Raw genomic sequence first — 115,343 nt, forward strand, 5'->3', positions numbered from 1 at the left:
TGGCGAGCGGCAACGGCTCAAGCTCGCCACCCACCTGTCCGAGAAGGGCGGCGCGTACGTCCTCGACGAACCGACCACCGGCCTGCACCTGGCGGACGTGGAGCAGCTGCTCGGGTTGCTGGACCGCCTGGTGGACGCGGGCAAGTCGGTGATCGTCGTCGAGCACCACCAGGCGGTGATGGCGCACGCCGACTGGATCATCGACCTCGGCCCGGGCGCGGGGCACGACGGCGGCCGGGTCGTCTTCGAAGGCACCCCGGCCGACCTGATCGCGGCCCGCACCACCCTCACCGCCGAGCACCTCGCCGACTACGTGGGGGTCTGAGGAACTGCTCAGCTGGTCGGACGTTCACCTCGTTCGGCTCCGAGATGCGCTTCGGTAGCATTCGGGCCGTGGGCGTGCTGCGGTGGAGTGAGTTGCTGGCCGGTTCCGCCGGCCGCTCTTGGCGCACAGTTCGAGTTGAACGCTCAGTGCTGGCGATCGTGCACAACGTGACCGCGGCTACCCGGCTGCTCGACATCCTCCCGTTCTGGGCCGCAGACCACCGCATCCAGACCGCGTTCACCTGCATCGGGTCGAGTGCTTTCACCACGGGGACCACGGAGTTCCTCGCAGCGCACGACATCATCCCCGTCCCCTGGGCCGAGGCGATGTCCCAGGATTTCGACCTCGCGGTGTCCGCCAGCTACGGCGGTCCGCTGCACGAAGTGACTGCTCCGCTCTTAGTCGTACCGCACGGAATGGGATACAATAAAACACTGACGAAACCCGGAAACCCGGAAACCCGGAAACCCGGAAACCCGGAAACCCGGAAACCCGGAAACCCGGAAACCCGGAAACCCGGAAACCCGTTTTCGGGTTGTCCGATGAATGGCTGCGCCACGAGGGCGAACTCATCCCCTCCACGACGGTTCTCTCGCACGTCGAGCAGGTCGACAGGCTGCGAGAACACTGCCCGGAAGCCGTCGACGTGGCGCTCGTCGCCGGTGATCCGTGCTTCGACCGGATCCTGGCCAGCGTTCCACTGCGGGAGACCTACCGGCGGAGTTTCGGGGTCCACCCCGGGCAGCAGCTGCTCTTCGTCTCCTCGACTTGGGGAACTTCCTCCCTGTTCGGGCAGGACTCGTCGATCGTGGCCCGATTGGCCGAACGACTCCCGTTGGACGAATACCGCATCGTCGTCGCCTTGCACCCGAACGTCTGGCACGGGCATTCTCCATGGCAGGTGCGGATGTGGCTCGAGGACTGCGCCCGCGCCGGCGTCGTCGTCCTGCCTCCCGAAGAGGGCTGGCGGGCCGCGCTCATCGCCGCCGATCTCACCATCGGAGACCACGGTTCGGTCACTTTTTATTCGGCGGCTCTCGGCACACCACTGCTGGTGACCGCAGCGCCCGAGGAATCGCTCGACCCTGAATCGCCGATCGCCCGGCTCAACGCCGCAGCACCGCTGCTGGATCCGAATCGTGATCTGCTCGCTCAACTGGAATTCACCGCTCGCTCCCACCGGACCGAGCGGTTCGCCGGTTTGACGGAACTCGCCACCTCGGTGCCCGGTGAGTCCGCGAGGTTGTTGCGCACCGCGGTGTACGACTGGCTGGAGTTGGACGAACCCGATGTTCCCGCCGAACCCGTAGCGATACCGCTGCCTGACGTGGACTTGCCCGCACCACCCGGCCAGCTCGTGAGCGTGGAGGAGGGCGTCGGCGTCGAACTCCAGGTGCGCCGATACCCGGCGGCGAGTCCGGGCTCGTGGCCCTCAGGTGCCGGTTTCGTGCTGGTGACCGGTGTCCGATCCCCGTCCCGGCGGATGCTCGAGCTCGCCGACGTCGTGTTGCACGAGGAGCCGTGCACCGCCCCGGAGCAGTGGGCGCGGGCTTCGCTGGACGCGCTGCCCGGTTGCCTGCTCGCGGTCGTTCGGACTCCGGAGGGCCGGTGGCTCGCGGTCGCGCAGGACGGTCTGGCGGTGGTGTTCTCCGCCGCTCCCGATCTCGGTGCGGTCTGCGGCGCGATCCTGCACGGATGGTTGCGCGACCGGCTCGTTCCGGGCGAGTTCCCGCGGACGGTTCCGGTGCGTTCGGGTCACCGCCGGAGCACCTTCGGTGTCAGCGTGCGCCAGGGCTGAACCGGACCTGGCTCACGCTTCGAGCTCTGCCAGCCGCGCCTCGACCTGCTCGGCTTGCAACGACCAGCCTTGCGCGCGGTAGAGCGCCTGCGCTTCGCGCTGCTGGGCGCGTGCCTCCTCCCGATCGCCGTCGGCCAGCGCGAGATCCGCGAGGCCGAGCCGGATCTGGGCAACATCGGTGTGTCGGCGCAACTCGAGCATGGTGTCCAGCGCTTGGTGCAGGGCTGCGCCTGCTGCCTCCGCCACTCCCAGCTCGCCGAGGCGCATTCCCAGCCACATGCGGGTTTTCGCGGTGTTGACGGCATCGCTCTTCTCGAACCAGGCCACCGCCTCCTCAAGATGGAGCACCGCCTCGGATACGGGAGCCACCGAACCGAGATGCATCCGTGCCACGCCCACCCGCTGCGGATTGCCCGACCTCCGCGCCAGCTCGAGGTTCTCCTCGAACAACTCGCGGGCTTGCGCGATCTGGCCGAGACCACGTGCGGCCAGCGCCTGCGACTCGATAGCGGTGGCGGTCAGCTCCAGATCTCCGTGGTCGGTGCACAGCTTCCGCGCTTGCGCGAACAGTTCCGCCGCGGCGGCGTACTCCTGCCTGCCGAGCGGCGCGAAGCCGCGCTGCACGAGCGCGAGGGTGCGCACCAGCGGCAGTTCCCAGTGCTCAGCGAGCCGTTCGGCGTAGTGGCTCGTCTCTTCTAGATCGGCGAAGTCCTTGCTGTGCTCGTACAACGGCCACAGAGCGATCGCGAGCACGCACGTCTCGACCCGGCCCTCACGGTGATCATCGTCGATGACCGCCCGCAGCGTGCGCCGTTCGGCCTCCAACCACTGCTGAGCCTGTGCCTTCTCGACGTGGGCACCGCCCGAGGTCAAGCCGGGCCAGAACCGTTCGAGCCAGCCACGCTTCGGATTCATCGCGTGTCCGCAGCGCACCGCGGCGATCCGGTAGTAGCTCGCGAGGCGGTCGCGGATCTGCCGAGCTTCGGCACTCCTGCCTTCACCCAGCTCGGCACGCCGCCGGGCGTGCTCGCGCACCAAGCGGTTCGCCCAGTAGCGTTCCTTCCCCGTCGGGGTCACGAGCTTCGCTGCGACAAGTCGGTCCAAGTGCGCTTCGACGTCCTCCAGCTCCGCATCCAGCCCGGCGACGAGCGCTTCCAAGCTGATGTCCCCGTCGCCCTGGTGCTGGCCGAACGCCAGGTAGCAGCCGTGCTCCGCCGAGGTGAGCCGATCCGCGGCCGCATCGAACACGACGTCCACCGACAGCTCCGGGTCCCGGGAGAGCCCCCGCACCAACCGGCCTTCTCGCGAAAGCCGTGCCACTAGCGGAGCCACGGGACGTTCGCCGCGTCCCAGGAGCAGCACGGCCGCCACCGACAGCGCCAATGCCGATCCTTGGCACAGTCCGATGAGCTCCTCCACTGCCGCCGGTTCCGCGTCCACGAGGGGCGCGCCCGCGATGCGGCGCAGGAGTTCTCGCGCCGACTCCGGTTCCAGCGGGGTGATCTCCACGAATGTGACCTGTTCGGTTGCGCGCAGTCCGCTGAGATCCCCCACGGAAGTCACCAGCACCGCGGATCGGCCCACTCCCGGCAGCAGGTGCCGCACCTGCGAGGCACGAACGGCATCGTCGATGACCACGGCCACCCGCTTGCCGATGCTCCACTCCCGGAACCAGGCCGCGCGCGACGCCAGGCTGTCCGGTATCTCGTGCGACTCGAACCCCACGCGGATCAGGAACTGGCGCAGCGCCTCGCTCTCCGCCCCTGACGCTCCCGCGCCGTCCAGCCCTGAGCCCAACGGGGCGTAGAAGACCCCATCGGGAAAGGCATTCGAGTGCGCGAACACCCAGCGGTAGCCGGTGGCGCTCTTCCCACTCCCCGGCGGACCCACGATCACCGCGATCGCAGGAACCTGCCCCTCGTCCGGGGACCGGAGCAGTGCGGCGCTGATCTCCGACAGCTGCCGTTCGTTGTTGGTGTAGTGCGAAGTCGGGTTCGGCACCTGGTTTCGCAGCTCGGCCTGCCGCCAAGGCATGTGCAGGTGCATGTCCCCGGTGAGGGTGCCCACTTGGGCAACGACCTGCGCTGATCCCGTGTTCTCGTTGCGGTGACCGTCCGCCATCGAGGTCGCCCCCTGGTTCCGTCGAAGATCGGCACCAGCATAACGCTTGGTGATCGTGCGGAGTCAGACAATCACCGAGCTCGGGTCGGTGCAACGCCCGGCGATCGTCCGCATCGGTGGACGATCCGCGAACAACACGTCGGAGCACTGCGGTACCGCCACACCGTCCTCGATGTGGAATTGATCGAACGAAGCCGACATCGCGTCGGCGCCGACGATCCCGCAGCGCCGCAACGCGGTGTCCAGGAGCTGCCGGGACATCACTCCCAACGGCGCCAACTCCTGGTGCAGGTGCCCGCGAACCCCCAGGTTGACTTGGGCGAGCCCGTCCAGGCCGTACCCGGAGTGCGCGTCCAGCAGCAATCCGATCTCCACGCCGTAGCCCGGTGCGAAGGGAACGGACTCCAGGAATACCCGGCGCGCCGCGTACTCCCCGGCCAGCGGCTGCACCACTCCGCTCAGCTGCGGCCGCAGTGCCGACAGCAGCGGGCGGGCCAGCAGCTCGGTCACCCGACCACCCCCGGATTCCGCCTCGGCGGCGGATCTGGCGCCGTTATCCAGCGGACGCCGGTAGAAGCCCTTGACGAGAACCGGTTCTGGTGAGCTCAACAACGGTCCGAGCAACGAGGGGACGATGCTCGCCTCACAATGGGTGAGGTCGGCGTCGACGAACACCACCAGGTCTCCAGTGATCGCAGCCAACGACCGCCACAGCGCCTCTCCTTTACCGGCACGCGGTGCGTAGCCCGGCAGCACGTCCTCCCGATGCACCACTCGAGCGCCGGCGCGTTCGGCCGCGGCTGCCGTCTCGTCCGTCGAGCCCGAGTCGACCACGACCAGTTCATCGACCAGGGGCGGCCCGTTTCGAGCGGGATCGGTCAGCGGCAGCAGCGTCGACACGACGCGCCCCACAGTGCCCTGCTCGTCCAGTGCGGGGAGGACCACGCTCACCCGCCGCTCGCCTTTCAGCTCCGCGAGCTCCGGCACCGTCCACTCGGGCCGTTGGAAGGTGCGCCGTCGGAACCAGTCGTGCACTGCCGGGTCCACGATCAGCGTCCTCCCGTTCGCGTCCGCGGTGATCGATCCTGCCGAATGCGGTGCTCCGCGCACTGCTCACCGGCGTCGATCATCTCAGGGACGGAATCCTAGTCGCGCGATCACCGTCCGGCGGGCTCGCGCACGAGCCCGCCCGGTGGTCAGTCCTGGTGCCAGAACAGGGCTTCCGGGTTCTGCTCGGTCGGGCCGTCGAGGACGGGCTGCGGCAGGCCGCGCAGGTGCCGGTCGAGGAACGCCGCGACGTAGCGGTTGCCGAGTTCGGTGCCGCGGGCGCCGGACAGCGGTTCTCCCGGCCGTTCGATGCCGAGCTGGTCGGCCAGCACCGACAGGTCGATGGCGGTGCTGTGCCCGGAGCCGTTCAACGTGATCCACCGCTTCCAGCCGTGCAACCGCTCCCAGGTTCGGTCCCACGAGTCGTCGACGCCGCCCGGCGCGTGCGCACCCGCTCCGAACAGCAGGAACGGGCGGTCGAGCGGTTCGGCGGGGGCGAAGAACGTGCCGTCCAGGTCGGCGCCCGCGTCGATCCGCGGATCGTCGTGCATCGTCTCGGCGGCACTGGCGCCACCGATGGAGTGCCCGACCATGCCGATCGAGTCCGGGTCGACGAGCGGGCCGAACCGCGGGTCCCGCAGGAACTCGTCGAGGAAGAACCGCACGTCGAGCGACCTGCCGCGCACCACACCCGCGAAGTCCGCGGTCTCGCACGCATCGCACTCGGTGACGTGGCCGTCGGGGAACTCGATGCCCGCCGCCTCGTGGTCGTGCCCGATGGCCGCGACCACGTAGCCGCGGGAGGCGAGGTCCTCGGCCATGCCGCTCATCGTCGCGCGGGGGAACGAGAATCCCGGCGAGAGCACCACCAGCGGATGCCCGTCCGGGGTGCGCTGCGGCGGGGCGTCGACCTTCGCGTGGGTGGCGACGGTGCTGAGCACCTCGGGGTCGTCGACGGGCGGGGCGCCGTGCTCGGCCTGGAGCTCCAGGAACAGCCGCGATTCCACCGGGCTCAGGTAGCGGGCCGGCTGCCCCACCGCCTCGGCCGCCGGGTACCAGACGGTGATCATCAGTTCCCGCGCGCCGGTCGGTACCCACGGGTCGGGGCGGGATTCGTCCCGCAGGTGCAGCGAGCCGGTGCCGACCGGGTTCGGACCGGTCGGCGCGGGCAGTTCCGGCCGCGGCACAGCCGGTGCCGCGGCCGATGCCGGTACCGGTGCGAGCAGCAGTGCCGCGGCCGTGGCGGCTCCGGCGAGTCGAGTGGTTCTGCGCATCTTCTCCCCAGCGGGTAGCAGGATTCCGCCGCAGCGGATCTCCCCTGCACCTTGTCGCACCGATCTCCCCGGCACCTCGGGAATTCCCCTGAGAACCGTGCCCGGGGAACCCGGCGGTGACCGTTCACCCGGCGGGATGCGGGCGCCACCCCATCCCGTTCGGGTCGTGCCAGGAGGTTCCGGTGGCGGCGACCCGGGGCGGGGTGGTGAGCCAGCACGTGGCGTCCGGGTCCCAACCGGCCAGCACCGAGGCGCGGTCCCCGTCTACGGGGATCGCGATCCCGGCGGTGGTCAGGTAGCCGGTCACGGTGAGGTGCACGGCGTCGTGGTGGCGCGCGACCTCGGACCAGTCCGGCAGCACCCAGCGCCCGTCCCGGCCGGTGGTGCGGTACCAGTCGTGGCGGTGGCTCGCCGACACCTCCAGCGGATGGTCGCGGCACAGCCTGGCCCACGCCTCGGGGCCGTCGATCTCGTACACCTCGGCGTCCGGCGGAACCTCGGCCGAGTGCGCGGTCGCGTCCTCCCAGCCCATCCCGTCCTCGACGAACCACAGGCCCGCGGGCCCGTGCTCGCCGATGTTCCGCGTCGTCCACGGCAGTTCGCACGGCGGGCCGGACCACCAGATCGCGCTGAACGGGGCGTCGATCGAGCGCGGCCACTCGCGGCGCGCGCGTTCCTCCGTGGACACCTTCTCGATGCGCCAGCGGGCCAGGGCACGCTCCGGATCGACCGGTCCCGGGGCGGCGGTGCCGGGGCGGAAGGTCACCAGCCACTGGGACTCGCGGTCGAGCGGACTCGTCCACCAGTCCGCCGCCGCGCAGCCCGCGAGCGCCACGGCCACCGGTTCCAGCGCCGCGCGGATCGGCGGCGCGGCGGCGAGCACGTCCCTCCCGTCCGGTTCCTGCCAGTAGCGGGCGGCGGCGACCGCTTCCGCCAGCACCCGCACCAGGTCCGCCGCACCGGGCTCGGGCGGCGGGAGCGCGGCGAGCAGGTCGGCGATCTCGGCGTTCGACGGGTGCGGCGGAGGGTCCACGTCGGACCCGGGGCCGAACACCACAGATGTGCCCGCGGCCGCATCCACGTGGTGCGCCGCGAAGAACACCGCGCGGCGCGCCGCCTCCCACCGCTCGTCGTCCCCGGAGGACAGCGCCAGTTCCAGGCAGCACCGGCGGCCGCGCGGCCCGGACAGCAGGGATTCCGCGGTGGGGAACACGGCCGCCACCGTACCCATCCGCTGGGATCGATCGGGCCGGGACGCGCGAACGGACACCTCCGCTCGCCCGAAAGAGCCCGCGCCGCAACGGCGATCGTGCTCGTCCGCGGCGAACGGATCAACGCTCTCCTCCCGGAATCCGGCGGAGGTGGTCAGTTCCAGCCATCGGCGCCGTTCCGGGTCCGGTCGCGGGAAAGATCCCGATCTCGCCGGGCGAACCGCCCGCGCATTCCCCGAAAGGTGCAAGACGTGCGCAGAAGGACATTCCTGGCAACGACCCTGACCTCGGCGCTGGCCGTTCCCGCACTGGCCCGGACCGGCCTGGCCGCGCCCGCGGTGCGCGCCCCGGAACCGCCGCCGGAAACGTGGCAGGAGCACTGGTTCGAGCATTCCGAAGAGCTGCGGCTCGCCGACCACAACGACACGGTCGCGCTGTACTTCGACCGGGACGTGGACCAGGCCGCGAGCGAATGGCTCCTGCCGTACCTGACGTCGATGTGGCAGTACGCGCAGCGGACCTACGGCAACTCCGGGAACCGGATGAACGAGGACCGCCTGTACTCGATCCACCACGAGGGCAAGCACTTCGGCGGGCACCCGTCCACCGTGTACGACGAGTCGCACGACCACCGCAACGTCAGCGACGTCGGCGGCACCGACTGGACGACCCCGCAGTACGAGATCGTCACGCACGAGACCGGCCACATCGTCGAGCTCATCGCCGCCGGCAAGCACGGTTCGCCCGCGTTCGGCCTGTGGGGCGACAGCAAGTGGATGGAGTTCTACATCTACGACGTGTACGTCGGGCTCGGCATGGAGGCCGAGGCGCAGGACTTCTTCGACCGGATGTCGGCCGACGACCACGTGGACGACTTCCCGCGCGAGGGCACGCACTGGTTCCGCGACTGGTTCCACCCGCTGTGGCGGGACCACGGCGGCGCGCAGGTGATGGTGCGCTACTTCGCGCTGCTGGGCGAGCACTTCCCGGCGTCGGGCGACTCGTTCTCCCGCGAGCTGAACTGGGGCGAGTTCGTGCACTTCATGAGCGGCGCCGCGGAGACGAACCTGAAGGAGCTCGCCACCGGAGCCTTCGGCTGGCCGGACGACCGCGAGCAGCAGTTCACCAAGGCCCGCCAGGAATTCGCCGGAATCACCTACTGACAGTCCACACAGGACCAGAACTGCAAAGGGCGGGGGAGCACCTGATTCAGGTGCTCCCCCGCCCAGCAGAGCCATCACCGCCCAGAACCGCGGCCCTGGTCTTTCGCCTGTCAGCGGCGAAGCCGATGAGCTGACGACCACGCACGCCACCGGCACCGCCGCGGGTTCTCAGCTGGTCCCTCGCGAGGACGGCGATTTCTCATGTGGCGGAGCCACCTGTGAAATCGATCCCGCAGCGAGGGACCAGCTGAGGTTCCGCCACCCCACCCCCGAGCAACAGGAGTGGAGAGACCTCAACCCCCGAACCCCTGGAGCAGCTTCGTGAATTCGTAGGGCTGTTGTTCGATGCTGCTGCACGTCGGCGACACCGCGCCACCCGGGCAACCGCCGTTGTCCCGCCCGGCCGACCAGAACGACAGCAGGCCGATCTGGTTCTCGTTGGCCCAGTCCACCAGCTGCTGCGCGTGTTCCTGGGTGAACTCGTTGCCGTTGAAGTTGCGGCCGATCATCGGCGTCACGCCGAGCTTGGCCTTGAGCCCGGCTTCGTCGACGTCCGGCCAGACCTGCTTCATCTGCCCGAGGGTCGCTTCGGCGGCGGCGATGACGGCCTCGCCCCACGGCTTCTGCGAGCCGAACTCCATCGCCATCGGGTTGACCAGCACGTCGACGCCGTGGTCGGCGGCGCTCTGCAGCACCTGCAACGAGTACGGGTCGAGCCCGGTCTCGTCGCTCTGGACCCGCAGCGTGTAGCTGACCTGGGTGCCGCGTTCGGCCTGCAGCTTCGCGAGCGCCTCGTTCACCATGTCGTGCTGGATGGTGGCTTCGACGTCGATGTCCAGGTGGTTCGAGCCGGTGGTGTCCAGAATGGACTTGTAGGCGTCGAGCAGCTCGTCGGAGGTGCCGCAGACGCTCTCCAGGTACGGGCCCATCGCGCCGCCGGTGGCGACGATGACGTCCCCGCCCTGCGCGCGCAGCTCGTCGATCTGGCCGATGATCCGCTGGTCGTCCAGCGCCGCTTCGCCGCCCCACATCGGGGTGCAGCCCGCGGCGCTGCCGAGCACGAAGGCCAGGGTGAAGTTCTGCTGCCCGGTGGCCTCGGCGACCTCGGGCAGCGTCGGCGATTCCTGCATCACGTCGATGTAGGGCGCGGTCTTGATGGCGGGCGCGTCCGGCGCGGCGAAGGCGGCGGGCACCGCGGGCGCGTCCGGCGCGGCGGCCGCGGCGCCGACCGCGGTCAGCGGGAGCATGGTTCCGGCGGCGACGGCCGCCAGCAGCTTCGGGAGCTTCTTCATCAGGTTTCTCCTGACCATCACTGGTATTCGGCGAGGATCTTGGTGAACTCGTAGGGCTGCTGCTCGATGCTGCTGCACTTGCCGTCGGCCCAGCCGCCCTCTTCGGTGCACACGCGGTCCCGGTTCAGCGCCCAGTACGAGAAGCGGCCGATCTGGTGCTCGTTCGCGTAGTCCAGCAGCGCGCGGAACGTGTCCGGGGTGAACAGCTCGCTCGGCTGGTCGGTGTGGCCGTTCATCAGGATGACGCCGGTGTGCGCGTAGGCGGCGTCGTCGTCGAGCTCGGGGTGCAGTTCGCGCAGCTGCCCGTGGAAGGCCTCGGCGACGGAGATCGCGCTGTCGGCCATCGTGTCGCCGGGGCCGCCGTAGTCGAAGTCCATGATCTTGAACAGGTCGATCTCGGCGCCGATGTCCTTCGCGCGCTGGATCTCGGCCTTGCCCGCCTCGTTGAGGCCCACCGTGGTCATCGGCAGGGTGAGCGTGACGTGCAGCTCGGGGTTGCGCTCCTTCAGCGTCTTGATCGCCTCGAAGCGCTTGGTCTCGCCCGCGACGTCGCCGAGGTCGTCGCCTTCGACGTCGAGGTCGATGTGGGTGAGCTCGTACTTGTCGATCACCTGCTGGTAGGCGTCGGCCAGCGCGGCCGAGTCGGCGCAGGCCGCCCCGAGCTCGATGCCGTTGTAGCCGCCGAAGGACACCGACAGGTCACCGCCGGCCGCGCGCACCGCGTCGGCCTTCGCCTTGACCGCGGTGTCGGTGGCGACCTCCTGGTCGGCCTTGCCGTCCCAGGTGGGGGTGCAGCTGCCCGCGTCGGGGGCGAGCACGAACGCGAAGATGTAGTCGCGCTGGCCGCTGGATTCGATCGCCTCGGCGATGTCCTGCGGGTCGTTGTCCAGCGGCATGTAGTAGGGCGCGGCGCGCAGGTCGCCCGCGGCTTCCGGAGCGGGTGCCGGTGCGGTGCCCGCTGCTGCCGCGGCGCCGGTGAACGGCAGCACCAGCAGTCCTGCTGCCAGCGCCGCCATGCGGATCGTTCTGGTCGTCAACGGGTACTCCCCTCTACCGGTTCCGGCCGGGTGGCCGGACGGTGGTGCGGACGAGAGATCCGGAGCGCGCCGCGCTCGGCCCCGGGTCCGGCGCGGACGCATTCGTGATCCACTGTCGAACGCGCCGCACCGTATGTGGACTAGACCACACGGTCAACGGGTCCAGACCACTTTGGCGTAGATGCGAAACGCTCCCGTCGCCGAGCGGCGACCACCCGGCCGATGCGTCAGCATGGAGGCCCGCCGGGCGCGGATTCCGCACCGCCCGGCGGACTCCCGCGGTGAGGGGGACGAGATGACCGAACTCGGAACCGGACCACTGGTGGTGGGAGTGGACGGGTCGGGCACCGCCCGCGGCGCCGTCCGCTGGGCCGCCGGTGAAGCCGCTCGCCGCCGCCGGGCGCTGCGCATCGTCTACGCCGACGTGTTCGCCATGCCCGTGCTGCCCGATCTCCCCGGCGTGCGCCGCTCGACCGCGCCCAGCACCGAAGTGCGCGCCGAGGTGCGCAAGTGGCTCGCCGACGCCGCCGAGATCGCCGAGCGGGAGAGCCCCGGTCTGGAGGTGCGCACCGAATCGGTGCCCGGCTCCCCCGCCTCGGTGCTGATCGAGGAATCGGCCTCGGCCGGGCTCGTGGTGGTCGGCGACCGCGGGCTCGGCGGGTTCTCCGGATTGCTCGCCGGGTCCGTCGCGGTCGCGGTGGCCGCGCACGGGCACTGCGCGACCGCGGTGGTGCGCGGCCGCGGCGAGCCCACCGGCGGGCCGGTCGTGGTCGGCCTGGACGGGTCCCGGCAGGCGGCCGTGCTGCTGGAGCACGGGTTCGCCGCCGCTGCCGCGCACGACGTGCCGCTGCACGTGGTGCACACCTGGAACCTCGTCGGGGTGGACTCGAAGTGGATGCGGGTGGGGCTCGCCACCGACGAGATCGAGGAGGGCTCGCACCGGCTGCTCGCCGAGCTGATCAGCGGCCGCCGGGAGCGCCATCCGGACGTGGAGGTGCAGCGCTTCGTCGTCAAGGGCTCGCCTGCGGCGACGCTGCTGGAGCACGCGGCCGGGGCGACGCTCGTCGTGGTCGGCACTCGCGGGCGGGGCGGATTCACCGGGCTGCTGCTGGGGTCCACCAGCCAGGCCTTGATCCACCACGCGCCCTGCCCGGTGCTGATCGCCCGGACGCCGAAGCGGTGAGCTGCGTCCCGGACCGCTCGGAATCCACCGCCGGGTGACGCATGATCGGGCGCGGCCGTCCGCACCGGCGGCCACCCCCGAGCCCCGGAGGTCGCCGGATGCCCGAACGTGACGACGTGCCGCAGCGGGCGCTGGTGCTCGTCGTGCGGCCCACCCCGTCCGGCGTGGACGAGCGGTCGCTGGCGGCCGTGGTGCGCGCCGTCGCCGCGGAGACCGGCGGACCGGTGCTCGCCGCGCACCTCGACCAGGGCGAGCCCTCCGTGCACGACGTCCTGGACCGGCTCGACGCGGACGGCACCGGCACCGCCGTGCTCGTGCCGCTGGCATTGCCCGACGACCGGTACTTGGCGTCCTGGCTGGGCAAGGCCGTCGCGAACTGGCGGGAGACCCGCGCGGGCGCGCTGGAGGTGCGGATGGCGCGCGGCCCGGCCGCGGGCGCCGGGCTCGCCGCGGCGATCGCCCGGCTCGCGGACGACACCGCGCCGATCACCGCCTCCCCCGCCGGATTCCGCAGCCCCTCCTGGTCGGTGCTGGACGTCCCGGACCGGCACCTGTTCGTCTGCCGCGGCCCGCGCTGCACCGCGCACGGCGCGGGACCGGTGCACCGCGCGCTCGCCGACCTCGTCCGCGGGACCACCACCAAGGTGACGCCCGCGGGCTGCTTCGGCCCGTGCAACCTCGGCCCCCTCGTCATCGACCACCCCGGCGGCACCTGGCACCAGAGCCTCGGCCCCGACGGTGCGGCGGAGCTCCTCGACCGCCCCTGATTCCCGCACGACGGTGGCCGGGGCGCACCGCAGGGGCCGGGGCGCGCGCCAGGGCCGATGATCGGCCGGCCGGAGGTGCTCGGGGACTGACGTGGGCAAACATGTGATGATGTGGGGACGATGCCGCGAACCAGTGAACTTCCGACCCCACCGCGCTCCACGGCCGGCGGGCGCGGCGAGCGCCCGCGCCGCCGGATGAGCCCCGAGGAACGCCGGGACCACCTGCTCGCCACCGCCCTGGAGCTCTACGGCGAGCGGGCCATGGACGACGTGTCCGTGGACGACATCGTGGCCGCGGCCGGGGTGTCCCGCGCCCTGTTCTACCGCTACTTCTCGAACCTGCGGGAAGTGCACGTCGCGGCGTTGACCACCGTCGTCGACGAGCTGATCGAGCGGATCACGCTGCCACCGGACGGCGACCTGATCACGCAGCTGCGCTCCGCGCTGGCCGAGTTCGTGTCCTCGGTGGAGGCGTTCGCCAGCAGCTACACCGCGCTGCTGCGCAGCGGTTCCACCATCGCCACCAGCGAGACCGAGACGCTGGTGGACAAGGTGCGCAACCACGTGGTGGACCTGGTGTGCCAGCGGATCGGCATCGTGGACCCGTCGGCGCTGCTGCTGCTGACGCTGCGCGGCTGGGTGGCGCTGGTGGAGACGACGTGCGTGACGTGGCTGGCCACGCACAACCCGCCGCGCGAGGTGTTCGAGCACTGGCTGACCGACCAGCTCATCACCATGGTCAGCACCACCGCGGGCCACAGCGAGCAGGCCGCCGAGGAGATCGCGCCGCTGCTGCGCGAGCTGAGCTGACCGCCGGTCCGCGGCGCGCGCCCATCCCGGGCGACGGCCGAGCCGCCGACCCGGCCCCCACCGAAGCGGCGCGGGCTACCTGCCGAAGCGGCGGGCGGCGCCGAGCAGTTCCGGCACGGTCGCGAACTTGACCCGCGGGCGCCCGGCGCGTTCGCCGCGCTCCCGCTCCGCCTTGTCGATGTCGAGCATCCCGCGGCGGCCGATGGAGCGCGGCGCGCGGGTGCGCACCAGCCGGTCGAACCCGGTGCGCGCCGGTTCGCGGAGGCGCCCGGCGGCCGCGTCGTCGAGCAGGGAGCCGACGGTGTCGCGCGCGCAGCCGCGGTTGGTGCCGATCCCGCCGGACGGCCCGCGCTTCGCCCAGCCCACCACGTAGGTGCCGGGCAGCGGGTTCCCCCCGGTGTCGAGCACCCGGCCGCCCGCGTTCGGCACGGTCGCGGTGACCTCGTCGAACGGCAGCCCGGTGATAGGGGTGGCGCGGTAGCCGATGGCGCGGACGAGCAGTCCGGCGGCGATCTCACCACCGTCGCGGACCCGCACCGCGCGCACCCGGTCGTCGCCGCGCACCTCGGCGGGGGCGGCGCCGAAGCGGAACACGAGTCGCTTGCCCGCCGCGGGGGCCGCGGTCCGGTCGACGTCCTCGACGGGGAGTTCGGCGAGCAGTTCCGCCTTGCCACCGGGTTCGGGCTCGGCGAACGCCTTGCGCACTTCCGGCCCGTCCTCGACCACGGCCCGCACTCCCGGCAGGTGGCGCATGGCGTGGAATTCGGGCGCGGTGAACGCGGCGTGCTCCGGTCCGCGCCGCGCCAGCAGCACCACTTCCCGCACCCGGCTGCCGCGCAACCGGGCCAGCGCGTGGTCGGCGATGTCGGTGGCGGCCAGCTCGTCCGGCTCGCTGAGCAGGATGCGCGCCACGTCCAGCGCCACGTTCCCGTTGCCGACGACGACGGCCCGCTCCCCGGACAGGTCCACGTCCAGGTCGGCGAAGTCCGGGTGCGCGTTGTACCAGGACACGAACGACGTCGCGGAGACGCTGCCGGGCAGGTCCTCGCCGTCGATGCCGAGTTCGCGGTCCGTGGCCGCGCCGACCGCGTAGATCACCGCGTGGTGGTGCGCGGCCAGGTCCTCGTGCGTGACGTCCCGGCCGACCTCGACGTTCATGTGCATCCGCAGCCTGGGGTGCTTGTACAGCCAGGAGAAACCGTCGGCGATCTTCTTCGTCGACTGGTGGTCCGGTGCCACCCCGGAGCGCAGCAGTCCGCCGGGCAGCGGCAGCCGGTCGAGCATGGTGATCTCGGCGCCGGTGTCGCGCAGCAGCGCCTGCGCGGTGTAGCAGGCGGCCGGTCCGGTGCCGACGATGGCGACGCGCAGCGTGCCCGGGTACTCCGGCAGCGAGCGCGGGAAGTTCGGCGCGGTCCACTCGTTGGACACGTCCGCGGTCTCGTAGTACTCGCGGTTCATCCGGGCGTATTCGGTGTCGGCGCCGCGCAGCCGGTCCACCGGGAAGATCGCGTCCACCGGGCACGCGTCGGCGCAGGCGCCGCAGTCGATGCAGGCCTGCGGGTCGACGTAGAGCATGTCGGTGCGGCCGAAGTCCGGTTCGTCCGGCGTGGGGTGGATGCAGTTGACCGGGCACACCGATATGCAGGAGGCGTCGGTGCAGCAGGTCTGGGTGATCGCGTAGGCCATGGTGGTTCCTCGTCCGCCCGACGACCGCCAGCGGCAGGTCGTTCCGTCGCTGCCCGGTGCTCCCCCGCCCGGGCCGCCGCGGGCACCGGTCCGCGGCGGCCGACTCCGGGCTCAGATCATGTTGACGCGGCGGTAGATCGCCATCGCCGGGCGGTTCAGCAGGCCCGCTTCGGACAGGAAGTCCATCAGGTGCACGCAGCTGTTGCGCAGCATGGACTTGCGGTGCTCGTTGCGCCGCACCGCGGCGACCGCGCGGTCGGGGTCCAGGCCGACGGAGGCGTAGACCTCCTTCTGCACCAGGTTGGACGCGACGATCTCGGCGACCACGGCGATGAGCAGCGCGCTGGCGTTGCGGCGCACCGGGCCCGCTCCGCGCATGCTCTCCTTGATCTCCTGGCGGGCGAACTTCATGTGCCGCGCCTCCTCCACCACGTGGATCTTGCTGGTGGTGCGCACGATGCCGAGCACGTTCTCGCCGCGCATCCAGTCGCGCTGCATGACGTCGAGGATCTCCTCGGCCACCAGGATGCCGCCGTAGGCGGATTCGGCGCCGGCGAGCGTCTTGAACAGCCGGCCGAGCTGGGCGATGAGCCGCGGCGGCAGGTAGGCGGGGACCTCCATCTTCGCGCACGCGCGGGCGAACATGATGGAGTGCCTGCACTCGTCGGCGATCTCGGTGAGGGCGAACTGGAACTCGGCGTTGGCGGGGTTCTTGACGTACTGGTCGCGCAGCACCATCTGCTGCAGGATCATCTCGAACCAGATGCCGATGCTCATCACCGAGCAGACCTCGTGCCGGGTGAGCGTGACCCGCTGCTGCTCGGTGAGCTCGTCCCACAACGGCGTGCCGTAGAGGGTGCTCCACTCCGGGTTCAGGCCGTACTCGTCCGGGGGCAGCGGCGATTCCCAGTCGACCTCGGTGGCGGGGTCGTAGGACAGGGTGGCCGCCGAGTCCAGCAACCGCTGCGACACGTCCTCGTCGGCGGCGGTGCGCTGCGCGGATTCCGCTGGTGCGCTGGTCATCGTTGACACCTCCACTGGGCCCTCCCACGGGCCGGGCCGGCTGCGGGCTGGTGGGGTGGCGGGGTCAGGCCGCCACCCCTCGTGAGACACGCTGTCATATTAGACAGAGTGTCAATAAGATGTCGAGCTGGGCACCCGATAGCGTCCTGAACTGCGCAAACCTGATCCTCGGCAACCCGGACCGCAATCAAGTCAGTCAACTGCCTTACAGTGGCGGGCGAGGCCGACGAAGGGAACGCTCCGATGTCCGTCCTGTCCCGCCCCGCGCTCGCGGTCCTCGCCGCGAAGGCCATGCAGCTCGCCACCGCCCGGGTCCGCGCACCGCGCGACCGCTTCCCCGAATTCCCCGCCCGCACCTCGGAGATCACCGTCCCGACCGCCGCGGGTCCGGCCCGCGCCGTGCTGTACCGGCCCGAGGAGACCGGGGAACCGGCGCCGCTGCACGTCAACCTGCACGGCGGCGGCTTCGTCATGAGGCTGACCGACATGGACGACCCGCTGTGCAGGCTGCTCGCCGCGAGCGCGCGGGTGGCGGTGCTCAACGTGGACTACGCGCTGGCGCCGCAGCACCCGTTCCCCACCCCGCCGCACCAGGCCTTCGAGGTGGTGCGCTGGGCCGCCGAACACGGCGAGCGGCACGGCTGGGACGGCTCCCGGCTGTCGGTCGGCGGGCAGAGCGCCGGTGGCTCGCTCACCGCCGCGGTCGCCCGCCAGGCCTTCGAGCAGGGCGGGCCGCCGATCGCGCTGCAGGTGCTGCACTACCCGGCGCTGGACCTGGTCACCCCGTTCCGGGACAAGGGTTCGCCGCTTCCCAAGCCGATGCTGCGCCCCTGGATGGCGGAGGTCTTCAACGCCTCCTACGTCCGGGACCGGCGGTGGGCCGGGGACCGGCTGCACTCCCCCGCCGCGCCCGGCGACACCACCGACCTCACCGGCATCGCGCCCGCGCTGGTCATCACCGCCGAGCACGACGTGCTGCGCGGCGAGGGCGACCGCTACGCGGAACGGCTGCGCGCCGCGGACGCACTGGTGCACCACCACCTGGTCACCGGCGCCGATCACGGCTACGACGTCCGGGACCAGGACCGGGCCCGCGCGCGCTACGAGCTGATCGCGCGCCACGTGCGGGAGGCGCTGCACCCGCAGCAGGACGCGCGCTGACACCGGAAACCGCCCCGAACCAGGAGAACGCGATGACCCCGCTGTCCCCCGAGTCCACAGTGGCCGAATGGCTCGACCACCCCGCGGGCGGCCCGATCCTGCGCCGGATGCTCGCCGAGAACGGGCAGAGCGCCGGGACGCTGCGCGCCGTGCGGCGGTTCCGGATGAGCAGGCTCGTCGCGCTCAGCGGCGGGCGGCTCAGCGCCGAGGAGGTGGAACGGCTCGCCGCCGAGGCGAACGCGACCGCGCCCGGCGACGCGGCCGACGTCCCCGGCTCGGCCGACGTTCCCGGCGCGCCCACCACCGCGCCACCGCCGCGACCGGAATGGCGGGAGCGCTGCACGCCCGGCCGGTTCACCGGCAGCACCGTCGTCATCACCGGCGCGGGCTCCGGCATCGGCCGCGCCACCGCCTCCCGCGTCGCCCGCGAAGGCGGCCGGGTCGTGGCCGCCGACCTCGACCGGGACCGCCTCGACGCGCTGGCCGCCGAGCTCGACGAGCAGGCCGGGCACGCGGGGCACCCAGGGCATCCAGGTCCCGGACACGAGATCGTGCCGGTGCGCGCAGACATCACCGACCCCGATGGGATCGCGGCGATCGTGCAGGCCGCCGACGGCAGGGTCGACGCGCTCGCCAACATCGCCGGGATCACCGACGGGATGGTGCCGCTGCACGAGGTGGACGACGAGCTGTGGCACCGGGTCTTCGAGGTCAACCTGCACGGCATGTTCCGGCTGACCCGGGCGGTGCTGCCGCTGATGCGGGCCGCCGGCCGGGGTTCGATCGTCAACGTGTCCTCGGAGGCGGCGCTGCGCGGCTCGACGGCGGGCGCCGCCTACACCGCGTCGAAGCACGCGGTGGTCGGGCTGACCCGCAGCGCCGCGTTCATGTACGGCCCGGACGGGATCCGGGTGAACTCGGTGGCGCCGGGCGGGGTGGCGACGGGCATCGAGGGCGCGATGAACTCGGCGCTGGGCCGGGAGCGGATCGAGCCGACGCTGGCGGCACTGCCGGACATCGCCGAACCGGAGCACGTGGCCGCGTCGATCGCGTTCCTGCTCAGCGAGGACTCGGTGAACATCAACGGCGCGCTGCTGCCCTCGGACGGGGGCTGGTCCGTCCAATGAGGACGATCAGATGCCTCGCACCGGCAGCGCCTTGCATTCAGTCAACTGACTGAATTAGTCTTGTCGGCACCACCTCCCACCACCAGGAGCCCGCGTGAGCCAGCCAGCCCCGCCGAACGACTCGGCGATCTCCACCCGCCGCACCGGGTTCGGCCCGGCGCCGGACGTCGCCGCGCTGCGCTCGCACGACGGGATCACCCGCATCCGCACCCCGTTCGGCCCGTCCGCCTGGCTGCTCACCCGGCACGCCGATGTGCGCCGGATGCTCGGCGACGCCGAGACCTTCCGCAACGGCTGGGGACCCGAGGACCTCGACGGCGGGCGGCGCGACCCGCGGCAGCTCTCCGGTGAGCGCAGCGGCAACCTGCTCGCGCTCGACCCGCCGGACCACACCCGGCTGCGCCGGATGCTCACCCCCGAGTTCACCGTCCGCCGGATGCGGCGCCTCGAACCGCGCATCACCGAGATCGTCGACGAGCACCTCGACGACCTCGAACGGCACGGGCCGCCCGCCGACCTGGTCTCCCGGTACGCGCTGCCGATCCCCTCGCTGGTCATCTGCGAACTGCTCGGCGTCCCGCCCACCGACCGGCCCGAGTTCCAGGAGCGCACCAGCCGCCAGCTCGACACCACCCTGCCCGAGGAGGAGAAGGTCGAGCTGTCCCGGCAATCCCTCGCCTACATGAGCGGACTCGTCGACCGGGCGCGGCAGGACCCCGGCGAGGACCTGCTCGGCATGCTGATCCGGGACCACGACGCGGAGTTGAGCAACGCCGAGCTGATCGGCATCGGGAACCTGCTGCTCGTCGCCGGGCACGAGACGACCTCGAACATGCTCGGCCTCGGCACGCTCGCCCTGCTGCGCCACCCCGAACAGCTGCGGCTGGTGCGCGACGAACCGGACCACGTCCCGGGCGCCGTCGAAGAACTGCTGCGCTGGCTCAGCGTGGTGAACAGCGGGTCGCCGCGGATGGCGACCCGGGACGTGGAGTTCGCGGGCGCCGCGATCCGCCGCGGCGACCTCGTGTCGTTCAACCTGCCCGCGGCCAACCGCGATCCGGAACTGCTCGACGATGCGGAGCGACTGGACGTGGCGCGGTCCGCGAGCCCGCACGTCGGTTTCGGGCACGGCATCCACCACTGCATCGGCGCTCCGCTCGCGCGGATGGAGATGCGCATCGCGTTCCCCGCGCTGCTGCGCCGATTCCCCGAGCTGCGGCTGGCGATCCCGGACGACGAGGTCCCCTTCGCCACCGACCACGCCATCTACGGGCTCAAGGAGCTCCCGGTCGCCTGGTGATCGACCGCCGACCCGCTCCGCTCGGCACGTCGCGCCTCCAGTCGGCCGCGCGTCGAAGAGGGGCCGAGCACCTGAGCGACCGGCACCGCCGGTCCTCCGCGCGAGGAGGGCGCCGAGGTTCCGCCGCCTGACGCGCCCAGCGGGGACATCGGCAGTGGCGCTAGCGGGCGGCGGCCACCAGGTCGGTGATCGCCACCTCCAGATCGGGCGGGCGCAACGGGTTGACGCTCACCCAGCCGCCCGCCGAGCCGATCCGCAGCCGCCCGACCGGACCGTCCACCCAGGACAGTTCGGTGCGGTCCCGGACCGCGCCGGACCGGTCGCGACGGGCGGCGCCGAGCTGGCCGCGCCCGGTCACCACGGGCAGCACCCGGACGAGCTGGTCCAGCTGCGCGGGATCGCCGCCGCAGTCCCGCACCAGTTCCCGGAGCCGGCGCACCCGCTCCGCGTCCCGGTCCACCTCGGCGAGCACCGCCACCGCCCCGTGCACCGCCCGCGCGGGCAGCGTGATCGGCATCGTGCGGGCACCGCCGAGCTTCGGCAGCGCGCCGAGCAGCACGCGGGCCAGCTCGTCCTGCCCGATCCGGCGCACCACCACCAGGTCGGCCGGCCCGTCCTGCAGCGGGCGGTGGCAGAGCACCGCCCAGGACCGGTGCAGCAGCACCGCGACCGCGGTGGTGCCGTCCGGGCCGGTGAGCAGCAGGTCGACGGTGGCGCGGTGCTCGCGCAGCGCGTCCACCAGGTCCGCGGCCGCACCGGTGGGCCCGGACGCGTCGGCGAGCCCGCGCGCCGCGAGGGTCCGGCCTGCGGTGTGCAGCAGCACCTCCCGCTCCCCGGCGATCCGGCCGAACGACGGCACCTGCAGCGGGAACGGGCAGGGCACCCCGGCGTGCGTGGCGAGCAGGTCCAGCTCCACCAGGCCGAACCGGACGTCCGCCGCGGTGGCGATCACGACCCGTCCTCCGCGGCCGCGCGCAGCATCCGACTCGCCTCCGCCTCGCGGTCCCGGTAGCCGGTCACGGTGCGGCGCAGCGCGGTGTGGAACTCGTCGACGCCGGTGTCGGCGGTGCCGACCTCCCCGGCCAGGCCGGACTCGCCCGCTTCCGCCCGCAATCGCATCGCCAGGTGCAGCGCCGGGGGTGCCGTGCCGAGCATCGGCAGCCGCTGCGCCAGCTCACCCGCGGTGCGCACCAATCCCCTGGTGCCTTCGCCGATCGCGGTGAGCGCGGTGACCTGCGCGTCCAATTCCTCCGGCGCCAGCTGGAAACCGCGGCCCGGAACATCCCCAGTGGTCATGCTCGATCCTCACTCCCCGATGACCGGGGGCATCACCGGCTCGTCCACGTCGAAGAGCCGCTGGTCGACGACGGGCAACCGGTTGCGGTGCTCGCCGGACTCCTCCTCCCGGCCCCGGGATCCCACCCCGGCCGGACCCATGCCGCCGCGCCCGCCGGACCGCGCCGCGGAGGAGGCGCCGGGCACGGCGCCGCCGAACCGCCCGGCGTTGCCACCGATCCCGGCACGCCCGCCGGGAGCGAGCGCCGCGTCGAGCGGTCCGCTGCCGACGAGCTTCCCCCACGGCACGCCGCCGAGCCCGCCGCCCGCACCGGTCGCGGCACCGGCGCCGCCCGCGAACCCCGCCGCCGTCGTCGCCGCGGGTGCCCCCGCCTCGGCCGCACCCCCGGAGCCGGCCGAGGCGGAGGGGATGTCGCGGCTGCTGCCCGCGAGGCTCTGCTCGTAGCGCTGCATCACGTGCACCGCCTGCGCCTTCTGCTCGGCGGCCGCCACACCGGCGAGGAACGCGCTGCCCGCCCCGCCCGCGATGCCGCCGACGGCGGCGCCCATCATCGCGCCCGGCCCGGCGCCCACTCCCGCGGCGCCCGCGCCGAGCGCCCCGCCGACGACGGTGCCGACCGCGGTGCCCGCGGCCGATCCGGCGGAACCGGCGGCGACCGGGTCGATGCCGGGCTGCGGCATCTCGTTGCGCGCCGATTCGAGCGCATCTCCCGCGTCCCGCGCCGCGCGCCCCACCGCGCCCGCGCGGGTGCCCGCGGCTCCGGTCCGCTCGCCGAGGTCGCCGAGCGCTCCCGAGGCCTGTCGGGCCGCGTGCCCGTCCCAGTTCCGCTCCAGCGCGCCCCGCTGGTCGCGCAATCCGTCGGCGTGGCCGCTGAGCTCGGTGCCGTGGCGCTGCCACTCGTCGGCGACCTGGGCGACGTCCCCGACGTCGGCGCCCTGCCACAGCATGTCGTAGAGCTGCTGGTGCGAGTACGCGTTCCAGTTCGTCCCGCCCTCGGCGAGCGGCGAACCGAAGTAGCCCTCCCACACGTTGCGCAGCGCTTCGACCAGCGGCCGCGCCAGTTCCCCCACCGGTCCGGCCTGCGCGAGCACCGCCACGGCCGCGTCGGCGAGGTCCTGCACCCCGTCCGAGGCCGTGCTGATCAGCTCGTCGGCACCGTTGTCCGCCATGTCCCGTTCCATTCCCCCAGGCGTGCGTGGAAAGCGACGGGGACGAACCTAGGCGGCGCCGATGATTTTTCGATGAAGTGCCCGGCCGCCGGTCACGCCGGAGCGCGCTCCAGCAACGCGAGGACGTCCGCCGAGCGACCGGTTTCGCCGAGCACCGGGAAGATCGACCGGACCTGTTTTCGGCCGGGTCAGCCGACCCGGATCACGCGGCGGCACGATCGACCGCCTCCGGCCCGGGACGACTCGCGGATCAATCCAGGTCGCAGCTGCGCAGCGCCTCGCGGGCGGCGTCGCGCTCCGCGGTGCGCCCGGCGACCTCGGCGAGCGCCACCGCCGCCGCCAGGTGCTCGCGGGCCTCGTCGCGCAACCCCGCCAACAGGCAGGTCCGGCCGAGCCGGTCGCGGATCTCGACCTCCATCGAGGCGTGCCCGCGCGCCGGGAACAGCTCCAGGGCGCGCCGTTGGGCGGCGAGCGCGGCGGGGAGATCACCGCGCCCCCGCTCGGCCGAGCCGAGCCGGGTGAGGCTGGAGGTGAGCAGCCCCGGATCGGCCGAGAGCTCGGCCAGGTCGACGGCCTCGCGCAGCGCCTCCGCCGCCACGTCGAACTCGCCCAGCGCCAGCCGGACGCTGCCGGTGTGGCACCGCGCCCTGCCCATCATCGCGGTGCTGCCGAGCTTCTCCCCGAGCGCGTGCAGGTCCGCGAACCAGCGCAGCGCCACCTCGTGCTCCCCGCCGAGGTGCCGCAGGTAGCCGATGACCGAGCCCGCGCGCTCCACCAGCCGGTCGTCGCCGAGCTCGGTGGCGGTCCGGACCGCCTCGTCCAGCGCGGCGAGACCGGCGTCGCGGGCATCGGACATCGCGGTGGCCATGCCGATCCCCACCTGCGCGCGGGCCTCCTCCGCGCGGTCCCCGCGGCGGCGCGCGGTGGCCGCGGCGTCCTCGAACAGGGTCAGCGCCTGCGGGTACCGGCAGCGGGCGATCTCGACGGCGCCGAGGCTGGAGCGCAGCGCGGCGGGCATCCGCTGGTCGGTGGCCGCGGGCAGGTGGTCCAGCGCGATCCGCACCGCGCGGTGGCACTCGTGGGCCCTGCCCCGCGGCAGCAGCTGGTCCACGACGGCCTCCGCGATCCAGCAGGCGTGGTCGACGTGTCCGGTGGCGACCGCGTAGGCGACCACGTCGGACAGGTCCCCCGCCGAGTCCAGCCAGTCCGCCGCCTCCCGCATCCCGCGGAACGGTGCCGGGGCGGCGGGGACCGCCTCGCCCGCACAGCGCGCCGCGGCCAGGTGCAGGTCCAGCAGCCGCCCGGCGGCCGCGGTCGTCTCGGCCGGCGCACCGGCGGCGAGGCGGCGGGCGAACACCGCGACCAGGTCGTGCAGCCGGTACCGGCCGGCGACCGGCTGCTGCACCAGGTTGGCGTCGACGAGGTTCTCCAGCATCCGCAGCGCCTCCGCGGGCTCGCGGTCCAGCATGGCGGCGACCGCGATGCAGTCCACTTCGGACGCGGGAGCACTGCTCAGCGCGCGGAAGGCGGCGCGCTCCGCGACGGGAATCCGCCGGTACGACAACAGGAAAGCGGCTTCGACGCTGCGGTCGCCCGCGGTGAGCTCGCCGAGCCTCGCCTCGTCCCCGACGAGCCGCGCCACCAGATCACCCGCGGTCCACATCGGACGGTTCTGCAGCCGGGCACCCGCGATGCGCAGCGCCAGCGGCAACCGCCCGCACAACCGCGCCAGTTCCTCGACCGCGGCGCGTTCCTGCTCGTCGCGCGGTTCTCCGATGACGCCGCCGAGCAGCCCGCGCGCCGCAGCCGCGTCCAGCGGGCCGAGCGAGAGGTGGTGCGCCGCGTCGAGCCCGGCCAGCCTGCGGCGGCTGGTCACCAGCACCCGGCTGCCGGGCCCCGCGGGCAGCAGCGGCCGCACCTGCGCGGCGCTCGTCGCGTCGTCGAGGACCAGCAGCAACCGCAGCGGAGCCGTCGCCGCGCGCCAGGAAGCCGCCAGCTCGTCCACGTCGTCCGGGATGGTGCCGTCGTCGATCCCGACGGCGCGCAGCAACCGCCGCAGCACGCGTTCGGGCGGCAGCGGTGCGCGGTCCTCGCGGTGGCCGTGCAGGTCCACGAACAGGCAGCCCGCCGGGCAGTGCGCGCGCAGCGCGCGGGCGGCGGTGACGGCCAGCGCGGTCTTGCCCGATCCGGCGACGCCGTCCACCGCGGCGACGGGCACCGCACCGGGAACGGTACCGGTGAGCAGCGCGAGCTCCTGCTCCCGGCCGGCCAGCGGCCCCACGTCGACGGGCAGTTCGTCGCGGGCGGCGGGGCGGGCCACGACTGCCGGGCGCCGCGGGGTGAGCGCCGCGTCGTCGTCGAGCAGCACCGCCCGCTGCACCCGCTGCGCTACCGCGCCCGGCTCGACGCCGAGGTCGGCCACCATCCGCTCCCGCAGGTCGGTGAACACCGTCAGCGCGTCCGCGCGCCGGCCGCTGCCGTGCAGCGCCCGCATCAGCAGCACCGCGAGCGCCTCGTCGCCGGGGTGGTCGACGACGAGCGCCGAGAGCGCACCGACCGCGTCGACGTGCCTGCCCAGCTCCAGCAGGCATTCCGCCCGGCGCCGCGCGAGCGCGATGCGGTGCTCCGCCCACTCGCGCCGCCGGGCCGCGGCGAACGGGCCGGGCAGGCCGGGCAGGGGTTCGCCGTCGAACAGGGCGAGCGCGTCCGCGCAGCTGCGCGCCGCGGTCTCCGGGTCCCCGGCCTGCTGCGCGCGGTGCGCCGCGGCGGCCAGCTCGTCGAGCCGCGCCGAGTCCAGCACCACCCCGGCGCCGTGGAACCGGTAACCGCCCCGGTCGGCGCTGATCACCGGGTCCCGCTCGGTGGCACCGAGGATCTTGCGCAGCCGGTACACGTAGCCGGGCACGACCTTCGGCCCGGTCCCCGGCGGTTCGTCGCCCCAGACCGCGTCGAGCAGCCGCTGCCTGCTGGTGGTCACGTCCGGGTGCAGCAGCAGGCGCACCAGGAACGCCTGCTGGCGCACCGGCCCGAGATCGAGCGGCACCGCACCGCGCCAGGCCCGCAGCGGGCCGAGGACGGTGAAGCCGAGCCCGGTGCCGGGCACCGGACGATCGCCCTCCCGCTCCGCCGACATGATCCGGAGCTTACGGGCCCGCCGTCCGCCGGAGGCCCGGTTCACCGGCACAGCCCCGGCGTTCAGCGCACCTCGCCCAACCGCCGGTCCCGCACGGCCCGCTCGCACGTTCGCCGTCCGCCGAGCCTGGCGTGCAGCGCGGTGATCGGCGCGCCGTCGTGGTGCGAGGCGAACCAGCTCCGGGTCCGACTCGGCGAGCACCTGCCGGAACCGCTGCTCGGCGAGCGGCCCGAGCCACCACCTGGCGGCTCCGCTTCACCCTCGACGGCGATCCGGTGGCGCGCGCCCGCTTCCTCGGGCCGGAGTGCGGTTGGTGCACCACTCCTGATTGGACGGTGGCGACCCGCGGCTTCTGATCTCGCCGGGGCGCGCATTGCCAACCCCGCGCAACAATGGTTAGGCTAACCTAACTAGAGCAGGACGCGGTCGATCGAGCAGGCCCGCTCGCAACCCGACGGAGGCACCATGGCGTGGAGCAGGACCCCGCAGGACATCTCGTTCAGCACCTTCGACCTGAACTGGGGTTTCCTCGCCATCCGGCCCATCGACGTGCGCAGCGACGTGACGCTGCTGCACCGGTGGCTGATCGACCCGCGCACCACGCCGCGCTCGCCGAGCCGGGTGTCCCGGGTGCGGCGGCTGCTCGAAGCGATGCTGGTGGATCCGGAACGGCGCCTGTACCTCGGGTTCCGCGACGACATCCCGGCGTTCCTGTTCGAGACGTTCCGCCCCGAGCACGATCCGCAGGCGCCGCGGCCGGGCGCGGTCGGCGTCCGCTTGCTGTCCACCCCCGGCGAGGACGAGGCGCACGGGTTCGCCACCGCGGTGCTGCGCACCATCGCCAAGCTCGTCCTCGACGACCCGGCCCACGACCGGGTCGTGCTCGAGTCCGATGTGGCCGAAGCGCGGCTGACCCGGCTCGCCGCCGGTTTCCACGCCGAGCAGCGGATCACCGCGCACGGCAGGGAGATCTTCGTGAGCACCTGCTCCCGCGCCGACCTGCGCGCCGAGTACGACCTGGAGGCCGCGGGCTGATCAGCCCGGTTCCCGGTCCAGGCCGAGCCGGGCGAGCCTGCGGGCGCGCACGTGCGGGTCCGCGCGCGGCACCGGCTCCAGGAAGATCTCGTCGAGGTCCGGGAACCGGTCGCGCAGCTCGTCGTCCAGCTGCACGCACAGCCGCTCCACGTCGCCCGCGGTGAGGCTGTCCCGGAAGTCGAGCCGGGCGCACAGCAGCACCCGGTCGGTGCCGGTCATCATCGTCATCAGCTCCACGACGGCGCTGATGCCCTCGTGCCCGTCGAGGTGATCGCGGACGCCGCGCACCAGCTTCGGACCGGCGGCGCGGCCGATCAGCAGCCCCATGTTGGCGTGGCCGAGCGCGTAGGCGACCCCGGCCAGCAGCACGCCGATCAGCAGCGACGCCACGCCGTCCCACACCCCGGAGCCGGTCAGCTGGTGCAGGCCGACGCCGGCGAACGCCAGCAGCAGCCCGATCAGCGCGGCCCCGTCCTCGAAGAACACGGTGACCACCGTCGGGTCGTCGCTGCCGCGCATCCAGCGCAGGAACGTGGTGCCCTCCGCCTTCGCCTCGGCGCGGACCTGGAGCACGGCCCGCAGCCACGAGGTGCCTTCGAGCAGGAACGCGCCGCCGAGCACCGCGTAGGCGACCCACGGCAGGGTCTGCTCGGACTCGCCGCTCGCGACGGTGCGCACGCCCTCGATGATGGCGAACACCCCGCCGGAGACGAAGATCGACACGGCGGCGATCAGCGCCCAGAAGTAGCGGGCCTTGCCGTAGCCGAACGGGTGGCGCCGGTCGGCGGGGCGGGACGAGCGCCGCAACCCGGTCAGCAGCAGGCCCTGCGTGGTGGTGTCGGCCGCCGAGTGCGCCGCCTCCGCCAGCATCGCCCCGGAGCCGGTGATCAGGCCCGCCACCAGCTTGAGCAGCCCGATCGCCAGGTTCGCGCCCAGCGCGAGCAGCACCGTCGCCGTGCTCTCCCCGTTCTGCTCCTCGGCCATCGGGCGATCGTAGAACAGCCGACCGGCCGGGGACGCGCATCGCACCGCGGGCAGATCGGGTGCGCTGCTAGCGTCGGCGGATGGACATCCTGCAGTCGGTCGACGTCGAGCGGATGCGGCAGCTGCGCGCCCGGGGCGAGTTCTTCTGGCTGGACCTGACGGACCCGACCGGCGACGAGCTGACCACCGTCAGCTCCCTGTTCGACATGCACGCGCTGGCCATCGAGGACAGCCACGAGTTCGGCCAGCGCGCCAAGATCGACGAGTACGAGCACGGTTCGCTGCTGGTGTTCTTCGGCGCCGAACCCCGCGAGCACGGACGGCCCGCACTGGTCGAAGTCCACCTGCACCTGTCCGAGCAGGCGCTGATCACCGTCAAGCGGACCAAGCTGACCGCGGTGGACGACGCGGTGCGCCACCTGTCCGAGAACCCGCCGGAGCGGCTGGCCGAGGCGGTGCACGCGGTCCTCGACGCGCTCACCGACAGCCTGCTGACCGCGCTCGAAGGCTTCGACGACGACATCGACTCGCTGCACGACGCGGTGGCGCTGCAACCCACGCCCGCCACCCGCAGGCGGATCTTCGCGCTGCGCCGCCAGCTGTCCCGGATGCGGCAGGTCGTGGTGCCGCAGCGGGACCTCCTCGCGCCCGGCGGCACCGTCCTGGACGTGGTGCCCGCGCTGCGCGGTTCGGCGGCGTCCATCCGGGACGTGCACGACCACCTGGACCAGGCGACGCGGCTGCTCGGGTCCTACCGGGAGCAGCTGGCGAGCCTGCTCGACCTGTACCTGGCGGAGGTCTCCACCCGGCTCAACGAGTTCATGCGGCGGCTGTCGGTGATCGCCACCGTGTTCCTGCCGCTGTCGTTCTTCGTCGGCTTCTTCGGCATGAACTTCGGCTGGATGCAGGACCAGATCGCGCCCGCCTGGACGTTCTTCGTGTTCGGCATCGGGCTGCTGGTCGCCTCCGGCGCGGTCGTGGCCTGGTACCTGCGGCGCACCGGCACCCGCTGACCTCCGGGCCTCCACCGGGACGACGGGCTCGGCGGAATCGGCGAGTCCGCCGTTCGGGGCCGTTCCGGGCGGTAGCGTCGAACGATGCCCTTCGACGGAGCCCGGTCGGCCTCGCCGATCGACGAGACGCGGGCCTTCTACGCCCGGCGCACCCCCGGCCGCGGCCCGAGCGACGCGGACGAGCTCCGGTCGATGCGCGCGGCCGCGCCCGCTCCCACACCTTCGGACCCGCCTGCGCGGACCGAACTCGCGGCGAGCGGTGGGCATGCGGTCCCGGTCCGGGTGCAGCTGCCGCGCGCGGGTTCGCCGGCGGGGGTGCTGCTCGACATCCACGGCGGCGGCTTCTACCTGGGGTCGGCCGCCGACCACGACGTCCGGAACCAGGACCTGGCGGACGCGCTCGGCATCGCGGTGGTCGGCGTCGACTACCGGCTCGCACCGGAGGATCCGTGGCCCGCCGCACCCGAGGACTGCGCGACGGCGGCCCGGTGGCTCGTTGACCACGCCGCCCGGCGGTTCGGCACGACCCGCCTCGCGATCGGCGGGTTCTCCGCGGGCGCGACGCTGGCGATGACCACCCTCGTGCGGCTGCGCGACCGGGGAGTCGACGCGTTCGGCTCCGCCGTCCTCCAGTTCGGGACCTACGACCTGAGCGGGCGGACGCCGAGCGGGCGGTTGATCGCCGACGAGTACTTCATCGAGGCCTACGCGGGCCGCGCACCGGACCGCACTCACCCGGACGTGTCGCCGATCTACGCCGACCTCGCCGGCCTGCCACCGGTGCAGCTGATCGTCGGCGCCGAGGACGTGCTGCTCGGCGACAACCGCGCCATGGCCGCGCGGCTGGCCGCGGCCGGTGTCGACGTCGACCTGCGCGTCTACCCCGCCGCACCGCACGGCTTCACCGCCCACCCGACCCCGATGGCCGACGCCGCACGCGCCGACCTGCGGCGGTGGCTCGCCGAACACCTCACCGCGTGACGAGCGGGACCGGCGGCGCGGCGCCTCTTCGCCGGAGACCGAATCCGCTGCTCGGCGCAGGCGGAAGAATGCCGGGCCGCCGGTGCCCGTCGCCGACGTGCCGCGGGGCGGCTCGATGCGCGCTCTACCGGCGAGTGGCGGCGGCTCGGGCGTCGTGGGAGTGGATCCAGTGCAGGGTGGTGCCGATGCCGGTCAGCTGGTCGTCGCGGCGGGCCGCTTCCGCACCGTCGGGCAGGTGCAGCAGGTCGGAGGCCACCCAGGAGCTGCGCTGCACCGCGCGGGTGCGAGCGCGCCGCAGCCGGGCGTAGCGGCGCAGGGCGGTGCCGCGGTCATCGGCGCGGAGGCATTCGGCGAGGGTCACGGCGTCCTCGATGGTCTGGTTCGCGCCCTGCCCGTGGTGCGGCAGCATCGCGTGCGCCGCGTCGCCGAGCAGCACCGCGCCGCCCCGGTACCAGCGGTTCAGCGCCCGCTGTCCGAACAGCGCCCAGCGCTGCGGCAGCGAGGTTCGCTCGACCAGTTCCCGCACGCCCGGGTGCCAGTCCGCGAACCGGTCCCGGATCTTCGCCACCGGCACGTCCTCGGTCCAGCCCGGCGCGGACCACTGCTCGGGTTCGTGCACGACGGCCAGGAAGTTCACCGTGGAGCCGTCGCCGATCGGGTAGTGCAGCAGGTGCGCTCCCGGGCCCATCCAGAACTGGATGGCCTGCGGATCGGGCAGCGACGGCAGCTGCTCGACCGGCACCAGTCCGCGGAATCCGCTGGTGCCCGAGTAGGTGGCGGGGTCCTCGCCGGTCACCCAGCGCCGGACGGCGGAGTGCACGCCATCGGCGCCGACGACCACCTCGGCTTCGGTGGCTGATCCGTCGGCGAATTCGAGGCGGTGGCCGGAACCGGACGCGGAGATCCCGACCAGCCTGCGGCCGAGCCGGACCCGGCCCCCGCATTCCGCGGCGAGCAGTCGTTGCAGGTCGGCGCGGTGCACGCCGTAGTACGGGGCGCCGAAGCGGCGTTCGTAGTCGGCGGCGACCGGGTGGTCGTGCACCCGGGCACCGCTGTCCCAGCGCCGGTAGATCAGCTCGGTGGGCACCGCGCCGCAGCGGGCCAGCCCCTCGCCCAGGCCGAGCTCGCGCAGCACCCGGGTGCCGTTCGCGGACAGCGCCACGGCCGCGCCGACTTCGCGCAGCTCGGAGGCCTGCTCGTGCACTTCCGCGTCCACTCCGCGCCGCCGCAGCGCCAGCGCGAGCGTGAGCCCGCCGATCCCGCCGCCGATGATCGCGACCGGTGCCGCCATCGTCCTGCCACCCCGATTCCCACAAGATCGTTCGTGTACGTACGGACACTGCGGAGCATCTGCCCGATCGCCCACCCGGTCAAGACCCCTTGGACGCCCGTCACAACGCCCGCCTCCCGAACCCGGCACCCGGCCCCGCTGACGGAGGAACCCGCGAGCCCGCCCGGAACCACCGGCGGGTTCAGGGCGATTCCCCTGCGAGGAAGCCGGTTCCACCGCATCCGGGCGCGGCAGGGAAGAGCGCGGCCGCCCCCGAAGGGTCGGACGGCGAAGAACCACCGAACGCCGGCCCTCGAACCCCGCTGCACGCTTCCCGTCAGGCGAACTCGGCGACCCACAGCTGCATGCCGTCGTCGAGCGCGAGCCTGTGCAGCACCGCGTCGGCGGAGGCGGCGGAGACCGGTTCCCCGAACACCACGTCCTGCATCGCGCACATCGCCCGCACGTCCGGCTCGGCCGTCACCCGGCGCAGCGCGACGCCCGCGGGCAGCGGCACATCGGCGATGAGCGACCGGACCGCGCCGAGCATGATGGATTCCGGCGGATCCGGGATGAATCCGGCCGCGAGCAGGGCGTCGTGCAGGCCGGGCGCGCGGTCGTGGCCGCGGGTCTTCCACTCGACGCGCTCGATCGCCGGGTCGGCCCGGTAGTGCGCGAGGACCTGGTCGACCAGCCGCCGCACCTGTTCGGCGTCGGCGCCGCCGAGGTCGCGGTAGGTGACGAACCCGCGCCCGCCCGCGTAGGTGGCCAGCCGCAGCGGGCCGAGCCGGGTCACCGCCGATGCGCCGGGGATCTCCGCGTCGGTGCGCAGCTGGTCGTCGTAGGCCGCGAGCAGGGTCGCCGAATCGTCCACGCCGATCATCTTCGGCGGCGCGACCGGGGCGGACAACCGGTTTTGCGCGCGGCGGCGCGGTTCCCGGGACGGGCTGGACGGTTCCCCGGACCCGGCTGGACGGTTCCCCCGGGCCCAGCCGGACGGTTCCCCCGGGCCCAGCTAGACGGCCCCCGGGCCCGACCGGACTGCCGCTCAAGGACCGGCCGAACGATCCCCGGGGACCGGCGGCGCGACCGCCCGCTCCCGGACACCACGGCCCCGGAGGCCGGGAGACGCCCGCTGAACGGCCGACACGGTCACTGTTCGCACCCAAGTGGACCGTTCGTTCACTTACCGAACACCCCATTCGGAGTAGCTCGCATCCACCCCGGGGCCGTGTCAAGGATCGGGTTCCCGATACATCCTCGGAAAAACCCCTCGACGCGAGTCTTGACGCGGCGAAATCCCCGGGTCCACAATACGCTCGTTCCGTTCATATATTGAACGTTCTGTTCCTAGAACGAACACCTGAATCCCCTCCCGCGGTGCGCGCCCCCGGGCCACCACCGCGACCCCGCCCTGCCCACCGGCACGAACGCGCCCGGTCCGCCGAGCGCCGCACCGACGACGAATGGAGTGCAGAACCGTGACCGAAGAAACCGACGTCATCGTGGTCGGTGGCGGTGTCTCCGGCCTCATCGCGGCTCGCGAGCTCAGCGGGCGCGGGCTGCGGGTCACCGTGCTGGAGGCCAGGGACCGGCTCGGTGGCCGGGTGTGGACCGACCACCGGCTCGGCCGCGACCTGGAGATCGGCGGCACCTGGCTGCACTGGGTGCAGCCGCACGCGTGGGCCGAGGTCAGCCGCTACGGCCTGGAGGTCACCCGCGGGCCGCGCCCGGAGGAGGCCTACTGGCTGGCGGGCGACGAGGTGCGCACCGGCGACCTCGACGAGTTCATGCGGCTCATCGACCCGGGGATGCGGCGGCTGCTGGACGAGACCATGCGGCGCATCCCCCGCCCCGACCGGCCCGCGGCGGGCGCCGAGATCGCCGAGGTCGACGGGTTCAGCGTCCAGGACAAGCTCGACGAGCTCGACCTGCCCGTCGAGGAGTACCGGGCGAACGAAGCCGCCTGGGTCGGGCACTTCAACGCCCCGCTGCAGGACGGCGCGTTCACCGCCGCGCTGCGCTGGACCGCCGCCACCGCCGGATCCTGGCACCTGATGCACGAGGCCTCCGCCGTGTTCCGGCTCGCCGCCGGGACCAAGGCGCTGGTCTCGGCGATCGCCGCCGACGCCGACGCGGACATCCGCACCGGCACCGAGGTCCGGCGGATCGAGCACGACGCCGACGGCGCCACCGTCACCACCGCCGCGGGCGACCGGCTCCGGGCGCGCCGGGTGGTGCTGACGCTGCCGCAGAACATCCTCGGCGAACTGGACGTCTCCCCCGCCCTGTGCGCCGAGAAGCGCGCCGCGACCGAAGAGCGGACCGCATCGCGGGGCGTGAAGGCGTGGATCCGGGTCCGCGGCCCGATCCGCCCGTTCTTCGCCTACTCCTCCGCCGAGCACCCGCTGTCGGTGGTGCGCACCGAGTTCAACGGCGAAGAGGACGCGGTGCTGGTCGCCTTCGGCGCCGACTCGGAGCGGATCTCCCCGAACGACATCGACGCCGTGCGCGCCGCACTGCGCGTGTGGCGCGACGACCTCGACGTGCTCGAGGTCTCCGGGCACGACTGGATGGCCGACCCGCACTCGCGGGAGACCTGGCTGATGCAGCGGCCGAACCAGCTCACCCGGTACTTCGAAGCCCAGCGGCGCCCCGAAGGCGCCCTCCACTTCGCGGGCGGCGACGTCGCCTCGCTGTGGGCGGGCTTCATCGACGGGGCCGTCGAGAGCGGCCTGCGCGTGGCGCGCGAAATCGGCAGCGACCTGCGCTGAAACACCCATGACCCGCACCGGAAGAGGAGGCACCACCATGGCACCGTCGACTTCGATCATCGAGCCGCGCCAGTTCCGCGACGTGATGGGACATCTGCCCACCGGCGTCGTCGTCGTGGCCGGTCGCGACCACGAGCGCGGGATGCCCGCCGGGCTCGTCGTCGGCACCTTCCAATCGCTGTCGCTGGACCCGCCGCTGGTGTGCTTCAGCGTCGCCACCAGCTCCCGCAGCTGGCCGAAGATCCGCCCGAGCGGCTTCTTCAGCGCCAGCGTGCTCACCGACGGGCAGGACGCGGTGTGCCGCGCGATGTCCGGCAAGCAGGAGGACAAGTTCGCCGAGGTGGACTGGCAGGAATCCGTCGACGGCAGCCCCCAGATCATGGGCGCGCACGCCTGGATCGACTGCCGCACCGTGCAGGAGCTCGAAGGCGGCGACCACCTCATCGTGATCGGCGAGGTCCGCGGCATGGCCACCGGGAGCGGTGACCCGCTGGTGTTCCACCGCGGCAGGTTCGGCGGCTACCGCGAACCCCTGCACGCCTGATCGTTGCCCGGCACCGCCGGGTCCTCTCCCGCTTGATCGTTCCCCCGGCACCGCCGGGCCCTCTCCCCGCTACCGGACGGGCCGTCGCGCGACGCCCCGCTCCCCGGCACGCCTCCTCCCCCGCGATCGCATTGGAGCCGATGATGTCTCGCCGCATTCGACTGTTCGCCTTCGACTTCCAGGGCCCGGCGCACCTGTCCGCGGGGCTCTGGCGGCACCCCGCCGACCAGAGCTCGCGCTACAAGGACGTCCGCTACTGGACCGAGTACGCGAAGATGCTGGAAGAAGCCCGCTTCGACGGCGTGTTCTTCGCCGACAACGCCGGGTACCACGACATCTACGAGGGCAGCGCCGCCGGCGCGCTCGCCGACGCGGCGCAGCTGCCCGCGAACGACCCGGCACTGGTGATCTCGGCGATGGCCGCCGCCACCGAGCACCTCGGGTTCGGGCTCACCGGATCGACCACCTACGAGCACCCGTACGCGCTGGCCCGGAAGTTCGCGACCCTCGACCACCTCACCGACGGGCGCATCGGCTGGAACCTGGTGACCTCGTACGCGGGCAGCGCGGCGCGCAACCTCGGCAACGGGCTGCTCACCCCGCACGACGAGCGCTACGACGTGGCGGCCGAGCACCTGGAGGTCTGCTACAAGCTGTGGGAGAACTCCTGGGAGGACGGCGCCGTGGTCCGCGACGTCGCGAGCGGGACGTGGGCCGACCCGGCGCGGGTGCACGACATCGAGCACCGCGGGAAGTACTTCACCGTGCCCGGTTTCGCGCTGTGCGAGCCGTCCCCGCAGCGCACACCGGTGCTGTTCCAGGCGGGCGGGTCCTCGAAGGGCCGCGCGCTGGCGGCCGGGCACGCCGAGGGCGTGTTCGTGAACTCGCTGTCCAAGACCTCGCTGCGGCGCCAGGTCGACGCGCTGCGCGCCGAGGCCGCCGCGTTCGGCCGAGACCCGCGGTCGCTGCGGGTGCTGCAGATGCTCAACGTCGTCGTCGCCCCGACCGACGAGCAGGCGCACGCCAAGCACGAGGAGTACCGCAGGCTCGTCAGCTACCGCGGCGCGATGGCCCGCTACAGCGGCTGGACCGCGCTGGACATGTCCCGGTTCGACCCGGACGTGCCGCTGCGCCACGTCAAGACCGACGCCGGGCAGACGATGGTCGACCTGTTCTCCAAGCTGGACCCGGACAAGGAGTGGACGCCGCGCGACATCGCCGAGTTCATCGGCATCGGCGGCAGCGGCCCCACCATCGTCGGCTCCCCGCGGACCGTCGCCGACGAGCTGCAGAGCTGGATCGACGAGGCCGACATCGACGGCTTCAACCTCGGCCACGCGGTGAAGTACCAGGACATCGCCGACTTCGCCGAACTCGTCGTTCCCGAGCTGCAGCGCCGCGAGGTGATGTGGACCGAGTACGAGGGCCGCACCCTGCGGGAGAAGCTCTACGGCCCCGGCACCGTGCGCCTGCCCGCCGACCACCCCGGCCGCCGGGCCGGCCACACCCAGCTCGCCGCCGCGATCTGACCACCGGAGGAGGAATTCCGTTGCACGACCAGGACATCCGCGACATCGCGACGGTGCTGCGCGACGCGCGCACCAACCGGATCCCGGTGCCCGCGCCGACCGGCAAGTGGCCGGAGCTGGACGCCGACGCCGCCTTCGCGGTGCAGCGGCACAACGCCGAGCTGGCCGTCGCGGGCGGCGACCGGATCGTCGGCTACAAGCTCGGCAACATCGCCAAGGCCATGCAGGCCGCGTTCGGGCTGGACCGGCCGGACTACGGGTACCTGCTGGCGAGCGGGTTCGCGCCCGAGGGCGTGCCGATCGGGCGGGACCGGTTCATCGCCCCGTTCGTCGAGCTGGAGCCCGCGTTCCTGCTCGGGTCACCGCTGCGCGGGCCGAACGTGACGGTCGCCGACGTGGTCCGCGCCGTGGACTGCGCGATGCCGGCCATCGAGATCATCGATTCGCGGGTGCAGGACTGGGCGATCTCGCTGCCGGACACCGTGGCGGACAACGGTTCCACCGGGGCGGTGCTGCTCGGCGGGACGCCGCGGCGGCTCACCGAGCTGCGGCTGAGCGACACCCGGGGCGCGCTGCGGCTCGACGGCCGCGAGGTGATGGCGGGCAACACCCGCAACATCCTCGGCAACCCGCTGGCCGCGACGGCGTGGCTGTGCAACCGGCTGGCCGACTACGGCATCGGGTTCGAGGCCGGGCAGGTCGTGCTGCCGGGCAGCTGCCTGGAGGCGGTGCGGGTGGACCGGGCCGGCCACTGGGCCGGTGAGTTCACCGGCTGGGGGACGGTCGAGTTCGAGATCACCGAGTGACCTCCGCGCAGGTGACGGCGGGGTTCCGGGGCGCACCCGGAACCCCGCCGCACGCGCTAGTCCTGGTCCGCGGTGGAGATCCCGGTCAACGCGCGGCCGGTCGTCTCCGGCGCCAGCACCTGCGAGACGACGGCGCCGACCACGCAGATCCCGGCCGCGACGAGCATCGTGGTGGCGGGTCCGAGGTCCTGCATCGACCACGGGAACAGGAAGGTGCCGATCGCGGCACCGACCCGGCTGACCGCGGTGGCGAACCCGGTGCCGAGGCCGCGCAGCTCGGTCGGCAGCACCTCGCCCGGGTAGACGCCGGTCAACCCGGTGCACATCGCGTTGGCGAAGGCGAACACCAGGAAGCACGCCAGCACCAGCACCGGCGGCGCCGAGGACCACAGCGCGATGACCACCAGCACCACCGCGCACACCCACTGCTGCGGGATGGTCAGCATCCGGCGCCCGACCCGCTCGATGAGCAGGCAGGCGACCACGACACCGGCCAGCGCCACCCCGTTGACGCCGATCGCGCCGACCAGCCCGTCCTCGCCGAGCCCGTAGCGGGCGAGCACGCTCGCGGAGAAGGTGGCGATGGCGAAGTACGGGGTGACGGTGCAGAACCAGAACACCGAGATGAACGTGGTGGAGCGCCAGTGCTCGCGGGAGAACAGCATGCCGAACCGGCCGGGCCGCTGCTGCTCCTCGAAGATGTCCGCGCGGTCGGCGCGGTCGGCGATCCAGGTGTCGGCGATCCGCTCGGCCTCCTCGGTGCGCCCCTTGCTCATCAGCCACCGCGGCGATTCGGGCACGCCGAGCCTGCCGAAGAACAGGATCACGGCGGGCACGGTGCTGGTGCCGAGCACGAGCCGCCAGTCCGCGTCGACCGCGGTGAGCGCGAAGCCGACGATGAAGGCGCCGACGAATCCGATGTACCAGGCCACTTCGGCGAACGACAGGCACCGGCCGCGCAGCCGTGCCGGGGCGAACTCCGTCATCAGCGGCCAGCTGATCGAGTACTCGGCGCCGATCGCGACGCCCATCAGCAGGCGAACGAGGAACAGCTGCCAGCTGGAATCGACGAAGAACTGGAGCACCGAGCCGACCACGAACAGCGCCAGGTCGAGGGTGAACATGGGTTTGCGGCCGAACCGGTCGGCGAGCCAGCCGCCGAGCGGCCCGCCCGCGAAGATGCCGATCAGCGCGGCGGCTCCGATCAGGCCTTCGCCGTACACCGACATGTGCAGGTCGGTGGTGATGGCGCCGATGACGGTGCCGACGATGCCGAGCACGTACCCGTCGATGAACATGCCGCCCGCGACGACGAGGGTCAGCCGGATCAGGAACCGCTTCCGCTCCTCCGGCGTGCGGGTGGCGGCGACTGCGGTGGTGGTCACCAGTGCGCTTCCTTCCTGGTGGAGCACCCGCGAGCGCGGTCGGTGCGCGGCGGCGGGTGCGCAGCGGTGCGGCGGCGGGCCGCACGGTCGGGGGTGAGCGCGCGGCACCGACCAGCCACAAGCGCGTTCACCATGTGAACATAACGGCCGAGGATCCTTCGCGAAATCGACGACGGAGTCAAGGATCCGCAGCGATCCTCCCGATTCCGCCCAGGTCGGCGAACCGAACAGGCCGACCCCAGAACCGGACACGACGTCCACCATGCGATCACGGAGGGTGCCGAACCGAACACCGACAGCCGCGGCACCTCGTCGTGCCCGCTCCACACCCGGAACGCCATGCCCGGAACGCCGCGCCGGACCGTACCGGTCGCCGCGCACCCGGCCGCGCCCTCCCCCCGACCCGACCAGGGGGGACGCGCCCACCACGCCACCGCGTCCACGAAGTGAACGCGGCTGTTAGGGTGGCCGCACGGCGCGGGCCGCGCGGCCCGCGAACGGGCCGAGGCGGGGAGGCGGAAGCGGTATGGGCGACGAGGACACGCCCGAACAGACCGGCATGGTCAACAAATCGGTGACCAAGGCCGTGCGCCTGCTCCGCGAGATCGCCGCCCAGCCGCGCAACGGCGCCACCGTCACCACCCTCGCGAAGGCCGCCGGGCTCAGCAGGCCCACCGCGTTCCGGCTGCTCTACAGCCTCGAACAGGGCGGGCTCGTCGACCGCATCGACACCCACTACGTCCTCGGCTGGGAACTCGCCCGGCTCGGCCGCTCCGCCGACCCGTACGCGGGCCTCGTCGCGCACGCCCAGCCGCTGCTGGACGAACTCGCCGACTCGTTCAACGAGACCGTCACCCTGTCCATCCCGAACGCGCAGGACGGGCTCGACCTGGTCGCCGAAGCCGCCGGGTCGCACGTGGTGGGCGTGCTCACCAGCAACCTCGTCGGGCAGCACTACCCGGTGCACGCCAGCTCCACCGGCAAGGTGCTGCTGGCCGACCAGCACGTGGAGAAGCTCCGCGCGACGCTGCCCGAGACGCTCGAGGCCTTCACCCCGGACACCATCACCGACCGCACCGCGCTGCTCAAGGAGCTGGAGCAGGTGCGGGAGCAGGGCTTCGCGATCATCGACAACGAGCTGGAGCACGAACTGCTCTCGCTGTCACGCCCCATCCGGGACAGTGCCGGAACGCTGGTCGCCATCCTCACCCTCAACGGGCCGCGCAGCCGGTTCGGCCGCGCCCGCATCCCCGAGGCGCTGCAGCACATGCAGCGGATCGCCGACCGGCTCACCGAGCTGTTCTGGCGCGACTCCCTCGCCGGCTGACGCCCGGTCCCCCCTTGTGGAGGTAGGGCGGGCCCTGCCACCGCGCATAGAATTGCCCGCGCTCGAGTTGTGATCGTTTCTGCACTTTCACCGAACTCAGGGGGCGCGCGTGCGGTACGGCGTGGGGATCGATCTCGGCACGTCCTTCACCTCGGCCGCGATCAGCGGCCCCGGCGGCACCCGCATGGTCCCGATGTCCCCGGCGGTGATCGTGCCCTCGGTGGCCCGCCGCGGCGACGGCGGCATCCTGCTCACCGGGGACGCGGCGGCGGATTCCGGCGGCGATCCCGCCGCCACCAGCCGGAACTTCAAGCGCCGCCTGGGTGATCCGACCCCGCTGGTGCTCGGCGGCGCCACCTACTCCCCGGCCGCGCTGATGGCCGCGCAGCTGCGGGACGTGCTCGCCACCGTCACCCGGATCTCCGGGGAACCACCGGGCTCGGTGGTGCTGACCTACCCCGCCATCTGGGGGCCGTACCGGCGCGAGCACTTCACCGAGGTGCCCCGGCTGGCTCGGGTCGCGGACTTCCGGTTGATCACCGAACCGGAGGCCGCGGCGACGCACTACGCGGGCGAACGGCGGCTCGGCGACGGGGAGACCATCGCCGTCTACGACCTCGGCGGCGGCACCTTCGACTCCACCGTGCTGCGGATGCGCGGCGGGCAGGTCGAGATCCTCGGCACCCCGGAAGGCGTCGAGCACCTCGGCGGCATCGACTTCGACGAAGCCCTGTTCGCGCACGTGGACCAGCGGCTCGACGGCGCGATCAGCGCGCTCGACCCGGCCGATCCGGCGGCCGCGGCGGCGATCGCGGCGACCAGGGCGGCATGCGTGCGCGCCAAGGAGGAGCTGTCCACCGAACCCGACGTGCAGATCGCCGTGCCGCTGCCGTCCGGGACCCGGGAGATCACCGTCACCCGCCGGGAGTTCGACGAGATGATCATGCCGTCGGTGCGGCTGACCATCGACGCGCTGCGTCGCACCACCGCCTCCGCCGGGCTGCGCGTCGAAGACCTCTCGGCGGTGCTGCTGGCGGGCGGCTCGTCCCGGGTCCCGCTGATCGCGCAGGTGGTGGAGCAGGAGTTCGGGAAACCGCTGCGGGCGACGCTGCACCCCAAGTACACCGTCGCGCTCGGTGCCGCGCTCATCTCCGGCAGGCCCGCCCCGCGAACCGAGCCCGCACCGGCGCCCGCCGCGACACCGGGTCTGGCGGATGCGCCGACGACGCGCACGCCGATCCCGCCTCCCGCGCCCAGCGCGGCGCCCGAGCAACCGACGGTGCGGGTCGCGGCACCCGCCGGGCCGCCGCCCCGCCGGAAGTGGCTGTGGCCCGCGATCGCGGCCGTCGCGGTGGTCGTCGTCGGCCTCGTCGCCGTCTTGGCCGTCGCCACCCGATCCACCGCTCCCGGCGGCCCGCTGCCGCTGTACGAAGGCGGCGCGGTCGCCGAATCCTTCGGCGGCTACCTGGGATCCGACAGCAACTGGAGCGGCATCGCCATCCCGCCGGAGGGCGTCGCGCACCCCGGCGAGATCGCGGCCACGCCCGACGGGGACGGGATGCGGGTGGTGTGGAGCGGGGATTCCACCGCGCAGGTCTACCTGCAGACCACGAATCCGGAGGGCTCGCTGGACCTGCGGCCCTACGTCGACGGCGGTGGCGCGCTGGTCTTCGAAGCACGGCTCAACGCGGAACCGGGCGACGGCGCGGCGGAGATCGCCGAGCACTGCCACTACCCGTGCGCCGGCGCGCTGCCCGCCGCGAAGCTGTTCGGGGACCTGCCGGTGGGGCGGACGACGACGGTGAAGATCCCGCTGACCTGCTTCACCGCGGCGGGCCTGGATCCGGAGCGGGTGAACACGCCGTTCCTGGTCTCCGCCCAGCGGCGCCTGGACGTCACCTTCTCCGAGGTGCGCCTGGAACCCGACACGGCGGAGGACCCGGACACCAGACCCTGCACGTCCATCCGCTGACGCCCCGGATGAGCCCCGCCGAACGACCAGCGGACCCGGTGATCTCCCTCGACCGCGCGGCCGATCTCTCGGCTACGGAACTGGCGGAGCTGACGGCGCTCCGCCACGCGGTGTACCCACCGGCGGACGAGGCGGACTGGGCGGGCGCGGATCTGGAATGGGCGGGGGCGCACTGGCGGGTGCGGGTCCGGGCGCCGGACGGCTCGCTGGTCTGCAACGTCGGCCTGCTGGTGCGCACCGGCGCTGAGGCCGGCCGGGAGGTGACGATCGCCGGGGTCGGGGGTGTGCAGACGCATCCCGGGTACCGGCGCCGCGGCTACGCGCACGCCGCGCTGCGGGCGTCCGAGGAGCACTTCCGCGCCCGCGGTGACGTCGATTTCGGGCTGCTGGTCTGCGATCCGCCGCTGCTGCGCTACTACGCCGAGCTCGGCTGGCGGGAATTCACCGGGACGCTGCTGGTGACGCGGTTCGGCGAGCCGACCGAGTTCGTCCTGTCGCCGGTGATGACCCTGCCGGTGGGCGGGGCGGCTCCGGTGGACGGCGTCATCGACCTGGGCGGGCCGCCGTGGTGAGGCCGAGCACCGCGCCACCGCTGTTCGCATCGACGCCCCGAGGTGAGCGGCTCGTGCGACCGGAGTGCACGGACCGGTGGGGCGGGCACCGTCAGGGGGCGGTGCGGAGACCGGCGATGAGGACGTCGACGAGGCGGCGGGCGTCGTAGCGCGGGTCGCCTTCCGCGCCGATGCACAGGTTCCCGACGCCGCGCATCAGCTCGATGGCCTCCAGGTCGGCGCGGATCTCCCCGGAACGCGCCGCCGCGGCGAGCAGTTCCGCGCACACCGGCAGCAACCGGTCCAGGAAGTAGGCGTGCAGCGCCTCGAACCCGTCCTCGTCGGAGCGCAGCACCCCGGCGAGCCCGTGCTTGGTGACCAGGAAGTCGACGAACAGGTTGATCCACCGCCGCAGCGCGGCGTACGGGGTCGCGCAGCTCTCCAGCAGCACCGGCCCCGCCTCGGCGCACGCTTCGATCTGGTGCCGGTAGACGGCGATGATGAGGTCGGACCGGGTCGGGAAGTGCCGGTAGATCGTGCCGGTGCCCACCCCGGCCTGCGCGGCGATGTCCCGCACCGGGGCTTCGACTCCGGAGCGGACGAACACCGCGGCGGCCGCGTCCAGCAGCGTCTTCTCGTTGCGCTGGGCGTCCGCCCGCTTGGGCCGCGCCGCGCCGTCCTCTGCGCCCACCGTGCTCCCTCCCGATGCACCCTTGCCATGCGGAACGCTGTTCCGTATAGTTTCCGGAGTGCGGTTCCGCTTGTTCCATGATGCCAGAGCCGGGTGACGACCGGAACGACTCGGCCGCACTCGACCCGACCGGAGCACGAGGCCCACGCAGGAGCGGGGTCGCGAGCCGCTCACCCGCACGACACTCCTCCGGCGCGACTCGGCACGCCTCCTTCGCAAACCCAGCACCAGCAGCACTTCTGCTCAGCGAAGCCGCCGAGCCGACCACGGCCGGGAACCGCCCGGCCGACCGGCGGCGACCCGGCCGCACCGCTGGACCGAACAGGACCTCGCACGCCCCTGCCCGAACAATCCCAGCAGCCGACCCACGACAGAAAAACGGAACATTGTTCCTCTTGATCGCCAACTTCGGAGCCACGACATGACGAACACCCCCAGCTTCGGGATCATGACCGCACCCCAGAACGTGCACCACCGCGACCTCCTCGCGGTCTGGCGCGAGGCCGACGAGATCCCCGAGATCGAGCACGCCTGGCTGTTCGACCACCTGATGCCCATCGGCGGCGACCTCAACGGCCCCGCCTACGAGGGCTGGACGGCGCTCGCCGCGCTCGCCGCCGCCACCCGGCGGCTGCGCGTCGGCGTGCTGGTGACCAGCAACCGGTTCCGCCCGCCCGCGATGCTCGCGAAGATCGCCACCACGGTGGACGTGATCTCGGACGGCCGGCTCGACTTCGGCATCGGCGTCGGCTCCCGGCCGGACCACCCGCTGGCCCGCCGCGAGTACGCCGCGCACGGGATGCCGTTCCACGACACCGCCCGCGCGGTCGGCGCGCTCGACGAGGCCTGCACCGTGATCCGGCGGCTGTGGACCGAGGACGCGCCGTTCGACTTCGACGGCGAGCACGTGCAGCTGACCGGCGCGTTCGGCAACCCGAAGCCGGTGCAGCGCCCGCACCCGCCGATCGTCATCGGCGGCCGGTCCCTCGCGACGCTGCGGATCGTCGCCGCGCACGCGGACGTGTGGAACATCCCCGGCGGCGACATCGAGGACGTGACGGCCCGCAGCGCCATGCTGGACCGCCGGTGCGCCGAGATCGGCCGCGACCCGGCGGAGATCACCCGGTCGATCCACCTGGCGGTGGACTACGAGCGGCCCGCCGCCACCCGCGACTCGATCGGCGCGGCGGTCGACGCCGGGTTCGGCCACGTCGTGCTGGGCCTGCCCGCGCCGTTCCCGCCCGGCGTCGCCCGCTGGGTCGCCGACGAGCTCATCCGCTGACCGGCCGCTCCGGCAGGAACCGGACGTGCGGATGTCCGTCCACTTCGGACACTTCGCAGCGGACGCCGTAGACCTCGGCGATGGTCCGCTCGGTGAGCACCTCCCGCGGAGTGCCCGCCGCCACCACCCGGCCGCCGGAGAGCACCGCCAGCTCGTCGCAGAACATCGCCGCCAGGTTCAGGTCGTGCAGCGCGATCACGCTGGTCACCGGCAGCCGCCGCACCAGCGCCAGCAGGTCCAGCTGGTGGGCGATGTCCAGGTGGTTCGTCGGCTCGTCCAGCACCAGCTCCCGCGGTTCCTGCGCCAGCGCCCGCGCGATCTGCGCGCGCTGGCGCTCCCCGCCGGAGAGCCCGTGCCAGCGGCGGTGCGCCAGCCCGGCCAGCCCGGTCTGCTCCAGGGCGCGGCGGACGATCTCCTCGTCCGCCGCGTCGTGCCCGCCCCAGCCGCTGCGGTGCGGGGTGCGGCCGAGCGCGACGACCTCGGCGACGGTGAGGTCCACATCGGTGCCGACCTGCTGCTCGACCACGGCGACCCGCCGGGCCAGTTCACGGCGCGGCCAGCGGTCGGTGGTGCGGTCCCCGACCACCACCGTCCCGCTCGCCGGGCGGCGCAGTCCGGCGAGCAACCGCAGCAGTGAGGACTTCCCGGACCCGTTCGGCCCGAGCAACCCCACCGTCCGGCCGGGTTCGACGCGCAACCGCACCTCGTCGAGGATCAGGGCTCCCCCGGCGGACCAGGACACGTCGTGCGCGGTCAGGCTCACGAGACCCTCCCCCGCTTCGCCAGCAGCACCGCGAACGCGGGCACCCCGACGAGGGCCGTGACCACGCCGACCGGCACCTCCTGCGGAGCGGCGATCGTGGTGGCCAGCACGTCCACCCACACCAGCAGCACCGCGCCGAGCACCGCCGTCACCGGCAGCAGCGCGCGGTGCCGCGGCCCCACCAGCAGCCGCGCCGCCTGCGGCAGCACCAGGCCGACGAACCCGATCGCGCCCGCGGCGGCCACCAGCGTCGCCGCCAGCAGCGCCGTCGCCACCAGCAGCACGATCCGCAGCCGCTGCACGTGCACTCCGAGGGAGGCCGCCGCGTCCTGGCCGAACGCGAACGCGTCCAGCGCCCCCGCGCGGGCCAGGCACAGCACCAGGCACGCCGCGCACACGATCCCGGCCAGCACCACGTCGTTCCACCGCGCCCCGGACAGCGAACCCAGCAGCCAGAACAGCACCCCGCGGGTCTGCTCCGCGTCCGCCGACGTGATGACGATGTAGGAAGTGAGCGCGGAGAACAGCTGGGTGCCCGCGACCCCCGCCAGCACCGTGTGCCCGGCCGCGCCGCCCGCGATCGTCGCCAGCAGCAGCACCAGCGCGAACGCCACCAACGCCCCCGCGAACGCGCCCGCCGTCAAACCGATGGCCCCGGCACCCAGGCCCAGCACCACCACCGACACCGCACCGGTGGAGGCCCCCGCGGACACGCCGAGCAGGAACGGGTCCGCGAGCGGATTCCGCAGCAGCGACTGGAGGACCGCCCCGCACACCCCCAGCCCGGCACCGCAGATCGCCGCCAGCAGCGCCCGCGGCAACCGCAGCTGCAGCACGATGCCCTGCCCGATCCGGGACACGCCGGTGTCCACCAGCCCGAGCCGGTGCCCCACCACGCTGCCGACGTCCGCGACCGACAGGTCCGCGGGCCCCAGGGTGACCGCGGCGGCGATCGACAGCAGCAGCGCCGGAATCCCGGCCAGCACGATGGCGGAGGCGGGCAGCCGCCCCGCCGTCACCGCTGCCGGTCCAGCTCGACGAGGCGATCCGCGAGCCGCTCGATGCCCTGCACGGTGCGGAGGCTGATGTTCAGCTCGGTTCCGGTCATGCTCAGCAGGTGGTCGTCGCGGACCGCGGCGAGCCGGGACACCGCCGGATCCTCGTGCAGGAACCGCTCCTTGGCCGCGAGCCCGTCGCCCTCGCCGTCGCGGGTGAGGTCGCCGAGCACCAGCAGGTCGGGGTCGCGGGCCAGCACGTCCTCCCAGGACACCTGCGGCCACATCGAGGTGACGTCGCCGTAGGCGTTGCGCACCCCCAGCTCCCTGGCCATGATCGCCGGAGAACCCGTGGAGCCCGCCACGTACGGGGATTCGGTGCGGGCGAACCAGAACAGCACCGAGGTGTCGCCGCGCGAATCCAGCCCGGCGACCTGCTGCCGCGCCGCCTCCACCCGGCCGCGCAGCTGCTCGGTGAGCGCCCGCCCCCGCTCGGAGACGCCGAACAGGTCGGCGATGTCCTGCACCTCCTGGTAGATGTCGGCCAGCTGCACCGGTTCCGGCAGCGGCGCCTCCTCCGGCAGGCAGTTGCTCGGCGACAGGTAGGTCGGCACGCCGAGCTCGGTGAACCGCTCGCGGTCGGCGACGCGCTCATCGGTGAACATGGCCTGGTAGCCGGCGAGCACGATGTCCGGTTCGGTGCCCAGCACGGACTCGAACGACGGGGTGTTCTCGGCCAGCTTCGGCACCCGCGCGTTCGCCGCGGCCAGCGGCGGGTCGATCGGCTCCGTCCAGGTCGCGGTTCCCACCATCCGGTCGGCCAGGCCGAGGGAGAGCATGATCTCGGTGGTCGACTGGTTCAGCGACACCGCGCGCCGCGGCGGCTCCTCGACGGTCACGTCGGCACCGCAGTTGCGCAGCGTCGTCGACCCGGCACCGGAAGAGGGGCCGGCGGCGGGGGCGGCGCAGGAGGCCAGCACGGTCGCGGTCAGCGCCACCAGTCCGGCCCGGAACGCGCGGGTACGCGAGAACGGCATGTCACGTGGTTCCTCACCCCGGACCCATGCGCGGGGCCCGGCAGGCTGCGATCCGGCACCGAGCTCGGTGTCCGGGGAGCCAGCCAGGTCTTCGGGCTCGGGTTCGCCGGGCGAGGTCCCCTTCCCGGACCGGTGGTCCAGTGGTCGCGGCCGTGCGGCCGTTCCTCGCCCATCGCCCCTACCGCTGCGCGTCAGCTCCGGCTTCCGACCGGATTCCCTGCCCTCGCGGGCGCGACTGGCTCCCGAGCACCCTAACCGGACATACCAGCCCACCATCAAGGTGATGTTCCTCGCTGCGGGCGCCGCCACTCGTTCTGCCTTCGGGAGTGAGTGGCGGAACCTCGGCGCTTTCCTCCCTGCGGGATCGTTTTCACCGGTGACTCCGCCACATGCGACAACGCCGTCCTCGCGAGGAATCAGCTGAGAACCCGCTGCGGTGCCGGTGTCCCAGGTGGTCGTCGGCTCAGCGGCTTCGCCGCCGACAGGAAAGAGGGAAGACCGTTCGGTGCTCGCTACGGCGTCAGGTCGGTCGCAGCATTTCTTGGATGTGGGCCGGTGCGGGGGTTCGGTCTTCGAAGAGGCATTGCATCTGGTAGCCGTCGGCGGTGGCGGCGAGCCGGTCCGCCGCCGGGGCGGGCAGCACTTCGGCCAGCTTGTCCCGCAGGTGGACCAGCGAGGCACGGCTCACCGCGCGGAACTCCGGGTCGCGCATCCCGAGGACGTACAGCTCGTAGGTGACGACGCTGGTGCCGCGCTCCGCGGTGAGGTGGTGGTGGATCAGCTCGGCGAGCCGGGCGACGACGGTCTCGGCGGTGACCTCGCGCAGCCACGCGTCCAACGAGTCGGCGCGGGACCGCAGCACCCGCCTGCTGGCCTCGATCAGCAGCGCCCGCACCGAATCGAAGTGGTAGGCGACGGAACCGACGGGCACCCCTGCCTGCTGCGCGACGGCGCGCGCGGTGACGCGGGCGGTGCCGCCGTCGCGGATCAGCTCGATCGCGGCGTCCACGATCCGCTCCCGGCGTTCGGGATCATTCGGGGTGTTCTTCGGTCGCACGGCGTTCCTCCCGCGAATCCCGCTTCGCCAGGTTGATCATCGCGACGCCGCCGATCACGCAGACGACGCCGAGCCATGCCGCCGGGGACAGGTGGTCGGCGAACAGCACCGAGCCCAGCAGCGCGACCCCGGCCGTTCCCGCGCCGGTCCAGATCACGTAGGCCATGCCGAGCGGGATCACCCGCAGCGCCCGCGCGAGCAGCACGACCGCCGCACCGTAGCCGATCACCGCGACCGCCGACGGCACCGGCGCGGTGAACCCGGCGGAGGCCCGCAGCGCCAGGGTGGCGACGATCTCCAGCCCGATGGTGCCCGCGAGGTGCGCCCACGCCCGCCGCGCTGCGCTCATCCGCCCATCCCGGTGCCGAGCAGCGCGATGCCGAGCAACGTCACCGCCATGCCGCCGAGCTGCACCCGGTTGGTGCGCACCGCGAAGAAGACCCGGTCCACCGCCACCAGCACCACGGCCGCGGCGCCGGTCCACACCGCGTACACCAGCCCGACCGGCAACCGCTGCACCAGCCAGGACAGCAGCACGGTCGCCACCGCGTACCCGGCGATCGCCCCGATCCCCCAGCCCCAGCGGGTGAACCCCCGCGAGGCGCGGGTGCACAGCGACCCGCACAACCCCGCGACGATGGCCAGGCACAGCACCAGGAACGTCATGCCGACCAGAGTATGTACGCCTGTTCATACTTGGCAAGGGGCCGTCCGCCCGGGCCCTGCGGCGTCGGCGTGCGGTGATCGGTCAAGCTGGTCACCGGGGCCGCACCACCCGCTCGGCGGCTGCCCGCGCGCCGGTGGTGCGGTACTGACGAGCAGGGGATTCCTGGGGAGGAAGCATGGGGCTCGACGACGGGCCGGGTGCGGTGCGGGCGGGTCGCGCGGCGCGCGCCGTGCTGGCGGGCGCGCGGTCGTTCCGCGCCGCCGCGCGCGGGCTGCTCGCCGAACCGGACCGGCTGCGCGAGCGGGCCCGGCGGCAGTACGACGCGTTCCGGCAGCGGGAGGCGTGGGAACGGCTGCGCGCGATGCCGGTCGGCAGGCTCCGCGACGCCGCGCGGACCAGGCTGCGGCTCGGCGAGCTGGAGCGCGCCGGATACCGCACCGTCGCCGACGTGGCCGCCGCGACCCCGGAACGGTTGCAGACCGTGCCCGGTGTCGGACCGGCCACCGCGCAGGAGGCCGCGGCCGCCGCCGCGCGCCTCGCGCGGGCGAGCGCGCAGGACGTGGTGCTGCGCATCGACCCGGACCGGCGCGACCCCGAGCACGCCGCGCTGCTGGCGACCGTGCGGGCCTGGGAGCTCGCCGGGGAGCGGGTCTCCGCGCAGCAGAAGGAGATCCGGCGCGGGCTCGCCGCGCTCGACGAGCTGGAACCGGTGGCGCAGCGGACCGGCAGCAGGCTGCGGATGTGGTTCACCGGCGCCGCCCGCCGCGGCAGCGCGCTGGACGCGCTGGCCCGGCTGGACGGGCTGCTCACCGAACCCGGCATCCGGCGCGTCGCCGCAGCTGCGGAGGACTCGGGCGCCGAACCTCCCGCGCAGTTGTGGCGGGACTACGAGCGCCGCGCCGCCACCTACAACACGCTGCTCGCCGAGCTCACCGACCACGCCGGGACCGGCGCCGCGGCCACCGGACAGCTGCCGCCGGAGCAGGAACGGCAGGTCACCGCGACCGGGCTGGACACCGGACTGCTGCGCGTCGCGCTGCGCGGCTACCAGGCGTTCGGCGCGAAGTTCGCGCTGGCGCGGCGGAAGTCGATCCTCGGCGACGAGATGGGGCTCGGCAAGACCGTGGAGGCGCTGGCCGCGATGGCGCACCTCACCGCCCGCGGCGGCACCCACTTCCTGGTGGTGTGCCCGGCCGGGGTGTTGATCAACTGGGTGCACGAGACGTCCCGGCGCAGCGCCCTCGTCCCGCACCCGCTGCACGGCCCGCACCGGGACGCCGCCACCCGCGAGTGGCTGCGCGACGGCGGGGTCGCCGTCACCTCCTTCGACACCCTGCAGCGGCTGCACGGGGTGGCGGCCGCGCCGCTGGCGATGGTCGTGGTCGACGAGGCGCACTACGTGAAGAACCCGCACGCGCAGCGCTCGCAGGCGGTCGTGTCGCTCGTCGCGCGGGCGGACCGCGCGCTGCTGCTCACCGGAACCCCGATGGAGAACCGCGTCGAGGAGTTCCGCACCCTCGTCGGCTACCTGCAACCGGAGCTCGCGGCCCGGCTCGACGCGCGGGACGCGCTGGCCCCCGGCCGGTTCCGGCGCGCGGTCGCACCGGTGTACCTGCGGCGCAACCAGGACGACGTGCTCACCGAGCTGCCCGAGCTCATCGAGCTGGAGGACTGGGTCGAGCTCACCGGCGCCGACGACACCGCCTACCGGAACGCGGTGGGCGCGGGCAACCTGATGGCGATGCGCCGCGCCGCCTACGAGCAGCCGGGTTCGGCGAAGCTCGCCCGGCTCCGGGAGATCGTCGAGGACGCCGCGCAGCAGGAGTGGAAGGTCGTGGTGTTCACCTTCTTCCGCCCGGTGCTCGCCGCCGTCCGCGACGCCGTCGGGCCCGCCGCGATGCCGAAGAACCTCGACGGGGACCTCACCGACAAGCAAGGACTCGTCGACGAGTTCTCCGAACGCGACGGGCACGCCGTGCTGCTCGCCCAGATCGGCGCGGGCGGCACCGGGCTCAACATCCAGGCCGCGAACGTGGTGGTGCTCGCCGAACCGCAGCTGAAGCCGAGCGCCGAGGAGCAGGCCATCGCCCGCTGCCACCGGATGGGCCAGACCCGCAAGGTCCACGTGCACCGCATCCTCGCCAAGGACACCGTGGACCAGCGGCTCCGCGAACTCCTCGACGGCAAGTCACGCCTGTTCGACGCCTACGCCCGGGAGAGCACCGCGAAGCTCGCCGACCCCGAGGCGCTCAACACCCGTCCCCTCGACGAACGCCTCCTGCACGACACCTCCGTCCCCGTCGAACGCCGCATCGTCGACGTCGAACGCCACCGCCTCGGGCTCACCACGTGACCGGGAGGGCGTGGAGGCCGAAGATGGCCGCGTCGTTCTTGAGGGGGATCTCGTCGAGCGCGGTCGTGGGGCGCAGGCCGGGGACCTTGCGGAACAGCGTGTTGTAGACGATCTCCAGTTCCATCCGGGCCAGGTTCTGGCCGAGGCACTGGTGCGGGCCGTAGCCGAACGCGACGTGCTGGCGGGCGCCGCGCTCCACGTCGATCTCCTCGGGGCGCTCGAACGCGGCCGGGTCGCGGTTGGCGGAGCCACCGAGCGCGAACACGCCCTCCCCCGCCCTGATCCGCTGCCCGCCGATCTCCAGGTCGTCCTTGGCGATCCGCACCGTGATCAGGTCGGTGATGCTGAAGTAGCGCAGCAGCTCGTCCACGACCTCGAGGGTGCGGCCCGGTTCGGCGATGACGCGGTCCCGCAGCTGCGAGTTCTGCATCAGCGCCAGCGAACCCAGCGAGATCATGTTGCCGGTGGTGTCGTGCCCCGCGGTCAGCAGCAGGAACGCGAGGTCGACGAGTTCGGCGTGGTCGTAGGAGCGCTCCTCGGCGGGTTTCGCCGCCTGGCGGCTGAGCAGGTCGTCGCCCGGCTCCTTCTCCTTCGCCGTCACCAGGTCGTCCAAGTAGGACTGCAGGTCGAAGAAGGCGCGCTGCCGGGCCAGCGGCGGCTCGGTGGTGTTGAGCATCGTCGAGGTGCGGTCCTCGAAGAACTCGTGGTCGGCGTAGGACACGCCGAGCAGTTCGCAGATCACCAGCGACGGCACCGGGAACGACAGCGCCCGCACCAGGTCGGCCGGTCGCGGCCCGGCCAGCATCGCGTCCACCGCGTCGTCGACGATCTGCTGGACGCGGGGGCGCAGCGCCTCGGTCTTGCGCACGGTGAACTCGCCGACGACGGCGCGGCGGGCGCGGGTGTGCACCGGCGGGTCCATCCCGGCCAGCGACAGGGTGGAGTCGTTGTCGCTCTTGGCGAGCTCCACCATGTGCGGGAAGTCCGGGTCGCCGCGGTCGGAGCTCAGCCGCGGGTCGATGAGCGCCTTGCGCACGTCCTCGTAGCGGGTGACGATCCACGCGTGCTTGCCGGTGGGCAGCAGCACGCGCTGCACCGGCGAGTTCTCCCGCAGCTCCGGGTACTCGTCCGGCAACCGGTACGGGCACCTCCGCGGCGGCGGGAACGCCAACGCGGTGTCGTCGTGTTCGACCATCTCGGCCACAGCAGACCATCCCTCATCACGATCGGCGGGGGAGTGAACGGCCCACCGGCCCGCGTTCCCGGGGCGGGTGGGCCGTTCACCTGGGGGGACGCGCGGAGATCAGGCGGGCTTCTCGGCCGTCAGCAGGACGGAGCCGAACTCGTCGACGTCGACCATGTCGGCGGGGCTGAACTTCTTGTCCGCCTCCTCCTGGAACACCGGGTCGAGCTGGTCGTTGACGGCGCTCATCTGCTGGAAGGTGGGGCGCACGCTCTGCTCGGTGATGTCGAGCAGCTCCGCGAAGCGCAGCCCGGCGCGGCGCAGCATCGGCAGGTAGTCGTCACCGTCGGCGAGGGTCATGATGAAGTCGCGCAGGCAGCGGTCCACGTGCTCCTGCTTGTCCGCGGGAATCGGGCCGCGGGCGAAGAAGTCGGTGAGCGTGAGCCTGCCGCCGGGCTTGAGGACGCGCTGGACCTCGCCGAGCACCTGCTCGCGGTCGGGCATGTGGAAGATCGACTCGATGGCGATGGCCGCGTCGAAGGAGTTGTCGGGGAACGGCAGGTTCATCGCGTCGGCGTGCTGGAACTCGACCTGCCCGGACAGGCCGGCGGCCCCGGCGAGCTCGGTGGCGCGGCTGATCTGGTCCCGGCTGATCGACACACCGGTGACGTGCGCGCCGGTGCGGGTGGCGATGCGGCTCGCGGGCTGGCCGAGCCCGCAGCCGACGTCGAGCACGCGGTGCCCGGCCTGCAGCCGCAGCCGCTCGGTCATCATGTCGGTGAGCCGGTCGGCGGCCTCCACCAGCGGCACCTCGGTGTCGTCGAGGTCCCAGAACCCGAGGTGCAGGCTGCCGCCGGCGCCTTCGGTGTCCAGGGCGGTGAGGCGGTCGTAGAGCAGCCCGACCTCTTCGGGGACGGACAGGGTGGCGTTCTGGGCGGACATGGTGGCCTTCCTTCTGTTCTCACTGGACCGGATCGGGTCGATGGCGTCCGCGCGATCGGCGGTGACCTGATGTCCGGAGGTCGTTGCTGTGCCGGGGGAACGAGTGTGCGTCGGTATCGGTTCTTCGCTGTGCCTGGGAAACGATTCCGAGTCGGTTGACGGCGCTGAGCCGGATGGACGGTGCTGAGTCGGGCGGGCGTTGCCGTGTCGGGTGAACGGTGCTGAGTCGGGCGGGCGTTGCCGTGTCGGGCGAACGTCGCTGTGTCGGGCGGGCGTTGCCGTGTCGGGCGAACGGTGCTGTGCCGGGGAATCTCCGCCGTACCGGGCAACGCGGCCGCGCCGGAGTTTCCTAGCCGCACCGGGGCGGACCACGCCGTGCCGGAGTCCGGGTGTCGCCGGTCCCGCAGCCGAAAACCGTTGCGGCGAAGGGAATCGCGGCTCGATCGACGCCTCACCCCTGCCCCGGAAACTACACCGGACGCGGATCGGAGTGGGGCGGTTGTGCGGATTCTGGCGGAAGCACTGGGGAATTCACTGGTCTTGATCTCCTGATCGGCTCAGTCGACGCGCACGAGGGTCTTGCCGGTGTTCTTCCCGCCGAGCATGTCCAGGAAGGCCTGCGGGGTGTTCTCCACGCCCTTCACCACGGTCTCCCGGCACCGCACGTCGCCGCGGGCGAGCCAGCCGCCCATCTCGGCGAGGAACCGGTCCTTGACGTGCTCGTAGTGGCCCACCAGGAATCCGCGCATCGTGATGCCCTTGCCGATGGCCTGCATCAGGTTCCGCGGCCCCACCACCTCCCCCTGCTCGTTGTACTGCGAGATGGCGCCGCACAGCGCGAACCGGGCGCCCGGTCTCGCCAGCAGCAGGGCGGCGTCGAGGTGGTCGCCGCCGACGTTGTCGAAGTAGACGTCGAACCCGTCCGGGGAAGCTTTGACCAGTTGCTGCCAGATCGGCCCATCCCGGTAGTCGAAGGCGCGATCGAACCCGAGTTCTTCGGTCAGGTAGCGCACCTTCTCCGGTCCGCCCGCCGAGCCGATGACCTTGGCGGCGCCGCGCAGCTTCGCGATCTGCCCGACGATCGAGCCGACGGTACCGGCCGCGCCGGAGACGAACACGGTGTCACCGGGCCGGAATTCCGCGGCTTCCAGCAGCCCCGCGTAGGCGGCGTGGCCGGGCATGCCGAGCGGGCCCAGGTACGCCTCGGGCGGCGCGGCGCCGGTGTCGACCCGGGTGGCACCGGCGGCGCCGACGACGGCGTACTCCCGCCACCCGAGCCCGTGCAGCACCACGTCACCGGCCGACAGCTGCGGGGACCGGGAGACGAGGACTTCGCCGACGGCGCCGCCTTCGAGGGGTTTGCCGATCTGGAACGGCGGCACGTAGGTGCGCACGTTGTTCATCCGCCCCCGCATGTACGGGTCGACGCTGAGCACCAGGTTGCGCACCAGCACCTGGCCGGGCCCGACCTCGGGCAGCTCGGCGCGGGCGACGGTGAAGTTCTCCGAGGTCGGCGCCCCGTCGGGCCGGGAGGCCAGCCGGATCTCGGTTCCCGTGGTCGGGACGGTCATCAGGTCCTCCTCGTGTCAGCCGACGGCGGCGGGTTCGGGGCGCGGGCCGAGGGTGGCCTGCCAGTGCTCGACGGCGGCGCCGATGGTGTCGACGGCGCCGTCCAGCAGCAGGCGGCCGATCTCGTCGACGTGGCGGTGCCGCCACTCGTGCAGGGCCGTGCCCCGCACCCAGTCGTTGAAGGCGCCGAGCGCGGGTCCGGTGTGCACCTGGCGGTTCACCTTGTCGTGCTCGTCGCCGCTCATCGCGAGCTTGGTGCTGTAGTGGAAGTACCAGCGGAACAGCTGCGCCAGCTTCAGCTTCGGCTGCCGCTCCGCCTGCTCGATCTGCGCGTCGCGGCCGCGGGAGCGCAGGTAGGCGCACACCTCGTCCCACACCTCCTCCGCGCTGCGGCGGAAGTAGGTGCGTTCGATGAGTTCCCTGGTGCGTCGCGGGATCTGCTCCCAGCCGTCGTAGTGCGCGTGCAGCGCGAACAGCTTGTTCGCCCGCGTCGGGAAGAACACTCCCTTGCGCAGCACCTGCACCTGGGCGCCCATCTCGAACATGTCGCCCGCCGGGGCGTAGCCGGTGTCGTCGACGCCGATGTCCTGCAGCACGTCCTTCACCGGCGCGCTCATCGCCGATTCGGCGGTGCACTGGTTGATCGAGCCGGTGAGCACGTAGTCGGCGCCGAGCAGGAACGCCGCGGCCACCGCGGACGGGGTCCCGATGCCACCGGCGAGCCCGAGGCAGATCGGTTCCGCGTAGCCGTGGTCCCGCACCGCGCGCTGCCGCAGCTGCAGCATCGCGGGCATCAGCACCGCCGCGATGCCGCCGTCGGTGTGCCCGCCGGAGTCGGCTTCGACGGTGAGGTCGTGGCTCATCGGCACCTGGGCCGCCAGCCGCACCTGCTCGTCGGTGAGGGCGCCCTCCGCGCGCAGCTCGTCCAAGATGGACCGCGGGGGCGGCGCCAGGAACTCGGCGGCGATCTCGGGGCGGGACACCTTCGCGAGAATCCGGTGCTCGCACAAGGGTTTCCCGTCCGGACCGGCGCGCAGCCCGCTCGCGCGGAACCGCACCAGCGCCGGGGTGATGCGGACGAACGCGGAGGCCTCGACGGTGCGCACGCCGAGCCGCAGCAGCAGTTCCACCTGGTCGCGTTCGGCGGCCGGATCATCGTGGTCGGCCAGCAGGTTCACCCCGTAGGCCCGGCCGCCGGGCAGGCCGCGCTGGATCTCGCGGACGCCGCGTTCGACCTCGCCGGGCGGGAGCCCGCCGGTGCCGAGCACGCCGAGCATGCCGGCGCGGCCGAAGCGCACCACCATTTCCGGGGAGGCGACCCCCCGGTACAGCCCGCCACCGGCGTAGGCGTAGCGCAGTCCGTGGCGGCGGCGGAACACCTCGCTGCCGAGGTGGGTGGCCCGCTCGTCGGCGGTGGGGAGCCCGGTCGGCACCGCCGGCGGTGCGGAACTCCCGTCGACCGGCCCGGTTCGCTCCGGAGCGCGGGTGCGCGCCGGTTCCGGGCTCGGTGCCGGTTCCGGACGCGGCACGGCTTCGGCCACGGGTTCCGGACGGGATGCCGGTTCCGGTCGCAGCGCCGGTTCGGCCACCGATCCCGGACGCGGTCCCGGATCGGCCACGGCGTGCGGTCGCGATCCCACATCGGCCACCGGTTCCGGACGCGATACCGGTTCGGACACCGGTTCCGGTTTCGGCCTCGGGGCGGTTTCGGCCACCGGTTCCGGCCTCGGCGCGGCGCGGATCTGCTCGACGAGCTTGCCGACGACGCGCCCACCGAGCTCCACGAACTCGGTGACGCCCGCGTCGAGCAGGTGCCACACGCCCTCGGTCCAGCGCACCGGGCTGACCACCTGCTCGGCCAGCAGCCGCGCGGTCTCCCCCGGCGGGTACGGCAGCGCGGTGGCGTTCGCGATCACCGGCACCCGCGGGTCGCCGAGCCGGAATTCCCCCAGGTACCGGGAGAACTCGTCCTTCGCGGCCGCCATCAGCGGCGAGTGGAACGCGCCGGAGACGTTCAACCGGGCGCAGCGGACCTCGCGGACCTCCAGGTACGGCACCAGTTCGCCGACCACCTCGACGGCGCCGGAGACGACCTGCTGCGCGGGCGCGTTGTCGTTGGCCACCACCAGCGATCCGAACCCGCCCTCGTCCAGCAGCTCCCGCAGCCGCGGCGGCTCCAGGCCGAGCACGGCGACCATGCCGCCGCCGCGGGCCTGCGCCATCAGCTCGCCCCGGCGCCGCACCAGCCGCAGCCCGGTGGCGAAGTCGAAGGCGCCCGCCGCGTGCAGCGCGCAGTACTCGCCGAGGCTGTGCCCGGCGTACCGATCGGCCGTGCCGCCGTCCTCGCGCCACCGGCGGTGCGCCAGGGTGCCGACGACGTACAGCGCGGGCTGGGTGCAGCGGGTGTCGCCGAGCTCCTTGTCCGGGTCCTCCAAGCACAACCGCCGGATCGAGCGGCCGAGGATCTCGGAGGCCTCCTGTTCGGCGTCCGGGTAGGCGTCGAACAGCTCCGCCCCCATGCCGCGCCGCTGCGCGCCCTGCCCGGGGAAGATCACCGCCCGCATCTCAGCGGCCCCCTTCCGGGCCGTACAGCCGGTCGCAGAGCCGCATCAGCTTCTCCAGCGAGGCCGGTGCGGTCATCACCTCGGAGTGCATCGAGGTGTCCACGTCGATGGTGAAGAAGTCGTCCATCCGCTCCGGCCAGCCCAGCCAGTAGTCCGTTCCGTCCACTGTGGGCAGTGCGTCGTTGGGGAACAGCACCATGTAGTCGCGGAAGGCGCCGAAGAACTCGCGGCTGTTGTTGCGCAGGTAGTAGCAGCTCAGCCCGTCCGGCTTCGGCAGCGGGTGCAGCTCGTAGCGCTCCGCCTGGGTGGCCTCCAGGTAGCGGGACAGCTGCCGGACGCGGGACCGCAGCTGCGACTCGGTCTTCTTCACGCCGCGCTCCAGCGCCTTCGCGATCAGCGAGTCCAGGAACGCCGGGCCGTCGAGCGCGGTGTCCACCTCGTCGCGGCGCAGGATCGGCATCCCGCCGCTGTGCGACTCGAAGCTGTTGTTGCCGAGGATCAGGTTGACCGCGCGGAAATCACTGACCTTCCCCACCACCTCGGGGCTGAAGTCGCCCCCGACGATGATCTCGTTGGCCCGGTTGGTGGACTCCGCGTCGAGGGTGTCCAGCATGACCAGCGTGCGCACCTCGGCACCGCGCAGCTGCAGCTGCCGCACCACCTCGTAGGCGAACAGGCCGCCGAGGGAGAAACCGCCGATGTCGTACGGCCCCTCGGGCTGCACCGACAGGATCAGGCCCGCGTAGAACTCGGCCATCGCGATCTGCCCGGTGAGGATCTCCGTGCCATCGATCCACCCCTTCGGCTGGATGCCGTAGAAGGGGCGCCGGGCGCGGGCGGCGACCGGGGCGTAGGACTCGACGCCGCCGTTGCCGTGGTGCACCCAGAAGATCGGGCGGCCCTCGGTGACGCCGTTCATCCGGACCAGTTCGGGGAAATCGGCCGCCGGGACCGCTTCGGTGCGCGGGGCCGGGATCACCGGTGCGGGCTCGGCCACCGGCGGCTCCACCGCGGCTCCAGGTTCCGGCCGCGCGCCGGTGGCGGCGGCGATCGCGGCGGTGACGTCGTCGAGGGTGTCGCAGTCGGCGATGACGTCGAGGGTGAGGTCGGCGTCGATGTGCGTCTGCGCCTGGGTGAGGAACTGCATCATGAAGATCGAGTCGAAGCCGTAGTCCTGCAGCGGGGCGTCCGTCGGCAGTTCCGCGGGATCGATCTCCAGCAGCGCGGCCATCAGGTCGGTGACGACGGGTGCCAGGTCGGCCGCCGTGGCACCGGAATCCGCGTCCGGCGCGGGGGCGGGCCCGGCGTCCGCCTCGGGCGCGACGGTCCGCGCGCCGGGCTCGGCGGGCTGGGGCTCGGCGGGCTGGGACACAGCGGGCTCGGTCGGGTCGCCGGGCGCGAACCGCTCCCGCAGCCGCGCGAGGTCCCCGTCCAGCGCGATGACCTGCGGCACCCGCGCGGCCCACGCGCGGTGCAGCGCGTCGATGCCGACCCGGGCCCGCATCGGCCGCATGCCGACCGATTCGAGCAGCGACACCGTGGAGGCGTCCCCGCCCATGCCGCCCTTGTCCCACAGCGGCCAGTTCACCACCAGCGTCCGCCCGGACCGCTCGCCGCCGGCCACCAGGGACTCGCGGTGCGCGGTGTACCCGTCCATGAAGGCGTTCGCCGCGGCGTAGTCGGCCTGGCCGACGTTGCCGAACGCGGCCATCGACGAGTAGCCGATGAAGCAGTCCAGCGCGGAGTGCGCCGTGGCCTCGTCGAGGTGGCGCAGCCCGGTGACCTTCGCGGCGAACACGTCGCGCACGTCGGCGGCGGACTTGCGGGCCAGGAACCCGTCCCGCAGCACCCCGGCGGCGTGCAGCACGCCGTGCAGCGCGCCGTGCTGGGCTTCGACCTCGCGCACCGCCTGGAACACCGCGTCCCGGTCGGCGACGTCGAGGACGTGGTAGTCGGCCTTCGCCCCGGCCGCGCGCAGCCGCGCCAGCAAGTCCTCCTGGTCGGGTCCGGCACCGCTGCGGCCGCAGAGCACCAGCGCCGGGGACTGCACCCGCTCGGCGATCTCCTCGGCGACCAGCGCACCCAGCCCACCGGCACCACCGGTGATCAGGTAGACGCCGCCGTCGCGCCACGGCAGTTCCGGTGCGGGTTCGGGGATCACCCGCCATTGCGAGGTGCGCCGGTCGCCGTCGCGGTGGCGCACCGCCTGCTGCTCGGCGTCGGCGGCGTCGCGGCGCAGCCGGTCGGCGAGGTCGGCGGTGCCAGGGCGGTCGGCGAGTTCGATCCACTGGGTGCGCAGCTTCGGGTGCTCCAGCTGCGCGGTGCGCAGCATCCCGCTGAGCCCGCCGAGCCACGGCGCGTCGGCGGGCGTGACCACCTGGATCAGCCGTGGCGCCGGCTGGCGGGCCTGGTCCCGGACCAGTTCCAGCAAGCGCTGCGCGTACCCGGTGTAGCGGTCCTCGATGCCGCCGGTGCCCTGCCAGTGCTCGCAGCCGCCGCCGAGCAGCCCGCCGAGCGCGGTGGCGTCGACGTCGGGGAGCTCGCAGAGCACCACGTGGTGGTTGAGCTGCTCGGGCGCGTCCGCGGGCGCGGGGGCGCTCCGCCAGGCAGGTTCGAGCAGCAGCGCGGTGTCGGCGGTCTCCGCGGCCCGCACGGCTTCCGCAGGCCGCCCGGCTTCTGAGGTCCGCTCGGCTTCCGGGGTCCGCTCGGTTTCCGCGAGCGGCGCGGGCGTGCCCGCGGCGCCCTGCTGCGGCCGGGTGCTGAAGCCCAGCACGCGCACCCGCACCGCGCCGTCCTCGTCGCACAGGTCCACGTCGAGCCGCCGCACCCCGGAGTCGCGGCGGTCGTCGGCGGCGCGGCGCACCACCGCCCACCCGGAGCTCGGGGTGTGGCCGAGCAGCTGCACCTCGCGCACCGCGAACGGCAGCGCCGCCGCGCCCGGCTCCCCGCTCTGCTCGCCGAGGACGAGGCCGAGGGTGGTCTGCAGCGCCCCGTCCAGCATGCTCGGGTTCAGCGGGAACGAGCCGGTGGCGGCCGCGGGCAGCCGCAGCCGGGCCACGGCGAGGTCCTCGCCGCGGTGCAGCTCCTCGATGGGCTGGAACGCGGGGCCGTAGCCCATGCCCATCCGGTCGAACAGCGCGTAGATCTCCGCGCCGGCGTGCCGGGCGGGGCAGATCGCGCGCAGCGCTTCGACGTCGTGCACCTCGGCGTCACCGATCAGCGCGGGGTCGACGAGCGCGGTGCCCTGGGCGTGCACGGCGCCGGATTCGTCGGCGCGCACCTCGAACCGGTCGGTGGCCGGGTCCAGTTCGACGCGCACCGCACGCGGGTCGGTAACGGTGAGCGGCCGCAGCCAGGTCACGTCCCGCAGCCGGACGCCCCGGTCGGCGCCGACGGCGTCGCGGGCGAATTCGAGGTGGGCGGCGCCGGGCAGGGTGGGCGTGCCCCCGACCCGGTGGTCGCGCAGGTAGAAGTCCTCGGCGTGCAGCTCCCGGCGGTACGGTTCACCGGATTTCCGCGGTGCCGCTGCGGATGTCGGTGCGGCGGCGGGTTTCGAGGCCGCGGCGGGTTCCGGCGCGGCCTCCGCCCGCGCGGCCGGATCGCCCGCCCCGTCGGCGATCCAGTAGCGCTGCAAGCGGAACGGGTAGGTCGGCAGCGGCAGCCGCCGCATCGGCCTGCCCGCGTAGAGCCGCCGCCAGTCGAAGTCGAAGCCGGTGACCCACAGCTTCAGCAGCCGCCCCAGCTTGCCCTTCGCGATCCAGCTGTCGATGGCGACCGCGATGTCGTCGTCGCCGACGAGCTCGCCCCACGGGCCGCGGCGTTCGGCGCGCGCCCGGTGCAGGCCGTGCGCCTTCTCCCCGGCGAGGTGGGTCGCCAGCTGCTCGCGCACCTCCGCGAGCGAGTGCGCCAGGAACGCGATGCGCTCCGGCATCGCCACCCGGCCCACCTGCAACGTGTAGGCGAGGTCCGGCAGGTCCTGCTCGGTGACCCGGCCCGAGCCGAGGTGTTCGGCGAGGCGGTGCACCCGCGCGTCGAGGGTCTCCGGGGTGGCGGCGGAGAGCACGATCGCCACCGGACCGGCCGCGGGCGCGGGCCGCTCGGTGCGCGGCGCGTACTCCTCCAGCACGACGTGCGCGTTGACGCCGCCGAAGCCGAACGAGCTCACCCCGGCGCGGCGCGGCAGCTCCCGGCCGTCGGTGCCGTGCGGCGCCGCCCACTCCTGGTTCTCCCGCACCAGGTGGAACGGGCTGCCGTCGAGGTCGATGAACGGGTTGACCTGCTCGGCGTGCAGGCTGCGCACCAGGGTGCGGTGGCGCAGCTGCAGCAGCACCTTCAGCACCCCGGCGACCCCGGCGGCCAGTTCCAGGTGCCCGATGTTCGTCTTCACCGAGCCGAGGCCGCAGTGCGCGCCGGTGACCGGGTCGCCCGCGTAGAGCTCGGTGAAGGCGGCCTTGAGCCCGTTGATCTCGATGGGGTCGCCGAGCTCGGTGCCGGTGCCGTGCGCCTCGATGTAGCCGACGGTCCGCGGATCGATGCCGGCCTTCGCGTAGGCACGGCGGATCACCGCGGCCTGCGCCTTCGGGTTCGGCGAGGTCAGCGAGTTCGCCCGGCCGCCGTGGTTCTCGGCGGTGGAGCGCACCAGGCCGTGCACGTGGTCGCCGTCGCGCTCGGCGGCGGACAGCCGCTTGAGCACCAGCATCCCGACGCCCTCACCGCGGCTGTAGCCGTCGGCCGCGGCGGAGAACGTCTTGCAGCGCCCGTCCTCGCTGAGCATCCCGGAGCGGCTGAAGCTCACGTGCCCGTCCGGCACCACGATGGTGTTGATGCCGCCGACGACGGCCATCGCGCACTCGCCGCGCTCGATAGCGGCGACGCCGCGGTGGATGGCGACGAGCGAGCTGGAGCAGGCGGTCTCCACCGGTTCGCTCGGCCCGTGCACGTCGAGGAAGTAGCTCATCCGGTTCGGCCCGACCGAGGGCACGCTGCCGGTGGGGGTGACGCTGCGCCCGCGGGCGGCGCTGCGGTCGGACAGCAGCCCATAGCCGGTGTCGTTGGTGCCGACGAACAGGCCCAGGTCGGATCCGGCGAGGTCGTCGGCCGAGTACCCGGCGTCCTCGATGGCCTTCCACACGTACAGCATCAGCAACCGCTGCTGCGGATCCATGTGCACCGCGTCCTTGGGGGCGATGCCGAAGAACAGCGGGTCGAAGTCGGCGACGCCGTCCATGAAGCCGCCGTGCTTGACGTTGGTGCGGCCCGGTTCCTGCCGCGGGTCGCCCCAGTAGGCGCGCCAATCCCAGCGGTCGGCGGGGACCTCGCCGATGCAGTCGCGGCCGTCCCGCAGGTTCGCCCAGTACTCGTCGAGGTCGTCGGCCTGCGGGAAGCGGCCGCTGATGCCGACGATCGCGATCGGGTCGTCGGCCGGAGCGGGCCCGGCCGGGGGCGCGGGCTCGCGCGGCGGGGCGGGCTCGGCGGGTGGCGGTGCGGCCTGCGGCGCCGCGGCCGCCGATGCGGTGACCGGCGGCGGCGTGGCCGGAACCTGCTGCGCCGCAACGGGTTCCGGCTTCGGCGATGGACCGAAGACCGCGGCCAGCCGCGGTCCGTGCTCGGCGGCGACGAAGGCGCTGAACGCGCGCAGCGTCGGGTGCTCGAACAGCACCGTCGGGACCAGGTCCAGGCCCAGCGCCTCGTTCACCATGTTCACCAGCTGGCTGATGATCAGGGAGTCGAGGCCGTACTCGCTGAGCTCCACGTCCACGTCGAGGTCGGTGGGGTCGACCTTGAGCAGGCCGCAGACCTTCGCCACCACGACCTCGCACACCTGCTCGGCGAGGTCGTCGGGGTCCGGGGCGCCGGCGGTGCTCGGGGCCTCCGCGGTGTGCTGGGGGCCTGCGGTGTGCTGGGCAGTCGCGGTGTTCTGGGGGCCTGCGGTGTTCTGGGGGCCTGCGGTGTTCCGGGTGCCTGCGGCGTTCCGGGCCGCCGCGGTGGCCGGGATCGCGGGTTCGCCTCGCTGCCAGGCCCGCAGCAGGCGCAGCGCCTCGTCTTGCCCGACCCGGCCCTCGCTGATCAGCAGGTGCAGTTCGTCCAGCGATTCGATCGGGGTGCTCATGCGAGGCTCCTCTTGAACTCGTCGGCGCTCAGCGAACGCCTGCCGATGGCTTCGATCAGGTCCAGCAGGTGCGCGTCGTCGTCCTGAGGCGCCTCCGGGCTGCCGATGTCCGGGCTACCGGAGTCCGGGCTGCCGGCGTCCGAGGTCCCGGAGTCCAGGTTCGCGGCGCCGACCCGGCGGACGCTGAAGCCGCGCAGCCGCACGCAGACCTCGCCGTCGTCGTCGCACACGTCGAGGTCGATGCGGCGGACCTCGCCGCCGTGGTCGTCCTCGGCGAACCGGGCCACGGCCCACCCGGTCTCCGGCGTGGGCCGCAGCACCGCCAGCTCCCGCAGCGCGTAGGGCAGCGCGGCGCCGGCCGCGTCGCCCTGGTCGAGGAACAGCCCGGCGGTGGCCTGCAGCGCGCAGTCGAGCAGGCTCGGGTTGAGCACGAACTCGGCGTCGCGCGCCGCGGCGGGCAGCACCAGCCGGGCGACCGCGCGGCGGGACCCGGTGTGCAGGGTCTCCAGGGCGCGCAGCGCCGGGCCGTAGTCCATGCCGAACCCGGTGTAGCGCGCGTAGCAGGCGTCGGCGTCGAGCACCGGCCCGTCGCACTCCGCGCGCAACGCCGCCAGGTCCAGCCGCTCCGCCGGGACCTGCGCGGGCCGCCGGAGCTGGCCGCGGGCGAACGCGGTGCGCTCCCCCGCCTCGTCGGCGTACACCTCGTAGTCGACGCCGTCGTCGGCGCGGGCGGTGAGCTCGACGTGCACCTCGGTGTCGTCCCGGACGGTCAGCGGCCGCAGCCAGGACGCGAGCCGGACCGTCCAGCCCAGCTCGTCGCCGGTGGAGCGGGCCGCGGCGGCGCGGGCCATCTCCAGGTGCGCCACCGCGGGCAGCACCGGCACCGCGGACCCGGCGGCAGCGGCGGCATCGGTGCCGGGACGCCAACCGGACACCACCGACATCACCCGGTCGCGGACGCGGTGGTCGTCGAGGAAGAACTCGCGGCCGGTGAAGCGCGCGGTGTAGCGGTGTTCGGCGAGGCCGGAGGTGTTGGCGTGCACCAGCGGGTGCAGCCGCTGCGGAGCTCCGGCGGCGGGCCGGGTGGTGTCCACCCAGTAGCGCCGCAGCCGGAACGGGTAGGTCGGCAGCGGAGTCCGGCGCGGCCGCGTCCCGGTGTGCAGCCGCGCCCAGTCGACCTCGGCGCCCTCGGTCCACAGCCGGGCCAGCCGGTCCAAGTCCACTTCGGACATCGTCGCGAGGTCACCGGCGCCCGCGGGCACCTCGGGCGGCTCCGCACCGCGCACCACCTGTCCGATGTGGACGTTCGAACGCCGTTCTCCGCGCAACCAAGCGGAGATCCCGTCGCGGAGCTCGGCGACGGTGCTCGCCAGCACCGCCAGCCGCTCCCGCATCGGGGTGCGCCCGGTCTGCGAGGTGAACGCGATCGACGGCAGTTCCGCATCGGTGCGCCCGTCCAGCGCGGCCAGCCAGTCGGCGGCGTAGCGGCGCAGCACCTCGGGATGGCTCGCGGAGAGCACCACCGGCAGCGGGCCGGTCGGCGGCTGCTCGGCGGTGACCCGCGGCACGTACTCCTCCAGCACCACGTGCGTGTTCACGCCGCCGAAGCCGAACGAGCTGACCCCCGCGCGGCGCGGGAGCTCACGGCCCTCGGCGTCGCGCCGGGCGACCCAGTCCTGCCCTTCCCGAACCAGGTAGAACGGGCTGCCGTCCAGGTCCACGTACGGGTTGACCTCGGCGCAGCGCACGCCCTGCACGAGCCTGCGGTGGCGCAGCTGCAGCAGCACCTTGATCACGCCGGCGGCGCCCGCCGCGAGCTCCAGGTGCCCGATGTTCGTCTTCACCGAACCGACGCCGCAGTGCGCTTCGGCGACCTCGGCACCCACGTCGGCGTAGAGCCGGCGGAAGGCGGCTTTCAGCCCGTTCACCTCGACCGGGTCGCCGAGCTTGGTGCCGGTGCCGTGCGCCTCCACGTAGCCGACGGTGCGCGGGTCGATCCCGGCCTCCGTGTAGGCCTCGCGCAGCAGCGCGGCCTGCGCCTTCGGGTTCGGCGCGGTGAGCGAGTTGCCGCGGCCGCCGTGGTTCTCCGCGGTCGCCCGGATCAGCCCGTGGACGTGGTCGCCGTCCCGCTCGGCGTCGGAGAGCCGCTTGAGCACCAGGAACCCGACGCCCTCCCCGCGGGCGTAGCCGTCGGCGTCCGCCCCGAAGGTCTTGCACTTGCCGTCGGGGCTGAGCATCCCGGCCTTGGAGATGCTGATGTGCCCGTCGATGCTGACCATCGTGTTCACGCCGCCCGCGATGGCCAGCGCGGACTTCCCATCGCGCAGCGCCTGCACCGCGCGGTGCAGGGCGACGAGCGCGCTGGAGCAGGCGGTGTCCACCGGCTCGCTCGGCCCGTGCAGGTCCAGGAAGTAGCTCATCCGGTTCGGCCCCATCGAGGGCGCCGCGCCGGTGATGTCGTAGCCCTCGATCATCGGCTGGTACCGGGTGACCAGCGTGCTGTAACCGGTGCTGGTGGTGCCCGCGATCAGCGCGGTGTCGGTGCCCGCGACGTCCGCGGCCGAATATCCGGCGTCCTCCAGCGCCTTCCACACGTGCAGCATCAGCAGGCGCTGCTGCGGGTCCATCAGCTCGGCTTCCTTCGGCGAGATGTCGAAGAAGAACGGGTCGAAGTCGCCGACCCCGTTCATGAAGCCGCCCGCGATGACGTCGGTGCTGTTCGGGTCCTTGATCGGGTCGCCGTAGTGCTCTCGCCAGTCCCAGCGGTCGGCGGGGACCTCGGCGGTGCAGTCGCGGCCGTCGCGCAGGTTCTCCCAGTACTGGTCGATGTCGTCGGCCATCGGGAACCGGCCGCTCATGCCGATGACGGCGATCGGTTCGGGCACCTGGCTCGCGGCGGCGGCGGGTTCGGGTTCGGGTGCGAGTGCGGGTTCGGGTACGGCTGCGGGTTCGGGTGCGGGCGCCGGTTCCGGGGCGGGCGCGACCGGCTGCACGGCGTGTTCGGCGAGCAGGTGGTCGGCGACCTCACCGAGCGTGGGGTGCTCGAAGAACAGCGTCGGGGCGAGCGACAGGCCGTAGGCGGCGTTGAGCTCGTCGGCGAACCCGGTGAGCGTGAGCGAGTCGAAGCCGAAGCGGGTGAGCTCGGCGTCGGCGGTGATCCGCTTCGCGGGCACGTCCAGCAGCGCCGCGACCCGGCCGATCAGCTCCTTGATCAGCGCCTTGCGGCCGGATCCGCCCGCGGTGGCCGGGGGTTCGGCCTCCTGCGGGGCGGGTGGGTTCAGCGAGCCGAACTCGTGGTCTTCGAGGAGGTGATCCACGACCTCTCCCAGGGTTGGATGTTCGATGAAGGACTTGGGGGCGACGGTGCCGCCGAGCGCGGCCTCGACGCGGCCGGCGAGCGCGGTCAGCGACACCCGGTCGAAGCCGTAGTCGGCGAGTTCCACGTCCGGGTCCAGCTCGTCGGCGCGCACGCCCAGCACCGCCGCGGCGTGCTCCAGCAGGTCGGTGAGGAGGCTCGCGCGGTCCGCTTTCCCCTGCACCGCAGCGGATTCCGGGCTGGCGGACCGGGTCGATCCGGACGTCCGCCGCGCGCCGGCGAGCAGGGTGGCGTCGATGCGGGCGCGGTCGCCGCAGATCGCCAGCACGTGCGGTTCGCCGCTGCCCCACGCCCGGTGCAGCGCGGTCGCGCCCTGCTCGGGGTGCATCGGGACCATGCCGACCTCGGCGCGCATCCGGGCCGCGGTGGCGTCGTCCACGGCCATGCCGCCGCCGGACCACAGCGGCCAGCCGACCACCAGGCTCCGGCCGCGCCGCAGCCCACGGGCCCGCAGCTCCTCGCGATGCCCGGCGTAGGCGTCCAGGAACGCGTTGGCGGCCGCGTAGTCGCCCTGCCCGGCGTTGCCGAACGCGGACAGCGAGGAGAACCCGCAGAACACCTCCAGGTCCACCTCGGCGGTGGCGGCGTCCAGGTTCGCGAACCCGGTGGCCTTGGCGGCGAGCACCTCGCGGACCTCGGCGGGGTCCTTCCGCGCGAGGTAGCCGTCGTGCAGGACACCGGCCAGGTGCAGCACGCCGTGCAGCGCGCCGTGCTCGGCCAGCACCTCCCGCACGCAGCGCTCGACCTGCGCGCGGTCGGCGACGTCGAGCACGCGGTAGCTCGGGTGCGCGCCGGCGTCGGCGAGCTCCCGCAGCAACTCCGCCGGTTCCTGCTCGGACCGCCCGGCCAGCACCAGCCGCGCGCCCGGGGCGCGGGCGGCGATCTCGCGGGCGAAGGTGCCGCCGAGACCGCCCGCGCCACCGGTGATCAGGTAGGTGCCGCCGGCCCGCCAGGGCACCACCTCCGGCGCGTCGTCCAGCGCCGTCCAGGCGGGCACCTCGCGGCGCTCGCCGTCGCGGCGCACCACCTCCGCGCCGGTACCGGCTTCGGCGCGCAGCAGCGCGGCGAGGTCGGTGGCACCGAGCGGGGTGCCGACCTCGACGAGCTGGGCGAGCAGCTTCGGGTGCTCCAAGCGGGCGGTGCGCAGCAGTCCGGCGAGCGCGGCGGAGATCCGCCCGGCACCGGCGGCGGGCACCACGACCTGTAGCAGCACCGGGCCGTCGCGCAGCGCGGAGATCGCCGCGCGCAGCCGGGCCAGCACCGACTCGGCCTGCGCGGTGAAGCGCTCCGCGAGGTCGTCGGCGTGCGGGAGCGCCGCGCAGCGGACGCCGAGCTCGTCCTGCAACGCCTGCGGGTCGACGCCCACCCCGGCCAGCAGCACTTCACGGCGGGCCGGTGCCCCGGTGGTCGCCGCGGCCGGTTCGGGGCGCCAGCCGACGTGCATCAGGGTCGGTTCGGGGGCCGAGCCGGGGTTGCCGGGCTCCGCCGGAGCAGCGGCGGCCGCGGTTCCGGTGCGCTGCGCGGTTCCGGTGTTCGCACCGGCCGTTGCGTTCTCCGCCGTTCCGACGTCGTCGATGCGCCGGGAGTTCTCGGTGGGCCGGGTGTGCTGGACCGGCTGGGCGTGCTCGATCGGCTGGGCGGCGCTCCGATCGGTCTCGGCGGGCAGCACCCGGGCGGTGAACCCGAGCAGCCGCACGCACACCGCGCCGTCCTCGTCGCACAGCTCGACGTCCATCCGCCGCACCGCAGCCCCGCCGTCCTGTGCGGCCGGGCGGACCACGGCGTACCCGGCGGCCGGGCTCGGCGCGAGGACGCGCACGTCCTCCAGCACGAACGGCAGCGCGGCAGCGACCTCGCCGGTCCCGGTCAGCGACAGTCCGAGGGTGGCCTGCACGGCCGCGTCCAGCATCGCCGGGTGCAGCGTCCAGCCCGCGCCGTCCCGGGCCGCGTGCGGGAGCCGCAGCCGGGCGACCGCGAGCCCGTCGCCGACGTGCAGCTCCTGCACGCCGCGGAACGCGGGGCCGTAGCCGATGCCCATCCGGTCGAAGTGCGCGTAGAACTCGGTGTGCTCGACGCGCCGCGCGCACGCCGAGCGCAGCGCCGCCACGTCCAGCTGCCCGCCCGGCTCCGCCGGACCGGCCTCGACCAGGCCGCGGCCGTGCGTCCCGGCGGCGGTGCCGATCTCGAAGGCGTGGCCATGGCCCTGCTCGCGCAGCGCGGTGCGCAGCAGCACCGGTTCGGCGACCTGCAGCGGCCGGGACCACACGACGTTGCGCAGCCTCGGGTGCTCGACGCCCGCGGCCCGAGCGGCCTGCACCGCCGACTCCAGGTAGGCCACGCCGGGCAGTACCGGCACCGAGCGCACCCGGTGGTCGGCGAGGAAGAACTCGTGACCGGTCAGCTCGACGGCGTCCCCCGCCAGCGGGGAGTGCGCGACCCGGCTCGTCGCGGGCCAGTACCGCTCCCCCGCGAACGGGTAGGGCGGCAGCGGCGTGATCCGGAACCCGCCGTCGGCGAACAGCGGCGCGAAGCGGAAGTCCGCGCCCTGCGCGAAGAACTCGGCGAGCTCGGCCAGCGCGGACCGGGACCCGTCGCGGAGCAGCCCGTCGATGCGCGCAGGCACGCCCGGGTCCCGGCGGCGGTGGCCGTCGGCGGCCGTGCCGGTGACGACCTGCTCGGCGGTGCCCGCGCGCAACCACTCGCGCAGCGCGCCGATCAGCTGGGCGCGGTCGGCGACCACCGCGGCCCACCGGTGCGCGCAGTGCCTGCGGCCGGTGGCCAGCGAGTAGGACACGTCACCGACGTCGAGGTCCGGGTGCTGCTCGGCGTGCGCGAGCAGCCGTTCGACCTGGCTGCGGCGCACCTCCTCGTCCTGGCCGGAGAGCACGACCAGCCACGCGGGTCGTGCGGCGTGCCCGCGCGGGAGTTCCGGCGCCTGCTCCAGCACGGCGTGCACGTTGGTGCCCGCGGCACCGAACGAGCTCACCGCGGCGCGGCGCGGCCCGGTCGTGGGTTCCGGCCAGGGCCGCAGCTCGGTGTTCACGTAGAACGGGCTGCCGTCCAGCCGGATCTCCGGGTTGAGCTCCGCGAAGTGCAGCGTCGGCGGCAGCTGCTCGTGCTCCAGCGCCAGCAGCGCCTTGAGCACCCCGGCGACCCCGGCGGCGAACTGGGTGTGGCCCACGTTCGTCTTGATCGAGCCCAGCGCGATCGAGTCGGCCTGCACGTCGCCGAAAGCGGCGCGCAGCGCGGAGAACTCGATGGGATCGCCGAGCGGGGTGCCGGTGCCGTGCGCCTCGACGAGCTGCACGCTCGCCGGGTCGATGCCGGTGCGCTCGTACACGCGGCGCAGCAGCCGCTCCTGCGATCCGGCGCTGGGCGCGGTGAGCCCGTTGGTGGTGCCGTCCTGGTTCACCCCGGTACCGCGGATGACGCCGTGCACGTGATCGCCGTCGCGCACCGCGTCGGACAACCGCTTGAGCACCACCACGCCGGCACCCTCACCGGGCACGAAGCCGTCGGCGCGGGAGTCGAAGGTGTGGCAGCGGCCGCGGGTGGAGAGCATGTTGGCCCGCACCGCGGACCGGTAGAAGATCGGCGTGGACTGGAGGAACACGCCCCCGGCCAGCGCCATCGAGGTGTTCCGCTGCCGCAGGTCCTGGCAGGCCTGGTGGATGGCCACCAGCGAGCTGGAGCAGGCCGTGTCCACCGAGATCGCCGGCCCCTGGAGGTCCAGGAAGTAGGAGATGCGGGAGGCGATGACCGAGGAGATGTTGCCCCACAGCGTCTGCGGCGGCGCGTCGTCGCCGAGCAGCTGCTGGTAGTCGCTGGGCGGCCCGCCGACGTAGACGCCGCAGCCGCTGCCGTCGAGGCGTTCCCCGGCGTGGCCGGCGTCTTCGAGGGCGTGCCAGCACTCCTCCAGGAAGAGGCGCTGCTGCGGGTCGGTGCAGGCGGCCTCCTTGCCGGACATGCGGAAGAACCAGGCGTCGAACCGATCGATGTCCTCGACGAAGCTGCCCTGCTGCCGCGCCCCGTCGGGGCCGAGTTCGGCGGTGAGGTCCCAGCGGGTGACGTCGCCGACGAGGTCGTCGCCCGCGGCGAGGTGGCGCCACAGCGCCTCGGCGTCCGGGGACTGGGCGAAGCGGGCGGCGAGACCGATCACGGCGATCGGTTCGTCCTGCTGGGGAATCGCCGTCGAGTCCGATGTGGACTCAGCTGGGGCCGAGCCGTTCGGGGCCGGGTCGTTCCCGGCGGCCCGGTGGCCGTTCCGGGTCGCTCCGTTGCCGGCGGCACCGTTGGCGCCGTGTCCGTTCGGTGCGGAAGCGTTCGGTGCCGTCCGGTTCGGTGCGGCCCCGTTCGGTGCCGTCCCGTTGGGTGCCGTCCGGTTCGGTGCGGCCCCGTTCGGTGCCGTCCCGTTGGGTGCCATCCCGTTCGGCGCGGAACCGTTCGGTGCAGAAGCGTTCGGCGCGGAACCGTGCACCGCAGAACCGTTCGGCGCGGAACCGTTCAGCGCGGAACCGTTCGCGGCGACACCGTTCGCCCCGGAGCCCCCGGCCGACACCCCGGCCGCCACGTCGAACCCGTTGGCGGGCACCGCGTTCAGCGGGCTCGCCACGCCCTCGGGCTCCGCGAGCGAGTCGCGCAGGACGGCGGCGTGCCCGTCCAGCAGGTGCGCCACCAGCCGGTCCAGCGAGCTGTGCTCGAACAGCGCCGTGCTCGGCAGGTCCACGCCGAGCGCCGCGTTCACCGCCCGCACCAGCTTCACGCTCAGGATCGAATCGACCCCGAAGTCGGAGAACGACGCCTGCGGGTCGATCTCGTCGGGTTCCATCATGAGCACCCGGGACAGCTCGCCGAGCACCCGCTCCCCGACCAGGTAGCGCAGCGATGCCTCGTCCAGCGCGGGACGTGCCGCGGGCTGGGCGACCCTCGGATTCGGCGCCGCGGCGGCGGTGCCGCGGCTCGCCCGCTTCGGCGGCTCGCCCGACACCCAGTAGCTCTTGCGCTGGAACGGGTAGGCGGGCAGCGGGGTGCGCCGCACGTCCAGCCCGGCGAACAGCGGCGCGAAGTCGACCGCCGCACCGGACAGGTACCGGTCCCGCACCGCCTCGTGCCCGGGATCGCCCGCGACGGGCGTGCCGTCCAGCCACCCGGACAGCTGCCGCAGCAGGGATTCCCGGTCGGCGGCGACGAACGCGGCGCGGTGCGCGTGGTGGTCGCGTCCCCGCGCGAGGGTGTGGGCCACGTCGCCGAGCACCGCATCCGGTGCGGCGTCCAGGTGCGCCCGCAGGTCCGCGACGCGCTGCCGCAGCGGGGCCTGCTGCGGGGCGGAGAGCACGACCAGGTGGGAGCCTCCGGTGTCGCCGCGCGGGGCCGCCAGGACGTCCTCGACGACGAGGTGCCCGTTGGTGCCGCTGAACCCGAACCCGCTGAGCCCGGCGGTGCGGCGGCCGCGGGAGTTCGGCGTCCACGGCCGCAGCTCGGTGTTCACCCGGAACGGCCCGCCGTCCAACCGGATCGCCGGGTTGAGCTCGTGGAAGTGCAGCGAGGCCGGGATCTGCCCGTGCCGCAGCGACAGCACCAGCTTGAGCAGCCCGGCGACACCGGCGGCCGAGGTGGTGTGCCCGAGGTTCGTCTTGATCGAGCCGAGCGCGATCGGCCCCGGCGCCCCGGCGAACGCGGCGGACAGCGCCTGGCACTCCAGCGGGTCGCCGAGCTGGGTGCCGGTGCCGTGCGCCTCGATCACGCCGATCTCGGCCGGGTCGATGCCGAAGTCCTCGTGCACCTGCCGGATCAGGCGTTCCTGGGACAGCGCGCTGGGCGCGGTGATGCCGTTGGTGGCCCCGTCCTGGTTGACCGCCGAACCGCGGATCACGGCGTGCACGTGGTCGCCGTCGGCGAGCGCGTCCGACAACCGGCGCAGCACCACCACGCCCACGCCCTCGCCGGGCACGAACCCGTCGGCGGCCGCGTCGAAGGTGTGGCAGCGCCCGGTCGGCGACAGCATCCCGCCGCGCCCGGCGGCGAGCTGGGTGCCGGGGGTGGTGGTGACGCTGACCCCGCCGGCGAGGGCGAGTTCCGTCTCCCCCGCCCACAGCCCCTGGCAGGCCAGGTGCACCGCGACCAGCGAGCTGGAGCAGGCGGTGTCCACCGCGATCGCCGGTCCGTGCAGGTTCAGGTGGTAGGCGACGCGGCCCGGCACCACCGAGGGCGCGTTGCCCCACGCGGCCTGCGCGGGCGGCGCCTCGTCGAACCACTCGGTGTAGTCGCCGCCGGTGCAGCCGACGTACACGCCGCAGCGGCGGCCGCTGAGCTCGGTGCTCGCGTGCCCGGCGTTCTCCAGCGCCGCCCACGCCTGCTCCAGCAGCAGCCGCTGCTGCGGATCGGTGTAGGTGGCTTCGATGCCGGTGAGGTTGAAGAAGTTCGCGTCGAACTCGTCGATGCCGTCCAGGAAGCTGCCCGCCCGACAGTCCAGATCGTCCACATCGGACAGGTCCCAGCGCTCGATCGGGCCGACCAGGTCGTCACCGGCGGCGAGGTGCCGCCACAGCGCGTCCACGTCGGGGGATCCGGCGAACCGGCCGCTGATGCCGACGATCGCGATGGGTTCGCGGGTGGCGCGGGGTCGCGCCGCGGGTGCGGCGGTGCTCGGGTCCGGTGCGCTCGCGGAGGATCGTCCGGTCGCGACGGCGGATTCCGCCGCACGGGCGGTCGATTCGCCTGCCGGAACGGCGGATTTCCCTGCCGGGAAGGCCGATTCGCCTGCGAGGACGGTGGATTCCTCTGCTGTGCCGCGATATCCCCGTGCTGGAACGGTGGTTCCCGACGTCGGAGCGGCCGGTTCCGGCAGGGCGGGCAGCTCCGGCGCGTGATCCGCGGCGATGTGCGCGGCGAGCTGCGCGACGCTGCGGTAGTCGAAGATGACCGTGGTCAGCAGGTCCACGCCCAGTTCCTCGTTGAGCCGCTGCACGAATTTCGCGCCGACGATGGAGTCCAGCCCGTAGTCGGCGAACGCCTGCTCCAAGCCGATCCGCTCGGCCGGCATCCGCAGCGCCTCGGCGAGCGCGGCCAGCACCACGTCGCCGACCGTGGTGGTCGCCCGCTCCACGACCGGCGCGGCGGGCGGGGCGAGCTCGGTCACCTGCGGTTCCGCCCTCGGCGCACGGGCGAGCCCGTCGCTGTGCGCGACGACGATCTGCTGGCCCAGCGCCAGCGCGTCCGCCGCCGGGTGCGCGAGCCCGGTGAAGCCCTCCTGGTGCAGCACCCGCCGCCAGCTCTCCGGCGACAGCGCGGGGCTGCCGGGCGCGCGGAGTTCGGCGTCGTCGTAGAGCCACCAGCCGTCCAGCAGCCCGAACGTGAGGTGGTTGACCAGGTAGAACCCGCTGATCTCGTTGAGCGCCAGCAGTCCGCCGCCGCGCAGCAGCGCCTTCGCGTGCCGCAGCGCGGGCCGGATGTTCTCCGTCGCGTGCAGCACGTTCGCCGCGATCACCACGTCGAACGCCCCGGTGTCCAGGCCCTGCTCCTGCGGCGGGGTGGCCGCGTCGAACAGCCGGTAGCCGAGGAAGTCCCGGCCCGGACCGAAGGTGTCCTGCGCGTTGTGCAGGAAGGCCTGCGACAGGTCGGTGAAGCAGTACTCGGCGAGCCGGAGTCCGCTCCGCTCCACCGCGTCCAGCACCGGCCCGGTGGTGCCGCCGGTGCCCGCGCCGACCTCCAGCACCCGCAGCGGGGCGGCCGGGTCGGCGGCCTGCCGGGCGCGCAGGTGCGCCACGACCTGCTCGGCGAGGACCGCGTTGAAGTGCTCGGCCACCCGGTTGTCCCGGTACACCCCGGCGACCAGGTCGAACGAGCCCTGTGGGAACAGCACGTCGGTGGCGGTGGTGCGGCCGCGCAGCACGTCGCCCAGCGCGGGCAGGGTGCGGTCCAGCAGCCGCAGCGGGGCCCGCAGGTCCGCGTTCAGCTCGGCCCACCGCGGCGCTTCCCGCTGCCAGTCGGCGCGCGCCGCGGCCGCGTCCTCGGTGCCCGGTGCCCAGTTCCCGGTGGCGTCGATCAGGCCGTGCTCGGTGAGGGTGCGCAGCGTCGCGGTCAGCCAGCCGTCGAAGCGGGGGGCCACCCCGCGGGCGTGCCGCTGCGCCGGGTCCTCGGACGGGTCCAGGCCCGCCGCGCGCAGCTCGGCGGCGACGCAGCGGCTCAGCGCCGCGTCGATCTCGCCCGGCACCGGTCCGGCGTGGTGCTCGGCGAGCGCGGCGGGCAGCGCCACCGGCGCGGCCTCGACGGCTCGGGTCGGCGAGGCGGGGTGCTGCTGCAGGAGTTCCCCGGGCAGCGCGCCCTCGACCGGCAGCGGCCTGCCGAGGCGCATGAACCCGATCTGGTCCAGCGGCCCGGCCAGCAGCCGCTCGATCGCCCCCATCGCGGTGGACACGTCGATCGGCGCCAGCCCCATCGCGGTCACGTCGCGCAGCAGCTCGTCCGGCACGTTGCCCCAGTAGCCCCAGTTCACCACCTTCACCGGGAACCCGAGTTCCGCGCGCAGCTCGGCGGCGCGGGCGTCCTCGAACGCGCAGGCCGCCGAGTAGTGCGCCTGGTTGGCGTTGCGGATGAAGCTCACCAGCGAGGAGATCAGCAGCAGGAAGTCCAGCCGGTGCCCCGCGAACACGTCCGCGAAGTGCACGCACGGATCGACCTTCGCGCCGAGCGTCGCGTCCAGTTCGGACTCGGTCATCTCGGCCAGCGGCGTGTGGCTGAACACCATCGCCAGGTGCACCACGCCGTCGATGCGGCCGTGGCGGCGCAGCACCTCGTCCCGCATCCCGGCCAGCGCGGCCGGATCGGCGGCGTCCGCGGACAGGTACTCGGGGGCGCGGCCACCGGCGGCGACCCGCGCGGCCTTCGCGCGGATCGAGTCGTCCTCGGCGCGGCGCCCGACCCACACCACGCGGGCGTCGTGGGCGCGCAGCAGGTACTCGGTGAGCAGCACCCCGAGGTCACCGGCACCGCCGATGAGCACGTACACGCCGCCGCGGCGCAGCACCGGTGCCGCCGGCGCCGGGACGTCCGCCACCGGCAGCAGCTGCCTGCGCAGGTACTGGCCGCCGCGGCGGGCGAACGGGTGCGCCCGCCGGTCCGCGGGCAGCGCGAACACCTCGGCCGGGACGAACGGTTCGCCGTCGGCGAGGTCCACGGCGCGCAGCCGCCAGTGCGGCTGCTCCTTCGCCAGGCCGCCGAGCAGCCCGTGCAGCCCGGCCTGCGCCGGATCGGCCGTGCCGGTGCCCTCCGGGTCGAAGGCGTCGCGGGTGAGCAGGGTGAGCCCGAGCGGCTCGTCGTCCAGGCCGAGCGCGGTGATCGCGCGCAGCACCCGGAACAGCCGCCGGGTCGCGGTGCGCTGGTCGGCGATCCGCTCCGCCGCGGCCGTCGCGATCCGGGTCGGGAACCGCATGATCACGTGGTCGACGGGGGTGGTGATCCGGTCCGCGTCGTCGGCGTCGAGCTCCACCAGGTGCGGGTGCCGCTCGCGCAGCGCGGCGAGCTCGGCGGGTTCCAGGCCGATGGCCACCAGCCGCGCGTCCCGGGCGGGGAACGGCTTGCCGCGCAGCAGCCGCGCCGGTTCCCACACCGGGTGCAGGGTGAGGTCGCCCGCGGGGATCTCGTGGGGTTTCGCGGGCGGGGTGGTGGAATTCGCGGCGGTGGCGGTCGAGGCGGTCGGGATCGCGGCGGTCACCTCGGCGCCGGTGGCCTCAGCGGACAGCGTCCGGCCCTGGCTCTGGCTCTGGCTCTGGCCCGAGCCGACCTCCGCGCGCGCCACCGGGTTCGCGGGCGGTTCCCCGAGCCCGTCGGTGTACCAGTACTTCTCCCGCGCGAACGGATATCCGGGCAGCCCGACCTTGCGCGGCCGCGGCCCGTCGGCGTGCACCCGTGCCCAGTCGACGTGCAGCCCACCGGCCCACGCCTCGGCCAGCGGCGCGAGCTTCCCGCGCCGCACCCAGCGCAGCACGGTCTCCTGGAAGTCCTCGTCGGCGAGGAAGCCCTGCGCGGCGCCGCTCGCACCGTCGCGCACGTGCCCGCCCGCGGGCGTGCCGCCGCCCGCGCAGGTGTCCAGCGCCGCGACCAGCGAGTCGAGGTCGCGCACGACCACGGCGAACCGGGCGCGCATCGCCTCCCGGCCGACCTGCAGCGTGTAAGCGATGTCGGCGAGGTCCGCGTCGGACCACTCCCCCGCGCGCAGCGCGTCCCGCAACCGGCCGGCGGACTCCCGCAGCCGCTCCGGGTCGGCGGCCGAGAGGACCACCAGGACCGGCTCCACCGGGCGCGGGCCCGGTTCGGGGACGAGGTGCTCCTCGACCAGCAGGTGCGCGTTGGCACCGCCCGCACCGAACGCGGAGAGCCCGGCCAGCCGCGGCTTGTCGCCGTTCCGCCGCCACGGCCCCGCGTCGCGCTGCAGCACGAACGGGGTCCGCGGGAAGTCGATGTTCGGGTTGGTGCGCTCGGCGTGCAGCGAGGGCACCAGGGTGCCGTGGCGCAGCTGCAGCAGCAGCTTGCTCAGCCCCGCGATCCCGGCAGCCGATTCCAGGTGCCCGATGTTGGACTTGGCGGACCCGATGGCGCAGAACTCGCGGTCGTCGGTGAACTCGGCGAACGCGGCGGAGAGCCCGGCGATCTCGATCGGGTCGCCCAGCGAGGTGCCGGTGCCGTGCGCCTCCAGGTAACCGATGTCGCGCGGGTCCGCGGTGGACTCGCGCCAGGCGCGGCGGATCACCGCGGCCTGCGCGTTCGGGTTGGGCACGGTGAAGCCGTGGGTGTGCCCGCCGTGGTTGACGGCGCTGCCGCGGATCACGCCGAGCACCCGGTCCCCGTCGGCGAGCGCGTCGGCCAGCGGGCGCAGCAGCACGGCGCCGACGCCCTCGCCGGGCACGTAGCCGTCGCCGCCCTCGCCGAAGCTGCGGCAGCGGCCGTCGCTCGCCGCGAACCGGCTCTCGCCGATCATCAGGTACTTGCTCGGGTGCAGCGACAGGTTCACGCCGCCCGCCAGCGCCACCCCGCACTCACCGCGCTCCAGCGCGGCGATGGCCAGGTGGATCGCGGTGAGCGAGGAGGCGCACATGGTGTCGACGGCGACGCTGGGACCGCCCGCGTCGAAGAAGTACGACACGTGGTTGGCGATGGAGGCGAGGCTGCCGGGCACCACCACCGGATCGCCCAGCGCGGTCCGCTCGGCGCCGTGCAGCTGGTACTCGGAGTACATGGCGCCGACGAACACGCCCACGTCCCCGGCGTCGGTGCCGACCCGGGCGCGGGCGGCGGCGCGCAGCGCGTCGCGGGTGTAGCCGGCGTCCTCCAGCGCCGAGTACGCGGTCTGGAGGAACAGCCGCTCCTGCGGGTCCATGGTGGACGCCGCCTTCGGCGAGATGCCGAAGAACAGCGGGTCGAACTCGTCGACGCCGTCGAGGAATCCGCCCCACTTGGCGTAGGTCTTGCCGGGCACCCCGGGCCGCTCGTCGAAGTAGCGGTCGTGGTCCCAGCGGTCCACCGGGATCTCGGTGATGCCGTCCCGGCCGGCGAGCAGGTTCACCCAGAACTCGTCGAGGTCGCGGGCTCCCGGGTAGCGCCCGGCCATGCCGACGACGGCGATGGCGGTGCCCCGGTCGGCGGACGCCGGTTCGACGACGGCCGGAGCGGGGGCGGGTGCGGTGGCGGCGGGCGCGGTGGCGGTGGCCGGGCTCGCGGCGGCCGGGCTCGCGGTGCCCGAAGTCGCAGCGGCCGGAGTCGCAGTGGTCGAAGCGGTGGCCGGAGTCGCGGTATCGGCCGGTGCCTGAACGGCCGCGGCGACCGGTTCCTCCTCCGCGGTCACCCCGACCAGCGCCGCGAGCGCCTCCGGCTGGGTGCGCAGGAAGTGCGCCACCAGCCCGTCCACGTCGCGGACCTCGAAGAACAGCGTGCTGCCCACGTCGTCGAGCACCCGGCGCACCGCGTCGGTCAGCTGCACCACCAGGATGGAATCGATGCCGTAGCGGTCGAAGGGCACGTCGGAGCGGATGTCGGCGACGGGCAGCTGCAGCGTCTCGGCCACGAGCCCCCGGAAGTAGTCGGCGGCGGCTTCCCGCACCCGCCGCGCACCGTCCAGATCGGACGAACGGGTTCCCGCCGCCGCAGCGGGGTTCTCGACCGGTTCGGCCGAGGCGACCGGGCGCACCGGGGCCGCGTCCGCCAGCACCCCGCGGAACGCGGACACCTCGCGCGGCTGGCGCACCACGCCGTCGCTCTCGGCCACGATCACCTGCTGGCCGAGGTCGTCGGCCCCCTCGGCGCCGACGAACGCGCTGCGGAACCCGACCTCGGCCAGCAGCCGGGTCCAGTTCTCCGGGGACAGCCCGGGAGACCCGGCGATGCGCGGCGCCGGGTCGTCGTAGAGCCACCAGCCGTCCAGCAGCCCGAACGTGAGGTGGCTGAACACGATGTTGTCGGACAGCTCGTTGAGCAGCAGCACCGCGTTCGGCCGGGCCGCGGCCTTCGCGTTGCGCAGCGTGTTGCGGATGTTGCGGGTCGCGTGCAGCACGTTGGTGGCGATGACCACGTCGAACTGGCCGGGATCGGTGTCCTGGCCCGCCAGCGGCTGCTCCGCGTTGAAGATCCGGCCGTCCAGGTAGGGCGCGATCGGGCCGTAGGCCTTCTTGGCGTGCAGCAGGAACGCCTTGGAGATGTCGGTGTAGCGGTAGGTCTCGATGCGCTCGGCCCACGGTTGCAGGCGGCGGAACACGACGGCGCTGGTGCCGCCGGTGCCCGCCCCGATCTCCAGGATGCGCAGCCGCGCGCCGGGGTCCTGCTCCAGCCGCCGCCGCAGGTAGTCGACGAGGGTGTCGGCGAGCACGTCGTTGAAGTAGTCGGCGACCGGGTTGTTCTTGTACACGGCCTCGACGAGGTGCAGCGAGGTGCCGGGGAACATCACGTCGGTGGCGGGGCGGCGCCCGGTGAGGATGTCCGGCAGCGCCCGCAGCGTGGTGTCCACCAGCACGGCCTGGGCGCGCTTGGCGTCCTCGGTGAGCCAGCGGTCCTTGTCCCGGTCCCAGTCCGCCCAGGCGGCGTCCAGGTCGACCGGGCGGGCGTCGGTGCGGGCGTAGCGGTCGTCGCCGTCGTGGCGCAGGTGCCCGGCTTCGGCGAGCACGGTGAGGCTGTGCCGCATCCACCGCTGGTAGCGGTCCTGCACGCCGCCGACGGCGCGCCATTCGGCGGCGGTGGCGGCGCGGTCGTCGGCGAACAGCCCGAGCGAGCGCAGCAGCGCCCAGGTGATGCGCACCAGCGCGTCGTGCATCGACCCGGCGTGCCCGTCCGCGCCGGCCCGCAGCCGGGCGACCTCGTCGTGCCGGTCCGGCCTGCCCGCGCGCAGCTCGCCGATCAGCGACGGCGTGGTGGCGGGCAGGTGGGTGAGCGCGTCCTCGGAGTAGCGGCCGTCGATGCTGCGGCTGTCCGAGGCCTTGAGCAGCGCCAGCTGCGGGTGCGGGGAGGCCAGCAGCGCGTCGAACGCGGCCATGCCCTCCTCGGGTTCGATGGAGCCGAGGCCGAGCTGCGCCATCCGCTGCCGGTAGCCGTCGGCGGTGACGATGCCGACGCCCGCCCAGTAGCCCCAGTTCAGCACCTTCACCGGGCAGCCGAGCCGGTCCTGGAGGGTCTCGGCCCAGGCGTCGGCGAAGGTGCAGCCCGCCGCGTAGTTGGCCTGGCCCGGTGCCTTGAAGAACGCCTGCATCGAGGAGAAGAACGCGGCGAACCGCAGCGGCTGGCCCGCGAACACCTCGGCGAGGTTGACCGACACGTCGGCCTTGACCGCGAAGGTGGTGCGGAACCGTTCCTCGTCCATCCGGGCGAGGGTCTGGTCCCCGAGCACGATCGCCGAGTGCAGCACCCCGGTGATCGGGCCGTGCCTGCGCACGATCTCGTCCCGGGCGCGGGCGAGCGCGTCCCGGTCGGTGGCGTCGGCCCGCACGTAGTCGGGGCGCGGGCCGTGCGCGGCGAGCGCGTCCTGCTTCGCGGTGATCTCGGCGTCCTGCGGGCGGCGGCCGAGCCACACGACCTGGGTGCCGTGGTGGCGCAGCAGGTGCTCGGTCCACACCTGGCCGATGCCGCCCGCACCGCCGATGGCGACGACGACGCCGCCGGGCTGCGGAGGTGCGGCGGTGGCGCCGGGCGCGGGGACTTCGAGGAGCCGCTGCCGGTACCACTCGCCGTGGCGGTGCGCGAGGGTTTCGCCGTTCGGGTCGGCGGGCAGCGCGCGGACCGCGGACCACGGGACCGGTCCGTCCAGGTCGGCACCGCGGACCTGCCAGTGCGGGTACTCCTTGGCCACGGTGCCGAGCAATCCGTGCACCCCGGCCTGCGCCGGGTCGGAGCCGGTGTCGCCGGGCAGCAGCCGCGCGCGGCGGGTGAGCGCGGTGAGGCCGAGTTCGCGGGCGTCGGCACCTCCGGCCAGCAGCGCCTTGACCAGCCGGAACAGCGCGATCGGGGCTTGCTCCGGGCCGTCGGCGGCCGGGGCGGTCCAGTACACGTGCTCGACGTCGGCGGGCAGCAGTGCGGTGAGCTGCTCGACGGTGGCCTCGGCGACGACGTCGAGGACGGTGGCGGCCGGGTGGTGGCGGCGCAGCGCGGCCTGCTCCTCGGGAGTGCCGCCGACGAGCACCACGCGGGCCTGCGGGGCGGGCCAGTGCGGGGCGTCGTCGTCCGCGGGCAGCGCGTCCCAGGTCGGGGCGAGCAACGTGGCGGCGGGCTCCTCGGCGCCGGTCACCTGGCGGGAGGCGTAGCCGCGCAGGCTCGCGCTGAGCCGTCCGCCGTCGTCGTACAGGTCGATGTCCACTTTGGTCACGTCCCGGTCGGGGGCGGGTTCGTAGCCCGCCGCGTGGCGCAGGTGTGCCCACATGCGCGCGGTGGTGGGGGTGAAGAGGTCGACGTGCTCCAGCGCGAACGGCAGCGCGGGCGCGCCGCGGCGTTCGGCGAGCGCGCCGGTGGTGTCGCCGTGCAGGCCGACGACGGCCTGGATGGCGCTGTCCAGCATCGCCGGGTGCAGCGCGAACTCGCCGGGAGCACCGGTGCCCGCGGGCAGTTCCAGCCGGGCCAGCACCTCACCATCCCCTATGGACAGACCCTGCACGGCGCGCAGCCGGTCGCCGTGCCGGATGCCGACGGCCTCCAGCGCGTCGTGGCACTGCTGCCGGGTGAGGGTGCGGTGGGCGCAGCGGGCGCGCAGCGCGTCGAGGGATTCCGGTTGCGGGGCGGCGGGTTCCGCGATGCGCCCCTGGGCGTGCACCTCGGTGCCGTCGCGCAGCACCCGGAACGCGTCGCCGTCGAGGCGCACCGCCAGCTCGGCGCCGTCGTCGGCGACGGGAAACGGCGCGGGCCACACCACGTCGCGCAGCCGCAGCGGCGCGGTGCGGTCGCCGGTGGCGGCGCGGTGGGCGAACTCCAGCGAGAGCACGCCGGGCAGCACGGCGCGGCCGTTGACGTGGTGGTCGGCGAGGAAGAACTCGTCACCGCTGAGCCGGATCCGGTAGGCGGGGTCCGCCGGAGCGGTGGCCGCCGCGGGCCGCGCGGTCGCGGCCGCCTCGGATGTTGCGGGAGCCGCCTCGAAGGGTGCGGGGCCGGCGGTGTGCGCGGCGGCGGGCCGTTCGATCCAGTACCGCTGCCGCTCGAACGGGTAGGTCGGCAGCGGCACCTGGCGGCGCGCGGCGGCCGGGAAGCTCGCGGTGAACCAGTCCACCTCCCCGCGCACGTACGCCCGCGCGAGCTCCTGCGGTGCCAGCGCGCGGTCCCCGTCGACGGGCCGCGGATCGGCGGCGGTCTCCCCGGTCAGCACCTCCGGCCCCGCGTTCCCGGCGAGCCAGCCGCGCAGCCGGTCGGCCAGCGCGGGCAGGCCGGCGGCGGTGGTGGCGAGCCGGTGCGGGAAGTGGCTGCGCCCGGCGGCGAGGCTGTGCGCGACGGCTGCGGCGGGCAGGCCGGGTTCCCGGTCGAGGTGCGCGAGCAGCCGCTCCACCACGGACCGCAGCGCGGCGGGCGTGCGCGCCGACAGCAGGAAGGCGTGCTCGCCGGGGGTGTCGGCGATCGGGACGCCGCGGTGCTCCTCCAGCACCACGTGCGCGTTGGTGCCGCTGGCGCCGAACGAGCTCACCGCGGCGCGGCGCGGTCCCGAGGCGGGTTCCGGCCAATCGCGGGTGTCCCGGTCGATGCGGAACGGGCTGCCGTCCAGCGCGAGCGCCGCGTTCGGCTCGCCGAAGCCGGGCCAGCCGGGGATCCGCCGGTACCGCAGCGCCAGCAGCGACTTCAGCACCCCGGCGATCCCGGCGGCGAACTGGGTGTGGCCCAGGTTGTTCTTGACGGTGCCCAGCGAGGCCGACCCGGTGGGAGCCCCGGCGAAGGCACGAGTGAGCGCGCGGAACTCGATGGGGTCGCCGAGCTGGGTGCCGGTGCCGTGCGCCTCCACCAGCTGGATGCCGCCGGGTTCGATCCCGGCTTCGGCGTGCACCTCGCGCAGCAGCCGTTCCTGGGAGGCGGCGCTGGGCGCGGTGAGGCCGTTGGTGGTCCCGTCCTGGTTGATCCCGGTGGCGCGGATCAGCCCGTGGACGTGGTCGCCGTCGCGTTCGGCGTCGGCGAGCCGCTTCAGCAGCACCGCGCCGGCGCCTTCGCCGGGCACGAACCCGTCGGCGCGGGCGTCGAAGCCGTGGCAGCGCCCGGTCGGCGAGAGCATCCCGGCTCGGCTCGCCGAGCGGTACAGCCGGGGCGTGGTCTGCACGAACACGCCACCGGAGATCGCCAGGTCCGTCGCCCCGGAGAGCAGGTCGCGGCAGGCCAGGTGCAACGACACCAGCGAACTGGAGCAGGAGGTGTCGGTCGTCAACGCCGGCCCGCGCAGGTCCAGCTGGTAGGCGATGCGGGAGGCGACGACCGAGCCCATGGTGCCCCACAGCGCCTGCGCGGGCGGGGCCTCGTCGAGGTGGTCGTAGTAGTCGCCGGTGTAGCAGCCGACGTACACGCCGCAGTTGCGTTCGCGCAGCCGTTCGCCGGTGTAGCCACCGTCTTCGAGGGCGTTCCAGCACTGCTCCAGGAAGATCCGCTGCTGCGGGTCGGTGTAGGTGGCTTCGACGCCGGACATCGAGAAGAACACCGGGTCGAAGCGGTCGATGCCGCGCAGGAAGCTGCCGGAGCGGCAGGTGATCTCGGGGCCGAGCTGCCAGCGGGTGACGGGTTCGAGCAGGTCCGCGCCGGCGACGAGGTGGTCCCAGAGGGCCTGCGGGTCTTCGGCGTCGGCGTAGCGGGCGGACATGCCGACGACGGCGATCACGTCGTCCTCGACCGGTCGGGTCTTCGCCGCCGCCGCAACGGGTTCCGGCGTCGCGGCGAGTTCCGGCGTCGTGACGGGTGCGTCGGCGGCGGGCGCTGCGGCCGCGGACGCGTCGGCGGCGGGCGCGTCGGCTTCGGCGGCACCGTGGACGCGCAGCGCGGCGCCGTAGGTGTCGAGCAGGAACGCCCGCAACCGTTCGACGCTGCCGTGGTCGAAGAGGTCGGTGGTCTCCAGTTCGGTACCGAGGGCCGCGTTGAGGGTGTGCACCAGGTTGACGCCGAGGATGGAGTCCAGGCCGTAGTCGGCGAACGGCCGGCGCCGCTCGACGTCCGCGACCGGCATGTCCAGGGCGTCGCCGACCGCGTCCAGCAGCACCCGCTCCACATCGGCGGGCGAGGCCGCGGGGGCGGGCGAGCTCTCGGCGGCGATGGCGGGGCGAGGTTCAGCGGCGGTCGCGGCGGTCGCGTTCACGGCAGCTGCGTTCTCGGCAGCCGCGATCTCCCCGGGCTCGAACCAGAACCGGCGCCCGGCGAACGGGTACGCGGGCAGGTGCACCCGGCGCGCGACGGGGCGCAGCGCGGACCAGTCCAGCGGCATCCCCTTCGCCCAGAACGCGGCGAGCTCGCCCAGCTCACCGCGGGCGGCCCACTGCGCGACGAGCGCGCGGAGCTCGTCCTTGCCCGCCAGGGCGTTCAGCGTTTCGCGGGTGGCGCGGACCCGGCCGCGGTGCCACGGCCCCTCGCCCGAGGGGTCGGCGCGGAAGGCGCGCAGCTGCTCCCGCCATTCGGCTGCGGTGCTCGCGATGAAGCACACCCGCTCGTCCATCGGTTCGCGCCCGAGCTGCAAGGTCGCGGCGACGGCGGCCAGGTCCGGCTCGGCGGCGTCCAGCCATTCGGCGAGCTGCGCGGCGCGGGCGAGCAGGTCCTCGGGGGTGCGGGCGGACAACGGGAGCAGCACCGCACCCGTCTCGGCCGGGACGACGGGCGCGGGCCGGTGCTCGGCGAGCACCAGGTGCGCGTTGGCGCCGCCCGCGCCGAACGAGGACACCCCGGCGATGCGCGGGCGGTCGTCCGCGGCCGGCCAATCGGCGGCGGTGGTCTGCAGGGCGAACGGGGTGGCGGCGAAGTCGATCTCGGGGTTGGGCTGGTCGGCGTGCAGCGTGGGGGCGAACGCGCCGTGCTCCAGCTGGAGCACCGCCTTGGTGAGCCCGGCGATGCCCGCCGCAGCCTCCAAGTGCCCGATGTTGGACTTGGCGGAACCCAGCGCGCACCGGCCGACCTGCCCGGCGACTGCCCCGTCCTGCCCGGCGAAGGACCCGTCCTGCCCGGCGAAGACCTCGGTCAGCCCGTCGACCTCGACCGGGTCGCCGAGCCGGGTGCCGGTGCCGTGCGCCTCCAGGTAGCCCACGTCGCGGGCGGGCACGCCCGCGCGCTCCAGCGCCTCGCGCACCACGGCCGCCTGGGCGCGCGGGTTCGGCACCGTGTAGCCGTTGGAGCGGCCGCCGTGTCCGATGGCGGAGCCGAGCACGACCGCGCGGATCGGGTCCCCGTCGGCTTCGGCCTGCGCCAGCGGTTTGAGCAGCACCGCGCCGACGCCTTCCCCGGGCACGAAGCCGTCGCCGCCGTCGCCGAAGCTCCGGCACGCGGGCCCGGAGGCGAGCATCCGGGACCGGCACAGCTCCACGAAGGTCGACGGGTGCAGGTAGAGGTTCACGCCCCCGGCGATGGCGAGTTCGCAGTCGCCGCGGCGCAGGTGCTCGCACGCTTCGTGGATCGCGGTGAGCGAGGACGAGCACATGGTGTCGATCGGCATGCTCGGCCCGCGCAGGTCCAGCAGGTAGGACACCCGGTTCGCCAGCGAGGCGAACGAGGTCCGCGGCGCCGCGTCCGTCCGTTGTGGACTGTTCCGGTCGAAGCCGTTCTTGGTGATCCCGGCGAACACGCCGACGCGGCCGCCGTGCCGGTCGGCGATCCGCTCGCGGGTGTAGCCGGCGTCCTCCAGCACCGACCAGGAGGCTTCCACGAACAGCCGTTCCTGCGGGTCGAGGTCGGCGGCCTCGCGGGGGGCGATGCCGAAGAACGCGGCGTCGAAGCGGTCGAAGTCGTCCAGGAACCCGCCCCACTTGCCGTAGCTGGCGCCCTGCCGCACGGCGCGCTGCGGGTCGGGTTCGTAGAACCCGTCCAGCGACCAGCGCTCGGCGGGGATCTCGCGGACGCTGTCGCGGCCGGTGCGCAGGTTGTGCCAGAACTCGTCGAGGGTGGGGGCGTCCGGGTAGCGGCCGGTGAGGCCGATGATCGCGATGGGCTCGGCGGGGCCGAGCGGGCGGGGCGCGGGCCGCGGTTCGGCGCGGGCCGGGCCGGTGCCTGCCACCGCCTCCTCGGGCGCGCGCTCCGCGAGCCACCGCCTGCACCCCTCCGGGTCGCGCTCGGCGAGGTGCCCGGCGAGGTCGTGCAGCGTCGGGTGCTGGTAGAGCAGCGTCTTCGGCAGCGACCCGAACCAGCGCGCGAAACCGCGGTTCAGCCGGGTCACCGCCAGCGAGTCGATGCCGAAGGAGTCCAGCGGCGCGGCCGCGTCGAGCTTCGCCGGGTCCAGCCGCACCGTCGCGGCGACCAGTTCCTTCAGCGCGGGCAGCACCGCCGCCCGCAGGTCTCCCGGTCGCTCCGGCACGTCGCCCTCCTCGTCGATGACCAGCAGTTGGGGTGCTCCGACCGCCAGCGCCTCGCGCAGGGCGCGCAGCGCGGTGCCGGTCGAGAGCGGGTGCCCGAAGCGGGCGGTGAGCGCCGGGATCTCCTCGGCGGCGACGTGCAGGCCGCCGTCCTGCCACAGCGGCCAGCCGATCGACGCGCTGGTCCCGCTGCGGGTCCCGGCGGCGACGAGCTCGGCGCGGTGCGCCAGGTGGGCGTCCAGGAAGCCGTTCGCGGCGGCGTAGTCGCCCTGCCCGGCGTTGCCGAGCGTCCCGGCGCCCGAGGAGAACGCGGCGAAGAAGTCCAGCGGCAGGTCGCGGGTGGCGTGGTCGAGGTGCACGAGCCCGGCGACCTTCGGCGCCAGCACCCGCTGCGCCTGCTGGAAGGACTTGCGGATGAGGTAGTCGTCCTCGACGAGCCCCGCGGCGTGCAGCACGCCGTCCAGCCGGCCGTGCTCGCGCACCACGTCGGCGACGAGCTCGGCGACGGCGGCGCGGTCGGTGACGTCGAGGCGCCGGTACTCGCCGTGCGGCACCTCGCGCGACTCGGACCGCCCGCACAGCACCGGATGCGCGTCCGGGGCGTGCCGGGCGATGTCGGCGGCGAGCAGCGCGCCGAGCCCGCCCGCTCCCCCGGTGATCAGGTAGACGCCGCCGGACTTCCACGGCATCGGCGCGTCCGGGCGGGACACCGGTTCCCAGTCGCGGACCCGGCGGCGGCCGCCGTCGTAGCGGACGTGCTCGTCGGCGGATCCGAGCTCCGCGGTGAGCACCCGCGCGAGTTCCGGTCCGGCGGGGATCCGGTCGAACTCGACGAGCTGCCCGCGCAGGCCCGGGTCCTCCTGGGACGCGGTGCGCAGCAGGCCGAGCAGTCCGGCGTACCCGGTCGCGGTCCCGGCCGGGCACACCACCTGCACGTGGCAGGGCCCGCCCGCGGCGAGCACGCGCTGGAGCTCGCCGAGCAGCCGGGTGGCGGCGTGCTCGAAGCCCGCGGCGGCACCGTCCGCGCGACCGTCCACCCGCGCCACCGACACCGACCGCAGCGCGGCCGCCTCGGCGTCGGGGACGTCGCAGAGCACGACGAGCCGCCGGTCGGCGACCGCCGCGGCACCGGGCCGCACCGGCTCGTCGCGCCAGACCGGCAGGCGGAGGATCTGTCGACTCACGTGGGGCTCCGTTCGGGGGCGCGGTCGCGCGGGCTCGTGGTCAGGCATCGCTGAGGGCGTCCGGTCCGAGGCGGTCGTCGAGGACCGCGTCCAGCAGCGCCGCGTAGGCACCGGTGTCGAACCCGGGCGTCGGGGATCGCCCTTCCACCACCGGAGTTTCCTCCCCGCGCCCTGCGGTTTTCCGCACAACCGAATCGGTTCCCGGCCGCGCACCGCGGTTTTCCCGGTCGTTCCGGTGGTTTCCGGGTGCGGATTCCGGTACCCAGTAGCGCTCGCGGGCGAACGGGTAGCCCGGCAACCGCACCACGCCGGTGCCCGCCGGATGCAGCACGGACCAGTCCACATCGGACCCGCCGCACCACAGCCGCACGACCTCGTCGAGCCGCCCGTCCCGCAGCGCGCGGGCGACCTCCGGGGAGTGCGCGGTCCCGCGCCGCACGCCGGTGCCGCGGGAGCGCGGGACACCGCCCGCGTGCAGCCCGGTGGTGTCCCCGGCCAGGTAGCGGTCCAGGGCTCCGAGCACCTCGTCGACGCTGTCCGCGACCAGGCCGAGCCGCCGTTCCATCGCCTCCCGGCCCACCTGCAGGGTGTGCGCGAGGTCCGGCAGCGGCGTGGCCGGGGCGGCTCGGAGGTGGTCCCGCAGCCGCTGCGCGCTCACCCGCAGCCGCTGGTCGTCGCGGGCGGACAGCAGCACGGCCTGCGGTCCGCCGTCGCCCGGGGCGTGTCGCGGGCGCGGCGGTGCTTCGAGGACGACGTGCGCGTTGGCACCGCCGAACCCGAAGCTGCTCACCCCGGCCCGCAACGGCCACGCGCGTCCGCTCGGGTCGGTGCGCGGTTCCCACGCCTGCCCGCGCCGCACCACCTCGAACTCGCCGCCGGACAGCGGCAGGTGCGGGTTGAGCCGGTCGCAGTGCAGCGTCGGCGGGAGTTCCCGGTGCCGCATCGCCAGCAGCACCTTGAGCACCCCGGCCAGGCCCGCCGCCGACTCGGCGTGGCCGATGTTGGTCTTCACCGAGCCCAGCGCCCACGGCCGCCCGTCCGGGCCGGGTCCGCCGAGCTCGCGGTAGGCGCCGGCGAGCGCGGTGACCTCCACCGGGTCGCCGAGGGCGGTGCCGGTGCCGTGCGCTTCGACGTAGCCGATGCTGCCGGGCGCCAGCTCGCCCATCGCCTCCCGCACCAGCGCGGCCTGCGCGCCGCCGTTCGGCGCGGTGAGCGATCCGGCGCGGCCGCCGTGGTTCACCGCGCTGCCGCGCACCACGCCCCAGATCGCATCGCCGTCGCGGACGGCGGCGTCCAGCGGTTTGAGCAGCACCACCGCGACGCCCTCGGAGCGCACGTAGCCGTCGGCGTCCGCGGCGAACGTCTTGCACCGGCCGTCCGGGCTGAGCATCCCGGTCTGCTGGGTGGCGGCGAAGGTGTCCACGCTGAGCAGCAGGTTCACCCCGCCGGCGAGCGCCATCGCGCAGCGCCCGGACCGGACGTCCTGCACCGCGCGGTGCAGCGCGACCAGCGAGCTGGAGCAGGCGGTGTCCACCGGTTCGCTGGGTCCGTGCACGTCCAGCACGAACGAGATCCGGTTGGCCAGCACGGAATGCGCGTTGCCGGTGGACGTGTAGCCCTCCGGTGCGACGCCGCTGGCGTTGAGCAGCTGGTGGTAGTCGTTGCCGGACACCCCGAAGTAGACGCCGGTGCTCTCCGGCAGCCGCGTCGGGGCGTAGCCGCCGTCCTCCAGCGCCGCCCACACCGCCTCCAGCGCGAGCCGCTGCTGCGGGTCCATCAGCTCGGCTTCGAGGCGGGACAGGTTGAAGAAGTCCGCGTCGAACCGGTCCACGTCGGTGAGCTGCCCGGCGAACTTCGGGAATTCGGTGCGGGCCACGGTGCCCGCGTAGCGCTCGTCGAACCGGTCGCCCGGGTAGGGGGTGATGAGGTCGTCCCCGGCGCGCAGCCGCTGCCAGAACTCGTCGAGGTCGGCGGATCCGGGGAAGCGGCCTGCCGCACCGACGATGGCCACCGCGTCCGATGTGGACTCGGCCGCGGGCCGCGGCGGGGTCTCGACCACGGGTGCGGAAGGTGCCGAAGGTGTCACGGGTGCCGCGGGTGCGGGGTCCGGCGCGGGCCGCGCTCCCGCCAGGTCCGGCCACCGCTCGCGGAGGTGCTCGGCGAGGCTCCGGATGTTCGGGCATTCGAAGAACACCGCGGGGCTCAGCTCCACGCCCAGCAGGCCGTTGAGCTCGGCGGAGAGCTTGGCGAGGGTGATGGATTCGAAGCCGTAGGCGTGGAAGTGGGTGTCGGCGTCGATCTCGGCGAGGTCGAACTTCAGCTGGTCGGCGACGGTTTCCCGCAGCGCTCGCACCAGCCGGGCCTCGCGGTCCGATGTGGACCCGACCGCATCGGAGAGGCCAGCAGGACCAGGGCTTGCAGGATCGGGAACCCCAGAACCGGAGACCCCAGAGCCGGAGAGTCCAGAGCCGGAGAGTCCAGAACCGGTGAGTCCAAAACCGGAATCCGCGGTTCCGGAGCCCACCGGGCTCCGGACCGCAGCACCGGTGGCGGCAGCGCCGTCCCCGATCGCCGACCCGTCGAGATCCGGCACCACCGCGGACGCGGCCGGTGCCGGGGTCACCGCGACCGCGGACCCGCGCAGCGATCCCGGCAGCGCGCCGGTCCCGAACTCGGCCCGCTCGATCCGGCCCAGCACCTGCCCGCGCTCGTCGGCGAGGTCGATCCGGAACTCGGCGTCGGCGAGCCGGTCCAGCAGCACGACCCGCGTGCGGTCCAGGTCGGCGCCGTGCAGCGCCGCGACCCGCAGCACCGCCGCATCAGGCCTGCCGAGCACGTGCTGCACCCCCTGCAGCACCCCGGCCAGCACCCACGCCGGGACGTGCACGTGCCGCTTGTGCGGGTCCTGGCAGGCCGCCGGTTCGCCGACGCGCACCAGCACCCTGCCGTCGTCGAGCCGGGCCAGGCCGTCGACGCTGCGCGAGTACGGCCGCGCGTCGAGGCCCGCTTCGGCGAGCACCGCGTAGAACCCGTCCTGGTCGACCTCGTCCGGCACGTCCGGAATCCGTTGCGCCGCAACCCGTTCAGCGACGGCGGAGTCGGTTTCGACGGTGGCGGCGAACCGCAACGTGCCGTCGGCGTGCCACAGCTCCACCCGGTGCGCCCCGGCCGAGCGGCCGAGACGCCATTCCAGGGCCTCGGTCTCGTCGGCGGGCGCGGGCAGCTCCGCCCACTCGGCGTCGCGGACTCGCAGCGGGCCGGTGATCCCGGCGACGACGGCGAAGGCCAGCGCGCCGTCCAGCAGCGCCATCGTGGCGTACCGGCGCTTGCGGCCCGCGGTGTGCACGTAGTCGAGCAGTTCGTCACCGCGCGGTGTGAGCCCGTAGCGGACTCCGCGCAGGTCGGACCGGTTCTCCCCCACCCACGGGTGGGCGCGGCGGGTGAACGCCAGCGGCCGCAGCACGCTCGGCGCGTCGTCGAACTCGGGGTACCAGCAGCTGACCCGCTCGAAGGGGTAGGCGGGCAGCGAGAGCTTCGCGGGCCGGGTGCCCAGCGGCCACAACCGGTCCCAGTCCACGGCGGCGCCCTGCGACCAGTGCCGGGCGAGCCCGGTGAGGTCGCGGTCGGCGACGGCCTGCTCGACGGTGGCGGCGTTCGCCGCGCGCCGCTGCCGCAGCGTGCTCACGACGTACTGCACGCCTTCGGGGAGCACCGGAGCGTCGGCGGTGAAGTCCACTTCGGACAGCGCGCTGAGCAGCTCCAGCGCGTGCCGCAGGTCGGTGGCGACGAACGCCACCCGGCAGGGCAGCTCGTTCTTGCCCGTCTGCAACCCGTAGGCCAGCGCGTCGAGCCCGGGCCGCGCGGACTCCAGGTGCGCGCGCAGGTCGCCGAGCACGGTGCGCAGCGCCTGCGGCGTCATCGCGGAGCACACCAGCAGCTGCGGCCGCCCGCTGTCCGGGGCGGCGACCACCCGGCCGTCGTGCTCCTCCACCACCAGGTGGACGTTGATGCCACCGGCTCCGATCGAGGTGACCCCGGCGCGGCGCGGCACCTGCTCACCGCGCACCACCGGCCGCTGCCACTCGGCGCGTTCCCGCTGCACCGCGAACGGCGTCGCGGTGAAGTCGATCGCGGGGCTCAGCGTCTCGGAGTGCAGCGACGGTGCCAGGGTGCGGTGCCGCAGCTGCAGCAGCACCTTCGTCAGCCCCACCAGCCCGGAGCCGGACAGCAGGTGCGCCACGTTCGACTTCACCGAGCCCAGCGCGCAGAACCCGGTGTCGCCGGTGTCCCGGCCGAACGCGAGGCTCGCGCCCTTGATCTCGATCGGATCGCCCAGCGAGGTCGCCGAGCCGTGGCCCTCCAGGTAGCTGATGGTGCGGGCGTCCACGTCGGCGTCGTCCAGCGCGCGTTCGATGGCGCGGGCCTGCTGCTGCGGGCTGGGCACGGTGAACCCGTTGCGCACGCCCGCGTTGGTGAGCCCGCTGCCCTTGATCACGCCGTACACGTGGTCGCCGTCGGCGACGGCCTCGCCGAGAGGTTTGAGCACCACCGCGCCGACGCCCTCGCCGAGGATGGTGCCGTCCGCGCCGAGCCCGTAGCTGCGCACCACGTCCGCGGACTTGGTGGTGAAGTGCGCCTGCGAGGTGGAGATCAGGTCGTAGGGGTGCAGCATCAGGTTGATGCCGCCGACCACCACCATCCGGGTCTCGCCGTCGCGCAGCAGCCGCACCGCCTGGTGCACGCACGCCGACGACGAGGCGCACATGGTGTCCACGAACACCGACGGGCCGGTGAACCCGTAGTGGTAGGACAGCATGTTCGCCATCACGCCGACTTCGCTGCCGCTGGTGGTGGTGCCGCGCTGCAGCATGTTCTGGAAGCCGTAGTAGGCGTAGCTGTTGTTCATCGAGCCGACGAGCACGCCCACGTCGCCGTCGTAGCGGCGGCGCAGCGTCTCCCGCGAGTACCCGGCGTCCTCCAGCGCGGTCACCCCGGCCTGCAGGAACAGCCGCACCTCCGGGGACATGATCTCGGCGTTGCGCTGGGAGATGTTGAAGTAGCGCGGGTCGAACGCGTCCACGTCGCGCAGGAAGGTGCCGGTGCGCACGACGGTCTTGCCGAGCACGTCGCGCTCGTCGAAGTGGATGTCGCCGTGCCGCCACCGGGAGGCGGGCACGGTCTCGAAGCTGTGCCTGCCCTCGCTGAGCAGGTCCCAGAACTCTTCGAGGGTGTCGGCGCCCGGGTAGCGACCTGCCATGCCGACGACGGCGATGTCGTGCCGGTCGGGGTCCTGGCGGGGGTCGGCGGGGCGCGGGGTCGTGGTGGCGGCCGACGTCCCGGCTACGGCGGAAGTTCCAGCGGCAGGCGAACTCCCGATAGCAGCCGGGATCGCGGCAGCCGGGGTCGCGGCAGCCGAAACCCCGGCAGCGGCCAGTACCGCAGCAGCCGAAGTCGCTGCTGCGGTCGGGGCGCCCGGAATCGTGGTGCCGGTAGCCGCGACCGCCGGCTCCGGAACCGGACTCCCCTTCGGCCCAGCGCCATTCGTCCCCGCAGCGGCGACCTCGCCCGGTGACTCCACAGTGGACTCCATCGGCGCCACGAGTTCCAGCAACCGCTCCCGGTGCTCGGCGACGAAGTACTCCGCCACCCCGCGCAGGTCCACGTGCTCGAAGAACAGCGTCTTCGGCAGCGACCCGAACGAGTCCTCCAAGGTGCTGGTGAGGTCGACGATCGCGATGGAGTCGATGCCGTAGTGCTCCAGCTTCTCGTCCGCCAGGATGCCGTCCGGGTCCTGCCGGGTGACCTTCGCGAACACCTCGCGCAGGAAGTCCTGGGCGCGTTCGGCCAGTTCGGCGTCGTCGAGCTCGGCGACCGGCGCCGCCACCGCGTTCGGCACCGGGGTCGCAGGTCTCGGGTCCGCCGCGACCGGCCGGTCCAGCCCCGCGTACACCCGCAGCTTGGCGCGCTCGCCGTGCAGCACGACCCGCCGCACCGGTGACCCGGCGCGCAGCGCCCGCTCGATCGCGGCCAGCCCGACCTCGGTGGGCAGCGGCACGGTGCCGGTGCGCTTGCGCAGGTAGGCGGCGGTGGCCGCGTCCATCCGCATCCCGCCGTCGGCCCACAGCGGCCAGTCCAGCACCCGTGTCTCGGCGCCCGCGGCCTGCCGTTGCAGGGCGATCGCGTCGAGGTGGGCGTTGGCGGCGGCGTAGTCGGCTTGCGCGGCGCTGCCGAAGGCGCCCGCGACGGAACCGAACAGCAGCAGGAAGTCCAGGTCGAGGTCGCGGGTGGCCGCCGTGAGGTGCGCGGTGCCGTCGACCTTGGGGGCGAGCACGGCGGCGGTGCTCGCGAGGGGTTTGGTGGCGAGGTAGCCGTCGTCGAGCACCCCGGCCGCGTGGAACACGCCGTCGAGGCGCCCGTGCCCGGCGCGGATGGCGTCCACCGCGGCCCGCACGCTCGCCGCGTCGGTGACGTCCGCGCGCACGTGGTGCACCCGCTCGTGCGGCGGGGGCGACCCCTGCTCGGAGCGGCCGCTGACCACGACGGTCGCCGCGTACCGGGTGCAGAGGTGCTCGGCGAGCAGCCGTCCGATGCCCCCGGTGCCGCCGGTGATCCAGTAGACCCCGCCGGTGCGCAGCAGGCTCTCCCCCGGCTCCCCGGCCGGGATCTCGGTGGTCTCGTGGCGCAGGCGGCGCCCGTCGCGGGTGTGCGCGACCTCGGCGTCCTCGGTGGCGGCTTCGGCGTGCACGGCGCGTTCGAAGCGGGCCGCGTCGCGCGGGTCGAAGCCGTCGAGGAGCACCAGCGTGCCGCGGAAGGCGGGGTTCTCCAGCCGCGCGGTCTTGAGCAGCGCCGCCAGCGGCCCGAACACCGGCGAGTCCGGTTCGCCGGGTGCGACCACCAGCACCCGGCCCTTGCCGAGGCGTTGCAGGTGGGCGTAGCAGCTCTCGAACGCGGCGCGCATCGCGGCGGCGTCGGTGGCACCGGTGGGCACCGGCAGCGGCAGCACGTCGGCGCCGAGCCGGGCGGCGCTCGCGGGCACCAGGTCGTCGTCCAGGGCGGCGTTGAGCACCACCACCGGACCCGCGGGCCCATCCGATGTGGACGGTGCTTCGACCCAGTTCCCGGTGACCTCCAGCAGATCCTGCCCGGGTTCCGCGGCCGGTTCGCCACCGAGCGAGCGGGCGGTGTAGCCGGTGAACCGGACGCACAGCCTGCCGGCGTCGTCGTACAGGTCCACGTCGACCTTGCCGCGCCCGCGCGCGCCAGCGGCCGGGCGCAGCCACGCGTGCGCGGTGGCGGGGGTCGCGGCGGGTGCCGCCAGTTCGTCCAGCGCGAACGGCACCGCGGGTGCCGACGGTGCCCGCCAATCGCCGTCGCCGCCGACGGCGAGCGCGGCGAGCAGCGCGCTGTCCAGGACCGCGGGTTGCAGCACGGGGCCGGCGGCGGTCGCGGCGGGCAGCCGCAGTTCCGCCAGCACCCCGTCCGGCCCGGTGCGCACCGCCGTCAGCGCCCGCAGCGCGGGCCCGTGCTCGATGCCGCTGGCCCGCAGCGCCGCGTACCCGGCGTCGGCCGCGAGCTCCCGGGGATGCCGCGCGCGCAGCTCGGCGAGGTCCACCGGTTCCGCCGCGAGGTCACCGGGTTCGACGCGGCCGCTCGCGTACGGCTCGCCCGCCGGGTTGACGAGTTCGTAGTCGTGCCCATCGCCGGCGGCGGTCAGCCGCAGCCGCGCGTCCAGGCCGTCCGGGCCGACGGCCAGCGGGCGGATCCACACCGCGTTGCGCACCCGCGGCGTCCGGTGACCCGCGGCGCGCGCGGCGGCCAGCACCAGGTCCAGCACGGCCACGCCCGGCACGATGCGGGTGCCACCGACGACGTGGTCGCGCACGTAGCCCTGGGTGTCGTCGAAGCGCACCGGGAAGCTCCAGCCGTCGCCGGAGCGCTCCCCGGTACCCAATGCGGTGGTCTCGGGCACCGCCGGGACCGGGGTTTCGGCGGGGCGCGGGCTCAGGTTGGACGGCGCGGTGGGCGTGAACCAGTGCGGGGTGCGGGCGAACGCGTAACCCGGCAGGTGCAGCCGCCGCCCCTGCTCCGGCCACTGCGCCCAGTCCACCGGCAGCCCGGTGGCCCAGGCGGCGGCGAACTTCCGGTACCGGCCCTGCTCCAGCCACCGCGCGCCGAGCTCCCCGAGGTCCTCGGCGTCCAGCCCGGCGGGCACGTCCTCGCCCGCGCGGCCGCGCTCGCACCCGGCGGTCACCTCCCCGGCGGCGACGGATTCCAGCTGGTCCGCCCAGGTCTCCAGGTCGACGGCGCGGAACGCGGCGCGTTCGGCCATCGGTACCCGGCCGTCGCGCAGGGTGCGGGCGACGTCGGCGAGCGCGGGGCGCTCGCCCCGTTCGATCCGCTGCCGCACCCAGCTCGCGAGCGCGGCGCAGCTCTCCCGCAGCCGCTGCTCGTCGCGCGCGGACACCGGCAGCCACTGCTCGCCGGGCACCTCCTCGTCGGCGGGCACGTCCGCGCCGGATTCGAGCAGCACGTGCGCGTTGGTGCCGCCGAAGCCGAACGAGCTCACCCCCGCGCGCAGCGGTCCGGGCCCGTCCCAGTCGGCGAGCTCGTCGACGACGTGCAGCGGGCTGCCCGCGAGCTTGATCAGCGGGTTGAGCTTGCGGAAGTGCACCGTCTCCGGCAGCTGCCGGTGCCGCATCGCGAGGATCACCTTGAGCATCCCGGCGATGCCCGCGGCACCTTCGAGGTGCCCGATGTTGGTCTTCACGGATCCGACGCCGCAGCGGTGCTCGGCGGGCGCCTCGGCACCGTCGCGCAGGTCCGCGAACGCCTTCTTCAGCCCGCGGATCTCGATCGGGTCGCCGACCGGGGTGCCCGGGCCGTGCGTCTCCACGTAGCTGACCGTCTCCGGCGCGATGCCCGCCCGCCGGTAGATGCCGCTGATCAGCTGGGCCTGCGCGTCCGGGTTGGTCACGGTCAGCGAGCTGGTGCGCCCGCCGTGGTTGCTGCCGATGCCCTTGATCACCGCGTGCACCGGGTCGCCGTCGCGGCGCGCGTCCGCGGCCCGCTTGAGCAGCACCACGCCGCCGCCCTCGCCGCGCACGTACCCGTTGGCGCCCGCGTCGAACGCGCGGCACTTCCCGTCCGGGGAGAGCATCCCGGCCTTGGCGAACGCGATGAAGTGCCGCGCCGACCAGGTCAGGTTCACCCCGCCCGCCAGCGCGTACTCGCAGTCCCCGGCCAGCAGCGCCTGCACGCCCTGCTGCACCGCGACCAGCGAGCTGGCGCAGGCGGTGTCGTTGACGACGCTGGGCCCGCGGAAGTCGAAGTGGTGCGAGACGCGGTTCGCGATGATCGCGTAGGCCGCGCCCGTCGGGTAGTAGGCGTCGACCTCGGCGACCTCCTGCTCGACGAGCTCCGCGTAGTCCCAGTGGCACACGCCCATGAACACGCCGGTCGCCGAGCCCGCGAGCCGGTCCGCGCGGTACCCGGCGTCCTCCACGGCGTGCCAGCTGAGTTCGAGGGCCATCCGCTGCTGCGGGTCCATGGATTGCGCTTCGCGCGGGGAGATCTGGAAGAACTCGGCGTCGAAGCAGTCCACGTCGTCGACGAACCCGCCCCAGGCGCTGCTGGTCTTGTTGAACTCGCGGCGCGGGTCGCCGAGGTGGTCCTCCTTGCGCCAGCGCCGCTCCGGCACCTCGCTGATCAGCGAGCGGCCCGCCGCCAGGTGCCCCCAGAACTCGTCCATCGTCCGCGAGCCGGGCAGGCGCAGCGAGGTGCCGATGATGGCGATGTCGTGGTCATCGGTTCCGTGGTCCATCGAAGTCTTCTCCGTCTCAGCACCGGTGCCGCTGCGGCCCGCGTCGGCTCGTCCGGCCGTGGTCGTGGTCGTCCCGCGCGCCCGGCCGGGGGCGCGCGGGATTCGGAGGTCAGGCGGCCGCGCAGCTGCGTTCGTCGACGACCCGCAGCGGCACCCGCAGCGGGTTCCGGTTCAGGCCGTGCCCGCGCACGAACCAGTGGTGCAGCCACACCGTGGATGCCAGGAACACGAACGCCTGGTTCTCCTTGGTCCCGATGCGCTCCGGCGGGGCGTCGTAGACGCGGTTGACGAACTTGCGCACGAATCGCGCGTCCAGGGCGGGGATCTCGCCGAGCACGTCCGGGTCCAGCAGCAGGTCCCGGTAGTCGGGGCGGGAACGGACGAACACCGCGGAATCCGGTGCGCGGTAGGGGAACTTGCCCTTCTTCACGATGCGTTCCGGCAACACGTCCGCGTAAGCCTGCTTCAGCAGGTACTTCTCGTCGTAGGGGTCGCCGAAGCGCCCGTTGACCGAGGCCGCGCGGGCCACCACTGCCGGGTCGAGGAACGGGCAGCGGTTCTCCACGCCGTGCGCCAGCGCCATCCGCTCGCCCTGGGTGGACAGCAGGTAGCCGGCCAGCAGGGTGCGGAACTCCAGCCACTGCGCCTTCTGCACCGGTGCCAGCTCCGCGTAGCCGGGTTCCTCGGCGACGAGCCGCTCCACCGCGGCCAGCGGGTCGCCGGGCGCGGCGAGCAGCCGGGACGCGAAGCGCCCGTTCTGGAACCGCATCTGGTGCGAGAACAGGCCGGGCCGCTGCTCGGTGGAGAACTGCTGGTAGAGCCCCAGCATCCGGCGCTGCTCGTCGGCGCCGTTGAAGTGCGCCAGGTACGGGTAGAGCCGCCCCATCCGCTCCCGGCGGGTCTCGTCGTCGAGCGCGTCCCACTCGGACAGCAGCCGGGTGTCCTTGAAGATGCCGTAGCCGAGGAACGCCTCGTCGGCGCCTTCGCCGCTGAGCACCACCTTGATGCCGTCGCGCCGGACCTGCCGGGACAGCAGGTGCATCGGCACGAACGCGGTGCGGAACGCGGGGACTTCGGCGTGCCGGACGGCGTCGGGGAACGCCTCGGCGACGTCGTCGTCGGTGACGCGCAGCTTCGAGTGCCGGGTGCCGAGGTGCGCGGTGAGCTCGTCCTGCTCGGCGGACTCGTCGAACTCGGCGTCCTCGAACTCGATCGAGAACGTCCGAAGTGGACGGTCGGTGCGGCGGGCGGCGAGGTGCGCGATGATCGAGGAGTCGAGGCCGCCGGAGGCGTACACCCCGACCTCCACGTCGCTGCGCAGCCGCACGTCCACGGCGCGCTCCAGGTCGCCGCGCACCAGTTCCACGGCTTCCTGCTCCGATCCGGGCGCCGGGCCGGGAGTGAGGTCCAGCGGCGCCCACCGGCCGCGCCGCTCCTCGTCGCCGCGCACCGACAGGTACTCGCCCATCGGGATCTGCTCGATCCCGCGGTAGGCGCTCTGCGCGGGCAGCGGCGTCCAGGTCGCGTAGATGGAGGCCAGCTGGTCCGGGTCGAACTCGAAGCGGAACCCCGGGTACGCCAGGAACGCCTTCATCTCGGAGGCGAACAGCAGCGCGCCGTCGTGCCGGGCCACGAACAGCGGCCGCTTGCCGTACCGGTCGCGGGCCAGGTGCAGCTCATCGGTGACCGCGTCGTGGACGGCGAACGCGAACGCCCCGTTGAACTTCGGCAGGCAGTCCGGACCCCACTCCGCCCAGGCGTGCAGCACCACCTCGGTGTCGGATTCGGTGCGGAACGCGACGCCGCGGGCGAGCAGTTCGGCGCGCAGCTCCCGGTAGTTGTAGAGCTCGCCGTTGTAGCACAGCCGGAAGCGCCGGTCCGCGCTGAGCACGGGCTGCTGGCCGCTGGCGAGGTCGATGATGCTCAGCCGCACCGTGCCCATCGCGAGCCGGTCGTCGAGCAGGCAGCCCGCCTCGTCCGGGCCGCGGTGCTCGATCTGGGCGAGCATGTCGTGCATCAGGTCCGCGTACTCCTGCGGAGGGCGCGGGCTGCCGTAGAACCCGGCGATGCCGCACATGCCGTCACCGGCTCTCGAGCGCCCGCTCGCGGGCACCCTCGACGAAGGCCGCGATGCCGTTGAGCGACACCATGACGTTGCCGAGCAGCTCGTCCTCCTCGAACTGCACCCCGTAGCGCTCCTCGATGTGCGCCATCAGCGAGATGTAGCCGAAGGAGTCGAGGATGCCCGCCTTGAACAGGTCGGTGTCCTCGGTGATCTCGGCGTCGAACTCGAACAGGAACTGCTCTTCGAGGTGGTCCTTCAACTCGTCCTTCATCGCGGTCCTCCGCATCGTCGTCGTGGTCTTCCCGGCACCGGCCCGCTAGGCGGCGAACGCGGAACCGGCGATCCGGGCCAGTGCGGGCCACTGGTCCCGGATGAAGAAGTGGTCGCCGGGGAACCGGTGGGTGCGCAGCGGCCGGGTGCTCTCCCGCTGCCAGGCGCCGATGTCGTCCCCGGTGAACCACTCGTCCTCGCCGCTGAGCGCGGTGATGGGCACGTCCAGCGGTGGCACCCGCGGGTGCCGGTAGGCGCCGAGCGCGGTGAAGTCGGCGCGCAGGATTCGCTCGTAGAACGCCAGCAGGTCCTCGTGCTCGCGCAGTTCGGCGGGCAGCCCGCCCAGCCGGTCCAGGTGCGCCCAGAACTCGGCGGTGGGCAGCCGCCAGGTGTCGCGCTCCCGGCTGGGGATCGACGGGCCGCTCTCGCCGGAGACGATCAGGTGCGCGGGCGCGGGCAGCCCTTCCTCCCGGATCCGGTGGCACAGCAGGAAGGCGAGCCGCGCGCCGAGGCTGTGCCCGTACAGCGCGTACGGTTCGCCGAGCCGGTTCCGCAGCTGCGCCAGCAGGTCTTCGACGATCTCGCCGGGGTCGGTGCGCAGCGGTTCGGAGATCCGCGCGCCGTGCCCGGGCCGTTCCAGCACGGCCACGTCCAGGTCGGTGTGCTCGGCCAGCCCGGCGTAGGCGCGTTCGTCACCGCCCGCGTAGGCGACGCAGAACAACCGGGGCCGCGGCTCGGCGGCCTCGGGCGTGGCATCGATCTGGCGGACCATGCGGGTCAGCACCTGCGAGTCGCCGACCTCGCGGCACCCGTCCAGCGTCGTGCGCCGCAGCAGGTAGCGGACGCTGTCGAGCCAGCGCACCGAACCGGCGATCTGCTCGCTGAGGGTGGCGGCCACGTCCTGGTCGGCGTACGGGCGGGCGGTGAGGTTGGCGATGACGGTGGCGCGCAGCGGCGCGAACCGGAATCCCTTGAGGAACGCGGCGAATTCGTCGCGGGCCGGCGCCATGTGCCGGGAGTGGAAGGCGGCGGAGACCTTCAACCGGGTGACCCGCACGTCCCGTTCGCCGAGGGCCTGCTGCGCGCGGTCGATCCGCTCCCGGTCGCCGGAGAGCACCAGCTGCGCGGCGGTGTTGATGTTCGCGAGGTCCAGGTCGGCGAGGTCGTGCTCGGCGAGCAGCGCGCGCAGCTCGGCGCGCGGGACGCCCAGCACGGCGAGCATCGCGCCGCCGTCGGCTCGGGACATCAGCTCGCCGCGCTTGCGCACCAGCTTCAGGCCGGTCTCGAAGTCGAAGGCGCCGGCCGCGTGCAGCGCGTTGTACTCGCCGAGGCTGTGCCCGAGCAGGAAGTCCGCCGCCGGCTCCCCGTGTTCCAGCGAGTCCAGGTAGGACAGCGCGTTCACCGCGTACAGCGCGGGCTGGGTGTAGCGGGTGTCGTCGAGGCGCCCGTCCGGGTTCTGCGCGCACAGCGCGGGCAGGTCGTAGCCGAGGACGTCGCAGGCGCGGGCGGTGAGCTCGGGGTGGCGTTCGAAGAGCTCGGCGCCCATCCCGGTGCGCTGCGATCCCTGGCCGGGGAACAGCACCGTGCGCGCGGCCGTGCTCACGCCGCCCCCGCCGCGTGGTCCCGGTGCACCGGCTCGGCTGTTCGCATCACGCGCCTCCTGAATGAGCGATAACCCCGCTCGGGATCAATCTGGAGACCACGCTAGAGACGCCGTGGAACCGCTCGCAATCTTCAGAACCACCATTCCGGCACGTCTAAGGAAATCACCAGGCGCGCGATCTAGGGAAATCACCAGCAACCTCGCCGAATCGCCCGGTATTCCCTGGTTCGCCGGGGGCGCCGGCGTTCCGGACCGCCACCACCAGCGGGAACCGGTTCGCGGGTGCTTTCCCCGCCGAACGCGATCCGGCTCGACGGGCGGCCGCCGCCGCGGTATCGCGACGCGGCGCAGCGCACGCCGAACGACCGAACCGGAAGGAGATCCACGTGCGAGAACACGGCTTTCCGACGCCGTTTCCCGGATGCTGCCGCCCGCACCCGCACGAACGCGCGGACCGGCTCGCGGCGCATTCCGCACGACACCATTCACCGCGGCGGATCGATGCGAGAATCGCACCGGCCCGCTGGACCGATCCCAGGACCACGACAACCCGACCGGCGGTCGGCGCAATTGCCGATGAATCGCCGTTCCGAACCCGCACCAGTGCTGACATCGCACATTTATCGGCCGCAATTACTTTCGATCCCGGGACCAGAAGAACGTGCGGACGAGACCAGCGGGCCGAATGGAGTCGTCCCGGGCTCGGCCGAACGGACCTGGCGAACGGGAAATGAAGATCACAAGGAGTTCCGGCAGCGAGACCATTCCGTTCCGGTAATTGCCGCCACCGGCCATCGTCGCAGGACGCGCTCCCCGCGACGCTCGGTCATCCGATGTTCCCGGCACCAGTGAGCCATGATTCCCGCAGGTCACGGCGCTGCGAGGGGCCCGTTGGCAGCGCGAGCCGGGCTTGCTACCGTCGATCGAGGTCGCATTCCGGAACGCACTCAGCGAGGAGTGCACCAGGTTCGCCGCTTCGCCGAGCGGAAGAACCGATGACCCCACCGGCCGCAGGAGCGACGCGACCCGCAGCACTCCGCCAGCCGATGGTCCCCGACTCCCCGTCGCACCCCTTCCTGCCCGGAGGAAAGCCAGTGAGTTCCGGCCTGCTGGACGAGCCGCCGCACGGCCCGCCCGCAACGCTCCCCGGCACCACCGCGGCACGGGTCCGGACCCACGAACTGCCCGTCCCCGCGCACGATCGGTGCGCCCGTCCGACCCGCGCGGTGGTTCGCGACGCCTGCCGCGCTCCCGCGAGCCCACTCCCGGAGGAACGTCCCATGATCGTGGAATTGCACCTGCTCCACTCCGTCCCGGCCACCGAGCTCGGCGGGGACGAGGCGGACCGCCCCCGGCACGCCACCTTCGGCAACGTCACCCGGGAGCAGCTCCCCGCCCGCTACCTGCGCCGGTCGGTCCGCGACCTGCTGGCCGAGCAGGACCTGCCCCTCGCCGACGCCGGGATCTCCACCCGGGAGCTGATCGCCGAGGCGGGCCGCTGGATCGACGCGGCGAGCTGCGCCGACGAACCCGGCGCGGACACCGAGGAGCTGGTGCGGGAGGCGTTCTACGAGCTCGGCCTCGGCCTCGACGGCGGCGACCTGACCCGCTCGGTGGTGTTCACCGCCGAACGCGCCGGCGAGCGCCTCGCCCGGTTCTGCCTGGAGAACCGGGAGGAGTACGCCGACCGCGCGACCCGCCGCAAGAAGATCATCGCCAACGCGGAGAGCCCCGAGCAGGCGCGGCAGGACGAACTGCTGCTGGCCAACGTGAAGACCGCCGCCCAGCAGCGGGAGGCCGCAGCGCGGGTGCTCGCGCCCCGGCAGGCGATCGACGTCGCGCTGTTCGGCGGCGATCCGTCCACCGCGGAGGACTTCACCGCCGAACCGGCCTGCGAGATCGCGGACGCGCTGTCCACGCACTCCGCCGACACCGCCGCCGAACCCGGCCGGGCCACCGAACTCGCCGCGGCCTGCTACTACCGCTACGCGCGCCTGGACCTGGCGAAGCTCACCGCCAACCTCGGCGGGAACCGCGAGCAGGCCGACCGCGCTGCGAACGCCTGGCTGCGGGCGCTGGTGCACGCCGTCCCCGACGCGCGGCCGAATCCGACCGCGGCTCGCACCCTGCCGGAAGTGGTGCTGGCCGTGGTGCGCGAGCACGGCTCGTGGAACCTGATCAACGCGTTCCTGGACCCGATCACCGGCGCCGACCCGGTGACCGGCTCGGCCCGGCGGCTGGTGGAGTACTTCGGCCAGGTCCGCGCCTTCTACGGCACCGGCGAGATCCGCGAGGTGCTCGGCGCCTCGGTCACCGGCGAACTCCCCCTGGAGCGCGGCCAGCAGCCCACCACCCTCGACGAGCTCACCGCCCGAGCGGTCACCGCGGCGCTGGGCTGATTCCGGGGGCCCGCACTGCGGCACGGGGCTGATCCGTGGGCTCGGGCTGACCCCGACGGCGCCGCACCGCAGCGCGGGGCTGATCCGCGGGAGAGGGCTGACCCCGACGGCGGCTCAACGCGGCACCAGGTCCCTCCACCGCGCCGGGCTACCCCGGCGACCCCTCACCACAGCGCCGAACCGACCCCGGCCCCTCACCGCAGCGGTCCGCCGGTGAGGTAGCGGGTGAGCATCGTGGTCAGCTCGTCCTCGAAGCGGGGGACGTCGATCGGGTCGGCCGAAGAGATCAGCTGGTGCACCACGAGTTCCACTGTGGACACAACGAGCCGGGCCGCGGTCCGCGGATCGCCGACCCGCACCTCCGGGTGCCGTTCGATCAGCTCGCGAGCGCGAGCGACGTGTTCCCGCTCCAGCCGCTCGATCTTCTCCAGCAGGGCCTGCGAACGCGGCGCCTGCTCGAACATGACGCGCAGCAGCTTCGGATCGTCCAGGTGGTTCTCGATGGCGGCCCGCACGAACCCGCGCACCGCCTCTTCCACCGTGGCGGGCTGCTGCGCGGCCAGGTGGGCGCGGGTCGCCGCGATGCCGTCGTCGAGGTGCTTGGTCAGCAGTTCCACCAGGATCGCGTCCTTGTTCGGGAAGTACTGGTACAGCGAGCCGATCGAGATCCGCGCCCGCTCCGCGATCCGGTTCGTGGTGCCCGCCGCGTAGCCGTGCTCGGTGAAAACATGAGCAGCCGCGGTGAGGATGCGTTCCCTGGTGAGCTCCGCGCGCACCTGGCGCGGCGTCTTCCGAGGTCGCAGACGTCGTTCTCCGGAGCTCACGGAACCTCCCTGGGCCGGCGCGAAAGCGAGTGGCGCGCGAACCGAACAATTGCTCATAATCATGGCACGACCTGCGAAGACATCGCCACCACCGCTGCGGAAGGAGCCCCGGATGACGCTCGCCGGCACCCGGCCACGACGAGTACCGATGGCGGAGCTGCGCGCTCGGCTCGGCGAACCCGACGACGTGGTGAAGGCCCTCAAGGGCGGCGACCGGGTCGACGCGCACGCGCACCGGTTCATCGCGCACTCCCCGTACCTGTCGATGTCCACTTCGGACGCGCAGGGGCGCGCCGACTGCTCCCCGCGCGGCGACTACCCCGGTTTCGTGAAGGTCCTCGACGACCGCACGCTCGCCATCCCGGACCGGCCCGGCAACAAGATCGCGGACTCGTTCCGGAACCTCGCCGAGAACGACGGGATCGGCCTGCTGTTCCTGGTGCCCGGCGTGGTGGAGGTGCTGCGCATCAACGGGAGCGGCTACCCCACCGATGATCCGGACGTGCTCGCCCGGATGCGCGTGGAGGGCAAGGAGGCGATGTTCGCGATCATCGTCGAGGTGGAGCAGGTGTTCTTCCACTGCGGCCGGGCCCTGCTGCGCTCCCGGCTCTGGAACCCGGAAAGCCAATCCCTCGCGGCGGAAATCCCCTCCCCCGGCGAGATCGCCGCCGCCCAATCCGGCCTCGACATCGACCCCGCCCACCTGGAGCACGAACTCCAGGAGGGCTACCGGAAGCTCTACTGATGCGAGGAGCGGCCCACCCGGGGCGGGTGGGCCGCTCCGCTAGTCGGCTCGGAGCATCCGGCGTTCGCGCACGGCTTCGGTGACGGGATGGCGCGCGCCGTAGACGCGCTCGTGGTCGGCCAGCACCCAGTCGAGCAGTGCGGCGGCGCCCGCCACATCGCCGCTGTCCCCGAGCGAGAGGGCGGCCAGTTCCCTGGTGCGCAGCGCGTCGGGATCGTCGGGTCCGGCGGTCGCGGCCCAGCCGAGCGCGGTCTCGCGGTACAGCTGTGCTGCGGCCGCCGCCTCCCCACCTCGAGCGCACCAGTAGGCGAGCCGCTCGTGCGCGGCGAGCTCCTGCGCGGTGCGCGGACGCGGGCGCGGGCGCGGGTACGTCTGGACCGGGATTCCCCGCGCGGCGGCCAGCGACGCAGCGCCTGCCACGTCGCCGCTGTTGCCTCGGTGCTCCACGACGACGGACCAGGCGTCGAGCGCCCGCAGGTGCGTCGCTCCGAACAACGCGGTGCTCCGCTCCGCCCAGTCTTCGAACGCCTGCACCGCCTCGGCTCGGTCACCGGCAGCATCGAGGTTGATCGCGATGGACAGGCTGTGGTGCGCGATCTCGTTCCGATCAGGGAAGCTGCTCCGCCCCTTCGAGTCGAGGACTCGGCGGTGCACCTCGGCTGCCGCGGCGTGGTTCCCGTTGCGGGCGTGCCAGTACGCGAGCCGGTCGAGCAACCGGATCACGTTCCGGTTACGGGCGCCGAGCAAGTCCTCCGCCACTGCGGTCGCTTCCAGGAGAGCCGACGCCGCTCCGGCGGGATCCCCGGCCAATCCGTGCCATTCGGCCGCGACGCCTCGGGCGACCACGGCGTTGCCCGGGCCGCGATCGACCTCCAGTGCGGCGACGACCCCGTCGAGCGTGGCGGCCGCAGCGGCAGCGCTGCCAGGGGTCCCGCGGGTTCCCGGCGCGGGCTCGTCGAGGTCCGGGTGGTCCGGACCGAACGCGTCCACCCGGACCACCGCGAGTTCGTCGAATTCTGCAATCGCACGGCGCGGATCGCCGGCCGCGGCCCACATCTCCGCCAGGTCCCGGCGCACGCGCAGCGTGTCCGGGTGCGCCGCGCCGAGCACCCGTGTCGCGTCCCGTTCGAGCAATTTGAGGTCCGCCACCGCCGCCGCGGGGTCCGATGCCGCGCCGCAGATCGCCCGCAGGTGCCGGACGTCCACTGTCTCCGGGTGGTCCGGGCCCGCGATGCTGTTGAGCCTGATCACCAGTTCGTCGTACGTGCGCCGGGCCGCGGCGAAGTCACCCGCGGCGGCCCACGATTGCGCGGCCGAGTCCGCGGCCCAGATCGTGCTGGACGCGATCGGGCCGTAAACCCGCGCGTGGTCGGCCGCGAGCGCCGCGTACTGCTCCGCTGCGCCGACCGCATCTCCGTTCGCGCGGCGCCACGTCGCCAGCGCCCCGTCCACGCCCAGCTTCGTCGGATCGTCGGCGTCGAGTGCGCGCGCGCAGTCCACGGCGAGCTCCTCGGCGAGTTCCACCGCGCCCGCGGCATCCCCGGCCCAGCCGGTCCAGTCCACCAGTGCGTAGCGGGTGCGTAGCACGTCCGGGTGATCCACCGCCTGGAAGGCGAGCTGTGCGTCCCGCACGCGCCGGTACTCCGCCGCGGCCGCCGCCGGATCTCCGCCCCAACCGCGGAACTGCGCGATGCTCTGGTGGTACGGCGTCCGCCGCGGATCGTGTTCGTCGTACGCGGCGCAGACGTCGTCGAACAGTGCGGCGCTGGTCCGCACCGCCTCCTCGGATCGGCCCGCGGCGGACTGCCACCAGGCCAGCTCGCCGCGGAGTTCGAACGAGGCCGTCCCCGCCCAGTCGGCCTCGGCGGCGAGCCGCTCGGCCAGCGCGGTCAACCGGTCCGCCGCGGCGTGCGGGTCGCCGTTCTCCCCGAGCCGCACGGCCGCCTTCCGCTCGACGTGCACGGTCTGCACGTGCGCGGGGCCGACGGTGCGGGTGAGGTCGAACGCCAGCTGGTCGAGTTCCTGCTGCCCTCCCACCGGATCGCCGCACCAGCCTCGGAGATCCGCCGCGTAGTCGCGGGCCGCGAACGTCTGGTGGTGTTCCGTGCCGCATTCGCGCTCCAGCTCCCGGATCAGCTCCTGCTGCGCGGCGAGCGAGCCCGCGTGGTCACCCGACGCGCACCGCAACCCCGCGATCTCCTGGGCCGCGAACACCGAATCGGCGTGCGCCGCGCCCAGCGCGCCGCGCAGCACCGGCAGCAGGCCGTCGAACTCCACCAGCGCGCCGGTGGTGTCGAACACCTCCCGGAGCCGGGCGGCGTGCAGCCGAGCTCGCAGCGTGTCGGGGGCCGAGTGGCCGAGCGCGCGGGTGCGGTCGACGACCACCCGCGCCAGCAGCTCCAGGTTCTCCGCCGGATCTCCTCCCGGCACGCCCGCGAGGTCTTCGCGGCAGTCCGCAGTGACCGGATGTTCCGCGCCGAGTGCCGCTTCCGCCCGGCTGATCAGCTCGCTGAGCTCCGCCCGCGCCCGGTCCGGGTCCCCGTGGGTGAGCACGCCGATCCGGTGGCGGTGCACCTGAATTTCGGTCGCGCCCGGATCATCGGATTCCGGTGCTCGTTCGCTCAGCAGCGCGTCCCATTCGCCCTGCGCCGCCGCGGCATCGCCCAGCTCGTGCCGACGCCTCGCCACGTCCAGGGAAGCCGCGACGGTGTCCGGATGCCCGGGCCCGAGCCGACGTGACCGGGAGTCGCGGGCGTGCGCGGCGACCTCCACCGCTGCGGCGGCGGCACCGAGTCCGTCGAGGACGTCGAGCAGCGCCTCCCGGCATTCGACGGTCTGGTCGTGGTCCGGTCCGGGTTCGATGTTCGCTGCGGTCAACGCCGATTCCAGGGCGGCACGAGTGGCTTCCGGATCACGATCTCGTTCCGCGTCCGCCATGGTGCGGAGCAGCTTCGCCGAGAGGTCGTCGGGGCCGCGCAGGTCGGTGCACCGCGTCGCCATCCGGCGGAGGAAGTCCGCCTGAGCGGCGCCGAGCCCGTGGTCCCCGAGGCTCTGCACCACTTCCCCGACGGCGTCGTGCACCTCGGGCCGGATCAGGTGGTCGCCGAGACCGAGCAGGAACGCGATGTTGGCCCGGAACATCCGATGCCCGGCGGCGTCCGCGTCGGCGACGATCTCGACGAGGCCGTCGGCGATCGTGGTGACGACCGGGCCTCGCTCCGCCTCCGGCAGGTCCTCCCACCGGACGCGGCGCGTACCCCGGTAGCACCGGATGATGTCTTGCTTCTCGGTGAGCAGCTCCAGGTCGCGCAGGACGCGGAGTGCCGCCGACACGTCGTTCGGGCTCGGGTCCACATCGGAGTCCTGGCGCAGGTAGCGCAGCACGGGCTCGCTGGTGATGAGTTCGACCGGGACCCCGTGGTCGTCGGTGGCGGACAGGAGGTCCGCCAGCCGGCTCGCGAGCGGATCCGTGCGGCTCGCGAGCGCGAGCGCGCTGCGCGTGGGGAAGGCGCTCGGCGAGCCGCCTTCGGCCTGGAACCGCTCGAAGTACTCCTGGTGGCCGATCGGGTTCTGCCGGAGGTAGGCGGCGATCATCGCGAGGGCGAGCGGGTCGTCGCCCCACGTCCGGGAGACGGCCGACATGTCGTCGCTCGTACCGCCGGTTCCCCTCGCCGTCAGGTGTCGCTCCGGATCGATCGGCCCGGGCAGCTCGATCGCCGTGACGTCGGGCAGCACCTCGGCGATCTCGTCCGGCCCGATCCGCGACGTGGCGAACACTCGACCACCCGCAGGCGGGACCAGTCCTTCGAGGACCTCCGGGCTCGCGATGTCGTGCAACACCACCACCCAGCAGCAAGCGGATGCCGCCAGGTGCTCCAGGAAGCGCACGGCATCCCGCTCCGGGCCACGACCGGAGCGCAGCCCCAGTTTCGCCGCCGCCATCGCGTAGGTGGACAGGATCGATTCGCGCGATCCGGCCTCCACCCACACCAGCAGGTCCACCTTGCCGGTTATCCAGGCTCGCTCCACCTGATCGACGACGGTGGCGGTCTTCCCGAATCCGTCGCCGTGGAACAGCGTCGTCCCCGCGGCCAGGAGTCCCGGCTCGTCCACCGCGACCATCGGCACGTACCCGGCAGCTTCCGGTGGCACCGCGCCCACTCGCAGCCAGCGGTCCACTTCGAGAACATTCGCGCGCGCGTCCATCATCTCGCCCAACACCACACCCACCGGTCGTTCGGAACCCGGTCGATCTTGCCAATCGCCGCCCCGGCTCGGGGTGCGAACCCGCACGGGGAGACGCATGCCACGGTGAGCTCCGCGGGTCGGAGGCTGATCCGCTCGCGCTGAAGGCGCCGGGACGGTGGTACCGGAAGCTGTCCTGACCCGGGCACATCACCCTGCCGACGGCCCCGCCCCGCACGCGCGCGGCCTTGCCCGGGCCGAGATCACGCCGGGTGCGGACGGTCTCCCACCGGCTCGCCCGGCGCCGTCGGCAGCGCACCCGGTCGGCCCTGTCGTGCCGTGCCTGCCGCCGACCATCATTCGAGCGGCACTGCTGGACGTCGGGACCGGCCCGACCGCGGCGGTCGCACGGCGGGGGGAACGATGTCGCGGCGCACGCACGACGACGGTTGGTTCGAGGACGAACTCCAGGACGGATCGCCGATCCGCTACCGGATCCGCCTGGACCGGATCTCCGAGATACATCCGGACGCACTGCGAGTCCTGACCCTTGCGGCCGAGACCGAGGGCGTGCCGGTCGCCGACTACATCCGCCGCGTCGCCGAGATGCCGAAGCGGGAGCTGCACGTCTACCGGGACCAGGTCAGGCGCGGCGAAGGTGGCGACGGGCTGGCCCCGCGCTACGAGGCGTGGCTGGAAGCGCGCAGGACGGTCCACGACGACATGCAGTTCCTGTCGAAGGGCGCGAAGCCCGGCGACCCGCCGTTCTGGATCTGACCGCGACCCGCGACCCGAAGTCCGCCACGCGCGCCGGAGCGGTGCGGCATGATCCGGTGCGACTCGGCATCGGAGGGGACATGGCGGACGGGCTGCTCGCGACGCTCACCGCGGCGTGGGGCAAGGAGGGCCACACGGGGAAGCCGCATCCGGTGATCTGCCACCTGATCGACACGGCGGCGGTCGCCGAGCTGCTGTTCCCGGTGCTGCTGGGGCCGCGGGCGCGGACGGATCTGGAGCGCGCGCTGGCACCGCTCGGTGATCCGGTGGCGTGGGCGGCGGTGCTGTGCGGGCTGCACGACCTGGGGAAGATCTCGCCGAGCTTCCAGGTGCGGTGCTACGACATCGCCGTCGGACGGCTGGGACCGGCGGCGGTGCCCGATCTGGATCGGGTGGTCGAAGCGACCGTCCCGGGCAGGCGCCGGGAGCTCACGCACGACCGGGTCACCGCGGTGCACCTGGGAACCCGGTTGGCCGAGTGGGGCGCGGCGGCAGCGGGCGACGTGCTCGCCGAAGTGTTGGGCGGGCACCACGGTTGGGTGCCGGACTCCGACACGCGCAAGGAGTCCACCAGAATGCGCGCGCACGTCGGGAGCGCGCAGTGGTGGCGGTTGCGGGACGCGACGGCGGACCGGCTCGCGGAGCTGTGGGGCCTGCCGCCGCTCGCGGAGGCCCCGTGGCGGGAGACGAGCTGGACCTTGCCCGCGCAGATCGGCTTGGCCGGTCTCACGACGGTCAGCGACTGGATCGCCTCGGACCGCAAGCGGTTCCCGTGGCGGCCGGAGGTGCCGGACCTGGACGCCTACCACCGGGAATCGCGGCGGATCGCCCGGGAGCTCGTCGACGGTTTCGGCTGGACCCGGTGGCGCCCCGAGCGGATCGGGTTCACCGAGATGTTCGGCGTGCGGCCGCGCGGGTTGCAGCGGGCCGTGGCGCAGCTCGTCGCCTCCCGCACCCGGCCGGGCGTGCTGGTGATCGAGGCGCCCACCGGTGAGGGCAAGACGAAAGCGGGCATCCAGGCGGCGGCCGCGCTGGTGCGGCGGTTGGATCTGTCGGGCGTGTACGCGGCGATGCCGACCCGCGCCACCATCAAGTCCTGCTACGACGAGTTCAACGAGGTGCTGGCCCGCACGGGTTCCCCGTTGCGCGCGGTGCCCGCGCACGGGGACGGCTACCAGCAGGTGCGCGCCGAGCACCGGTGCGAGCCGTTCGACATCGGTGTGGACCACGAGGAGTCGTGGGAACTCCGCGCCGACGCCCGGGAGTGGTTCGCCCGGAAGCACGGCGTGCTGGCTCCCGTCGGCGTCGGCACCCTCGACCAGGCGTTGCAGGCGGTGGTCCGCTCCCGGCACACGTTCGTGCAGCTGACGGCCATGTCCGGCAAGGTCCTGCTGGTCGACGAGGTGCACTCGTTCACCACCTACACCTCGCGGCTGCTGGAGCGGCTGCTGTGGTGGTGCGGTCGGCTGGAGATCCCGGTGGTGCTGATGTCGGCGACGTTGACGGCGCGGCGGCGGGAACGGCTGCTCGCCGAGTGGCGGGCGGGAGCGCGCGTCGAGCCCGTCGCCGAGCCCGAACCGGTGGCGGCGGGCGACGGCTGGCAGTTGAACTGGGTGGATGCGGTGGAGCGCGCCGAACCGGTGCCGGTGGAGTCCGGCCAGCAGCCGCGGCACGTGCAGGTCGTCGAGCTGGAGCGCGGCGACCACTGCCGCTGGGTGCTCGACGAGCTCGGCGAGCGGGGCGCCGCGATGATCGTGCACAGCGTCGTATCCCAGGTCACGGCCACCGCCGACGAACTGCGGAGCTTCGACCCCGACGCCGAGGTGATCACGTTGACCGGCCCGGACGAACGCCGCGCCGAGACCGAGCGGCGCCTGCACGAACTCCTGGGCCCCGACGGGTCGTCCACCGGCCGGGTGATCGTCGTGGGTACCTCGGTGCTGGAGAACCTGGACCTGGACGTGGACGTGCTGGTCACCGATCTGTGCCCGATCGACCTGCTCGTCCAGCGCTTGGGCCGGTTGCACCGTCGGAAGCCGCGGGGCACGGCGAAGGTCGGCATCACGGAGCTCGCGAGCGCACGAACCGCCGGTCGGCAGGAGATCCGCCTGCCCCGCGCCACCACGCACCCCCATGCGCCGCACCTGCTGCAGCTGACCGCGGGCGTCCTGGCGGGGCGCACGGGCATCGCGCTGCCGACCGATGTCGGCGAACTGGTCCGCGCCGTCTACGAGAGCAGCCGGGAAACGACGGCGCTGGCGAAGCACGAGCACACCGAGACCAAGGCGCACTACCACGGCGAGGTGGTGTGCGTGCCGCGCAGCGACGAGGACGACGCCCTCCACGACCTCACCGAACGCCCCGGCAGCCGAACCCGGACCCGCAGCAAGAACCGGCGACCGGAGGAGCGATGAATCCCGACCACGAGTTCTCCCCGTTCCTGCCGGAGATCGCGCTGGTCCCGCTGTGGACGACGGCGGCCGGGCCGGTGACGGGACGCGGCACACCGGTGGACCTCGAATCCGCCGAGCTCGCGGTGGAGCTCGTCGCGGAGCTGGCGGGCTCGACGGTCCGGCTGGCCGTGCCGGAGGACCTGGAACCGGCGGCGTTCGCGGCGCTGGAGGAGCTGCCGGTCCCGGACTGCTTCGCGTTCAGCGGCTGGCTCACCGAGCACCGCCCGCTGCTGCTCCAGGACGGGATCGCGGTGGTCGCCGGGTGGCGGTTCGAGCACGATCCGGAGCACGGGTTGCTGGTGCGAGAGCTCCACTAAATCGTCAGCAGAAACCCTTCGATCACGGCCCACTCGACCACTACAAGGCCGACACCTGCGCCCCACGCAAGCACCCGGCGCCAGAAGCGTGGTGGGACCCGCAGGCTGAGCGTCACATCCCGGTTCTCGATCTTGAGCCACGCCCACCAACGCTCTCCGCGTTGAAACCCGAACGCAAACGACTCGGCGCGCCCTGACATCGTGCCCCCTAGTATCGGCTTCCATCACGATCAGTGAACCACACGAAGTTCTACTCCGATGTAGGGGGCGTCTCATCCAGGCATGCTTGGCGATCAGGCTGCTTGCTAACGTCGTCCGTGCCCCTGGCACAGGGGATGGCCCTTTCTAGTGCGAAGTAGGGGACCCAGCCCTGCGCACGCAGGGACGGTGCACGTTGCCAGCGCGGGACCGGTGAACGGCCGGTCTCGCGCTAACACCAATGTCAACCGAGTCGGAACCTTGGTTTTCGAAGGGGCCTCAGTGACTTTCAACCTCCTGGTGGAGCCGTGGGTTCCGGTAGTCCGCCCTGACGGACGCTCCGCAACCCTCGGTTTGGCCGACGTTCTACGGCAAGCACACAAGCTGCGGTGGATCGAGACTGAGGCCCCGGTAATGACGGCTGCGCTGCACCGTCTGCTGTTAGCACTGGCGCACCGCGTGTACGGACCTCCGAACACGCGGCGATGGGAATCGTTGTGGTCTGCGCGGGAGTTGCCGCGCGACGAGCTGGAGAAGTACCAGCAGGATTTCGGCGACCGCTTCGACCTGTTCGGGCCGCGCCCGTTCCTGCAATGCCCGGGTCTCGCCGAGAAGGCGATGGGTTCGGCGAAGCAGCTGCTGATGCCGACGTCCTCCGGCAGCAATGCGACGTTGTTCCACCACAGCACCTCGCGAGATCATGTGGAGGTTCCGGCGGCCGCGGCGGCCCGCTGGATGGTGGCCTTGCAGGCCTACGACACCGGCGGTTTGAAGACCCCGTTCCACAAGGACAAGTCGTCCGAACGCGGTCTGTGTAACCATTTCGGCGCCGTCGTAGTCGAGGGCGCCACGCTCAAGGAGACCTTGCTGCTGAACCTGCAGGTCTACGCGCCCGGACGCGGCAAACCGGCCGGGACCACCGAGCACGACCGCCCACAGTGGGAACTCGACGAGCCGCCGAGCCCCGAGCCGATCAAGAGCCGGATTCCGCGCGGCTGGACCGACCTGCTCACCTGGCCGTCCCGCCGGGTCCTGCTGCGCGCCGTGGACCGGGGCGGCGAGCCGTACGTGGACGGCGCGGTGATCACCCCCGGCGACCGGTTCACCGAGGAGTTGCACGAAGCGGAGCATCAGGCCGCGTTCCGGCAGCCGATGAAGCAGAACAGGAAGAAGGAGTGGCGCCCTACTGGTGGGCTGCGGCCAATCCGACTCGAAGAGCTGCGCGGGTCGTGGCGGTACTGCAGGGAATTGCTACTGGCAGCGACACCGGAGAGCCCGCGGCACCGGCCGCGCGTGCTGGACCACGTGGCGGCGAACGCGCCGGATGACGCCGTCTACACGCTGCGAATCTATGGGCAGGCTCTCGGCAATAAGGCCGCGGTGGTGCACACCTGGCTGCAGGAGTCCATTCCGGCACCGGTCTCGCTGCTGCGAGCGGACGAATCCGACGACCGCGTCGGACCGCTGCTGGGGCTGGCCGTGGACCTGGCGGACAACATCGGCTGGGCGCTGGAGCGGATGGAGAAGAAGTACGAGGCGGCGTTCGCGCTCGCCATGGAGCATGCCGAACGCCGCAGCGCCCTCGCTCAGTGGTACTGGCCGGAGCTGTCGGCGCCGTTCGGGGTGGTGCTGCGCGATGTCGGTGCCGCTCTCGCCGCCGAGCACCCGAGTCCCGCCGCCGCGCAGCGGGCGTTGTTCGACCCGTTCGAGCAGTGGGCGCAGTGCGTGCGGCGGATCTCGGAGCAGGCGGTGCGGACCTGGGTGTGGAACCTGCCGCGGGAGTCGGGCCGGCAGCTGCTCGCGCTGGCCGAACCGGAGTCGTGGTTCCACTTCCACTCGGAGCGATT

General features: G+C 73.5%; 62 protein-coding genes and 1 riboswitch (2 of these 63 cut by a window edge). Of the genes, 27 read left to right on the forward strand and 35 right to left on the reverse strand.

All coding sequences use genetic code 11. From position 1 onward, the window contains the following. Both AC29IT_RS17590 and AC29IT_RS17595 read left to right on the forward strand, forming a co-directional pair. Positions 1–325, forward strand: partial view of an ATP-binding cassette domain-containing protein gene (locus AC29IT_RS17590; RefSeq protein ID WP_488219461.1) — the end only. It extends 2,051 nt beyond the left edge of the window; the window shows 325 of its 2,376 coding nt (coding positions 2,052–2,376); the start codon falls outside the window, past its left edge; it ends in the stop codon at positions 323–325. A 535-nt stretch (positions 326–860) separates the two neighbouring features. Then, a complete protein-coding gene (locus AC29IT_RS17595; RefSeq protein ID WP_488219462.1) occupies positions 861–2,123 on the forward strand; it encodes a hypothetical protein in 1,263 nt (420 codons plus the stop codon). Positions 2,124–2,135: 12 nt separating this feature from the next. Here the strand turns inward: AC29IT_RS17595 and AC29IT_RS17600 are convergent, their stop codons facing one another. From AC29IT_RS17600 to AC29IT_RS17615, 4 genes are all read right to left on the reverse strand, one after another. Then, a complete protein-coding gene (locus AC29IT_RS17600) occupies positions 2,136–4,169 on the reverse strand; it encodes a hypothetical protein (RefSeq protein WP_488219463.1) in 2,034 nt (677 codons plus the stop codon). Positions 4,170–4,307: 138 nt separating this feature from the next. After that, a complete protein-coding gene (locus AC29IT_RS17605) occupies positions 4,308–5,279 on the reverse strand; it encodes a glucosyl-3-phosphoglycerate synthase (protein ID WP_488219638.1) in 972 nt (323 codons plus the stop codon). Between the two features lie 161 nt (positions 5,280–5,440). After that, positions 5,441–6,565, reverse strand: coding sequence for an alpha/beta hydrolase family protein (locus AC29IT_RS17610; RefSeq protein ID WP_488219464.1), 1,125 nt, complete (start codon positions 6,563–6,565; stop codon positions 5,441–5,443). Between the two features lie 124 nt (positions 6,566–6,689). Then, positions 6,690–7,778 carry a hypothetical protein gene (locus tag AC29IT_RS17615; protein ID WP_488219465.1) on the reverse strand — a complete coding sequence of 363 codons (1,089 nt, stop codon included), beginning with the start codon at positions 7,776–7,778 and terminating at the stop codon, positions 6,690–6,692. Positions 7,779–8,027: 249 nt separating this feature from the next. Here AC29IT_RS17615 and AC29IT_RS17620 point away from each other — a divergent pair, with 249 nt between their 5' ends. Further along, positions 8,028–8,939, forward strand: a complete 912-nt coding sequence (locus AC29IT_RS17620; RefSeq protein ID WP_488219466.1) for a hypothetical protein — start codon at positions 8,028–8,030, stop codon at positions 8,937–8,939. A 293-nt stretch (positions 8,940–9,232) separates the two neighbouring features. On the opposite strand, the gene AC29IT_RS17625 is transcribed toward AC29IT_RS17620, so the two are convergent. Both AC29IT_RS17625 and AC29IT_RS17630 read right to left on the reverse strand, forming a co-directional pair. After that, the gene (locus AC29IT_RS17625; RefSeq protein ID WP_358438225.1) at positions 9,233–10,231 is read right to left on the reverse strand and encodes a chitinase; all 999 of its coding nucleotides are present in this window, start codon (positions 10,229–10,231) and stop codon (positions 9,233–9,235) included. A gap of 17 nt (positions 10,232–10,248) precedes the next feature. Then, positions 10,249–11,268, reverse strand: coding sequence for a chitinase (locus AC29IT_RS17630; RefSeq protein ID WP_488219467.1), 1,020 nt, complete (start codon positions 11,266–11,268; stop codon positions 10,249–10,251). A 295-nt stretch (positions 11,269–11,563) separates the two neighbouring features. Here AC29IT_RS17630 and AC29IT_RS17635 point away from each other — a divergent pair, with 295 nt between their 5' ends. The 3 genes from AC29IT_RS17635 (at position 11,564) to AC29IT_RS17645 (ending at position 14,028) form a co-directional block, all read left to right on the forward strand. Then, positions 11,564–12,451, forward strand: coding sequence for a universal stress protein (locus AC29IT_RS17635; protein WP_358438220.1), 888 nt, complete (start codon positions 11,564–11,566; stop codon positions 12,449–12,451). A 98-nt stretch (positions 12,452–12,549) separates the two neighbouring features. Beyond that, positions 12,550–13,218 carry a (2Fe-2S) ferredoxin domain-containing protein gene (locus AC29IT_RS17640; protein WP_488219468.1) on the forward strand — a complete coding sequence of 223 codons (669 nt, stop codon included), beginning with the start codon at positions 12,550–12,552 and terminating at the stop codon, positions 13,216–13,218. A gap of 195 nt (positions 13,219–13,413) precedes the next feature. Continuing rightward, positions 13,414–14,028, forward strand: coding sequence for a TetR/AcrR family transcriptional regulator (locus AC29IT_RS17645; protein ID WP_358438214.1), 615 nt, complete (start codon positions 13,414–13,416; stop codon positions 14,026–14,028). Positions 14,029–14,103: 75 nt separating this feature from the next. Here AC29IT_RS17645 and AC29IT_RS17650 read toward each other — a convergent pair whose 3' ends face one another. Both AC29IT_RS17650 and AC29IT_RS17655 read right to left on the reverse strand, forming a co-directional pair. After that, complete coding sequence (locus AC29IT_RS17650; protein WP_488219469.1) at positions 14,104–15,714, reverse strand: FAD-dependent oxidoreductase; 1,611 nt, start codon at positions 15,712–15,714, stop codon at positions 14,104–14,106. Positions 15,715–15,825: 111 nt separating this feature from the next. Further along, positions 15,826–16,737 carry an AurF N-oxygenase family protein gene (locus AC29IT_RS17655; RefSeq protein ID WP_358438208.1) on the reverse strand — a complete coding sequence of 304 codons (912 nt, stop codon included), beginning with the start codon at positions 16,735–16,737 and terminating at the stop codon, positions 15,826–15,828. A 243-nt stretch (positions 16,738–16,980) separates the two neighbouring features. Here AC29IT_RS17655 and AC29IT_RS17660 point away from each other — a divergent pair, with 243 nt between their 5' ends. From AC29IT_RS17660 to AC29IT_RS17670, 3 genes are all read left to right on the forward strand, one after another. After that, positions 16,981–17,898, forward strand: coding sequence for an alpha/beta hydrolase (locus tag AC29IT_RS17660; RefSeq protein WP_488219470.1), 918 nt, complete (start codon positions 16,981–16,983; stop codon positions 17,896–17,898). Between the two features lie 32 nt (positions 17,899–17,930). Then, entirely contained in the window at positions 17,931–19,025 is a 1,095-nt protein-coding gene (locus AC29IT_RS17665; RefSeq protein WP_488219471.1) for an SDR family NAD(P)-dependent oxidoreductase, read from the forward strand. Between the two features lie 94 nt (positions 19,026–19,119). Then, a complete protein-coding gene (locus AC29IT_RS17670) occupies positions 19,120–20,325 on the forward strand; it encodes a cytochrome P450 (RefSeq protein WP_488219472.1) in 1,206 nt (401 codons plus the stop codon). A gap of 160 nt (positions 20,326–20,485) precedes the next feature. On the opposite strand, the gene AC29IT_RS17675 is transcribed toward AC29IT_RS17670, so the two are convergent. The 4 genes from AC29IT_RS17675 to AC29IT_RS17690 form a co-directional block, all read right to left on the reverse strand. Further along, on the reverse strand, positions 20,486–21,277 hold the full coding sequence (locus AC29IT_RS17675) for an ESX secretion-associated protein EspG (protein ID WP_488219473.1): 792 nt from the start codon (positions 21,275–21,277) through the stop codon (positions 20,486–20,488). Then, positions 21,274–21,621: a hypothetical protein gene (locus AC29IT_RS17680; RefSeq protein ID WP_488219474.1), complete on the reverse strand. Its 348-nt coding sequence runs from the start codon at positions 21,619–21,621 to the stop codon at positions 21,274–21,276. The genes AC29IT_RS17675 and AC29IT_RS17680 overlap by 4 nt, the downstream gene beginning before the upstream one ends. 9 nt (positions 21,622–21,630) lie before the next feature. After that, entirely contained in the window at positions 21,631–22,791 is a 1,161-nt protein-coding gene (locus AC29IT_RS17685) for a WXG100-like domain-containing protein (RefSeq protein WP_488219475.1), read from the reverse strand. A 250-nt stretch (positions 22,792–23,041) separates the two neighbouring features. After that, the gene (locus AC29IT_RS17690; protein WP_488219476.1) at positions 23,042–25,924 is read right to left on the reverse strand and encodes an AfsR/SARP family transcriptional regulator; all 2,883 of its coding nucleotides are present in this window, start codon (positions 25,922–25,924) and stop codon (positions 23,042–23,044) included. A gap of 465 nt (positions 25,925–26,389) precedes the next feature. Between AC29IT_RS17690 and AC29IT_RS17695 the strand changes: the two genes are divergently transcribed. After that, positions 26,390–26,959: a GNAT family N-acetyltransferase gene (locus AC29IT_RS17695; protein ID WP_358438194.1), complete on the forward strand. Its 570-nt coding sequence runs from the start codon at positions 26,390–26,392 to the stop codon at positions 26,957–26,959. Here AC29IT_RS17695 and AC29IT_RS17700 read toward each other — a convergent pair whose 3' ends face one another. Further along, positions 26,960–27,943 carry a cation diffusion facilitator family transporter gene (locus AC29IT_RS17700; protein ID WP_488219477.1) on the reverse strand — a complete coding sequence of 328 codons (984 nt, stop codon included), beginning with the start codon at positions 27,941–27,943 and terminating at the stop codon, positions 26,960–26,962. 80 nt (positions 27,944–28,023) lie between these two features. On the opposite strand from AC29IT_RS17700, the gene AC29IT_RS17705 reads away from it, so the two are divergent. Beyond that, positions 28,024–28,956 (forward strand): magnesium transporter CorA family protein, encoded by a 933-nt coding sequence (locus tag AC29IT_RS17705; RefSeq protein ID WP_488219478.1) that lies wholly within the window; start codon positions 28,024–28,026, stop codon positions 28,954–28,956. An 84-nt stretch (positions 28,957–29,040) separates the two neighbouring features. Then, positions 29,041–29,937, forward strand: a complete 897-nt coding sequence (locus AC29IT_RS17710; protein ID WP_488219479.1) for an alpha/beta hydrolase — start codon at positions 29,041–29,043, stop codon at positions 29,935–29,937. Positions 29,938–30,061: 124 nt separating this feature from the next. On the opposite strand, the gene AC29IT_RS17715 is transcribed toward AC29IT_RS17710, so the two are convergent. Together AC29IT_RS17715 and AC29IT_RS17720 are read right to left on the reverse strand one after the other, a co-directional pair. Continuing rightward, entirely contained in the window at positions 30,062–31,228 is a 1,167-nt protein-coding gene (locus AC29IT_RS17715) for an FAD-dependent monooxygenase (RefSeq protein WP_488219480.1), read from the reverse strand. Positions 31,229–31,544: 316 nt separating this feature from the next. Then, complete coding sequence (locus AC29IT_RS17720; protein WP_488219481.1) at positions 31,545–32,081, reverse strand: hypothetical protein; 537 nt, start codon at positions 32,079–32,081, stop codon at positions 31,545–31,547. A gap of 592 nt (positions 32,082–32,673) precedes the next feature. Between AC29IT_RS17720 and AC29IT_RS17725 the strand changes: the two genes are divergently transcribed. The 4 genes from AC29IT_RS17725 (at position 32,674) to AC29IT_RS17740 (ending at position 36,860) form a co-directional block, all read left to right on the forward strand. After that, complete coding sequence (locus AC29IT_RS17725) at positions 32,674–33,981, forward strand: flavin monoamine oxidase family protein (protein ID WP_488219482.1); 1,308 nt, start codon at positions 32,674–32,676, stop codon at positions 33,979–33,981. A gap of 37 nt (positions 33,982–34,018) precedes the next feature. Beyond that, positions 34,019–34,525, forward strand: a complete 507-nt coding sequence (locus tag AC29IT_RS17730) for a flavin reductase family protein (RefSeq protein WP_488219483.1) — start codon at positions 34,019–34,021, stop codon at positions 34,523–34,525. A gap of 143 nt (positions 34,526–34,668) precedes the next feature. After that, positions 34,669–36,054 (forward strand): LLM class flavin-dependent oxidoreductase, encoded by a 1,386-nt coding sequence (locus tag AC29IT_RS17735; protein WP_488219484.1) that lies wholly within the window; start codon positions 34,669–34,671, stop codon positions 36,052–36,054. Positions 36,055–36,074: 20 nt separating this feature from the next. Next, complete coding sequence (locus AC29IT_RS17740) at positions 36,075–36,860, forward strand: 2-keto-4-pentenoate hydratase (protein ID WP_488219485.1); 786 nt, start codon at positions 36,075–36,077, stop codon at positions 36,858–36,860. Positions 36,861–36,916: 56 nt separating this feature from the next. Here AC29IT_RS17740 and AC29IT_RS17745 read toward each other — a convergent pair whose 3' ends face one another. Further along, positions 36,917–38,245: an MFS transporter gene (locus AC29IT_RS17745; protein ID WP_358438164.1), complete on the reverse strand. Its 1,329-nt coding sequence runs from the start codon at positions 38,243–38,245 to the stop codon at positions 36,917–36,919. Between the two features lie 526 nt (positions 38,246–38,771). Between AC29IT_RS17745 and AC29IT_RS17750 the strand changes: the two genes are divergently transcribed. From AC29IT_RS17750 to AC29IT_RS17760, 3 genes are all read left to right on the forward strand, one after another. Further along, positions 38,772–39,572: an IclR family transcriptional regulator gene (locus AC29IT_RS17750; RefSeq protein ID WP_358438161.1), complete on the forward strand. Its 801-nt coding sequence runs from the start codon at positions 38,772–38,774 to the stop codon at positions 39,570–39,572. 109 nt (positions 39,573–39,681) lie between these two features. Further along, on the forward strand, positions 39,682–41,544 hold the full coding sequence (locus AC29IT_RS17755) for an Hsp70 family protein (RefSeq protein WP_488219486.1): 1,863 nt from the start codon (positions 39,682–39,684) through the stop codon (positions 41,542–41,544). Between the two features lie 8 nt (positions 41,545–41,552). Continuing rightward, on the forward strand, positions 41,553–42,116 hold the full coding sequence (locus AC29IT_RS17760; RefSeq protein ID WP_488219487.1) for a GNAT family N-acetyltransferase: 564 nt from the start codon (positions 41,553–41,555) through the stop codon (positions 42,114–42,116). A gap of 91 nt (positions 42,117–42,207) precedes the next feature. On the opposite strand, the gene AC29IT_RS17765 is transcribed toward AC29IT_RS17760, so the two are convergent. Beyond that, on the reverse strand, positions 42,208–42,786 hold the full coding sequence (locus AC29IT_RS17765) for a TetR/AcrR family transcriptional regulator (RefSeq protein WP_488219488.1): 579 nt from the start codon (positions 42,784–42,786) through the stop codon (positions 42,208–42,210). 421 nt (positions 42,787–43,207) lie between these two features. Between AC29IT_RS17765 and AC29IT_RS17770 the strand changes: the two genes are divergently transcribed. Beyond that, entirely contained in the window at positions 43,208–44,068 is an 861-nt protein-coding gene (locus AC29IT_RS17770) for an LLM class flavin-dependent oxidoreductase (protein WP_488219489.1), read from the forward strand. On the opposite strand, the gene AC29IT_RS17775 is transcribed toward AC29IT_RS17770, so the two are convergent. The 6 genes from AC29IT_RS17775 to AC29IT_RS17800 all read right to left on the reverse strand — a co-directional run bounded on the left by AC29IT_RS17775 (position 44,058) and on the right by AC29IT_RS17800 (position 48,586). Further along, positions 44,058–44,831, reverse strand: coding sequence for an ABC transporter ATP-binding protein (locus AC29IT_RS17775; RefSeq protein WP_358438148.1), 774 nt, complete (start codon positions 44,829–44,831; stop codon positions 44,058–44,060). The two genes, AC29IT_RS17770 and AC29IT_RS17775, sit on opposite strands and share 11 nt — an antisense overlap. Then, positions 44,828–45,850, reverse strand: a complete 1,023-nt coding sequence (locus AC29IT_RS17780) for a FecCD family ABC transporter permease (protein WP_358438145.1) — start codon at positions 45,848–45,850, stop codon at positions 44,828–44,830. The genes AC29IT_RS17775 and AC29IT_RS17780 overlap by 4 nt, the downstream gene beginning before the upstream one ends. Further along, the gene (locus AC29IT_RS17785) at positions 45,847–46,863 is read right to left on the reverse strand and encodes an ABC transporter substrate-binding protein (RefSeq protein WP_488219490.1); all 1,017 of its coding nucleotides are present in this window, start codon (positions 46,861–46,863) and stop codon (positions 45,847–45,849) included. Before AC29IT_RS17785 ends, AC29IT_RS17780 begins: the two co-directional genes overlap by 4 nt. A 64-nt stretch (positions 46,864–46,927) precedes the next feature. Further along, positions 46,928–47,118, reverse strand: a riboswitch (cobalamin riboswitch). A gap of 265 nt (positions 47,119–47,383) precedes the next feature. Beyond that, on the reverse strand, positions 47,384–47,920 hold the full coding sequence (locus AC29IT_RS17790; RefSeq protein ID WP_488219491.1) for a TetR/AcrR family transcriptional regulator: 537 nt from the start codon (positions 47,918–47,920) through the stop codon (positions 47,384–47,386). Then, the gene (locus tag AC29IT_RS17795) at positions 47,895–48,269 is read right to left on the reverse strand and encodes a DMT family transporter (protein WP_488219492.1); all 375 of its coding nucleotides are present in this window, start codon (positions 48,267–48,269) and stop codon (positions 47,895–47,897) included. Before AC29IT_RS17795 ends, AC29IT_RS17790 begins: the two co-directional genes overlap by 26 nt. Further along, positions 48,266–48,586, reverse strand: coding sequence for a DMT family transporter (locus AC29IT_RS17800; protein WP_488219493.1), 321 nt, complete (start codon positions 48,584–48,586; stop codon positions 48,266–48,268). The genes AC29IT_RS17795 and AC29IT_RS17800 overlap by 4 nt, the downstream gene beginning before the upstream one ends. A gap of 176 nt (positions 48,587–48,762) precedes the next feature. On the opposite strand from AC29IT_RS17800, the gene AC29IT_RS17805 reads away from it, so the two are divergent. Next, positions 48,763–50,940: a DEAD/DEAH box helicase gene (locus AC29IT_RS17805; protein WP_488219494.1), complete on the forward strand. Its 2,178-nt coding sequence runs from the start codon at positions 48,763–48,765 to the stop codon at positions 50,938–50,940. On the opposite strand, the gene AC29IT_RS17810 is transcribed toward AC29IT_RS17805, so the two are convergent. The 10 genes from AC29IT_RS17810 to fabD all read right to left on the reverse strand — a co-directional run bounded on the left by AC29IT_RS17810 (position 50,930) and on the right by fabD (position 101,598). Continuing rightward, a complete protein-coding gene (locus AC29IT_RS17810) occupies positions 50,930–52,135 on the reverse strand; it encodes a cytochrome P450 (protein ID WP_488219639.1) in 1,206 nt (401 codons plus the stop codon). The two genes, AC29IT_RS17805 and AC29IT_RS17810, sit on opposite strands and share 11 nt — an antisense overlap. Before the next feature lie 108 nt (positions 52,136–52,243). Then, positions 52,244–53,065 carry an SAM-dependent methyltransferase gene (locus tag AC29IT_RS17815; protein ID WP_488219495.1) on the reverse strand — a complete coding sequence of 274 codons (822 nt, stop codon included), beginning with the start codon at positions 53,063–53,065 and terminating at the stop codon, positions 52,244–52,246. Between the two features lie 557 nt (positions 53,066–53,622). Further along, complete coding sequence (locus tag AC29IT_RS17820) at positions 53,623–54,636, reverse strand: NADP-dependent oxidoreductase (RefSeq protein ID WP_488219496.1); 1,014 nt, start codon at positions 54,634–54,636, stop codon at positions 53,623–53,625. A 15-nt stretch (positions 54,637–54,651) separates the two neighbouring features. Then, positions 54,652–57,198 carry a PfaD family polyunsaturated fatty acid/polyketide biosynthesis protein gene (locus tag AC29IT_RS17825; protein WP_488219497.1) on the reverse strand — a complete coding sequence of 849 codons (2,547 nt, stop codon included), beginning with the start codon at positions 57,196–57,198 and terminating at the stop codon, positions 54,652–54,654. A gap of 1 nt (position 57,199) precedes the next feature. Further along, on the reverse strand, positions 57,200–63,307 hold the full coding sequence (locus AC29IT_RS17830) for an SDR family NAD(P)-dependent oxidoreductase (protein ID WP_488219498.1): 6,108 nt from the start codon (positions 63,305–63,307) through the stop codon (positions 57,200–57,202). After that, a complete protein-coding gene (locus AC29IT_RS17835) occupies positions 63,304–87,840 on the reverse strand; it encodes an SDR family NAD(P)-dependent oxidoreductase (protein WP_488219499.1) in 24,537 nt (8,178 codons plus the stop codon). Before AC29IT_RS17835 ends, AC29IT_RS17830 begins: the two co-directional genes overlap by 4 nt. A 40-nt stretch (positions 87,841–87,880) precedes the next feature. Beyond that, the gene (locus AC29IT_RS17840) at positions 87,881–97,660 is read right to left on the reverse strand and encodes an SDR family NAD(P)-dependent oxidoreductase (RefSeq protein ID WP_488219500.1); all 9,780 of its coding nucleotides are present in this window, start codon (positions 97,658–97,660) and stop codon (positions 87,881–87,883) included. A 109-nt stretch (positions 97,661–97,769) separates the two neighbouring features. Continuing rightward, complete coding sequence (gene asnB / locus AC29IT_RS17845; protein WP_488219501.1) at positions 97,770–99,737, reverse strand: asparagine synthase (glutamine-hydrolyzing); 1,968 nt, start codon at positions 99,735–99,737, stop codon at positions 97,770–97,772. A gap of 4 nt (positions 99,738–99,741) precedes the next feature. Further along, positions 99,742–99,996, reverse strand: coding sequence for an acyl carrier protein (locus tag AC29IT_RS17850; RefSeq protein ID WP_358440479.1), 255 nt, complete (start codon positions 99,994–99,996; stop codon positions 99,742–99,744). A 45-nt stretch (positions 99,997–100,041) separates the two neighbouring features. Further along, entirely contained in the window at positions 100,042–101,598 is a 1,557-nt protein-coding gene (gene fabD / locus AC29IT_RS17855; RefSeq protein ID WP_488219502.1) for an ACP S-malonyltransferase, read from the reverse strand. Between the two features lie 1,280 nt (positions 101,599–102,878). Between fabD and AC29IT_RS17860 the strand changes: the two genes are divergently transcribed. Beyond that, entirely contained in the window at positions 102,879–103,997 is a 1,119-nt protein-coding gene (locus AC29IT_RS17860; RefSeq protein WP_488219503.1) for a type I-E CRISPR-associated protein Cas7/Cse4/CasC, read from the forward strand. 194 nt (positions 103,998–104,191) lie between these two features. On the opposite strand, the gene AC29IT_RS17865 is transcribed toward AC29IT_RS17860, so the two are convergent. After that, complete coding sequence (locus AC29IT_RS17865) at positions 104,192–104,821, reverse strand: TetR/AcrR family transcriptional regulator (RefSeq protein WP_358440487.1); 630 nt, start codon at positions 104,819–104,821, stop codon at positions 104,192–104,194. Positions 104,822–104,933: 112 nt separating this feature from the next. Here AC29IT_RS17865 and AC29IT_RS17870 point away from each other — a divergent pair, with 112 nt between their 5' ends. After that, positions 104,934–105,566: an MSMEG_1061 family FMN-dependent PPOX-type flavoprotein gene (locus AC29IT_RS17870; protein WP_488219504.1), complete on the forward strand. Its 633-nt coding sequence runs from the start codon at positions 104,934–104,936 to the stop codon at positions 105,564–105,566. 39 nt (positions 105,567–105,605) lie between these two features. On the opposite strand, the gene AC29IT_RS17875 is transcribed toward AC29IT_RS17870, so the two are convergent. Continuing rightward, positions 105,606–109,796, reverse strand: coding sequence for a tetratricopeptide repeat protein (locus AC29IT_RS17875; protein ID WP_488219505.1), 4,191 nt, complete (start codon positions 109,794–109,796; stop codon positions 105,606–105,608). Between the two features lie 378 nt (positions 109,797–110,174). Here AC29IT_RS17875 and AC29IT_RS17880 point away from each other — a divergent pair, with 378 nt between their 5' ends. The 4 genes from AC29IT_RS17880 to casA form a co-directional block, all read left to right on the forward strand. Then, positions 110,175–110,528 carry a hypothetical protein gene (locus AC29IT_RS17880; protein ID WP_488219506.1) on the forward strand — a complete coding sequence of 118 codons (354 nt, stop codon included), beginning with the start codon at positions 110,175–110,177 and terminating at the stop codon, positions 110,526–110,528. An 80-nt stretch (positions 110,529–110,608) separates the two neighbouring features. After that, a complete protein-coding gene (gene cas3, locus AC29IT_RS17885) occupies positions 110,609–112,942 on the forward strand; it encodes a CRISPR-associated helicase Cas3' (protein WP_488219507.1) in 2,334 nt (777 codons plus the stop codon). After that, positions 112,939–113,298 (forward strand): hypothetical protein, encoded by a 360-nt coding sequence (locus AC29IT_RS17890; protein WP_488219508.1) that lies wholly within the window; start codon positions 112,939–112,941, stop codon positions 113,296–113,298. Before cas3 ends, AC29IT_RS17890 begins: the two co-directional genes overlap by 4 nt. A gap of 498 nt (positions 113,299–113,796) precedes the next feature. Next, positions 113,797–115,343, forward strand: partial view of a type I-E CRISPR-associated protein Cse1/CasA gene (gene casA, locus AC29IT_RS17895; RefSeq protein ID WP_488219509.1) — the 5' portion only. 64 nt of this gene lie beyond the right edge of the window; the window shows 1,547 of its 1,611 coding nt (coding positions 1–1,547); it begins with the start codon at positions 113,797–113,799; its stop codon lies beyond the right edge, outside the window.

It is taken from the genome of Saccharopolyspora sp. MMCC62 (assembly GCF_057736575.1).

Coding starts and splice junctions, on each gene's coding strand:
- AC29IT_RS17600 (WP_488219463.1), bottom strand. CDS start 4,169: ATGCACCTGCACATGCCTTGGCGGCAGGCCGAGCTGCGAAACCAGGTG.
- AC29IT_RS17610 (WP_488219464.1), bottom strand. CDS start 6,565: ATGCGCAGAACCACTCGACTCGCCGGAGCCGCCACGGCCGCGGCACTG.
- AC29IT_RS17625 (WP_358438225.1), bottom strand. CDS start 10,231: ATGAAGAAGCTCCCGAAGCTGCTGGCGGCCGTCGCCGCCGGAACCATG.
- AC29IT_RS17635 (WP_358438220.1), top strand. CDS start 11,564: ATGACCGAACTCGGAACCGGACCACTGGTGGTGGGAGTGGACGGGTCG.
- AC29IT_RS17640 (WP_488219468.1), top strand. CDS start 12,550: ATGCCCGAACGTGACGACGTGCCGCAGCGGGCGCTGGTGCTCGTCGTG.
- AC29IT_RS17645 (WP_358438214.1), top strand. CDS start 13,414: ATGAGCCCCGAGGAACGCCGGGACCACCTGCTCGCCACCGCCCTGGAG.
- AC29IT_RS17650 (WP_488219469.1), bottom strand. CDS start 15,714: ATGGCCTACGCGATCACCCAGACCTGCTGCACCGACGCCTCCTGCATA.
- AC29IT_RS17655 (WP_358438208.1), bottom strand. CDS start 16,737: ATGACCAGCGCACCAGCGGAATCCGCGCAGCGCACCGCCGCCGACGAG.
- AC29IT_RS17660 (WP_488219470.1), top strand. CDS start 16,981: ATGTCCGTCCTGTCCCGCCCCGCGCTCGCGGTCCTCGCCGCGAAGGCC.
- AC29IT_RS17665 (WP_488219471.1), top strand. CDS start 17,931: ATGACCCCGCTGTCCCCCGAGTCCACAGTGGCCGAATGGCTCGACCAC.
- AC29IT_RS17680 (WP_488219474.1), bottom strand. CDS start 21,621: ATGACCACTGGGGATGTTCCGGGCCGCGGTTTCCAGCTGGCGCCGGAG.
- AC29IT_RS17685 (WP_488219475.1), bottom strand. CDS start 22,791: ATGGCGGACAACGGTGCCGACGAGCTGATCAGCACGGCCTCGGACGGG.
- AC29IT_RS17690 (WP_488219476.1), bottom strand. CDS start 25,924: ATGTCGGCGGAGCGGGAGGGCGATCGTCCGGTGCCCGGCACCGGGCTC.
- AC29IT_RS17695 (WP_358438194.1), top strand. CDS start 26,390: ATGGCGTGGAGCAGGACCCCGCAGGACATCTCGTTCAGCACCTTCGAC.
- AC29IT_RS17700 (WP_488219477.1), bottom strand. CDS start 27,943: ATGGCCGAGGAGCAGAACGGGGAGAGCACGGCGACGGTGCTGCTCGCG.
- AC29IT_RS17705 (WP_488219478.1), top strand. CDS start 28,024: ATGGACATCCTGCAGTCGGTCGACGTCGAGCGGATGCGGCAGCTGCGC.
- AC29IT_RS17710 (WP_488219479.1), top strand. CDS start 29,041: ATGCCCTTCGACGGAGCCCGGTCGGCCTCGCCGATCGACGAGACGCGG.
- AC29IT_RS17715 (WP_488219480.1), bottom strand. CDS start 31,228: ATGGCGGCACCGGTCGCGATCATCGGCGGCGGGATCGGCGGGCTCACG.
- AC29IT_RS17725 (WP_488219482.1), top strand. CDS start 32,674: ATGGAGTGCAGAACCGTGACCGAAGAAACCGACGTCATCGTGGTCGGT.
- AC29IT_RS17730 (WP_488219483.1), top strand. CDS start 34,019: ATGGCACCGTCGACTTCGATCATCGAGCCGCGCCAGTTCCGCGACGTG.
- AC29IT_RS17735 (WP_488219484.1), top strand. CDS start 34,669: ATGTCTCGCCGCATTCGACTGTTCGCCTTCGACTTCCAGGGCCCGGCG.
- AC29IT_RS17750 (WP_358438161.1), top strand. CDS start 38,772: ATGGGCGACGAGGACACGCCCGAACAGACCGGCATGGTCAACAAATCG.
- AC29IT_RS17760 (WP_488219487.1), top strand. CDS start 41,553: ATGAGCCCCGCCGAACGACCAGCGGACCCGGTGATCTCCCTCGACCGC.
- AC29IT_RS17770 (WP_488219489.1), top strand. CDS start 43,208: ATGACGAACACCCCCAGCTTCGGGATCATGACCGCACCCCAGAACGTG.
- AC29IT_RS17785 (WP_488219490.1), bottom strand. CDS start 46,863: ATGCCGTTCTCGCGTACCCGCGCGTTCCGGGCCGGACTGGTGGCGCTG.
- AC29IT_RS17795 (WP_488219492.1), bottom strand. CDS start 48,269: ATGAGCGCAGCGCGGCGGGCGTGGGCGCACCTCGCGGGCACCATCGGG.
- AC29IT_RS17800 (WP_488219493.1), bottom strand. CDS start 48,586: ATGACGTTCCTGGTGCTGTGCCTGGCCATCGTCGCGGGGTTGTGCGGG.
- AC29IT_RS17805 (WP_488219494.1), top strand. CDS start 48,763: ATGGGGCTCGACGACGGGCCGGGTGCGGTGCGGGCGGGTCGCGCGGCG.
- AC29IT_RS17810 (WP_488219639.1), bottom strand. CDS start 52,135: ATGGTCGAACACGACGACACCGCGTTGGCGTTCCCGCCGCCGCGGAGG.
- AC29IT_RS17815 (WP_488219495.1), bottom strand. CDS start 53,065: ATGTCCGCCCAGAACGCCACCCTGTCCGTCCCCGAAGAGGTCGGGCTG.
- AC29IT_RS17820 (WP_488219496.1), bottom strand. CDS start 54,636: ATGACCGTCCCGACCACGGGAACCGAGATCCGGCTGGCCTCCCGGCCC.
- AC29IT_RS17825 (WP_488219497.1), bottom strand. CDS start 57,198: ATGCGGGCGGTGATCTTCCCCGGGCAGGGCGCGCAGCGGCGCGGCATG.
- AC29IT_RS17830 (WP_488219498.1), bottom strand. CDS start 63,307: ATGAGCACCCCGATCGAATCGCTGGACGAACTGCACCTGCTGATCAGC.
- AC29IT_RS17840 (WP_488219500.1), bottom strand. CDS start 97,660: ATGGACCACGGAACCGATGACCACGACATCGCCATCATCGGCACCTCG.
- asnB (WP_488219501.1), bottom strand. CDS start 99,737: ATGTGCGGCATCGCCGGGTTCTACGGCAGCCCGCGCCCTCCGCAGGAG.
- AC29IT_RS17850 (WP_358440479.1), bottom strand. CDS start 99,996: ATGAAGGACGAGTTGAAGGACCACCTCGAAGAGCAGTTCCTGTTCGAG.
- AC29IT_RS17860 (WP_488219503.1), top strand. CDS start 102,879: ATGATCGTGGAATTGCACCTGCTCCACTCCGTCCCGGCCACCGAGCTC.
- AC29IT_RS17870 (WP_488219504.1), top strand. CDS start 104,934: ATGACGCTCGCCGGCACCCGGCCACGACGAGTACCGATGGCGGAGCTG.
- AC29IT_RS17880 (WP_488219506.1), top strand. CDS start 110,175: ATGTCGCGGCGCACGCACGACGACGGTTGGTTCGAGGACGAACTCCAG.
- cas3 (WP_488219507.1), top strand. CDS start 110,609: ATGGCGGACGGGCTGCTCGCGACGCTCACCGCGGCGTGGGGCAAGGAG.
- AC29IT_RS17890 (WP_488219508.1), top strand. CDS start 112,939: ATGAATCCCGACCACGAGTTCTCCCCGTTCCTGCCGGAGATCGCGCTG.